Here is a 114,162-nt window from a genome sequence, read left to right on the forward strand (position 1 = left end):
TTCGGGACGGCGACGTCGCTGCGCCAGCACATCCAGGCGGCGTTGGGCGTGTCACCGACGATGTACCGGCGGACGTTCCGCGCGGGGGCGGTCGGTCGGTGAGGGCGCGGATGCGGCGCCCGAGGAGCTAGAACACCAGCACGCCGCGCGCCACCCGCCCGTGGTGCGCGTCGTCCGCCGCCTTCGCGAAGTCCTCCACCGGGTACGTCTCCGTCACCAGCTCGTCGAGGAGCAGCCGGCCGTCCCGGTACAGGTCCGCGTAGAGCGCGATGTCGCGCTGCGGGCGCGAGGAGCCGTACCGGCAGCCCAGGATCGACTTGTCCAGGTACATCGACGAGACCAGGAACGACGCCTCCGCCGTCGCCGCCGGGACACCCAGCAGGATCGCCTGGCCGTGCCGGTCCAGGAGATCGATCGCCTGCCGGATCAGTTCCGTGCGGCCCACGCACTCGAAGGCGTGGTCGGCACCGGTCGGCAGGATCTCGCGCACGCCGTCCGCCGACGGCAGGAAGTGCGTCGCGCCGAACTGCCGTGCCACCGCCTCCTTCGCCGGGTTGGCGTCCACCGCGACGATCGTCAGCGCGCCCGCGATCCGCGCACCCTGGATCACATTGAGCCCGATGCCGCCGGTGCCGATCACGACGACCGTGTCACCCCGGTCGACCTTCGCCCGGTTGAGCACGGCGCCGACTCCCGTCAGCACACCGCAGCCGATCAGGGCGGCCGACGTCAGCGGGATGTCGGCGGGGATCTTCACCGCCTGCACGGCCTTGACTAGGGTCCGTTCGGCGAAGGCCGAGTTGGAGGCGAACTGGTACAGCGGCTTGCCACCCCGCGAGAACGGCTGCCCGGGCATCCCGATCGCCTTGCGGCACATCGTCGGCCTGCCCCGGTCGCACTGGGCGCACGCGCCGCAGCTGGCCAGCGTGGACAGCGAGACATGGTCGCCGGGCGCGACATGCGTGACGCCCGCGCCGATCGCCTCCACCACGCCCGCACCCTCGTGCCCGAGCACCACCGGCAGCGGGAACGGAATGGTCCCGTCCACGACCGACAGATCGCTGTGGCACAGGCCGGCGGCCGCCACCGAGACGAGCACCTCGCCGGGTCCCGGGTCACGTATCTCCAGGTCGTCGACGACCTCGGTCTGCTTGCCGTCGAAGACGACGCCTCTCATCTCGGCTCCCTCGGTAGGCCGAGCACCCGCTCGGCGATGATGTTCCGCTGGATCTCGTCCGAGCCGCCGTAGATGGTGTCGGACCGGGTGAACAGGAACAGGCGCTGTGCCTCGTCGAGTTCGTACGGTGTGGTGGGCGACCAGTCGTCCGGGCCCACGGCTGCGGCGGCGCCCCTGATCTCCACGGCCAGCTCGCCGAGCCGTTTGTGCCAGCCGCCCCAGAGCAGTTTGGCGACGCTCGGGGCGCCCGCGTCGCCGGAACCGCCCAGGGTGCGCAGGGCGTTCCAGCGCATGGTCTTCAGCTCGGCCCACTGCCGGACGAGCCGTTCGCGCAGTACGGCGTCGGCGACCGCACCGCCGGCGACGGCGGCCCGGACCACACGGTCCAGCTCGGCGGCGAAACCGATCTGCTGGACCAGGGTGGAGACGCCCCGCTCCAGGGCGAGCAGCCCCATGGCGACGGTCCAGCCGTTGCCCTCGCCGCCGACCACCTCCTCGGCGAGCGCGCCGTCGAAGAAGACCTCGTTGAACTCGCTCGTCCCGGACATCTGGCGGATCGGGCGCACCTCGACACGGCCCGGCTGGTCCATCGGCACCAGCAGGAACGACAGTCCGTGGTGGCGCTGCGAGCCCGGGGTGGTGCGGGCGAGGACGAAGCACCAGTCGGCGTCCTGAGCGAGCGAGGTCCAGATCTTCTGGCCGCTGACGATGTACCGGCCGGTGCCGTCCGGCACGGCGCCGGTCCGCACCCCGGCGAGGTCGGAGCCGGCGCCGGGTTCGCTGTAGCCCTGGCACCAGAGCTCCTCGCCCCGGGCGACGGCGGGGAGGAACCGCTGCTTCTGCGACTCGGTCCCGTACGCGATGAGGGTGGGGGCGAGGAGGTTCTCGCCGATGTGGCCGACGCGGGCGGGGGCGGTGGTGCGCGCGTACTCCTCCGCCCAGGCGACCTGCTGGGTGAGGGTGGCGTGCCGGTTTCCGTAGCCGGCCGTCCCGGTGTCCCAGCCGAGGCCGATCCAGCCGGCGTGGCCCAGCTCCCGCTCCCAGGCGCGGCCGCCCTCGGTGGCGCAGGGCTGTGCGAGGTGGGCCTCCAGCCAGGACCGGGCCTCCTGGCGGAAGGTGTCGTCCGCCGCGTCGAACGCGAAGTCCACGTCCACTCCTTGGGGTCGGGCGGAAAATCCAGCCCCTCAGTCGGCCGAGGAGCGGGGTCCGGGGCGGGGCCCCGGTGGGAGGTCACGCGTTGGGCCTCGTCCTCGCCGCCGCCGCGGCCGCCATCGCCTCCAGCTGCGCCAGCATCGGCATCGGATCCACCCCCACCGTCCCCGGCAGGAAGTCGGCGATCCGCTCCGGCGTCCAGGCCCCTTCCGCGTACCCCGCCCGCAGTTCCCTCGGCTGCGCCCAGACCGCGATCTTCGGGCCGGCGATCGTGTAGACCTGGCCGGTGATCTTCTCCTCGCGGGCCCGATCGCTCAACAGGTAGACGACGAGTGCGGCCACGTCCTCCGGTTCGCCGATCTCCTTCAGTTCCATCGGGACGTTCGCGGACATCCGGGTCCGGGCCACCGGGGCGACCGCGTTCGCCGTGACGCCGTACTTGTGCAGTCCGAGCGCCGCGCTCCGGACGAGCGAGATGATCCCGCCCTTCGCGGCGCTGTAGTTGGCCTGGGCGACACTGCCCTGATGGTTGCCGCTGGTGAAGCCGACCAGTGTGCCGCCGCCCTCCTGCTTCCGCATGACCGCCGCGGCCGCCCGGAAGACGGTGAAGGTGCCCTTCAGGTGGGTGGCGACGACCGGGTCCCACTCCTCCTCGGACATGTTGAACAGCATCCGCTCGCGCAGGATCCCGGCCACGCAGACGACCCCGTCGATCCGCCCGAACCGCGCCAGCGCCGTGTCCACGATCCGCTGTCCGCCCGCCATCGTGGAGATGTCGTCGGCCACCGCGACGGCCTCGCCGCCCGCCGCCTCGATCTCCTTGACGACGGACTCGGCTATCTCGCTGCTCGGTTCGCCGCCCTCGATGGAGACGCCGTAGTCGTTGACGACGACCCGGGCCCCCTGTGCCGCCGCGGCCAGCGCGACCGCTCGTCCGATGCCACGGCCGGCACCGGTCACGGCCACCACCTTGCCTGCCAAGAAGTTCCCCATGCCCGGCCCCTTCCCGCGGTTTCTGACGGACCGTTAGATTTTATGGGTAGTCGGCTCCGTCAGCACAAGACCGGCGACCCATCGATTCCAGGAGGCCCCCATGCCGCTGCCGGCCGAGTTCCACGAGATCGCCGAGCGCGTGAACAACTGGGGGCGCTGGGGCGCGGACGACGAGATCGGGACGCTCAACCTGATCACCGACGCGGTGGTACGGGACGCGGCGGCGACCGTCCGCACCGGGCAGCGGATACCTCTCGCGCTCGCCCTCCAGCAGGACGGTGTGCAGAGCGGGCTGATTCCGGGGCGGGTCAATCCGCTGCATGCCATGGTCCAGATCAATCAGGAGATCTTCGGCCCCGGCACGGTCGCCACCAGCGACGACGTCGTGACGCTCGGCCTGCAGGCCGCCACCCACTGGGACGCGCTCACGCACGCCTCGCACTCCGGGCAGATCTACAACGGCCGCCCCGCCGACACCGTCACCGCGCACGGCGGCGCACAGTTCAGCTCCATCGCCGCACCCCCGCACCTCGTCTCACGCGGCGTACTGCTGGATGTGGCGCGCGCCCGCGGCGTGGACCGGCTGCCCGGCGACCATGCCGTGACCCCGGAGGACCTGGACGCGGCGGAGGAGTTCGGCGGGATCCGGGTCCGGGCCGGTGACATCGTCCTCGTACGGACCGGGCAGATCCAGGTCTACCTGGCGGGCGACAAGCACGCGTATGCCTATCCGTCGCCCGGTCTGTCGATCCGGACGCCCGAGTGGTTCCACGCGCGCGATGTCGCCGCGGTCGCCAATGACACACTGACCTTCGAGATCTTCCCGGCGGAGATCGAGGATCTATGGCTGGGCGTGCATGCGCTGGACCTGGTCGAGATGGGCATGCTGCAGGGCCAGAACTGGAATCTGGAAGGGCTGTCCACAGCCTGTGCGGAGGCGAAGCGCTACGGCTTTCTGCTCTCCGCGATGCCGGAACCGTTCGTCGGCGCCACCGGCACCCCGGTCGCCCCGGTGGCCGTCCTGTGACCGCTATGCGGGATGGGTGACGACGGCGGGCGACGGCTCATGCAGGCCGGCCCCGTGTGCCCCCACCTGCATCTGGACCTGCACCACGGGCGCCCCGCGGTCCACCTCGCACCAGATCTGCTTGCCGGCGCCTTCCGGCTGCCAGCCCCAGCGGTCGGCAAGGCCGTCGACCAGCTCCAGGCCCCGGCCGCCGGTGTCCTCGCCCGCCGCGTGCCGCTGCTGCGGCGGACGGCAGCTGGTGTCGGCCACCTCGACCCGTACGGTCCCGGCCGTCCCCGCCGTTTCGGCCGCGCCGAACAGCATGCGCAGCACGGCCGGACAGCCGGTATGGACGACCGCGTTGGTGACCAGCTCCGAGATCAGCAGGATGAGCGTCTCGGCCAGCGGCTCGTCGTCCCTTATCCCGGACCCGACCAGTCTCGACCGCGCCCACCTGCGGGCCCGCCCGACCTCTGCGGGATCCGGCCCGACCTCCAACTGAACCTGAAGCACCTGCACCGCTCACACCATCCGAACCGGCGGACACATCGCCTCGCGCCTCCTCAGGGTCACGGAACGTGATTCCCTTACGAGACAGCATGGTTGACGTACAGTCACCGCAACAAGCGCTTCGGGCATATTCCAGCGCGAAGGAGTACGCGTGGTGCATACTGTGCGACGCACGCTGCGGGGGGTCGAACAGAAGCACACAGAGGGCGCGGGAATCGCCCCACGGGCAGGCCCGGCGCTTCTGACAGGAACGCGAGCAGGGCACCTCGGCCGGACCGCAGTCGCCCCACGGGCAACACCCGGATCGCCAGGTTCCACAACCACTCGCATCCAACGGAGCGTACCCGAGCCGACGGCAACTGCGGCCCGTGACGAATCACGCAAAGGACACAAGCCGGTATCGGCACTTACCGACTGCACTGCGTAACTCCGCAGCGTGAAGTTCAGGGGTCTTTCGCGTGACATACATGCACTCGGCACTCATCGTCCCGACCCCAGCCGCACGCGCACCCGGTCAGCCGTCGGTCCGCCGTGCGCTCAGCACAGATCGGCCGCAAGCGCCTCCTCGGCCTCGGCCGCCGTCAGCCACTGCCCGGCCCGCAGCCACGCCCGCTTGAGGTGCAGATGTACGTCCGCCTCCCAGGTGAAGCCCATCCCGCCGTGCACCTGGAGACAGTCCCGCGCATTGCGGACGGCCGCCTCGTCGGCGAGCAGTTTCGCGCCGGCGATCTCGACCGGGTCCGCGGTCACGGCCGCCGCGTACACCGCGGCCCGGGCCAGCTCGGCACGTACCAGCATCTGGGCGCACAGGTGTTTGACCGCCTGGAAGGCGCCGATCGGTGAGCCGAACTGCTCACGCCCACGGGCGTGTTGAACAGCCATCTCGATGGTGCGGGCGGCGCTGCCGAGCTGCTCGGCGGCGGACAGCAGGGTGCCTTCGCGCCGGAACCGCGCCGCCCCGCCCCCGGGCAGGGGGTCCCCGAGCGCGGCCGGGGCCGTCACACGGTGCAGCGGCGTGAGCGGATCGAGTGACCGTACGGGGCGGGCGGCGCCCCGTACGAGCGCGCGCAGCGCAGCCCCCTCCAGCACCCGCACCTCCCCGCCCACCACGGCGATCAGTGCGTCCGCCGCCCCCAGGTGGGCGACCGGGCGGCCCTCGTCCAGCACCGCGACCACCGTCCCGCCCTCCGCCGCCCCCTTCACCGCACCGGCGGCGAGATGGGTGGCCGCCAGCGGCCCGGGCAGCAGCACCCGCCCCGCCTCCTCGAACAGCAGGACGGCCTCGGGCAGCCCGAGCCCCACCCCGCCCTCCGCCTCCGGCAGCCGCAGCGCGAAGAACCCGGCCGCGCCCAGCTCTCCCCACACCACCCGGTCGACGTCCGTGCCCGCGTCGAGCGCCGCCCGCATCCGGTCCCTGCCGAAGCGGCCGGCGAGCAGCTCCCGTATCCCGGCCCGCAGTGCCCGCTGGTCGTCCGAAAGCTGGAAGTCCACAGTCCGCTCAGCGCCCCTTCGGCAGGCCGAGGATCCGCTCGGCGACGATGTTCTGCTGGATCTGCGAGGTGCCCGCGGCGATCGTGTACGAGAGCGAGGTCAGCCGGTCCAGGACCCACTCCCGGTCCAGATCGGCCCCGTCCGCGCCGAGCACCTCGGCCGCCGCGTCGTACAGCTCCTGGCGGGCCTGCGAGTAGCGCAGCTTGAAGACCGAGCCGCCGGTGCCGGGCACGCCACCGGCGGCCCCGGCCCGCTGCGCCTCGCTGACGTTCCACTGGGTGAGCCGCCACAGCGCCCGGAATTCGGCGTTCAGCCTGCCGAGCGTCCTGCGCAGCACCGGGTCGTCCCAGCGGCCGTTCGCCCGGGCCTCGGCGGCCAGGGCGGCCAGCGTGCGACGGCAGGCGACGACCTCGCCGACGAACGCCGTACCGCGCTCGAAGGAGAGGGTGACCATGGTGACCCGCCAGCCGTCGTTCTCCGCGCCGACCCGGTGGGAGACCGGCACCCGCACCTCGTCGAGGAACATCTCGGCGAATTCGGTGGACCCGGCGAGCGTGCGCAGCGGGCGGACGGTGACGCCGGGGGCGTCCATCCGCATCGCGAGCCAGCTGATCCCGCGGTGTTTCGGCACGGCCGGATCCGTGCGCACGAGCAGCTCGCACCAGTCGGCGACCTCCGCGTGCGAGGTCCAGATCTTCTGGCCGCTGACCACGTAGTGGTCGCCGTCACGGACCGCCCGGGTCCGCAGCGATGCCAGGTCGGAGCCCGCTTCCGGTTCGCTGAATCCCTGGCACCAGATCTCGTCCCCGCGCAGGACCGGCGGCAGCCAGCGGGCCCGCTGCCCGGCCGTGCCCTCGGTGGCGATCGTCGGCCCGGCGTGCAGCAGCCCGACGAAGTTCGCGCCGACGTACGGCGCCCCGGCCCTCTCCGTCTCCTCCAGGAAGATCAGGTGCTGTGTGGGGGTGGCGCCCCGCCCGCCCGCGTCGACGGGCCAGTGCAGGCCCGCGTACCCGGCGTCGTACAGCATCCGCTGCCAGGCGGTGTCGTAGGCCCGCCGCCCCGGCCAGTCGTCGGGACTGGGCTCGGCGGGCAGTCCGGGCAGCACGTCGCCGAGCCACTCCCGCAGCCGCGCCCGGAACTCCTCCTCCTCGGGCGTGCAGGACAGATCCGTCACTTGCCGAGGTCCCGGTCGAGGTCCAGACCCAGCATCCGGATCGCGTTTCCGCGCATCAGTTTGTAGACGGTCTCGTCGTCCAGTCCCTTGACGTGGTCGAGGGCGACCTCCTTCGTGTGCGGAAAGGTCGAGTCGACGTGCGGGTAGTCGGTCTCGAACGTCGCGTTGTCCCGCCCGACCACATCGAGCGACGCGACACCGTGCTTGTCGCGGAAGAAGCAGCAGAACATCTGCCGGTAGTAGTACGTCGACGGCGGTTCGGGGATCAGATCGCGCACCCCGCCCCACGCCCGGTGCTCCTCCCACACGTCGTCGGCGCGCTCCAGGGCGTACGGGATCCACCCCATCTGGCCCTCGCTGTAAGCGAGCTTCAGCCGCGGGTACTTCACCAGCACCCCGCTGAACAGGAAGTCCATCATCGAGGCCATCGCGTTGTTGAAGGAGAGCGAGGCCTGTACGGCGGGCGGGGCGTCCGGCGAGGCGGCCGGCATCTGCGAGCTGGACCCGATGTGCATGTTGACGACCGTGCCGGTCTCCTGGCAGATCGCGAAGAACGGGTCCCAGTGGCCGGTGTGGATCGACGGCAGCCCGAGATGGGTCGGGATCTCCGAGAAGGTCACCGCCCGCACCCCGCGCGCGGCGTTCCGCTTGATCTCCGCGACCGCCAGGTCGATGTCCCAGAGCGGGATGATGCAGAGCGGGATCAGCCGGCCGCCGCTGTCGCCGCACCACTCCTCCACCATCCAGTCGTTGTAGGCGCGCACGCAGGCGAGCGCCACCTCCTTGTCCTGCGCCTCGGCGAAGGTCTGGCCGCAGAAGCGCGGGAAGGTGGGGAAGCAGAGCGACGCCTCGACGTGGTTGAGGTCCATGTCCTTGAGCCGTTCGACCGGGTCCCAGCAGCCCCGGCGCATCTCGGCGCGGGTGATGCCCTCCAGCGTCATGTCGTCGCGGTCGAAGCCGACGGCGGCGATGTTCCGCTTGTACGGGAACTTCAGGTCCTCGTAGATCCACCAGTCGGTCGGCGGGCCGTCCGGATCCATGGTGATGACGTACTTGCCGCCCGTGTACGCCAGCTCGCCGATGCCCGCGGTGAGCGGCTGCGGACCGCGGTCGCGGTACTTGGCGGGCAGCCAGGTCGAGAAGAGGTGCGGCGGCTCGATCACATGGTCGTCGACGCTGACGATCCGAGGCAGTTCCGTCATGGTGTCCCCTTCGGCGCACACGGCTCGTACCGGATGCGTGTCCGGTACGCATCGATACATATCTGATGACCCGTCAGATTCAGTTCGGCCCCCAGGCTAGCTCCGCACCCCTGGACCGACAAGGCGCAGCGCTCTACGCTCTCCGCACGATCTGACTACCCGTCAGCTACGAGGGAGCGGGGAACGCAGTGAACGAGACCGCACACGCCCTGGGCGCATCGGCCACCTTCTGGGAGCTCATCGAGCGCCGCGCCGCGCTGACCCCGGACCGTCCCGTCCTCCTCCAGGACGACCGCTCCCTCACCTTCGGCGAACTGCGCGAGCGCTGCGAGCGGGTCGCGGCCGGGCTGTACGGGCTGGGGGTGCGCCCCGGCAGTGTGGTCGCCTGGCAGCTGCCGACCCGCCTCGAAACGGCGCTGCTCTCCTTCGCCCTCACCCGGATCGGGGCCGTCCAGACACCCGTCATCCCGTTCTACCGGGACCGCGAGGTGGGGTTCGCGCTGCGCGAGTCGAAGGCCGGCTTCTTCGCCGTACCCGGCACCTGGCGCGGCTTCGACCACACGGCGATGGCGCACCGGCTGGCCGCGGAGCTGGACCGTCCGCCGCTGATATTCGAGGCGTACGACCAGCTGCCGGACGCCGACCCGGCGGTACTGCCCGCACCGCCCACCGACGGCACGGCGGTGCGCTGGATCTACTGGACGTCGGGGACGACCTCCGATCCGAAGGGCGTCCTGCACACCGACCGCAGCCTGATCGCGGGCGGCTCGTGTCTGGCCCACGCGCTGCACCTGTCGGCCGACGACATCGGCTCGATGGCGTTCCCGTTCGCCCATATCGCCGGGCCGGACTACACCGTCATGCTGCTGCTCTACGGCTTTCCGGCGGTCCTTTTCGAGCAGTTCGCCATGCCCGGCGCGCTGGACGCCTACCGGCGCCACGGAGTGACGGTCGCGGGCGGCTCGACCGCCTTCTACTCGATGTTCCTGACCGAACAGCGCAAGGACCCCACGGCCAGGGTGGTCCCCACCCTGCGGCTCCTGGCGGGCGGCGGGGCTCCGAAACCGCCGGAGATCTACCACGCGGTCGTACGGGAGATGGGCGTCCAGCTCACCCACGGCTACGGCATGACCGAGGTCCCCATGATCACCATGGGCGCCCCCGACGACACGGTGGAGCACCTCGCCGAGACGGAGGGCCGGCCGCCCGAGGGCATGGAGATTCGGATCACCGACGAGGACGGCAAGCCGCTGCCGTACGGCACGGACGGCGAGGTACGGCTGCGCGGGGAGGCCGTCTGCCGGGGCTACCTGGACGCCGACGCGACACGGGACGCCTTCGACGGGGACGGCTTCCTCGTCACCGGTGATGTCGGCCGTCTCCGGAGGAGTGGCCATCTGGTCCTCACCGGCCGGCTCAAGGACATCATCATCCGCAAGGGCGAGAACATCTCCGCCAAGGAGATCGAGGACCTCCTCCACCGCCACCCCGGCGTGGCCGATGCGGCCGTGATCGGCCTGCCGGACACGGAGCGCGGAGAACGCGTCTGCGCGGTCGTCGAGCAGCCGGCCGGGGCCGGGACGCTGACGCTGGCGGAGCTCGCCGGGTATCTGCGCACGGAGGGGCTCGCGGTGCACAAGCTGCCCGAGCAGCTGGAGGTGGTGGACGCGCTGCCGCGCAATGAGACGCTGCGCAAGGTGCTCAAGTACAAGCTGCGCGAGCAGTTCTCCTGATACGCGCACAACAGGACACACTCCGCGCACCGGCGGGAGACACCCCCGCGGACGCGCGGGACACCCCACCCCGGCGCGCCGGGGTGGGGCCGGGTGGGGCCCCGGCGAGGAGGCCACGCACCCGGCCCGGTCAGTGGGGCGCTGCGGACCGGCCCGGAGGAAGGGCCCTACGCGTCCGGTTCGATCACCGTGAAGTAGACGGCGAACGCGGCCACCGCGTCCTCCTCGGCGATCCGGCCATCATGGTCCGCATCCAGGCTCCGTGCCGCCAGGCTCGCCGATTCGGCACTCGCACCGAGCACCTTCAGCGCACGCTCCACGGCCGGTACCGAGGCCGCGCCGTTGTCGTCGTTGTCGGCCACGGCGATCGCCGCGCGCAGGAACGGGCGGGCGATCTCCGCGAAGCGCTCGGGGTTGTCGCGCAGCCGTTTCACGGCCCCGCCCACGAACTCCTCACGGGTGACGCGCTGGTCCCCGTCCACGTCGGCGATGCCCGCCATGCCCTGCCAGAAGGCCTCGGCCCCGGTGTAGAGCGCCTGGCCCTTGTCACAGCGGGCCGTCGTGCCGAATTCGGCGAGCAGACGGGCCGCGGCGGCATTGAAATCGGCGCGATCGATGTATCCGTTGCCGTCCTGGTCGAAGGCGGCGAACCGGAAAGCGATCTTGCGCTCGTACTCTGCGCTGTCCATGCGGGGAGCGTACGACGCCGAAGGGCGTCACGTGTCACTTACGCGCGCCACCGGTGTTACAACCTGGTCTTAACACGGGGTGGCGGACACGTTTCAGGCCGAGAGCGGCTGGGCCTCTTCGTCGACGGCCGCGTCCCGGTCGGGGTAGACCTCGAACAGCCGTCGTACGCCGAGGGCGGCCAGCACCCGGTTGACGTGGGAGCCCTCCTCGGCGCCGCGGGCGGGCAGGATCAGTCGCAGCCGGCCGCCGCAGGAGCGCATCAGGCGGCGGGCGGCGACCAGTACGCCGACGCCGCTGGAATCGCAGAACAGCACCTCGGAGAGGTCGAGCACCACATCGTGCCGCCCGCAGGCGACGGCGTCGTGGATGCTCTGGCGGACGACCGGCGACGTCACCAGATCCAGTTCGCCGTATATGCGCAGTACGGTCCATGGGCCCTGCTCGGTCTCGGCCACTTGCAGAGTCACGCAACTCGGCCTCTCGTTCCAGGGATCCCAGAGATCCGGAAGTATCCGTTCCTCCTCGCGGCTGCCCCACCGCGCGCCCATGAAACACCGACCCGTCGAGGAAGGCACAGCTGATTTCAGGCAGAAATGATCACTTCAGGTCCGATTCCAACACCCTGGACGCCGCATTCCCTACCATCCAGGGCGTTCGCCGGGGCGTACTTGCCGCAAAGAGACGTGCATGGTCAGTACGGCCGACTACATTCGACGGGACGAGGGGTACAGGGCTGGGGGTCCTATGGCGAAAGACACACCACCCCGCTGGGACCGCAAGATGCAGCAACGGCTGGCACGCGGCGAGGCGGCAGCCCTCGGCGAGCTCTACGACCGTTTCGCGTCGCTCGTACACAGCCAGGCCCACCGGATGCTCGACGACGAGCCGGCCGCCGACCTGGTGACCCGCGAAGTCTTCGGTTACGTGTGGGAGAACCCCGACGCGTACGACCCCAAGCAGGGCTCGATGCGGTCCTGGGTGGCCCGGCTCACCCACCGCCAGTCCGTGCGGCGGCTGCGCGGGACAGCACCGTCCGCGTTCGCGCAGGGGTACGAGGACGGGACCGACGACGACGGCAGCGAGACCGGCGGAGCGGAAGACACCGCTGCCCGGGAGGAACTGGAGGAGCGGGTGAGGCGCGCCACGGCCTCGGCCCGCGCCGACTACATCGTCGCCTCCATGCCCGCACCGCTGCGGGCCGCGCTGGAGCTCGCCTACATCCAGCGCAGGGACTACCGGCAGACCGCGGCCGACCTCGGGGTGACCGAGGACGAGGCCCGCCGTCGCCTGCGGCTCGGGCTGCAGCTGCTCTCCACCGCCAACACCCGCCCGCTCGAAGGGTCCTCGCCACCCGGATACGGACGGGCCCTGTGAGCACGAACGACGACGCGGACGGGCGCGAGGACGAGGTGCGGGGCCCACGGCGCATACCGGGACCGCGGGCCGCCGCGGACGACTTCGACCTCGACGCCGTACCGCTGCCCGCCCCGCGCACGGACCCCGCTCAGCAGGGGGCACCGGAGCCCGAAGCGGAGCCGGAGTCCACGGCTGAACCGGCGGGACCGGCGGGACCGACGGAGCTCACGGGACGTACGGCACCCACGGAACCCCCGGCAGCGCCGGCCCTGGCGACCCCGCCTGCCCTGGTGCTCCCCCACCGCGTCCTCAAGTCCCTCCTCGGCGCGTGGGCCCTCGCCGCCTGTTCCGCCGAGGAGACCGAAGCCGTCGAGGCGCACCTCACCGAGTGCGCCGCCTGTGCGGACGAGGCGCTGCGGCTGCGCGACGCGGTCGGCCTGCTGCACACCGACGGCAGCCTGGACCTCGATCCGATGCTGCGCTCCCGGGTGCTCGACGCCTGTCTGAGCCGCCGCCCGGCCAAGATCCCGGTGCCGGACTGGGCCGCTCCGTACGACGCGGAGACCGCCCGGCTCGATGCGCTGCTCCGGGACATCGGCGGCTCGGAGTGGCACGCGCCGGTGCGTCTGAAGTGGTTCGAGCGTGAGCGGGCGGTCAACCGGAAGACGACGGTCGCCGGCGTGATCGGCCATCTCATGACCGTCGACGGACTGGTCGGCACGGCCCTCGGCCTGGACGATCCGCTCGGCAACGCCACCGCCGAGCGGGGCGGGAGCGACTCCGCCCGGGGCGGCGGCGTCCCGCTCTCCCCCGGCGCGCGCACCGAGGCGTACTGGTCGGCCGCCCGGCGCCCGCCCACCCGGGCCGTCCGCGGGCCCTGGCGCGAGCAGAGCCACGCCCTCATCCGCACGGTGTCCTTCGCCGGCCGCGGGGCCGCCGAGCTCTCCGTCTCGTACGGGGACTTCGCCCTTCCGCTGCAGGACTCCATGCTGGACCGGGCCTTCGAGTGCTGGGTGCACGGCGGTGACATCGCGAACGCGGTGGACTATCCGTACGAGGCCCCGTCAGCCGCCCATCTCCACCGGATGATCGACCTGGCCGCGCGGCTCCTCCCGGCTGCCCTCGCCGGACGTCGCCAGGCCGGACTCGCGGGGCCCGCCCGGCATCTGGTGACGGCCGGTTCGCCGGGCCGTTCGCTCCATCTGGAGATCGAGGGCTCGGGCGGCGGCAACTGGTACATCGCGCTGGACTCCCCGGCCGCGCTCGGCTCACCCGCCCACACGGTCGCGCAGGTGGCGCTGGACGGCGCCGAGTTCTGCCAGCTGGTCGCGGGCCATGTGTCGCCCGTCGAGGCGGCCGCCGGGCAGAGGGGCGACCGCGAGGCGATCCGCGACGTCCTGTTCGCCGCGGCGTCCCTCAGCCGCCTCTGAGCCGTACCGTCCGGCGCGCTACGCGAAGATCACCGTGCGGCGGCCGTTGAGCAGAATGCGGCGCTCCGCGTGCCACTTCACCGCGCGGGCCAGCGCCTGGCACTCCACATCGCGCCCGATCGCGACCAACTCGTCCGGCGTGACACCGTGCCCGACCCGCTCGACCTCCTGCTCGATGATCGGCCCCTCGTCGAGGTCGGCGGTCACATAGTGCGCCGTCGCACCGATCAGCTTCACCCCGCGGGCGTGCGCCTGGTGGTACGGCTTCGCGCCCTTGAAGCTGGGCAGGAAGGAGTGGTGGATGTTGATGATCCGGCCGCTGAGCTGCTTGCACAGGTCGTCCGAGAGGACCTGCATGTAGCGGGCGAGGACGACCAGCTCGACGTTCTCCGTGCGCACCAGCTCCAGCAGCTGCGCCTCCGCCTCCGGCTTGTTCTCCCTGGTGACCGGGATGTGCCGGAACGGGATGTCGTACGAGGCGACGAGCTCGGCGAAGTCCGTGTGGTTGGAGACGACGGCCGCGATCTCGACCGGCAGCGCCCCGATGCTGGCGCGGAAGAGAAGATCGTTGAGGCAGTGGCCGAACTTGCTGACCATCAGTACGACCCGCATGCGCTCCGACGACCGGTGGATCTGCCACTCCATCCGGAACGAGTCCCCGACGGCGGCGAAGCTGGCGCGCAGTTTCTCCACGGTCACCGGGGCGTCCGCCGAGAAGTGGACGCGCATGAAGAAGAGACCCGTGTCGTGGTCACCGAACTGCTGACTGTCCTCGATGTTGCAGCCGGTCATGAAGAGATAACTCGACACGGCGTGCACAATGCCCTGTCTGTCCGGGCACGAGAGGGTGAGGACGTACTGCTCGGCGACGGTCTCAGCAGGCTGCGGCGCGGTCATGTCCGTAGCGTGCCACACCGACCGCGGTTCAGGCGGTCCTGGTCATGATGCGGAGCACATCCAGGGAACGCGGCGGAACGTCCGGGTCCTCGCCGTCGTTCGAGGCGAGCAGCACATGGGCCTCGCGGGCGGCCCGTACGGCCTCCGGCCAGCCGTGGTGCTCCAGATAGGCGGAGACCGGGGCATCGGCGCCGACCTGGTGCATGATGCGCAGCACCCGCAGCACGGCGACGTCGACGAGGGCGGCCTCGCCGGAGTCACGGAAGACCGTCCCGACGTACTTCTCGGCGGACCAGTTGTCCAGCCAGGTGTCCTCGACCAGGCGGTACACGGCGTCGGTGACGTCGCCGTACCCTTCCCGGCCGGCCAGCCAGCACTCGTGGTGGAAGACGGGGTCGGAGAGCATGTGCAGCGCCGAGCGCACATTGCTGCGCCAGCGCCACCAAGGAACGTCATTGAGCGGCATGCCGCCCATGGTGGAGGAGCGACGGCCGCGACGGGAAGTGTTCTCCGAACCTTGCTGCACGGTTGTCGATCGTACGTTCCCTGTCGCCGGGCATGCATCGGCCCCCGCAATTCACCTGGATGTCACCGAGCGTTGAGCGAAGCACACATCTGCGTTACCCCAAGCGCGGAAATGTTCATGCCCATGACCGGATGGCGACGCCTCACCTCCCCCCGTCCCTACAAACTCCTCACATGTATGGCGGCGGTCGGGGCGTTGCTGATGACCGGCTGCGGTGTACTCCCTGGGGCCACGGGGGGCTCCAGGGAGCCCGTCACCGTCATGACCTGGGCCCCCAACGGCTCCACCGGCCCCGACGCGGCGAACATGGCCGGCATGACCGCCATGGCGCGGACGTACGCACGCTGGGTGAACAACAACGGCGGGATCGACGGTCACAAACTGCTCGTCGTCACATGCAACGAGGGCGACACCTCGGTCGGAGCGGGGAACTGCGCCCGGCGGGCGGTCAAGGAGAAGGCGGTCGCGGTCGTCGGCTCGTACAGCCGGCACGGACAGGCCTTCATGGCGCCGCTGGAGGTCGCCGGGATCCCGTACATCGGCGGCTACGGCGCCTCCGAGGAGGAGTTCAGCAGCTACGACTCGTACCCCGTCAACGGCGGCCAGCCGGCGCTCCTCGCGGGCAACGCCAAGCAGCTCGCCCGCGGTTGCGAGCGGGTCTCCGTGGTGCGGCCCGACACACTGGGCGGCGAGAACCAGGCGTGGCTGCTCAACACCGGCCTCAAGGAAGCGCATCGGCCGGCTCCGACGGACGTCCGGGCCGCGGAGTCGGCGACTTCGTACGACGAGGCGGCCGGTCAGGCGCTGCAGGGGGCCGGAACGGCCGACGGGTGTGTGACGGCGGTGCTCGGGGACCGCACGGAGACGTTCTTCGACTCCTTCCGCCGGCTCGAACCGTCGTACGGGGACGTACGGATCTCCTCCGTGCTCGGCAGCGTCGACCAGCCGCTGATCGACCGCACCGGCGGCCGGGAGAGCCCGTTCGAGGGGGCTTACGTCGCCGGCTGGTACCCGGACGCGGGGGACGCCCGCTGGGACGAGATGCGCGAGGTGATCCGGAAGCACGCCTTCGGCGACAACCGGATCGACCCGGACGACACGGGTGTCCAGACGACGTGGATCGCGTACACGGCGCTGAAGGAGATCGTCACGGCGATCGACGACCCGCAGATCAGCGCTGGCAAGCTGACGGTTGCCCTGAACCAGGGCGTCCGGGCGGACACCGGCGGACTCACACCGGTCCTGAGGTGGCGGTTCGAGGACATGCTGGGGTCGTCGGCGTACCCGCGGATCGTGAACCGGAAGGTGACGTTCCAAGTGGTACGGAAGGGACGGCTGGTGGCGGAGAAAAAGGGGTTTGTGGACGTGACGAAGACATTGGCGGACGCCAGCGCGAAGGGGTGAGGGGCGGGGGGAACAGCCCCGCCTCCCTGCCCGATACCTGGGGGCTCCGCCCCCGGGTCCCCGCTCCTCGAACGCCGGAGACGCCGATTTTCGGATCAGAGATCGGTCGACGATCGCCGGGTCAGCCCGTACTTCGTCGCGATCGAGTTCCACAGCCCTGACGCCCGCTGCTTCGCCCTGCTCGCCTCACCGCTCGCCACGGTGGCCTGAGCCTTCTCGGACGTCGCACGGGCCTTCCCGTGCCTGCACACCTTCTTGCCGTCCTTGGCCTGGCGGGCCCACGCCGCGTAGTGGTCGTCGGCGGAGGCCGATGCCTGCCAGGCCTTCGTGAGCGCCTCGGTCAGCTGCGCGTGATCGGGGAGCTTGTCCACGGACAGCCCCTGCAGCCGTGTCACCAGCTCGCGGCGCTGCTGAGCGGCGCCCTGCAGATCCGTGACCGCCTGGTCCAGGTCCGTGCAGGACTGGGTCTTTGCGACGGCCGCGATCACTGTGGAACGGCTGTTGTTGCTGTCCGCCAGCAGCTTGTCGAGCTCCTCGGCCTGCGGCTTCGCCGGGTCGGCCGCCGCCTGCGTGGAGGGCTTCGCGGCGGGTGAACTCGCCGCGGCCACCGGCTGCTTGTCGTCCTTGCCCTTGTCGTCGCCGCTCATCAGCGCACCCGCGCCGAGCCCGATGATCGCGCAGCCGACGACGACCGCGGCGATCAGCGGGACGTGCGACGGCTTCTTGCGCTGCCCGGCCCGCCCCTGCGGCGGCTCGCTGTGCTGCGGCGGCTGCGGCTGCTGGAACGGGGGCTGCTGTGCGCCCCCGTACGGCGCCGCCTGTCCCGGGTCGAACCGGGGCATCTGCTGCGTGGCGCCCGCGGGTTCCTCGCTGCGGAACAGGTTGTCGAACTCGGCGGGCGGCTGCCGCTCGCCGGGCGTCCCGGGCCTGATGCTGTACGGAGCGCCCCCGGGCACCGGCGGGATGTACTGGGTCGCATCGGCGTCGGAAGCCGGTGCGGGCTGGGTGTGGGCCAGGAACTGGGTGGCCTCCGCGGGGCTCTCGGGCGGGAGACCGCCCGGCGCGGGACCGGCCGGCACCGGGGCGATGTACTGCGTGGCAGCGGCGTCCGCACCCGTGCCCGGCACGACCTCCGGGGGCAACGGCTGTGCATACGGCTGGGGCAGGGGCTGCCCCTGGGGCTGCTGTCCGTACGACGGCTCCTGGCCGTACTGGCCCTGCTGCTGGTCGTACTGACCCCCCTGACCGTACTGGCCCTGCTGCTGGTCGTACTGGCCGCCCTGGCCGTACTGGCCCTGCTGCTGGTCGTACTGGCCGTGGTCGTACTGTCCCTGTGACGCCTGAGGCCCCCAGGGCTGGCCCCACGGCTGCCCACCCGCGGGAGCGGCCTGGTCGGCCGCTCCGCCCGGTATCCAGGGCTCTCCGCCACCTGCGGGCAGCACGACACCTTCGTGCGTGGGCCGTACAGCAGGGAGCTGCTCGTCACCCTGTCCGCTCTGCGTCACCGGGACTCCTACGTGTAAACCTACGGAATCGTCGGCTCACGCTATCGGGTGGTTGCCACCCTTTGCCAAGCGCCCGTTCTCGCTCACCGCCCCTTCACCGGGGCAGTAACACACAGCGCCCTCACGGCGCAGTTAACGGGCGCCCCGGTCAGGCCGCCTGGAGTTCCAGTCGCGCCCCGAACTCCCGTACCGCCGGCTCGTCCCCGTACGGCACGAGCCTCTGCCGCAGATCGTCCAGATACTCCGTGCCCCGGCTGGACCGCACCGTCCCCAGCAGCTCCATCGCCCGCATCCCCGTGTGGCACGCCTGCTCCACCTCGCGCAGCTGCACCTGCGCCGTGGCGAGCAGCACCAGGCCGATGCCGCGGCGGCGGGCCCGGGACTCCGGGTGGCCCTCCAGGGACTCCGTCGCCCGCCGGACGGCCGCCTCGGCCTGACCGAGGTCGCGGTGGCAGTGCGCCAGCTCGTCGGCCAGATAGGCGTGGTCGAAGTGGGCGATCCACGCCGGGTCGTCGCCCGTGTCCGGCTCGGCGTGCTCCAGGGCCGTCAGCGCCCGGCCCGTCACCTGCTGGCAGGTGCGGGCGTCGCCGAGCAGGGCGTGCCCGCGGGCCTCCGCCGCGTAGAACATCGCCTCGGCACGCGGGGTGACCCGCCCCCGTGCCCCCTCCTGCGCGGCCCGCGCCAGCTGCGCGATCTCCCTTGGGTTTCCGAGCTGGGCGGCGAGATGACTCATCGACGCAGCCAGCACATAGCCGCCGTACGCCCGGTCGCCCGCCGCCTGCGCCAGCCTCAGCGCCTGGATGTAGTACCGCTGGGCGAGCCCGGGCTGCCCCGTGTCGACCGCCATGTACCCGGCGAGTTCGGTGAGCCGGGCAACGGCCGCGAACAACTGCCGCCCGACCGTTTCGCGGTACGCCCCCGCGAGCAGCCCGGAGACCACGCTGTTCAGGTAATGCACCAGCACCGGCCGGACGTGCCCGCTGCCGAACCGGTGGTCGAGATCGACCAGTGCGGCCGTCATCGCCCGCACCGCCTCGACGTCCGACATCCCGACCCGGGCCCCGGCGGCCCGCGCCACCTGCGGGTCGGCCGCGGTGATCAGCCAGTCCCGGCTGGGCTCGACCAGCGCCGAGGACACGACCGCCGAACCGGACAGGAAGTCACGGCGGCCGACATCGCTGCGCCACAGCTCGCAGACCTGCTCGATCGCGCCGGTGACGGTCGGTGCGAACTGCAGGCCGACGCCGGACGCCAGATTCTTGCCGTTGGCCATCCCGATCTCGTCGATCGTGACCGTACGGCCGAGCTTGCGGCCGAGCGCCTCGGCGATGATTCCCGGTGCCCGGCCGCGGGGTTGCTGTCCGCGCAGCCAGCGGGCCACGGAGGTCTTGTCGTACCGGAGATCGAGGCCGCGCTCCGCTCCGACCATGTTGACGCGGCGGGCCAGGCCCGCGTTGGAACATCCGGCTTCCTGAATGAGTCCCTGGAGCCGTTCGTTCGGCTGGCGGGCGACGAGAGGCCTGGCTGCCATGTTTCCCCCTGAGGCCGCAGTGATCGATGGGGAGATCACTGCCCGGCAATTGCAGAAGAAATGCACACATTCACGGTGTTGGTCGTTTACGCGTTGTTGACGGTATTGGCTCGCTCATCGTGTCGTTGTTCGCGTTTGGTACATATTCGGCTTGGGCGAACTGTTCCGGATTTCCCCCGTGTGGCTACCCGCCCATCGACGCACCGCCTCATGCGCGCCCCCGTCCATGCACCGATGCGCCCCATATGCGTGATCGGTGTGCCGTGACCGCGTTCGCCACGCCCGTAACCCCAGGTGGTTGCGGCAGTTGAGGTGTTCGTGGAAGAGCCCATCAATGTCATGGAAGCCGCACAGATCCCCAAGCAGCGAGGAGACCAACTGCTCGACGCCGCAGTGCGGTACACGGAGGAGCGGCACTGGGACGTGTTCCCCGGCACCTGGCTGGAGGCGGTGGGAGGGGCGGAGCGCTGCTCGTGCGGGGAGGCCGGCTGTGCCTCCCCCGGCGCCCACCCCACCCGGACCGACTGGGCGGGCCGGTCGACCGGCAGCGGCGCCGCGGCCCGCCGGATGTGGTCCGAGTACCCCACGGCATCGGTCCTGTTGCCCACCGGGCGCACCTTCGACGCGATCGACGTACCGGAGTCCGCCGGTTTCCTGGCGCTGGCCCGGATGGAGCGGATGAACCTGCCGCTCGGCCCCGTCACCTGCACCCCCGACCGCCGGATGCTCTTCTTCGTACTGCCCGGGGCGGCGGCCAAGGTGGACGATCTCGTACGGAAGCTGGGCTGGAGCGCCGCCGCGATCGATCTGTCCGGCCGCGGCGACGGCGACTACGTGGCGGCGCCGCCGACCCGGATCGGCGGGCGCGGTGCGGTTCAGTGGGCGCGCCGCCCGACCCCCGCAAACCGGTGGTTGCCGGACGCGGGGGAGGTCATCTGCCCGCTCGCCTACGCCTGCGGGCGGGAAGCGGCCGACGCGCGCGCACGCCTTTCGTAGTCTGTCCACCACAGACGGGGACACCGAAAGGCAGTGCACCATGTCGGACCGGACAGCAGCGGAATCGAGCGGGGCGGTGGAGGCGCCGCCCGCCGTTCGCGTGCAGGGCCTCTGGAAGCGGTTCGGCGAGCAGACCGCCGTCGCCGGGATCGATCTGGAGCTGCCCGCCGGGAAGTTCATCGGTCTGGTCGGACCCAACGGCGCAGGCAAGACCACCACGCTGTCGATGGTGACCGGCCTGCTCCGACCCGACCACGGAACGATCGAGGTCGGCGGGCGCGACGTCTGGCGCGACCCGGTGGACGTCAAGGCCAGGATCGGCGTCCTGCCGGAGGGGCTGCGGCTCTTCGAGCGCCTCTCGGGGCGCGAACTCCTCGCGTACACCGGCCGGTTGCGCGGGCTGCCGGGCGCCGAGGTCGACAAGCGTGCCACCCAGCTCCTGGACGTACTGGATCTGGCGGACGCCCAGCACAAGCTGGTCGTCGACTACTCGACCGGCATGCGGAAGAAGATCGGGCTCGCGGCGGCGCTGCTGCACAACCCCGAAGTGCTCTTCCTGGACGAGCCGTTCGAGGGCGTCGACCCCGTCTCGGCACAGACCATCCGCAGGGTGCTGGAGCGGTACACCGGCTCGGGGGCGACCGTCGTCTTCTCCAGCCATGTGATGGAGCTCGTCGAGTCGCTGTGCGACTGGGTGGCCGTCATGGCGAACGGCACGATCCGGGCCCAGGGCACCCTCTCCGAGGTACGCGGCTCGGCGTCGTCGCTGCAGAACGCGTTCCTCGAACTCGTCGGCGCGGGCGGCCGGGACACCGGCGAGTCCCTCGACTGGCTGGGCGGCACCCGATGAGCGTGCTCGACACCCCCGTCATCCCCGCCCCCCGCCCCTCGGACGGCCGGGGCGGTGAAGGACTCGTCTCCGTCTTCGTTCGGCTCAAGCTGACACTGCTGCGCAACGGGCTGCGGCAGTCGTCGGGCCGGCGGGCCGCCTACATCTCGTCCGTCGTCGTCACCCTGCTGATCGCCGCCGGCCAGGTCATCGCGCTGATCGCGCTGCGCGGCCACGCCCACGCAGGATCGCTCGTGGTGCTGCTCACGGCGGTGCTGGCGCTCGGCTGGGCGGTGATGCCGCTGTTCTTCCCCAGCGGCGACGAGACCCTCGACCCAAGCCGGCTGGTGATGCTGCCGCTGCGGCCGCGCCCGCTGATCAGGGCGCTGCTGATGGCGTCCCTGGTCGGCATCGGGCCGCTGTTCACGCTCTGTCTGGCGGTCGGTTCGGCGTTCGCGGTGGCGCACGGGGCGGCGGCCGTGGTGTGCGCGGTGGTGGCCGCGCCGCTGACCCTGCTGGTGTGCGTGGCGCTGGCCCGGGCCGTCGCCACGGCCAACACCCGGCTGCTGACCTCCCGCAAGGGCCGCGATCTGGCGGTGCTCAGCGGGCTGGTGATCGCGGTCGGTATCCAGGTCGTCAACTTCGGTGCGCAACGGCTCGGCCGGTCCGGCGGGCTGTCCGCGCTCGACCCGGCCGCGGACGTGGTGCGCTGGCTGCCGCCGGCCTCGGCGATCGGTGCGGTGGACTCCGCGGCGCAGGGCTCGTACGGCCGGGCCGTGCTGCAACTGCTGCTCTCCGTCGCGGCATTGGGCACACTGCTGTGGCTGTGGCAGCGGAGCCTGGTGAAGCTGATGACCGCCCCGGACGGTTCGACACTCGCTGCCGCCGAACCGACCCGCAAGAAGTCCGCGGCGGCCGGCTCCCGGCTCTCCGCACTGCTGCCCGAGGGACGCACGGGGACGGTGATGCGACGCAGCCTGCGGTACGTCGCACGGGACCCGAAGACCAAGGCCGCCTGGGTGACGGCGCTCGCCATCGGTCTGATCGTGCCGCTGCTCAACGCCGTGCAGGGCACCGGCTCGGTCTACTTCGCGTGCTTCGCCGCCGGGATGCTCGGCATCCAGATGTACAACCAGTTCGGGCAGGACACCTCCGCGTTCTGGATAGTGGCGCTGACGATCTCCTCCACCCGGGACGCGTACCTCGAACTGCGGGCGCGGGCGCTGGCGCTGCTGGTGATCACCCTCCCGTACACAATCCTGGTGACCGTCGTGACGGCGGCGGTGCTCGGGGACTGGGAGGTGCTGCCGGGCGTCATGGGTCTCTCCTTCGCCCTGCTGGGCGCGATGCTGGCGACGGGCGCGGTGGCGTCGGCCAACTTCCCGTACTCGATCCCGCAGGACGGCGCGTTCAAGAACGTGGCACCGGGGCAGGCCGGGCTCGCCTGGATCTCGATCTTCGGCGGCATGGTCTCGGCGGCGGTGCTGTGCGCGCCGGTGATCGTGGCGACGATCTGGCTGCATCTCGCCGATGCGGAGGACTGGTTGTGGCTGCTGGTGCCGGTGGGTGGCGCGTACGGGACGCTGATCGCCTGGGCGGGGCTGCGGCTGGCGGCTCCCCGCACGGCGAACCGGCTTCCGGAGATCCTGGCGGCGGTCAGCAAGGGGTGACCTGAGCAGGTCCGGCCGGCGGTGCGGCTTTCGTTACGAGGAGACGGGCTCGCGGTCGTCCTGGGAGTCCTCGGCGAACTGCTCCAGGAACGGCTCGACCACCGCGCGCCAGCCCTCCGGCTGGTCGTAGTGGACGAGATGACCGGCGTCCGCCACCTCCGCGTACTGCCCGCGTGGCAGTACGCGGACCATCTCCTGGGCCTCCGCCCGGCCCAGTTCGCCGTCCAGGCCACGGACCACCAGCGTCGGGCACCGGACCTGTGCCAGCTCCTCCCAGTGCGCGTCGTGGACCCAGGTCGCGCGGGACTGGAGCATCTGGCGGCGGGAGAAGACCGGCCGCCAGCCGTCGGCCCGCTCGGCCATCACCTCGGCGAAGAACTCGCCGCGGGACGGGTTCGGCCGCTCCACCCAGGGGTCGTCCTCGCCGAACCACTTCCGCACGTCGGAGAGCGTCGCGAACGGCAGCGGCCAGGACTTGAACCAGTCCTCCCACTCCCGCTGCGAGGCGGCGCCGAGCGCGGAGGCCCGCATGTCGCAGATGATCAGGGCCCGGACGAGATCGGGGCGCTTCGCGGCGAGCTGCCAGGCGGTGAGGGCGCCCATCGAGTGGCCGACGACGGTGGCGGGGCCGAGGCCGAGCTGTTCGATCGCCTCCTCGGCGTCGGCGACGTACGCGTCGCGGGTGTACGGGCCTTCGGCCGGCTTCTCGCTGCGGCCGTGCCCCCGCTGGTCGAGGCCCACGGCCCGGTGCCGCTCGGCGAGCCAGCGGGTGGTGGGGGCCCAGTGGGAGGCCCGGCCCATCAGTCCGTGGAGCAGTAAGACCCCGGGGGCGCGCTCGCCCTCCGTGCGCCCCTTGGGCGGATCGGCGAACTCCCAGGCCGCGAGGCGTACGCCGTCGGATCCCGTCACATCGATGCGCCGCACCATATGTCCTGGCACCCCCTTCTGATCCTCGATCACCGCTCGATCACCGTGCGGTCACGTCACGCAGACTATCGAACCTTTATTCGAACAACGGGTTCCGGCTCGCAACACCCCTCGTTCGAGTGACAGCCCCCAAGGATTGACGTCGGCCCCGGCGGGGAGATCTTCTTCGGGAGGCGGACCACTCGGGGATGAGGGCCCGCGGGGACCGACCTTGAGAGCTCGGGGCTCCAGGTCGGAACAGGGGAGGACAGGCCCCGGCGCCGCGCGGCGCCGGGGCCCTCCCACGTCAGAGGGGCGTGCGAGGCGGTCTGCGCCGGAGCGCGGTCGACCGGGGCGAGCAGGCCTGCGGACGCCGGAGTGCGCGCGGGCGGGGCGGGCCGGCTGGACGCAGTCACGGGGGCGGCCGGGCTCGTGGCAGTCACATTCTGGTGCACATGCCAGTACGACGGGCGCATCTCCTGCTCCCTCCCCGACCGCGTGGCCAAGCGGCCGCCACTCTCAGGTATGCCTCAGCCACAGCCTGGCACGCGATCCGCCCGAGCGCTGCAATTCCGGACGGAAAAACGGAAAGCGGACGTTACGCTTCGGTATCTCGGTCAGCGCTTGGCGACGAAGACGTGCGAAGCGACCTCGGCGTCCAGCTCCGCCGCCTCGCCACTGCTGCCGACCAGCACCCCGCCGGGCGACTGGGTCACGCTGACCACGGAGCCGGGCTGCACGCCCGCCCGCCGCAACGTATACATCAGCTGGGCGTCCGTCTGGATCGGCTCACCGATCCTCCGCACCACCACGGTCTTGCCCTCGGCTCCCGGGTCGAGTTCCGACAGGCTGACCATGTCCGCGTTCAGGAACGGGTCGGCCTCGGCCTTCTCACCCAGCTCCTCCAGGCCCGGGATCGGATTCCCGTACGGAGACTCCGTCGGGTGCCGCAGCAACTCCAGCACCCGGCGCTCCACGGCCTCGCTCATCACGTGCTCCCAGCGGCAGGCCTCGGCGTGCACCTGCTCCCACTCCAGGCCGATCACGTCGACGAGCAGGCACTCGGCGAGCCGGTGCTTGCGCATCACCCGCGTCGCCAGCCGGCGGCCCTCCTCCGTCAGCTCCAGATGCCGGTCGCCCGCGACCTGCACCAGCCCGTCGCGCTCCATGCGCGCCACCGTCTGGCTGACCGTCGGACCGCTCTGGTCCAGCCGCTCCGCGATCCGGGCGCGCATGGGGACGACGCCTTCCTCTTCGAGTTCGAGGATGGTGCGGAGATACATCTCCGTTGTGTCGATCAGTCCGGACATTCGTGCCCCTCGATGCTGTGACATGAAAAACGCCGTCAACGCCATGCGCTGGCCCTCAGCCAATTCTGACGCATACCTCCGACAACCGTGCCGCGCCGACCGAACCCTGGACCGCGCGTGCGGGCCCGAGCGGTATTGACAGGTCACTGGTCCAGACCGCAACGTGATCCGCGGCACGGACACCCCACGGTCACCCACCCCCGCCGAAAGGGCCTCCTCGATGAGCGACAGCAAGCTGGCCGGTCAGTTCCTCGACGCAGCGATCGGCCTGCTGGAGCGCGTACGCGACGAGGAGTCCGGCAACATCGCGGCCGCCGGGGCCGCGATCGCCGACACCGTCGCGGCCGGCGGCCGGCTCTTCGCGTTCGGCGCCGGCCACTCGTCGCTCGCCGCCCAGGACGTCGTCTACCGGGCCGGCGGTCTGGCCCTGATGAACCTTCTCGCCGTGCCCGGCACGCTCGGCGTCGACGTGATGCCCGCGACGCTCGGCTCGGCGCTGGAGCGGGTCGACGGTCTGGCCGGCGCCGTGCTGGACTCCAGCCCGGCGAGCGCGGGCGACCTGCTCGTGATCATCTCGCTCTCCGGGCGCAACGCGCTGCCTGTCGAGATGGCGCGGGACGCCCGCGCGCTCGGACTGACGGTCGTCGGCGTCACCTCGGTGGCGTACGCGGACGCGACACGGTCGCGGCACAGCTCCGGCGGATTCCTGCGGGACCACTGCGACATCGTCGTCGACAGCAAGATCGCGATCGGTGACGCGGAGCTGACCGCGAAGGGCATCGAGGCACCGTTCGCCCCCGCCTCGACGGTGGTCACCAGTGCGCTGATGCAGGCGATGATGGCGGCGGCCGCGGAACGGCTGGTGGAGCGGGGGATCGAGCCGCCGCTGCTGCGGTCCGGAAACGTCGACGGCGGCCACGAGTGGAACGGACGCGTGATGACGGAGTACGCGGACCGGATCTTCTACCGGCAGTAGAGGAACCGGCGCCCGGCACACACCCGCGCTCGGCGCCGGAGCACCTCCGCCGGTGGGATCCGCGACGCCCGCCAGGCCGGGCAGAAACCGCCGGCAGACCGTCGCGGGCGATTTCGCCCCCGGCCGCACCGGCCTCAGCCGCCCAGCACCTGCGCCAGGTCCACCGCACCCGCCACCCGGACCGCAACGCTCTCCGCATACGCCGCGTCCGGGCGCTCGAAGGCCGTGCGATGGGCCGCCCGCAGGAACGTCACCACACCCAGCGTCCGGCCCCGGCTGCGCATCACGGCGCACAGAGCGTGCACCGAACCCTTCGGCCACTGGCGCTCATCCGCCCAAGCCCCCGCACCCGGACCGGCACTCGACCGGACCGAACCCGTCCGGTCCACCGCCTGCAGCGCCGGATGCCCCGGCGCGTACCGCAGGGGAAGGCCGCCACCGGCCACCGGCAGACACGGACCCGGAGCATCGGCCGGCGTCGCCGCCGCCCGCACCAGCCGCTCCCCCACCAGCACATCGATCAGCACATGGTCGGCGAAGCCCGCGAGCGCGAAATCCAGATACGACGTCGCCGCCTCCATCGGGTCCTCGCACTCGGCCGCCGACCGGCACGCCCGGTACAGCTGATTCGACCGGAACCGCACCCGGTCCGCCTCCTGCGCCGCCAGCTTCTCCGCCGTCACATCCTGGAACAGCCAGCCGACCCCCAACGGCACCGGCTCCTCCGCGAGCGGCGACGCCAGCTGCAGAAACCCGCTGCGCCAGCAGCGCCGCCGGTCCCCGTCCGCCGTCCGCAGCGTCACCCACAGCTCGGTGGGCGCGGGCGGCTGCCCCTCGGCCAGGACATGCTGCAGCGCGCCCTCCAACTCCTCCACCCCCTGCACGACCAACTCGGCGAGCGGACGCCCCAGAAGCGTCGTACGGCCACCGCCCAGCGCCCGCGCCGCACACGCGTTGACGACCGTCGGCCGCAGATCCACATCGACGAGGACCACACCCCACGACGCGTCCTCGAACAGCGCCTCACTCAGCGCGATCGACCGCTCCAGATCGATCTGCGCATGCACCTCGCTGAACGCGCAGTAAACCCCGGCCGGCTTCCCGTCCGCACCCCGCACCCCGGCCGACTGCATCCGCACGAGGACCCGCCCGCCGTCCTTGCGCAGCAACGCGAACTCATGCACCTGACGCCCCGGCGCATCCATGGCCGCCATCAGCCGCCCCTGCACCTCACCCACGTCCGCACTGCGCACCGCCCACCCCGCGAACCCGGGCCGCCCCACGGCCTCCTCGGCAGACCAGCCGAGAATCCGCTCCGCCTCACGGTTCCAGTGCGTGACCGTGCCGTCCGCGCCGAACGCACAGAGCGCCGCGTCCATCCCGTCGAGCAACGCCGCAAGCAGCTCCGACCCGGGGATCGGGTCGGGGCCGAGGGCATCAGTGGTTCCACTGGTCGTGGAAGCGCTCATCCCGGACCCCCTGCAGGACGTGTCCGCCATTGCCGCACGTCAGACCATTGAACTCGAACGTGACCCAGCACACATCGGCTTTCCGGAAAATCGGGACCTTCCGATCCTTCGGTAATTCGGTTGTGCGGTTCCGGCGGCGTTCCTAGGGTGTGCCGTACACGCTGAAAGGAGGTGATCCGGAAGTGCAGTCTTCTCGGACTCGTGAGGTGACTGCGGGCTGACGCCCGTTGTCGCGCTCTTGCAGTGCAGGCCGGTCGCCGGCCAATCCCAAGCAGTCACCGACCCGCAGGCTCGCCGGTAAGTCCGGCCGGCCCCTCCGCAAGGAGGGACCAGAGCCTGCGGGTTTCTGCGTGTGCGGGGCCGCCCGGTCACGGGGAGAGGCGCTCCACCCGCCAGTCGTCGCCCTCGCGTACGTATCGCAGCCGGTCGTGCAGCCGGTTCTCGTGGCCCTGCCAGAACTCGATGGTCTCCGGTACGACGCGGAAGCCGCCCCACTGCGGGGGTGCGGGGATGCGTACGCCCTCGGGGTAGCGGGCCGCCAGTTCCTCGTACCGGTCGATGAGCTCCTGGCGGGAGCCGATCACGGCCGACTGTTCGCTCGCCCAGGCGCCCAACTGGGAGCCGTGGGGGCGGGTGCGGAAGTAGGCGACCGTCTCCTCGCGGGCGATGCGGGCCGCGATGCCGGTGACGACGACCTGGCGGGCCAGCGGGTGCCAGGGGAAGAGCAGCGAGACGTACGGGTTGGCGTCCAGTTCGCGGCCCTTGCGGGAGTTGTAGTTGGTGAAGAAGACGAAGCCCCGGGCGTCGTACTTCTTCAGCAGCACCGTGCGGGAGGACGGGCGGCCGTCGGGAGTGGCGGTGGAGACCACCATGGCGTTCGGCTCGTAGACCATTCCACCTGCGGCGATCTGCCGGAACCAGTGGGCGAACTGCTGCATGGGGTCGGCGTCGAGCGTGTCCTCGGTGAAGGCCTCGGAGCGGTACTGCTCGCGCATCGCGGCCGGATCGGTGGTGGAATCGGAAGGGGAATCTGCGGTGGGCACGGGGTCATCCTGCCGCAGCGGCCCAGTTTGCCCGGCGAGGAGGGGTGTCAACCGCGCATCGGTAATGCCGGGGGCTGTGCGGGATGTCACGCTTCCCCGCGTCGTGGGAACCCGCCAATATCTTGGGGCAGGCCAGTGTGGCCTCCGTACAGCCGCCGATTCGAGGGAGCCGCATGATGTCCGACTTCGTACCCGGGCTCGAGGGAGTCATCGCGTTCGAGACGGAGATCGCCGAACCCGACAAGGAGGGCGGTTCGCTCCGCTACCGCGGGGTCGACATCGAGGATCTCGTCGGTCATGTGTCGTTCGGGAACGTGTGGGGTCTGCTGGTCGACGGGGCGTTCAACCCCGGTCTGCCGCCCGCCGAGCCGTTCCCGATCCCGGTGCACTCGGGTGACATCCGGGTCGATGTGCAGTCCGCGCTGGCGATGCTGGCGCCGGTGTGGGGTCTGAAGCCGCTGCTCGACATCGACGAGGAGACCGCGCGCAACGACCTGGCGCGGGCCGCCGTGATGGCGCTGTCGTACGTCGCCCAGTCGGCGCGCGGGCAGGGGCTGCCGATGGTTCCGCAGAGCGAGATCGACAAGGCGCAGTCCGTCGTCGAGCGGTTCATGATCCGTTGGCGCGGGGAGCCGGATCCGAAGCATGTGAAGGCCGTCGACGCGTACTGGACGTCGGCCGCCGAGCACGGCATGAACGCGTCCACGTTCACCGCGCGGGTCATCGCGTCGACGGGTGCCGATGTGGCGGCGGCGCTGTCGGGTGCGGTGGGTGCGATGTCGGGGCCGCTGCACGGCGGTGCGCCGTCCCGGGTCCTCGGGATGATCGAGGAGATCGAGCGGACCGGTGACGCGACCGCGTATGTGAAGAAGGCCCTGGACAAGGGTGAGCGGCTGATGGGCTTCGGGCACCGGGTGTACCGGGCGGAGGATCCGCGGGCGCGGGTGCTGCGGCGTACGGCGAAGGAGTTGGGCGCGCCGCGGTTCGAGGTGGCGGAGGCGCTGGAGAAGGCGGCGCTGGAGGAGCTGCACGCGCGGCGTCCGGACCGGGTGCTGGCGACGAACGTGGAGTTCTGGGCGGCGATCATGCTGGACTTCGCGGAGGTTCCGGCGCACATGTTCACGTCGATGTTCACGTGTGCGCGTACGGCGGGCTGGTCGGCGCACATTCTGGAGCAGAAGCGGACGGGCCGGCTGGTGCGGCCGTCGGCGCGGTATGTCGGGCCGGGGCCGCGTGATCCGCGGGCGATCGAGGGGTACGACGACATCACGGGGTGAGTCGGCCGGGTGTCGGACGGGCGCGGTGTCTCACGTCGGGGCGCCGCGCCCTCCGTGTCCGGTCAGGTCGGACCCGGTGGGTCGGGCCGGGCCGTCCGCGGAAGGGGAAGCCGAGGGTGCGGCACGCCTGGAGTCGGCTGCCCAGGGGCTCAGTTGAGTGCGTCGTCCAACAGGGCCGCCCACTGTGCCACGACCCTCTGCCGCCGGGCGGTGTCGTCGGTCAGTACGTTGGCCAGGCCGAGGCCGCGGGCCATGTCGAGGAGGCCCTGGACGGTTTCGCGTACGCCTGGCCGTGTCTCGTCGGCCTTCAGGAGTTCGACGGCGATGCGGTGGGTCTCGCGGCCGACGCGGGCTTCGAGTTCGCTGACGCGGGGGTGCAGTGACGCCTCGTTGGAGGCGGCGACCCAGAGCTGGAGTGCGGCGCGGAACAGCGGTCCTGTGTAGAGGTCGACGAGGGCGGCGACGACGGCTGCGCGGCCCTGGACGGGCAGGGCGCGCAGGGCGGCGGAGCGTTCCTCGGCGACGTATTCGACGGCTGCCGTGAACAGGTCCTCGCGGGTGGGGAAGTGGTGCTGGGCGGCGCCGCGCGATACGCCTGCGCGTTCGGCGACGACGGAGACCGTGGAGCCTGCCCAGCCGTGTTCGGCGAGGCAGGCGACCGCGGCTTCGAGCAGCCGTCGGCGGGTGGCGCGGCTGCGGTCCTGCTTGGGAGTCCTGTCGGTGGAGGGCGTCACAACACCCATGCGGGGTCCCGTCGTTCGTGGAAGGCCGTCATCCCTTCCCGTGCCTCGGCGGAGGCGAAGAGTGCTGCCGAGCGGGCGATGAGGTCTTCGGCGTACTGGTCGAAACTTTCCCGCACAGTAGCTGTGACCAGCTCCTTCGATGCTGCCAGCCCCTGTGGTGAGGCTCGGCGCAGTCCGTCGAGTACGGGGACGAGCGCCTTGTCCACGTCGTCGGCGGCGAGGGTGATCAGGGAGATCCGGGCGGCTTCGGTCGCGTCGAAGCGTTCTCCGGTGAGGTAGTAGCGGGCGGCGGCGCGCGGGTCGGTGCGGGGCAGCAGGGGCAGGGAGATCACGGCGGGGGCGAGGCCGAGCCGGGATTCGGTGAGGGCGAAGGTGGAGGCGGGTCCGGCGGCCGAGATGTCGCAGGCGGCGAGGAGTCCGAGGCCGCCTGCCCGGACGTGTCCGTCGACGCGGGCCACCACGGGTTTGGGCAGGGTGACGATCTCCCGCATGAGGGCGACGAACGCTTCCGGGTCGGGGGGTGCGCCGAGGTCCGCACCGGCGCAGAACGTGTTGCCCGTGTGGGTGAGGACCACGGCTCGTACGGTGTCGTCCTCGCCGTATCGGGCGAGGGTTTCGCGGAGTTCGGCGACGAGCCGCGCGGAGAGTGCGTTGCGGTTCGTCTGCGAGTCCATCCGTACGGTGGCGATGCCACGTTCTCTGCCGGTGCGGACCAGTTTCATGCCTCTGCCGCCTTCTCGATGACTTTTTCGTTGACCTGTTCCCGGTCGCGCAGTTCGCGCCGGAGGATCTTTCCGGAGGTGGCGCGGGGTACGGCGCCGATGAATTCGACCCGCCGGACCTTCTTGTACGGGGCGACGCGCTCGGTGACGTACGCCATGACGTCGTCGGCGGTGAGGTCGTCGGGGGCGACTCCCGCCTGCCGGACCAGATACGCCTTGGGGACTTCGTTGCCGTCGGTGTCGTACACCCCGATGACGGCGGCGTCCGCGATCGACGGGTGGCCGAGCAGCAGGGCTTCGAGTTCGGCGGGGGCGACCTGGTAGCCCTTGTACTTGATGAGTTCCTTGACCCGGTCGACGATGCGGAGCCAGCCGTCGGCGTCGACGCGGCCGATGTCGCCGGTGTGCACCCAGCCGTCGGCGTCGATCATGTCGGCGGTGGCCCCGGGCCGGCCGAGGTAGCCCTTCATCACCTGCGGGCCGCGGATGAGTACCTCGCCGTCGGTGTCGATGCCGGCGTCGCGGTCCGGGTCGTCGAGGGAGACGATGCGCATCTCGGTGCCCGGCAGGAGTTTTCCGACGGCGCCGGGCGGCGGGTTCTCGGCGGCGAGCGGGACTACGTGGGTGCCGGGCGAGAGTTCTGTCATGCCGTACGCCTGCCGTACCGGTGGCAGTCCGAGGCGCCGGGAGCAGGCGGCGGCGAGTCCTGCGTCGAGCGGGGCGGCGGCGCTGACGATGTACTCCAGCGAGGACAGGTCGTACTGGGCGACGGCCGGGTGTTTGGCGAGGGCCAGGACGATCGGCGGGGCCACGTACAGCCCGCTGATCCGGTGCTTCTCGATCGCGGTGAGGAACTGGACGAGGTCGAAGCGTGGCAGGACGACGACGGTGGCGCCGAGCCGGAGCGGGGCGTTCATCAGGGCGGTCAGCCCGTAGATGTGGAAGAACGGGAGGACGGCGAGGATCCGGTGGCCGGGGTTCATCGGGATGAACGGCCGCAGCTGCTCCAGGTTGGTGGCCATGGAGCGGTGGGTGAGCATGACGCCCTTGGGTGTGCCGGTGGTGCCGGAGGAGTACGGCAGTGCGGCGATGTCCTCGGCCGGGTCGATGGTGATCCGTGGTTCGGGGGCGGTGGAGCCCAGCATGTCGAGTACGGAGGTGTGTCCGTCGGCCCGGTCGCAGACGAATATCTCCTCTATGCCGCCGACGAGTTCGGCGGCGCGGCGGGCGGTTTCGAGGAGTGGGGAGACGGTGACGATCCAGCGGGCGGAGGAGTCGCGGAGTTGTTTGGCGAACTCCTCCGCCGTGGCGAGGGGGTGCACGGTGGTGACGGTGGCGCCCGCCCTGGTGGCTCCGAAGAACACGGTCGGGTAGGCGAGGGTGTTGGGGCTGTGCAGGGCGACGACGTCGCCCTTGCGGACCCCGGTGGCGGCGAGCGCCGCCGCGATCCGGCGGTGGAATGTGTCGAGTTGCCGGTAGGTGAGCGTGGTGGTGCCGTCGGTGCCGTCGATCAGGGCGACCGTGTCGCCGTAGGCGGCGGCGGCCTGCCCGAGGACCGCGTCATGGATGGGGAGGTCGAGCGGCTGGACGTCTGCGTACTCGCTGCGGAACACGTTCACCATGGCGGGTCCCTTCGAACGGCGGCTGGAGGGACAGAGTCCCCTGTGTCAGTACGACTTGGGGAGACCCAGGGACTGGTGGGAAACGTAGTTCAGGATCATTTCCCGGCTGACGGGCGCGATCCGGGCGACGCGGGCTGCGGTGATCAGGGAAGCGATGCCGTATTCGCGGGTGAGGCCGTTGCCGCCGAGGGTGTGCACGGCCTGGTCGACGGCTTTCACGCAGGCCTCGGCGGCGGCGTACTTCGCCATGTTGGCGGCTTCGCCCGCGCCGATGTCGTCGCCCTCGTCGTAGAGCCTGGCGGCCTTCTGCATCATCAGGCGGGCCAGTTCGAGTTCGATGTGCGCCTGGGCGAGGGGGTGGGCGATGGCCTGGTGGGAGCCGATGGGCTCCTTCCACACCTGTCGGGTCCGCGCGTAGTCGACGGCGCGGCCGAGGGCGTACCGGCCCATGCCGAGGGCGAAGGCGGCGGTCATGATGCGTTCGGGGTTGAGTCCGGCGAAAAGCTGGAGGAGGCCCGCGTCCTCTCCCCCGCTCTCGGCTTCGCTCGAGCCGGAGGTACCCCCTCCGACGAGGGCGTCGGCGGGCAGCCGCACGTCGTCGAGGACCAGTTCGAACTGCTTCTCCGGTGCCTGGAGTTCCATGTCGATCTGCGAGCGCTGAAATCCGGGGGCGTCGCGCGGGACGATGAAGAGGCAGGGCTTGAGCTTGCCGGTCCTGGCGTCCTCGGTGCGCCCGACGATGAGGGTGGCGTCGGCGATGTCGACGCCGGAGACGAACACTTTCCGCCCGGTGAGCAGCCAGTCCTCGCCGTCGCGGCGGGCGGTGGTGGTGATGCGGTGGGAGTTGGAGCCGGCGTCGGGTTCGGTGATGCCGAAGGCCATGGTGAGGGTGCCGTCGGCGAGGCCGGGGAGCCACTGCTGTTTCTGGGTGTCGGTGCCGAAGCGGGCGATGACGGTGCCGCAGATCGCCGGGGAGACGATCATCATGAGGAGGGGCGATCCTGCCGCTCCCAGTTCTTCCAGGACTATGGAGAGTTCGGCCATGCCGCCGCCTCCGCCGCCGTACTCCTCGGGGAGGTTGACCCCCAGGTAGCCGAGCTTGGCGGCTTCGGTCCACAGTTCGCGGGGGTGGGCGCCGTCGCGTACGACGGAGGTCATGTAGTCGCGCCCGTACCGCTTTCCGAGTGCGGCGACGGCGGCGCGCAGGGCTTGCTGCTCTTCGGTTTCGAGGACGGTGGTCATGGGGTCGGTTCCTCCTGTGCGTCTTGCACGACGGCGAGCAGGGCGCCGACCTCCACCTGGAGGCCGGGTGCGGCATGGAGCGCGGTGAGGGTGCCGGAGGCGGGGGCGAGGATGCGGTGTTCCATCTTCATCGCCTCCAGCCAGATGAGGGGCTGCCCGGCCCGGACGGTGGTGCCGGGTGCGAGGCCGTCGGCGAGCCGGACGACGGTGCCGGGCATGGGGGCGAGCAGGGAACCGGGTTCGGTGCGTTCGGTGGGGTCGGTGAAGCGGGGGAGGGCGGTGAAGGTGTGCGTGCCGGTGGCGCCGTCCACGTGGACCCGGTCGTGGTGGGTGGCGAGGCGGAAGTGGTGGGTGACGCCGTCGTCGGTTTCGACGGTGACGTGTCCGGGGGTGGCGGTGAGGATCCGGGCGCCGGGGGTGTCGATCGCGCCGCTGCGGGTGGTGCGGTAGGCGATCTCGTGTTCGGCGCCGTCGGGTTCGCTGCGGTAGCGCCTGGTCTGCGGCTGGGAGGGGAGGTTGCGCCAGCCGCCGAAGCGGGATGTGCCGACGGCGTCCGGGTGCCGGGCGGCGTGGGCGGCGGCTGCGGCGAGGGCCGCGAGGTGCCGGTCCGCGTTGTCGCCCGGGGTGCGGGTGAGGGCGTCCAGGTGACGGTCGTAGAAGCCGGTGTCGGGGCGGGCGCCGGTGAAGTCGGGGTGGCGCAGGGACCGTACGAGCAGCTCGCGGTTGGTGACCGGGCCGTGGATGCGGGTGCGTTCCAGGGCGCGGGCGAGGAGCCGTACGGCTTGGGCGCGGGTGGGGGCGTGGGCGATGACCTTGGCGAGCATCGGGTCGTAGTGGATGCCGATGGTGTCGCCGCCGGCGTATCCGGTGTCGAGGCGCAGACCGGGTTCGTCCGGTACGTCCAGCGTGAGCAGTGCTCCGGTCTGTGGCTGCCAGTCGCGGGCCGGGTCCTCCGCGTAGAGCCGGGCCTCGACGGCGTGCCCGTGCGGGGTCGGGGGCGTGGTGGGGAGGGGTTCGCCTTCGGCGACGGACAGTTGCAGGGCGACGAGGTCGAGCCCGAAGACGGCTTCGGTGACGGGGTGTTCGACCTGGAGGCGGGTGTTCATTTCCAGGAAGTACGGGCGTCCGTCGGCGGCGAGGAGGAACTCGACGGTGCCCGCGCCCCGGTAGCCGACGGCGCGGGCCGCTGCGGTCGCCGCGTCGTGCAGCCGGGTGCGCAGCGCGTCGTCGAGGCCGGGTGCGGGGGCCTCCTCGATGACCTTCTGGTGGCGGCGCTGGAGCGAGCAGTCGCGGGTGCCGAGCGCCCATACGGTGCCGTGTGCGTCGGCCATGATCTGGACCTCGACATGCCGGCCGCGTTCGACGTAGGGCTCGGCGAAGACTTCGCCGTCGCCGAAGGCGCTCGCGGCCTCGGCCGTGGCGGCCGCCATCTCGCCCGGCAGTGCGCCCAGTTCACGTACGACCCGCATGCCGCGTCCGCCGCCGCCCGCCGCGGCCTTCAGCAGCAGCGGCAGGTCACCCGCGGTCGCCTGCGCCGGGTCGACGGGTGCGAGCAGCGGCACCCCGGCGGCGGCCATGAGTTCCTTGGCCCGGGTCTTGGACGCCATCATCTCGATGGCCTTGACCGGCGGGCCGACCCAGACGAGCCCGGCGTCCTGCACGGCCCGGGCGAACCCGGCGTTCTCGGAGAGGAAGCCGTAGCCGGGGTGCACGGCGTCGGCGCCCGCCGTGCGTGCGGCACGTACGACGAGATCGCCGCGCAGATAGGTGTCGGCGGGCGCGGCCCCCGGCAGTCGTACGGCGGTGTCGGCCTCCCTGACGTGCAGTGCGTCGGCGTCCGCGTCCGAGTACACGGCGACGGTGGCGATGCCGAGTGCACGGCAGGTGCGGAAGATCCGGCAGGCGATCTCGCCCCGATTGGCGACGAGCAGGGTGCTGATCATGGTCGGCCTCACATCCGGAAGATGCCGAAGCCGCCGCGGGCGCCTTCGACCGGGGCGGTGTGGATCGCGGACAGGCAGATCCCGAGGACGGTCCTGGTGTCGCGCGGGTCGATGACCCCGTCGTCGTACAGCCGCCCGGAGAGGAACATCGGCAGCGACTCGGACTCGATCTGCTGCTCCACCATGGCGCGCAGCCCGGCGTCGGCCTCGTCGTCGTAGGGCCGTCCCTTCGCGGCGGCGGAGGCCCGGGCGACGATGGACAGCACACCCGCGAGCTGCTGCGGGCCCATCACGGCGGACTTGCTGCTCGGCCAGGCGAAGAGGAAGCGGGGGTCGTAGGCGCGCCCGCACATGCCGTAGTGCCCGGCCCCGTAGGAGGCGCCCATCAGCACGGACAGGTGCGGGACCCTGGAGTTGGACACCGCGTTGATCATCATCGCGCCGTGTTTGATGATGCCGCCCTGCTCGTACTCCTTGCCGACCATGTAGCCGGTGGTGTTGTGCAGGAAGAGGAGGGGGATGTCGCGCTGGTTGGCGAGCTGGATGAACTGGGCGGCCTTCTGCGACTCCTCGCTGAACAGCACCCCTTGCGCGTTGGCGAGGATACCGACGGGGTAGCCGTGCAGCCGCGCCCATCCGGTGACCAGGCTCGTCCCGTACAGCGGTTTGAACGCGTCGAAGTCGGAGCCGTCGACGAGCCGGGCGATCACCTCGCGCGGATCGAACGGGATCTTGAGATCCCCCGGCACGATCCCGAGCAGCTCGTCCTCGTCGTACTTCGGCGGCTCGGCGGGTCCTGGATCGGCGTGCGCCTTGCGCCAGTTGAGCCGGGCGACGATCCGCCGTGCCTGGCGCAGCGCGTCGTGCTCGTCGACGGCGAAGTGGTCGGCGAGTCCGGAGGTGCGGGCGTGCATGTCGGCGCCGCCGAGGGACTCGTCGTCGCTCTCCTCGCCGGTCGCCATCTTCACCAGCGGCGGTCCGCCGAGGAAGACCTTCGACTGTTCCTTGATCATGACGGTGTGGTCGGACATCCCGGGGACGTATGCCCCGCCGGCCGTGGAGTTCCCGAAGACGACCGCGACGGTGGGGATACCGGCGGCGGAGAGCCGGGTGAGGTCCCGGAACAGTGCGCCGCCGGGGATGAAGATCTCCTTCTGGGACGGCAGATCGGCCCCGCCTGACTCGACGAGGCTGATGCAGGGCAGCCGGTTGGCGAAGGCGATCTCGTTGGCGCGCAGGGCCTTCTTCAGGGTCCAGGGGTTGGAGGCGCCACCGCGTACGGTCGGGTCGTTGGCGGTGATCAGGCACTCCACGCCCTCGACGACCCCGATGCCCGTGACGAGCGAGGCGCCCACGGCGTACTCGCTGCCCCAGGCGGCGAGCGGCGACAGCTCGAGGAACGGTGTGTCGGCATCGATCAGCAGCTCGATCCGCTCCCGGGCGAGGAGTTTGCCGCGCCCCCGGTGCCGTTCGACGTACTTCTCGCCGCCGCCCGCGAGGGCCTTGCCGTGCTCGGTGCCGAGCTCGTCGATCCGGTCGAGCATGGTGGCGCGGTTCGCGGCGTATTCGGGACTCGTGGTGTCGAGCCCGGTGGCCAGGACGGTCATGCGTGCGCCTCCGGTGCGTCGGTGGTTTCGAGCAGGGTCACGGGGATGGGGAGGTGCCGGGACCGCAGCCACTCCCCCACCGCCTTGGCCTGTGGATCGAAGCGGGCCTGTGCGGCGACGCCTTCGCCGAGCAGGCCGTGGACGACGAAGTTCAGCGCGCGGAGGTTCGGCAGGACGTGCCGGACGACGTTCAACTCGGCTGTTTCGGGGAGCAGTTCCTGGAAGCGTTCGACGGTCAGTTCGTGCGCCAGCCAGCGCCAGGCGTCGTCGGTGCGGACCCAGATGCCGATGTTGGCGTCACCGCCCTTGTCGCCGCTCCGCGCCCCGGCGATGCGCCCGAGGGGGGTGAGCTGGGTCAGCCCGGCGGGCAGGGGTTCGGGGAGAGCGGGCTCGTCCACTTCCTCGAGCGCCTTTGTCCGTACGGGTGGTGTCACCCGCTCCCGTCGCCCGTCCGGCCCCACGGCGATGTGCTCGACGTCCTCCGCCGGTACGTACCTCGCCTCGAACACTCCGTAGGGCGCGCCCTTGCCGGGCGGGGCGGTGACGTGGAAGCCCGGGTAACTGCCCAGGGCCAGCTCGATCGCGGCCCCGGAGACCGTCCTTCCGACGGCCTCCGGGTCCTGGTCGCGGACGACGAGCCGGAGCAGGGCGCCGGCGGTCTCCTCGGTGTCGGCGTCGGCCCTGTCGGTACGGGCCAGCTCCCACCGCACCTCGTCGGGCGGCCCGGTACGGGACCGGGTGAGCGCCTGCGCGAACTGGTCCTGCACCAGCTGTGCCTTGGCCTCGATGTCGAGTCCGGTGAGCACGAAGACGACCTCGTTGCGCCAGCCGCCGAGCCGGGTGAGCCCCGCCTTGAGGGTGCGCGGCGGGGCCTCGCCGCGCACCCCGGAGATCCGGACCCGGTCCGGCCCGTCCTGGGTCAGGCTCACGGTGTCGAGCCGGGCGGTCACGTCCGGCCCGGCGTACCGGGCGCCCCCGGTCTCGTAGAGGAGCTGGGCGGTGACGGTCCCGACGTCGACGAAGCCGCCCGTGCCGTCGTGCTTGGTGATGACGGACGACCCGTCGGCGTGGATCTCGGCGAGCGGGAAGCCGGGCCGGCGGATGTCGTGGCCGCGGAAGAAGGAGTAGTTCCCGCCGGTGGCCTGGGTGCCGCACTCCAGGACGTGCCCGGCGACGACGGCCCCGGCGAGTGCGTCGTGGTCGTCCGGCCCCCAGCCGAAGTGGGCGGCGGCGGGGCCGGTGACGAGGGCGGCGTCGGTGACCCGGCCGGTGACGACGACATCGGCCCCGGCGCGCAGGCAGGCGGCGATGCCGTGGCCGCCGAGGTAGGCGTTGGCGGTGAGGAACCCGTCGGGCACGGGCAGGCTGTCGCCCTCGACATGCGCGACCCGGACCGGCACCCCCACCTTGCGTGCCAGCTCGGCGACGGCCCCGGCGAGTGCGGCCGGGTTGAGCCCTCCGGCATTGGCGACGATCTTCACACCACGCTCGTGGGCGAGCCCGAGGCCTTCTTCGAGCTGCTGCAGAAAGGTGGTGGCGTAGCCGCGGGCGGGGTCCTTGAGCCGGCTGCGCCCGAGGATGAGCATGGTCAGCTCGGCGAGGTAGTCGCCGGTGAGGACGTCGAGGGGGCCGTCGGTGAGCATCTCGCGTACGGCGTCGAAGCGGTCGCCGTAGAACCCGGAGGCGTTCCCGATCCGCAGCGGTGCGGCGGTCATCGGGCGCCGACCCGTGCACCGCCCCCGGGTGCGCGGCCGGGGCCGGGTGGGCCGGCGAAGGCCTGGGCGATGTCCAGCCACTGGTCGGCGTCGGCCCCGAAGGCACGGACGGCGAGGTCGCCGCGGTGGGCGCGCTGGGTGACGAGGAGGCAGAAATCGTGCAGCGGCCCGGTGACACGCTGTCCGGCATCCTCGGGCCCGAATGCGATCACCTCACCGTCGGGCGCTTCGAGTTCGACGCGGAACTCCTCATCGGGCGCCTTGATCCCCCGCACGAGGAACGCGTAGTCACGGGCCCGCACCCCGATCCGGGCGATGTGGCGCAGCCGGGTGGTCGGGGCGCGTACGGCGCCGAGGGCGTCGGCGATGTCCTGCCCGTGCGCCCAGGTCTCCATCAGCCGCGCGGTCGCCATGGACGCGACGCTCATGGGCGGCCCGTACCAGGGGATGCGGGTGCCGGGCGGGGCGCCGCGCAGGGCTCGTTGGAGCCGGTCACGTCCGTCGCGCCAGCGTGCGAGCAGCGCGGCCGGCTCCACGGCCACGAGCACCTCGGCGGCCTGGTCGACGAAGCTGTCGGGTGCCGCCTGCGCCTTGGCGACCTCCGCCGCGAAGGCGTCCGGGTCGGTGACGGCGAGCAGGGCGACCTCGTCGGTCCACGTCAGATGGGCGATCTGGTGGGCGACGGTCCAGCGCTCGGCGGGGGTCGGTCCGGCCCACTGGTCGGCGCTCAACTCCGCTACCAGCAGGTCGAGTTCGTCGCTCTCGCTGCGCAGATCGTCGAGCACGGCTGCGGCATCGGACACGGTGCGCTCCCCTCGGGGCGTGGCGGTGTGCCCAGGAGCATGTCAGCGGACCAGGAAACAAGCAAGCATGCTTGCATTGTTTGATGCATCCGGCTCCACGGCCGGGCCGGGACCCGGCTGCTAGCCTCCGCCGATGACTGACGAACCTCGCACCGCGGGTGTGCGTTTCGACGACAACAGGCTTGTCCTGGAGCAGTATCGGGACGAGACCGGCATCTACTACTCCTTCCCGGGCGGCGCCCCGAGCTCCGCCCCGGGTTCCATCCGCGCCGACGACCGGGCCGCCGGGGGGACATCGGCCGCGCTCTCCCTGGCCGAGGCGCTGCACGCCCGGATCCGCCCGGTCGGCACGGCGGAGAATGTCCTGCGCGCGTGGTCGCAGGGAGCTCCCCCGCAGGACACGGCCGCCCTGGACGACCCGACGACAGCCGAACCGACCCGGGTCCGCGGCGGCGCGATCGTCATCCGCGACCGGCGGATGCTGCTGATCCACTTCCCCGGGGACGACGGCTGCCACTACGAGATCCCGGGCGGCGGCGTCGAAGCCGGCGAGACACCGGAGGTGGCGGCGGTCCGCGAACTCCGGGAGGAGACCGGCCTGCACGGAACGGTCGTACGCGAGGTGGCCCGGATCTGGCGGGGCGGCACCCGGGGCCACTACTTCACGATGGAGGCAGAGGGCGAGGTGGGCGAACCGGAGACCCTGGACAACTACGGTGGCGCCCCTGCCTGGGTACCGGTCTCCGACCTGCCCACCACCCCGGTCTGGCCCCGCCGCCTGTCCTGGCGGATCGCCCACTGGCACGCCTCCGGCTGGCCGACGTCTCCGGCGGAACTGGCGGATTCGGTCTGGGACCTGGACGCGGCCTGCGGATGGTGACGGCAGCCCCCTGAGGGCTGTCCCGTGATCCCTGGCGGGCGCACGACGACAGCTACGGCACCTCGACGCGTTGTCGGAACGCCCGAATACGACCGGTATGAAGACGTCCCTCCGCCTTGCGATGCACCGCATCCGACGCCGCGCGCTGATCCACCAGGGATTACGGGACAGCCCTCAGGAATTCGCCTTCGCGCGGCGGCCGGCGCCCACCTGGCTGCGGACCGCACCCATGCTCGCCCCGATGACCAGCGCGATCGCCAGTGCGTCGGTGGCCGTCAGGGCCTGGTCGAGGATGAGGAAGCCGGCCGTCGCCGCGATGGCCGGTTCCAGGCTCATCAGTACGGCGAATGTGTGCGCGGGCAGCCGGCGCAGCGCCATCAGTTCGAGGGTGTACGGGAGCACCGAGCTCATCAGCGCCACCGCCGCACCCATCGCCAGTGTCGACGGGACCGCCAGCTTCGCGCCGGATTCCAGGATGCCCAGCGGCAGCGACAGCACCGCGGCGACCACCATCGCCAGGGCCAGACCGTCGGCCTGCGGGAAGCGGCGGCCGGTGCGGGCGCTGAAGACGATGTACGTCGCCCACATCGCCCCCGCACCCAGCGCGAACGCCGCACCGAGCGGGTCCAGCCGGTCGAAGCCTCCGCCGCCCAGCAGGAACACCCCGCCCAGCGCGAGCCCCGCCCAGACGAAGTTGATCAGGCGGCGGGAGGCGATCACCGAGAGCGCCAGCGGGCCGAGCACCTCCAGGGTGACGGCCGCGCCCAGCGGAATGCGGTCGAGAGCCTGGTAGAAGAGCATGTTCATGGCGCCCATGGCGATGCCGAACGCGACCACCGTGCCCCAGTCGGCCCGCGAGTGGCCGCGCAACTTCGGGCGGCAGACGACCAGCAGGACGACCGCGGCGACCACCAGCCGGAGCGTGACCACCCCGAGCGCACCGGCCCGCGGCATCAGCAGGGCCGCGACCGCCGAGCCGAACTGCACGGAGAGGCCGCCCGCGACCACCAGGGCCACCGGGGCGAGCGCCGCCCTGCGCCCGCCCGGACGCACAGGGCCCCCGTCGAGGGCGGACACCGCCTCCGGTACGGCGACGGCTGCTGCGGCCGGCTCTGCGGCACTGCGCTGGTCGTTCACGTGGCGGCCTTCGTCCTCGATGGGCTGAGCAGGGTCGGGTTCACTTCATTGCACTGCACGATTGAAGATACTGCACTCTTGCGGCATGGGCCGTTTCTTTACGGTAGAGACCTCCGCGCGGCGCGTGAAATGCCGAATGCGCTCCCGTTATGCTGCCGACGCATGAGCACAGGACAGGGCCGCAGCGTCGAGCTGCGCCACTTGCGGGCCTTCCTCGCCGTCGCTGACGCGGGCAACGTCACACGCGCCGCAGCCGCGCTCCGCCTCACCCAGCCCGCCGTCTCCCGCACCCTCGCCGCCCTTGAGCAGCATCTCGGCGTCCGTCTCGTGGACCGCTCCACCCATCACCTCGCTCTCACCCCCGAGGGCGTCGTCTTCCGCGACAAGGCGGCCGCCGCGGTCGCCGCCTTCGACGAGGCGGTCGACTCCGGCGGCCTGCGCCACTGGCCGCTGCGGCTCGGACACGCCTGGTCCGCGTTCGGCCCGTACACCACACCGCTGCTCCGCAGCTGGCAGGAGCGGTACCCGGAGACCCCTCTCGAACTGCTGCGGATCGACGACCGCACGGCCGGGCTCACCCGCGGCGAGGTCGACGCGGCGCTGCTGCGCGGGCCCGTCGACGCGCCGGGTCTCGTCACCGAGGTGCTGTTCAGCGAGGACCGGGTGGCGGCGGTGACCGCGGACGGGCCGCTCGCCGCACACACCACGCTCCGGCTCGCCGATCTCGCGGGCGGCACGGTCGTCCTCAACACCGTCTCCGGCACCACCACCGTCGACCTGTGGCCGCCGCACGCCCGGCCCGCCGCCACCCTCACCGTCGCCAACACCGACGACTGGCTGACCGCCATCGCGGCCGGGCGCGGATCCGGGGTGTCGGTCGCCTCCACCGCCGACATGCATCCGCACGCCGGGGTCGCTTACCGCCCGCTCGTCGACGCCCCGACCGTGCCGCTGCTGCTCGCCCGCCGCGACGCACCCGGCCATCCGGCGCTGCCGAAGCTCGCCGAAATGGCGCGGGAAATCATTGGAGAAGACATCGCCGGGTGAGGGAATTTCCCCGCACAGCAGGGGAGTTGGGGTGCTGTGAAAGCCGGACACAGGCCGGCCGACACCTGGGGGATCACCTTGACGAACGACATCACCGTGCACGGCACGGTCGCGCCGGGCTTCGAAGGCGTACGGGACGCCTACGCCGCCGTACTCGCCGAGGACACCACCGAGCCCGGGTCCCAGCTCGCAGTGCGGCTGCACGGCCGGACGGTCGTCGATCTGTGGGCCGGGGACGGGATCGAGGCGGATTCACTGCCCGCCGTGTACTCGTCCACCAAGGGCGCCGCTCACCTGGTCGTCGCGTTGCTGATCCAGGACGGCGTTCTCGACCTGGACCGTACGGTCGCCTCCTACTGGCCGGCGTTCGCCGCCGAGGGCAAGGGTGAGCTGACACTGCGGCAGCTGCTCGCGCACGCCTCCGGAGCGATCGGGGTCGAGGGCGGGTTCAGCGACGAGGAGCTGGCCGACGACCGGCTGCTCGCCGCCCGGCTGGCGGAGCAGAAGCCGTTCTGGACGCCCGGCACGGCGTACGGGTACCACGGCCTGGTGATCGGGGCCCTCACCGGTGAAGTGGTGCGCCGGGTCACCGGGCAGTCGATCCAGGAGCTCTTCGAGGAGCGGATCAGGGCCCCGTACGGGCTGGACTTCTTTCTGGGGCAGCCCGAGGCGCTCGAAGCGCGCTACGTCGCCATCCGGCCGATGGCACCCACCCCGGAGCAGGCGGCCGGGCTCGCGCTCGACCCGGTCGATCCGAAGAGTCTCAGGGCCGTCGCCTTCAACTACCCGACAGACCTGATCGCGTGGATCAACAAGCCGTCCGTGCGGGCGCTCGGCCCGGCCTCGGTGGGTGGTGTGGGCTCCGCGCGCGGGCTGGCCGGGATGTACGCGGCCGCCATCTCGGAGGTGGACGGCCGGGCCCCGCTGCTCAAGGCGGAGACGCTCGCCGACGTCGCCCGGCCGCACGCGGTGGGCACCGACCTGGTGACCGGCGAGGAGGACCACTTCGGGCTCGGCTTCGAGCGGCCGTCCGTGCGGTATCCGTCGCTGGGCGAGGGGGCGTTCGGGCACTGCGGTGCGGCGGGGGCGCAGGCGTTCGCGGATCCGGCCAGTGGGGTGGCGTACGGGTACACACGGCGGCGGTATGCGTTTCCTGGCGGGGCGGCGCCGGAGAACGAGCGGTTGGTGGCGGCGGTGGCGCGGGCGGCCGCCACGGGCTGATGGCGCGCGGGGCGGGGCGGTTCCGCTCCCCGCCCCGCCCCTTCCCGAACCCGGGGCTCCACCCCGGAGGCCCGCTGCTCGATCGCCGCAGGGGCTTGGGGTGTTGCCGCCGGGGCCCGGGGCGGGCGCCGCAGGGGCTGGGGTCAGACCGGGTGGGTGTCGGTACTGTTCAGGCCTTCTGCCAGCAGCTCTGCCAGGTGTCTCGACCGCACTCCCGCCAGCTGTGCCAGCTGGGTCCGGCAGGAGAAGCCGTCCGCCAGGATGTCCGTGCCGGGCTCCGCGCTCCGTACCGACGGCAGCAGCTGCTCCTCCGCGCATGCCACCGACACCCCCCAGTGGCCTCGTTCGAAACCGAAGTTGCCCGCCAGTCCGCAGCAGCCACCGGTCAGTTCCCCTTCCAGTCCGGCGCGTTCGCGCAGCCGTCGTTCCGCCGCGTCACCGAGGACGGCGTGCTGGTGGCAGTGGGTCTGGCCGACGACCGGGCGGTCCAGGCGCGGCGGCTGCCAGTCAGGGGCGTACTCCTCCAGGTACTGGGCCAAAGTGCGTACGGAGGTGGCGAGTTCGGCGGCGCGGGGGTCGTCGGGGAGGAGTTCCGGGAGATCCGTACGGAGGGTGGCGGCGCAGCTCGGTTCGAGGACGACGAGCGGGTCGCCGAGGGAGGCCCCCATCCGGTCCAGCGTGCGGCGCATGACCCTGCGGGCCTTGTCCAGCTGGCCCGTCGATACGTAGGTGAGGCCGCAGCACACCCCCCGCCCCGGGTACAGGGCTGTCCGGCCCGCCGCCTCCAGGACCCGGACAGCCGCCCTGCCGACCTCCGGGGAGAGGTGGTTGGTGAAGGTGTCCGGCCAGACCGTCACCACCTGGTCGCTCGAAAGGAGCACCGTCCCCCGGCCCCCGCGCTTGACCGCCCACCGGGTGAACGTCTCCCCCGCCAGCACCGGAATCGTCCGCTCCGCAGCGATGCCCGCGAGCCGTTTCGCCAGTGCGGCGAGCGGGCGGATCCGGGCCAGCAGGTTCAGCACGGGCGCGAACGGGGCCGCGAGCCGCAGCCACCCCGGCAGCCGGCCCATCACGTAGTGGGCGGCAGGGCGCAGCCGCCCCCGGTAGTGGTGGTGCAGGAACTCCGCCTTGTACGTGGCCATGTCCACGCCCACCGGGCAGTCGCTGCGGCATCCTTTGCAGGACAGGCACAGGTCGAGCGCGTCCCGGACCTCCTTCGACCGCCATCCGTCCGTGATCACCTCACCCGCGAGCATCTCGTGCAGCAGCCGGGCCCGGCCGCGGGTGGAGTGCGCCTCCTCACCGGTCGCCCGGAACGACGGGCACATCACGCCCGTGCCCGGCGCCTGCGCCGTACGGCACTTCGCGACGCCGACACACCGTCGTACGGCCGCCGAGAAGTCGCCGCCGTCGTGCGGGTAGCCGAAGGTGACGTCCACCGGGCGCGTCGGCAGGACGTCGAAGCGGAGGTTCTCGTCGAGGCGGGCCGGGCGGGCGAGCACACCGGGGTTCATGCCGCCGTCCGGGTCCCAGAGATCCTTGAACCTCCCGAAGAGAGCGACGAGTTCGTCCCCGTACATGCGAGGAAGCAGTTCGGCCCGGGCCTGCCCGTCGCCGTGTTCCCCGCTCAGCGATCCGCCGTGCGCGACGACAAGCGTGGCCAGCTCCTCGGAGAAGCGGCGGAACCGGGCCACGCCCTCACCGCTCAGCAGGTCGAAGTCGATCCGCACATGGATGCAGCCGTCGCCGAAGTGTCCGTACGGTGTGCCGCGCAGCCCGTGTGCCGTGAGCAGGGCGCGGAATTCGCGCAGATAGGGGCCGAGGCGTGCGGGCGGTACGGCGCAGTCCTCCCAGCCGGGCCAGGCCTCACTGCCGTCGGGCATCCGGGTCGCCGTGCCGGATGCGTCCTCCCGGATGCGCCACAGGACCCGCTGGCCGGCCGGGTCGGTGACGACGGCCGCGTCCAACGCGTCGGCCGCCCGCAGGATCTGTGCGGCGCGTGCCCGTGCCTCGGCCGGGGTGGCGCCGCCCGTCTCGACGAAGAGCCAGGCTCCGCCGCGCGGCAGACCGGCCGGTTCGCGTACGAGATCGGCGGCCATGCCCTCGACCGTCAGGGGGCAGTACGGGAGGAGGCCGGGGGCGGCTTCGGCGGCCGCGGACTCGTCGGCGTACCCGAGTACGGCGAGGGCGCGGGCCTCGGGTGCCTCGACCAGCCGTACGGTCGCCTCCGTCACCACGCCGAGCGTCCCCTCGCTGCCGCAGAAGGCGCGGGCCAGGTCCGGTCCGCGCTCCGGCAGCAGGGCGTCGAGGGCGTACCCGGAGATGCGGCGCGGGAGTTCGGGGAAGCCGGTGCGCAGCAGGGCGAGGTGGCTGCCGGCCAGTTCGCGCAGGCCGGCGGGCGCGCCGTCCCACCGGCCGCGGCCCAGCCGCAGCGTGTCGCCGCCGTAGCGGGCGACGGTCAGCGCTTCGACGTTGTCGGCGGTGGTGCCCCAGGCCACCGAGTGCGAGCCGCAGGAGTTGTTGCCGATCATCCCGCCGAGTGTGCAGCGGCTGTGCGTGGACGGGTCCGGGCCGAACGTGAGGCCGTGCGGTGCGGCGGCGCGGCGCAGGTCGTCCAGGATCACGCCCGGCTGGACGACGGCCGTGCGGGCCCCGGCGTCCAGCTCCACGATCGACCGCAGGTGGCGGGTGAGGTCGAGGACCACACCGGTGCCGGTGGCCTGCCCGGCGATGGAGGTACCGCCGCCGCGCGGGACCACGGGCACCTCGTGCGCGCGGCAGACGGCGAGCGCGGCGGCGATGTCGTCGGCGTCGCGCGGAGCGACTACGCCGAGCGGTACGCGACGGTAGTTCGAGGCGTCCATCGTCATCAGCGCCCGTGCGGCGGCGTCGAACTCCACCTCTCCGCGCACGGCGCTGGAGAGGGCCCGCACAAGAGAGGTCCGCATCTGCTCGTCGGTCATGCGCTCAGGATGCCGTCGATCGTCCCGCCGACCGTGCCACTGGAGCTGCCGCCCCTCGCGTTTCCCCTGAATACGTCAGTACGTCGGAATACGTCGGAATACGTCGGCCCCGTAGTCACATACGTAACAAAGAAAGCCGCAAGCGCTTCCCAAACAGATCGTCAATTCTCATATAGTGACCTCGACTTGATTAGGAATTATCAGCTCCAGTTATCGCCCTCACCCTCGCCCGCGCCGAACTGTCCGGATCCGCCCTGTCCGTCACCGTCCGCCCCCAAGGACTCCGCTTGCGCTCCTCATCCCGGCCGACCGCACTGGCCCTGCTGGTCTCGGCGGCCGTCACCGGCTCCTGCTGCCTGTGGGCGGCCGTCGCCGCCCCCGCCTCGGTAAGGACCCCGCTGGCCTGGGGGGCGGGCGCCGCCGCCGTGCTGCTGTCGGTCGCCGTGGCGGCCGCCGTGCACGCCCGGGTCACCATGCGCCTGCTGCGCGCGCGTCACGCGGTGGAGGCCGAGCGGTTCACCGCGGAGACCTCGCGGCTGGTGTCGACGTCCGCGGCCGAGGCCCAGCGGTTCACCGCGGAGACGGCCAGGATCAAGGCCGCCGCCTCGGCCGAGACCGCCCGGATCACCGAGCAGGCGGCCGCCGAGGCCGCCCGGCTGGGCGCCGAGGTGGAACAGCTGACCGCCCGCGCGGCCCGCAGCGCCACCGAGCGCTCCGCCGCGGTCGCCGCATGCGCCAATGCCGCGGGCCGGATGCAGGCCCTGGCCACGAGCATGCTCGCCGACCTGCGCGAGATGGAGCACCGGCACTCCGCCGAGGACATCCTCGGGGATCTGCTGCACCTGGACCACCGCACCGCCCAGGTCGGCCGGGTGGCCGACTCGATCGCCGTGCTGACCGGTGCCCGCTCCGGACGCCGCTGGGCGAAGCCGATCGTGATGGAGTCCATCCTGCGCGGCGCGATGGGCCGGATCGGCGGCTATCAGCGGGTACGTCTCCACTCGACCAGTGATGTCGCGATCGCCGGCCACGCCGCCGAGGGTGTCATGCACGCCCTCGCCGAACTCCTCGACAACGCTGCCAACTTCTCGCCGCCCACCGCGGAAGTCCATGTGTACGTCGAGGAGGTGCCGGCCGGTGTCGTGCTGACTGTCGAGGACAGCGGCCTGGTGATGAGCGATGTGCAGTTGCGGCGCGCCGAGCGCGCGGTGTCCGCGACCGACCAGGACCTGGCCGGGCTGTCCGGCACCCGGCTCGGCCTGGCCGTCGTCGGCCGGCTGGCCCGCAAGCACGGTCTGACGGTGTCGTTCCGGCCGTCCGCGCGGGGCGGCACGGGAGCATTGATGATGCTCCCGCAGGAGCTCATCACCCGGACCCCGGTGGCCGTTCCGGCACCCGCCCCGGTCACCGCGACGCCGCCCCTCGCGCCGGCCGCCGGGCCGGAACCCGCCCACGACGCGACGGACACGGCACCGGAGGCCGACGCCGGCACCGGCACCGGCGCTGAGCCCGGCACAGAGACCGGCACCGACGCCGAGCCCGAGCCCGCCACCGGCGAGAGCGGACTGCCCAAGCGCACCCGCGGTCGTACCCTCGCCGCCGCCGAGGCCCGCGCCCGGACCGACGGCGCCACCGCAACTCCCCGGCCCCGTACCGCCGACCCCAAGGAACAGGCAGCGCGCTTCAGCAGCTTCCGCCAGGCTGTACGGCCCAATTCCCCGCACCCGGAAGGCAACACCCGATGACCGCGACCACCGACGAGAAGCTCAACTGGCTGCTGGAGGGGCTCCTGGAGCGCACCCCCGGCACCCGGCATGCCCTCGTCCTCTCCAGGGACGGCCTCAAGCTGTGCCGCACCCCCGAGCTCTCCGTCGACCAGGCCGACCAGCTGGCCGCGATCTCGGCCGGCATCCAGAGCCTCTCGCACGGCGCGTCCGTCGAGTTCGGTGACGGCACCGGCGGCGTACGGTCCGCGATGGCCGAGTTCTACGGCGGCGTGCTGTTCATCGTCGAGGCGGGCGCGGGCGCCCATCTCGCGGTCGTCGCCTCCGAGGACGCCGATGTCGGCCTCATCGGGCACAACATGAGCGAGCTCGTCGAGCAGCTCGGCGAGCACCTCAGTGCCCCGCCGCGCTCCACCGCGGACCCGACTGCCACCGTCGACGCGACCGCCGACGTATGACCCGCCCCCGACCCGGCCGGGACGACGGTCCGGACCGGCTGTACACCCTCACCGGTGGCCGCAGCCGGTCCGATTCGGACGCGTTCGACCTGGTGACGCTGGTGGTCTCCGAATGCGAGCCGTCCCCCGGCATGCAGTCGGAGCACGTCACCATCCTGCGCATGTGCGAGCGCCCCACCGCGGTCGTGGAGATCGCGGCGGGCCTCGGCCTGCCGGTCAGCATCGTCCGGATCATGCTGTCCGATCTGCTGGCCACCGGCCGGATCAGCGCCCGTCACCCCCGTACCGCCCGTGTCGCGGACCGGTTCCCCGACCCCGACATCCTGGAACAGGTGCTCGTTGGACTCCGCAACCTCTGACCGTTCCGCCCTGCAGGCGACGGCCGACAACGGACTGAAGATCGTCGTCGTCGGCGGCTTCGGCGTCGGCAAGACCACCATGGTCCGATCCGTCAGCGAGATCCGTCCGCTGAACACGGAAGAGACCATGACCCGCGCGGGCGAGGCCGTCGACCGTCTCGACGGGGTGTACGCGAAATCGTCCACGACCGTCGCCTTCGACTTCGGCCGGATCACGCTCGACGAACGCTCGGTGCTGTACCTGTTCGGCGCCCCCGGTCAGGAACGCTTCTGGTTCCTGTGGGACCGGCTGTTCTCGGGCACGCTCGGCGCCGTCGTCCTCGTCGACACCCGTCGGCTCGCCGACTCCTGGTACGCGATCGACCGCCTGGAGCACCACGGCACGCCGTTCATCGTGGCGTGCAACGACTTCGGCGGCCCGCTCCACACCGAACAGCAGATACGTGAGGCGCTCGACCTCTCGGACGACATACCCCTGGTGGAGTGCGACGCCCGGGACCGTTCGTCGAGCAAGTACGTACTGATCACGCTGGTCGAGCACCTCCATGCGCTCGCGCAGGGCAAGGTGTCCGCCCCGTCCGCCGCCCGTCCGGAGACCACGCCGGAGCCCGCACCGCAGAAGACCCCGGAGCCCAGCTCGTGACTCAGCCCCCGGCGCCCCCCGCCGGCTGCCCCGTCCCGCACGGCCCCGCGCCGCTCTCGGGCCCCCGGTTCCAGACCGAACCGACCCGGCTGTACCGGGAGATGCGCCGCGACCACGGAGCCGTGGCGCCTGTCGTCCTCGACGGCGACGTACCCGCCTGGCTCGTCCTCGGCTACCGCGAACTGCACCAGCTGACCAACGACCCGGTGCTGTTCAGCCGCGACTCCGACCTGTGGAACCAGTGGGACCGCATTCCGGACGACTGGCCGCTGCTGCCGATGATCGGCCGCAAGCAGCCGTCGATCCTGTACACGGTCGGCCCGCGCCACACCGAGCGCGCCGCGATGATCAGCAACGCGCTGGAGGCCGTCGACCCGTTCGCGCTCAAGCGGTACGCGGAGGACTTCGCGGACACGCTCATCGACCGGTTCTGCTCCAAGGGCGGGACCGACATCATCGCCGACTACGCGATGCTGCTCCCGGCCCTCGTCCTGGCGAAGATCTACGGCTTCGGCAGCGATACCGGATTTGCGCTCGTCGGCTCGATCAACGACATGATCGACGGCCGCGAGCGGGCCCTCGCCGGGCAGCAGCACCTCGCCTCGTCCATGGTCCAGCTGCTGGTCGACAAGAACGCCGAGCCCGCCGACGACGTCGCCACCCGGATGCTCGCCGACCCCGGCGGCTTCACCGACGAGGAAATCGCCCAGGACCTGATGGTCATGATGGCCGCGGGCCACCAGCCGACCGCCGACTGGATGGGCAACTCGCTGCGGCTGATGCTCACCGACGACCGGTTCGCCGCGTCCCTGTCGGGCGGCCGGCACAGCGTCGCCGAGGCCATGAACGAGGTCCTCTGGGAAGACACCCCGACGCAGAACGTGGCGGGCCGCTGGGCGTCGCGCGACACCCACCTCGGCGGCCGTCACATCCAGGCGGGCGACCTGCTGCTGCTCGGCATCGCCGCCGCCAACGGGGATCCGCAGGTCCGCACCGACGGCTCGTCACTGACCGGCGGCAACAACGCGTTTCTCTCCTTCGGCCACGGCGAGCACCGCTGCCCGTTCCCGGCCCAGGAGACCGCCGAGGTCATCGCCCGTACCGGCATCGAGGTGCTGCTGGACCGGCTGCCGGACCTCGACCTCGCCGTCCCCGCCGAACAGCTGACCCGGCGCCCGTCCCCCTGGCTGCGGGGCCTGACGGACCTGCCCGTGACGTTCACTCCCACCCCCGCCCTTGGAGGCCATTGATGACCCGGATCGCCCTTGACCCCTTCGTCACCGATCTCGACGGCGAGAGCGCCCGGCTGCGCGCGGCGGGTCCGCTCGCCGAGGTGGAGCTGCCGGGCGGGGTGCACTGCTACGCGGTCACCCACCACGCCGAGGCGCGGCAGCTGCTCACCGACAGCCGGGTCGTCAAGGACATCAATGTCTGGAGCGCCTGGCAGCGCGGCGAGATACCGATGGACTGGCCGCTGATCGGCCTCGCCAACCCGGGCCGTTCCATGCTGACGGTCGACGGCGCGGACCACCGCCGGCTGCGCACCCTGGTCGCGCAGGCGCTGACCGTGAAGCGGGTGGAGCGGCTGCGGGCCGGCATCGAGGCGCTGACGACGGCGAGCCTGGACCGGCTGTCGGCGCTGCCCCGGGGCGAGCAGATCGACCTGAAGGCGGAGTTCGCGTACCCGCTGCCGATGAACGTGATCAGCGAGCTGATGGGCGTGGACGCCGCCGACCACCCGCGGCTGAAGGAGCTGTTCGAGAAGTTCTTCTCGACGCAGACGCCGCCGGAGGAGGTCCCGCAGATGATGGCGGACCTCGGCGCCCTCTTCACGAAGATCGTCGACGCCAAGCGTGAGAGCCCGGGTGACGATCTGACGAGCGCCCTGATCGCGGCCTCCGAGGACGGCGACCACCTCACCGACGAGGAGATCGTCAACACCCTCCAGCTGATCATCGCGGCAGGCCACGAGACCACCATCAGCCTGATCGTGAACGCGGTCGTGGCACTCCAGACCCACCCCGAGCAGCGCAAGCAGGTGCTCGGCGGGGAGGTGCCGTGGGAGAACGTGATCGAGGAGACCCTGCGCTGGAACACCCCGACCTCGCATGTGCTGATCCGGTTCGCCACGGAGGACGTCGAAGTCGGCGACAAGGTGCTGCCGAAGGGCGAGGCGCTGATCGTCTCCTTCGGTGCGCTGGGCCGCGACGAGGCGCAGTACGGGCCGACCGCCGGTGACTTCGATGTCACCCGCTCCCCCAACCGCCACATCGCGTTCGGCCACGGCCCGCATGTGTGCCCCGGGGCGGCGCTGTCGCGGCTGGAGGCGGGGGTGGCGCTGCCCGCGCTGTACGAGCGGTTCCCGGATCTGGAACTCGCCGTCCCGGCCTCCGAGCTGCGGAACAAGCCGATCGTCACCCAGAACGACCTGTACGACCTGCCGGTCGAGCTGGGCTGATCCGCCGTTCGAGGTGGTCCACAGGCCGGAGCGGTGTCTCATCCGACGGACACGGTCCTCGACCGTGTCCACGAGGTACTACGCTCCGGTTCGTGGCCGATATCCAGATTCCCGCTGACATCAAGCCCTCCGACGGACGCTTCGGCGCCGGTCCTTCCAAGGTGCGGACGGAGGCGCTCGACGCGCTGGCCGCCACCGGAACGTCTCTTCTCGGTACGTCCCACCGCCAGGCCCCGGTCAAGAACCTGGTCGGCTCGGTGCGTCAGGGTGTGCGCGACCTCTTCTCCCTCCCCGAGGGCTACGAGGTGATCCTGGGCAACGGCGGTTCCACCGCCTTCTGGGACATCGCGACGCACGGTCTGATCGAGACGAAGTCCCAGCACCTCAACTTCGGTGAGTTCTCGTCGAAGTTCACGAAGGCCGCCGAGCTCGCCCCGTGGCTGGCCGACCCGAGCGTCATCGCCTCCGACCCGGGCACCCACCCGGAGCCGCAGGCCGAGGCGGGCGTCGACGTCTACGCGTTCACGCACAACGAGACGTCGACCGGTGTCGCCATGCCGATCAAGCGCGTCTCGGGTGCCGACGAGGGCTCCCTCGTCGTGGTGGACGCCACCTCCGGCGCCGGTGGTCTGCCGGTCGACATCACCGAGACGGACGTCTACTACTTCGGGCCGCAGAAGTCCTTCGCCGCCGACGGTGGCCTGTGGATCGCCGTGTTCTCCCCGGCGGCCCTGGAGCGCGCCGCGCGCATCCATGCCTCCGGCCGCCACATCCCGGAGTTCTTCTCGCTGCCGACGGCGATCGACAACTCCCTGAAGAACCAGACGTACAACACCCCGGCGCTCGCCACGCTGTTCCTCCTGAACGAGCAGCTGACCTGGCTGAACACCCAGGGAGGCCTGGACTTCTCGGTCGGCCGCACCGCCACGTCCGCGCGGAACCTGTACGGCTGGGCCGAGGAGTCGAAGTACGCGACCCCGTTCGTCACCGACCCGGCGAAGCGCTCGCAGGTCATCGGCACCATCGACTTCGCGGACGAGATCGACGCATCGGCGGTCGCCAAGGTGCTGCGCGCCAACGGCATCGTCGACACGGAGCCGTACCGCAAGCTGGGCCGCAACCAGCTGCGTGTCGCGATGTTCCCGGCGATCGACCCGGCGGACGTGCTGGCCCTGACGGCCTGCATCGACTACGTGATCGAGAAGCTGTAACGAGCAGCTGTACGTCTCCGAGGGGCCCTTGGTACGGATCCGTACCAAGGGCCCCTCGCCGTTGCTCAGCCCGCCGCCTCCATCAGGACCGTCCGGAGCCTGCCGATCCCTTCCTCCCACGGCTCCCCGTGCCCGCCCTCGCTCCACAGCTCCAGCAGCTCGGACGGCTCGGTCACCACCCGGTCGAGGGCCTGGACCGCAAGGCCCCGCAGCTCCAGGGGAAGCGTCGGAAGGGGCTCGTCCGGCCCGTACGCAGTCGTCACGGGCTCCCCGCCCGGGCACTGCGCGGCCACCAGGGCGGCCGCTGCCACGGCCACAACGGCCTCGTCGGAGTCGAGGTGGTCCTGAGTCCCGACGACCACCGAAAGAGCCTCCCGGATCAGCTCGGCACGCTCGCCCTCCGGGGCGTCGTCCAGGTCCCCCGAGAAGTCCGCTGCGGTGTCGCTGTCGAAATGACCGATGTCCCAGGTGCCCATGGCAACCCCTCCCTCAGTGATGCGGTTCATCGTGCCAACGATTCCTAATCTTTTTGTCAAGCGGCGTTCGTGATGGGGGGTATGGGTTCGTAGCACCGTCCGTCGCGCAACAGGGCCCACAAGACGTTGACCCGGCGGCGGGCGAGGGCGAGGACGGCCTGGGTATGGCGTTTGCCTTCGGCGCGTTTGCGGTCGTAGAAGCGGCGGGACTCCTCGCAGCAGCGGATGCTGATCAACGCCGAGGTATAGAACACGCGCTGGAGGCGTCGGCTGTAACGTCTGGGCCGGTGCAGGTTGCCGCTGATCTTGCCCGAGTCACGCGGAGCGGGGGCGACGCCGGCGAACCCGGCGAGGCGGTCCGGGCTATCGAAGGCCGTCATGTCGCCGCCGGTGGCGGCGAGGAACTCGGCGCCGAGCAGGGGTCCGATGCCGGGCATGCTCGCGATCACCTCAGCGTGTTTGTGCTCGCGAAACCGGGCCTCGATGAGCTTGTCGGTCTCGGCGATCTGCTCATTGAGGCGCATTACCTCCCTGGCGAGCGTGTGCACGAGCTGGGCCGTCGGCTTCTCCCCGGTCACGCTGGTGTGTTGGTTCTCGGCAGCCGCCAGGGCCGTCTCTGCGAGCTGGGCAGCACCGCGGACCTTGCGGTTGCGCAACCAGGTCTGCAGTCGCCGGGCGCCGGTCCTGCGGATGGCGGCCGGGGTCTGGTAGCCGGTCAGCAGGATCAGCGGGCCGGTGTTGGTGAGGTCCAGTGCCCGGTCCAGAGAGGGAAAGATGCTGGTGAGGTGGTTGTGGAGCCGGTTGATCACGCGGGTGCGGTCGTCGGCGAGGTCGCGGCGATGGCCGGTGAGTACCTTGATCTCGGCGACGAGTTCGTCGCCGGGCCGCAAGGGCTGCAGGTCCCGGCGGATCCGGGCCTGGTCGGCGATGATCGCGGCGTCCTTGGCGTCGGTCTTGCCTTCGCCCCGGTAGCCCTCGGAGGCGCGGCTGACGGCTCGGCCAGGGATGTAGAGCGTGTGCTGGCTGTGGTTGAGGAGCAGATCGATCAGCAGGGCGGCGCCGCCGTCGGCAAGGTCGATGCCCCAGGTGACCTCATCGCCCAGGGCGAGGACATCGGCCAGGAGCTTCAGCAGTTCCGGCTCGTCGTTGGCCACGCGCCGCGACAGCAGCCGTTTGCCGGTGTCGTCGATCACCACGCAGTGGTGATGGGTCCTGCCGGCGTCGATGCCGGCCCAGATCGCTGTCACGCGCTCTCCACGGGTCGTTTGCCTACATGCACCACAGACGACCTCGCTGGCGAGTCCCTACTCAGCGATCGGATCGCAATTCCTAATCAGCAGCCGAGTCGTCGGGGGGTGTCGGGCGGCGAATCGTAGGAAGCCACACGGACGGCAGACCACTGAAAGCCACACCCGACACCCCTGGGTGAGCCAACCCTACGAATGGCTCGCTCATCCCGATCAACAAGGTAGGGACCACTGACAAGGGCATGTCCCGCTCGTTCACTCGACCGAGTGGACGATCACCAACGGGACATGTGGGGGCACACCGTCCTACGATGACGCTCTCGACACCACCCAACAGTCGATGTCGCGGATCTGCTCAAGGCCGGGCAGCACCGGAAGTGACGTCCGTGCGGTGCCACCGCCGCTCCCCGTCCTCCCACTCGTCGGTGGGGACGAGTCCTGCCGCCGCGGCCACCGCCGCGGACGCGGTGTGGTCGGGGTGGATGTGCGCGACGACCGTATGGACCGTGCCCCCGGCCAGCAGGTGCGCCACCAGCCCCGCCGCCGCCTCCTTCGCGTAACCCAGGCCCTGCCACCGGGTGCCGATCACCCAGGCGATCTCGGCCCGCCGACCCACCACCGTGGCCTGGACCCAGCCCGCCAGGCGGCCGTCGGCGCGGACCCGGAGTACCCAGTTCCACCAGTGTTCGGCAGGGTCGGGGGAGCCGGATTCCCAGCGGGTGTAACGAGCCCGGAGGGTGTCGAGGTCCTCCGGGGCGCCGCCCGTGTACGTGTGCAGGGCCGGGTCGGCGAGGACCGCCGCCATCTCCTCGGCGTGCGCGGCTCGCAGCGGAGTTGCGTCGAGCCGCTCGGTGGAGAAGGCCTCGGGCCCGTGGTTCGTCATAGCGCCCGACCCTACGTGCGGCGCTGCACGGGATGGCTCCGGCCCCGGGATCTGCGCCGACGGGGGTCGGGTGCGGTCGGTCAGCCGCGCTTGCGGCGCCGGTTCATGAAGACGAGCGCGCCCACGGCGGCGAGCAGCGCCGCTCCGACCAGCGTGCTGCCCTTCATCTCGCTGCCGCCCCCGCCCGCGCCGCCGGCGGACGACGCGCCGCCGCCGTCCTTCGACGGAGACTTGGAGTCGCTGCCGTTTCCGCGCGCTCCTGCGACGTCCACCCGTACCACCTCGCTCCGCGCGCCCTCCGAGCCGAACATCAGCGCCGAGCCGTCCGCCGTGTACGTCACGGACTCGGCCTGCCCCTGCAGCGGCGCGTCCACACGGTGGTCGGCACCGAGCCGTCCGTCCTCGAACGCGTAGCCACGGGCGCTGAAGTAGGACCGCAGCACCAGTTCCTTCCCGTCCGGCGAGAACGTCCCGTCCGTCACCCATGGCACCTCCCCGACCCGCCGGAACACATTGGTCCGGCCGGTGGTGAGCCGTGCGGGGCCTTCGTAGAGTCCGCCGCCGCCCTCGTTCTTCGAGGCGATGTAGACCCGGCCGGTCTTCGGGTGGACCATCAGCGCCTCGGCGTTGCGCGCCCCGTCCGCGTACTTCACGTCGAACTGGGTCGCCCGGACCGTCGCGTCCTTCAGCACCTTCGGTTCGGGGAACCGGTAGATCCAGACGTGGTCCCAGCTGCCGTTCAGGTTGTCGCCGATGTCGCCGACGTACAGATTGCCGTCGGGCCCGAGCGAGATCGCCTCCACGTCGCGCGGCGCGCCGACCCCGCGCATGGTGATCGTCGCGACGGTCTTCCCGGTCCGGGAGTCGACGGCGTAGATGTACGGTCCGTCCTCGCTGTCGTTGTGCGTCCAGTAGATGCCCGGGTGGGCGCGGCTCGCGGCGAGGCCGCTGGACTCGGTGATCCGGGGGTCCTCGATCGTGAAGCTGCGGTCGGCAGCTCCGTCGTCGGCCGTGGCCGGGACCGCGGTCACGGCCGCACCGGCGAGGACGAGCAGCGCGGCGGCGCCGGAGACAGTCAGATACGAACGCATGGGGTCAAGTGTCCATCGTCACGTCGCAGCCCGGCGCGTTGATCCGCCATGATGTCGCCATGCGTTTCATGTTCGTCGGCGATTCCATGACCATCGGGCGCGCCGGCGACTTCACCTGGCGCTACCGCATGTGGCAGCACCTCGAAGCGGCCTTCGACAGTCCGTACGAGATCGTCGGCCCGCGCACCGAGCTGTACGACACCGTGACGAACACCCCGGGCTCGTACGCGTACGGCGATCCGGAGTTCCCCGCCGAGGCCCGCCGCCATCTGGCGGGCTGGGGCGAGGGGTGGCTGCACATGGCCCCGGTGATCGCGGACACGGTCACCGCGACCCGCGCGGACGTGCTGCTCGTCTCGCTCGGCCTGATAGACCTCGGGTTCTACACGGACAGCGAGCAGACCGCCCTCAACGTAAGGGCGTTCATCGAGGCCGCCCGCACCGCCGCACCTCACGTCAAGGCCGTGCTCCTGCCTGTGATACCGAACGTCCGGGCCGAGTCCGATGCCCCGTTCGCCGCCGAGTGCGACCGCTTCAACGAACTGCTCGCGAAGGCCGTCGCCGATCTCGACACGCCGGCGTCCCCCATCCTGCTGGCGTCGCGCCCGGCCACCTACGACATCCACACGGACACCTACGACGGTACGCACCCCGGCCCCACGGGTGAACAGAAACTTGCCGGGGCGTTCGCCGACGCGATGCACCAGGCGTGGGGCCTGGGCGGTCCCTACATGTCGAGCCCGTCCGGCGGTTGAGGACAACAGCCCCGGGTCCCCCGGATCTCCTCACTGCCCCGCGGGTCGCGCCCGCACATGCATCCGCTCGCCCTGTCTCCCGAACAGGCTGAGGAACTCGACCGGTTCCGGCCCGGCGCTGGCCCACGCATGGGGCGTACGGGTGTCGAACTCCACGACCTCCCCGGCGGTGAGTACGAGATCGTGCTCACCCAGCACCAGCCGAAGCCTCCCGGCCAGCACGTACAGCCACTCGTAGCCCTCGTGCACCCGCTGCTCCAGCGGCCCGGTCGCGCCTCGGCCGCCGGGAAGGATCTGCTTGTACGCGTGCGGCCCGCCGAGGTGACGGGTCAGCGGCATGAATGTCATGCCGTCGCGGGTGAAGGGGCGCAGATGGATGCGGGGATCCCCGGTGGGCGGGGCGCCGACGAGTTCGTCCAGCTGCACGCCGTACGCCTTGGCCAGCGGCAGCAGCAGTTCCAGGGTCGGTCTGCGGTGGCCGGACTCCAGCCGGGAGAGGGTGCTGAGCGAGATGCCGGTCGTATCGCTCAGCTGGGCCAGGGTCGTGCCGCGGTCCCGGCGCAGCGCCCGCAGTCTCGGACCGACACCGGTCAGGACGGCGGCGAACCCGTCTCCGTCCGCCTCTTCTTCTCCCGCTGTCCTCGCACCCTCTGCCATACCTCCATTTGCCGTCCCGGCAAGTGGAGTTGTCAAGCCGCGTGGTCATGGCGAGCTGTCACGGCGAGCCCAGCATGATCAGGGAGAGCCGGGTCAGCTCATCGGTCAGCCAGTCGGGCGTGACCTGGCGCGGACGCCGGCCGTGGTGCGCGAGGAGCTCGTCGACCGAGTGGGTCATCACCATGACCGCGACCCGCTGGTCGCCGTCCCCCACCTCACCCCGCTCCGCGGCACGCTCGGCCTCGCACGTCAGGAACTCCGACCACATCCTCCGCCACATCGCGAGATGGTCGTCCACCGTGCGGCTGACGCCCAGCACTTCGACGAACGCCACCCGCGCGCCGCGCGGATCATCCGTGACGGCCCGCACATAGGCGTCGAAGAGGCGACGGAACCGCTCCTCGGTCGAGCACTCGTCCATGCCGTCGGAGAGCAGGACCGCCTCGGACGCGCGCAGTCCGCGGGTCGCCACCTCGTCGTACAGCGCGATCAACAGCGCCTCCCGCGAGGTGAACTGCTGGGAGAAGGCCCGGACCGGCACCTTCGCCTCGGCACACAGCTGCTCGACGGTCGTGTTTGCGTAGCCGTAGGCGGCGAACAGGGCCCGTCCGGCCCGCAACAGCCGTCCACGCCACTGCGCACGGTCCTCGGCGATCGCATGGACCGTCCCGACCGCCTCGCCCGTCCCTGTTCCGCGGCTCACCAGGGCATCCACCACAGGTCCTCTTTCGTCGGCCCCGACATCCCGACTCGGGGCGGCAACCCAGGAAACGCCGCCATTCTCCCCGTTTCGCCCCACAAGCGGAGGATCCGCCACGCCTTCGGTGCCCGCCGATCGCAGGCGATCCGGGCCCTCCCCAACTCCGTTCGTCCGCACCACCACTGCCGCTACGGACCGGTCTTTTCGGTAACAGGAAGCAGAGTTGTCACCCGATGACGGGCTCAGACATGGTCGGCAAGGTGCGGCGCGGGCTCAGCCGCCCGAGCCGGACCTCGCCGTCCCCGCCCTCGCCCTTTCCCCCACCGCCTGGGCGGACTTCCCCTCGTACGCCGCGCGGCAGCAGGGGCCGGGCGGCGCCGGAGGCCGCGTCGCCGGCTGCCGGACCCGCTCCGTAGGGTGTCGGCATGTCCACCGAGTCGCCCCTGATCCAGAGCATGCGTACCGCTGTCGCCGCGGCGCCCACCGACGTACCGCTGCGCCTGCACCTCGCCGAGCTGTTGCTCGGTGAGGGTCTGAGCGAGGCCGCGGTCGCCGAGACCGCCGTGGCGTTGCAGCACGCGCCCGGGGACGCGGGGGCGCGGGCGCTCATGATGCGGGCGATGGGCCTGCCCGCACCGGCTGCCGAAGAGCCCGAGTCCGTGCCGACTCCGGCACCGCAGGAGCCCCGGGCTCAGCAGCCGGCACCGGAGGTGCCCGACGCCCCCGCGCCGCCCACCGGCTTCGACTGGGCGGCCGCCGAGAACGAGGTCGCGGACGCCGTACCGCCGCGGTTCGTGACCTCCGGCCCCACCTCCACCGCTCCCGAGGCACCCCTCGCCGCGGACGGCGGCGGCGACCCGGGGGACGCCACGGCCTGGGAGGTCGACACTCCCGGTACCGTCACGCTCGCCGACGTCGGCGGCATGGAGGAGATCAAGGAACGCCTCGAAGCCGCGTTCCTCGCTCCCATGCGCAATCCCGAACTGGGCAGGTTGTACGGGAAGAGCCTGCGCGGCGGGCTGTTGATGTACGGGCCGCCCGGCTGCGGGAAGACGTTCATCGCGCGGGCCGTCGCCGGTGAGCTCGGGGCGAGCTTCATGTCCGTGTCGATCAACGACGTGCTCGACATGTGGATGGGCAACTCCGAGCGCAATATGCACGAGGTCTTCGAGACAGCCCGCCGCCAGGCGCCGTGCGTGCTGTTCCTGGACGAGGTCGATGCGCTGGGAGCCAAGCGCAGTCGTATGCAGCACGGTGGGATGCGCAACACCGTCAACCAGTTGCTCACCGAACTGGACGGCGTCGGCGGGGCCAACGAGGGCGTGTTCGTGCTCGCCGCGACCAACGTCCCCTGGGATGTGGACATCGCGCTGCGGCGCCCCGGCCGGCTCGACCGCACCCTGCTCGTCCTGCCGCCGGACGCGCCGGCACGCGAGGCGATCCTCCGCTACCACCTGCGCGACCGGCCGATCGAATCCGTCGACCTGGGCAAGCTGGTCAAGGTCACCGAGGATCTGTCGGGCGCCGATCTGGCCCACCTCTGCGAATCCGCGTCGGAGCGGGCGCTGCTCGACTCGACCCGTACCGGGGTGGTCCGGATGATCAACATGAAGGATCTGCTGGGTGCGGCGAAGGAGGTCCGGCCGTCCACCGATCCGTGGTTCGCCTCGGCGCGCAATGTCGCGATGTTCGCCAACGAGGGCGGCATGTACGACGAGTTGCTCGCCTACCTGAAGAGGAAGCGCAAGCTGTGACCACTGCCGAGCACCCCCTGACCGAGCAGGCGGCCGCCCTCATCGGCCTGGACCGGCTGGACGAGGCGAAGGCCCTGCTGACCGAGCGACTCGCCGAGGACCCCGAGGACTTCCGGGCCTGGGTGCGGCTGGCGCGCTGCCATCTGCGCGAGCGGGAGTTCGAGGACGTCGTCACCACCACCGGCGAGGCGCTGCGGATCGCCCCGCAGGACTGCGACGCATGGATCGTGCGGATGTACGGGCTGCGCAGGACCGGTCGTCGGGACGAGGCGCTCGCGGCGGCCCAGGAGGCGGTGCGGATCAACCCGCACTCGTGGCAGGCGGTCGACGCGCTCGCGGAGGCGGTCAGTGCCTGGCAGCCGCGCTGGCCCGAGGTCCTCGAGCTGGCGCAGACGGCGGTCCGGATGGCCCCCGAGGAGCCCGCGGCGTACCAGGGGCTGTGGAAGGCGGCGCTGCTCAACGGGGCCTTCGACGTGCGGGACCACGCGATCCGCGAGACGCTGCGGCTCGACCCGACGAGTGCCTGGGCGCTTCGTGAGCTCGCCGAGAAGCAGGCCGCCGCGCCCGGCACGGGGCCCGGGCGGCGGGCGGAGGTGTACGCGTCCGCGCTGGCCGCCGACCCCGGTTCCGACAGCATGCGCATGGGGCTGGACCGGGCCGTGTTCCAGATGCTGCGTGGCACCCGGTGGCTCGCCGTGCTGAGTCTGGTGCTGGCGGGTGCGGCGATCAACCTGTTCCCGTCCGACGGGGACGGACCCGAGCTGCCGCTGCCGATCGGCACGCGGCTCTACGTGCTGGCGCTGATCGCGGTGGTCTGGGCGTTCGGCGCGTGGCGGCGCTACCGGAAGCTGCGGGCGGGGGTGCAGCTGAGTGTCCGGTCGCTGTTGCGCCGGATGTTCTGGGCACGGCTGGTGCTGGTGCAGGCGGCGGTGGGGACGCTGTGCGCGGTGGCCGTCGTGGCGGTGCCGTGGACGGACCGGGGTGTTCCGCAGGTGGTGTTCTGGGTGGGGCTGGGGCCGACACTGCTGACGATCTGGTTCGACCGTCCGCGCACGCGGTAGCTCAGCGGGCCAGCCGGCCGAGGAGCGAACCTGCGGCGACGATGCCGACGAGCGCGGCGAAGGCGAGGATCGCGAAGTCGAGCCCCAGGTGGGCCGGTGTACCGATGAGCAGCCCGCGCAGGGCGTCGACCTGGTAGCTCAGCGGGTTCACCCTGCTGATGGCCTGGAGCCAGCCCGGCATCAGCGCGACCGGGTACAGCGCGTTGGACGCGAAGAACAGCGGCATGGTGATGGCCTGGCCGATGCCCATCAGCCGGTCGCGGGTCAGGACGATGCCGGCGATCGACATCGACAGGCAGGAGAAGAACGCCGAGGCGAGGACGACGACCACGACCACGCCGAGCAGGCGCAACGGGTTCCAGGTCATGCCGACACCGATCAGCGCGGCGATCACGATGACGACCGCCGCCTGGATCACGGCTTTCACTCCGGCGGCGAAGGCCTTGCCGGTCACCAGGGCGGTCCGCGGCGTCGGTGTGACCATGAGTTTGGTGAGGACACCCGAGTCCCGCTCCCAGATGATCATGATGCCGTAGAAGATCGCGATGAACATGGCGGACTGGGCGATGATGCCGGGCGCCAGGAAGTCGAGGTAGGGGACGCCGCCGGTCGGGATGGCGTGGATTCGGGAGAACGTCACGCCGAAGACCAGCAGCCAGAGCGCCGGCTGCACGGCGCGGGTGTAGATCTCGGTGCGGTCGTGGCGCAGCTTCTGCATTTCCACGACGCACATCGCGGTGACGCGCGCGGGGACGACGCGCCAGCCGGTGCGGGGCGGCGGCGGGTCCAGCAGCAGAGCGAACCGCTCGTCGGGCGAGCCGGGTTCAGCCGAGGCGTGATGCGGTGCGACGGGTACGGCGGACATCGCGGAACGCTCCCTTCCGTTCATCGGAACCTGAGCCGGGGCCGGAGCCTGAACCGGGACCGGAGCCGGGGCCTGAGCCGGGGCCGGGGTCGTCCAGGCCGCTTCCGGAGTGGTACCGGAAGACGTCCTCCAGGGTGGGCGGCGGCAGGACGGTCTCGCCGGACTCCCGGCGGTGCGCGATCAGTCCGGCCTTGAGCTCGGCGGGCGTGCCGAGCGCGCGGAGTCTGCCGAGGTGCATGAGGGCCAGCCGGTCGCAGCGCTGATCGGCCTCGTCCATGGAGTGGGTGGTGACCAGCACGGTCATCCCGGTGCCGGTCCGGATCTCGGTGATGCGGTCCCAGACACTGTCGCGCGCGATCGGGTCCAGGCCGATGGTCGGCTCGTCCAGGATCATCAGGCGGGGTGCGCTGACCAGGGCCTGGGCCAGTTCGAGGCGGCGCACCATGCCGCCGGAGTATGTGGCGGCGAGCCGGTGCGCCTGGGGGCCGAGGCCGACCGCGTCCAGCGCCTGTCCGACGCGGGCCGCGCGCTGGCGGCGGGGCACGTCGAAGACGCGGGCGAAGAGGGCGACGTTCTCCCGGCCGGTGAGACTGGCGTCGGCCGACAGCTGCTGCGGTACGTAACCGAGCAGGCGCCGTACGGCCATCTTCTGCCGGGCCGCGTCATGGCCGAACACCTCGATGACACCGGGCGGCACGGGCAGCAGGGTGGTGATCGCGCGCAAGGTGGTCGTCTTGCCCGCGCCGTTGGGCCCGAGCAGGCCGAAGACCTCGCCGGGGTGGACCAGCAGGTCCAGACCGTCGACGGCTTTCGACGTACCGAAGGAGTAGGTCAGACCGGTGCAGCTGAGAGCGGGGGTCACGGGGGCTCCTCCCCTTCGCGCAATGAGTCGGCGAGTCTGCGCAGTGACGGGAGCGCGGCGGTCAGCGCGGCCCGGTCGGCCGCGTCGAGCTTCGCGACGTGTTCACGGAAGAGCGCGTCGCGCCGGGCACGCCACTCGCGCAGCCGCGCGACGCCTGCGGGGGTCGGGTACAGCAGTGCGGCACGCCCGTCGCCGGGGTCGGTCTCCCGTCGCAACAGCCCTTGCGCGACCAGGTGGTTGACCAGGGTGCTGACGGAGTTGGCCGCGAGGCAGAGGTCGTGCGCGGCGGCGGAGACCCGGATGCCAGGTCCGGCGGCGACAAGACGGAGCAGTTCGGCGTGCGCCCCACGCAGCCGGGGTGGGGGCAGCCCGCTCCACAGCCGTCGCCGGGCGAGCCTCTGGATGCGGGGCAGAAGTCCGGCGAGCTCATCCGGTAGATCACCCGCCGCCATGCATCCATTTTAGCTCTGTATGCGAGGTGTCAGCCGTGTGTGATTGCCGCGGTGTGTGATTGCCCCGGTCCGACCGGCGGAACCGGGTGCGCTGCGAACTCTCCGTTGCGTACGGCAGGGCCGGCCGGCGGCCACGGGCATGAACATGCCCCCACTACCGACGGGCGGGCCGCCACCCCACCCCGTCGGTGGCTTCGAGCGGGCGGGCCTCAATCGGCGAGTGCACCCATGGGGTCCCAGGCCGGCAGGACGATCGGCGGCTCGTCGAGGGCGGCGGCCAGTTCCGGCGGCAGTGCGGAGCGCCGCACCGCGACCTCGAAGACGTGCTCGCCGAACCATGAGTCGTTCATGGTCCAGAAGCCCTTGTCGGCCTTCTCATCGCCCCAGCTGTTCTCGACCCGCCAGCGGCGCGGAGCGCCGTCGACCACATCCACGCCGGTCAACAGCATCGCGTGCGTCATCTGGGTCTCGTGGTGGATGAGCCGTGCCGCCTTGTCCAGCTCGAACGACGTGTCGTAGACGGCCTCGTAGTCGAACAGATCGGCGTCCCAGATCCCGAGGTCCGCACGCATCATCCGGGCCACGTCGCAGCCGAACCAGACCGGCTCGCCGCCGACGACGGCGTCCGTACTGAGACGCTTCAGCAGGTCCATCTCCACGTTCAGGTAGACCACCGGCGGAGCTTCGACGACGTTGCCCAAGTACTCGACGGTGAAGGTGCGGCCGGCCGGACTCGACTCCCTCGGGTCGTGGACGATACAGACGTAGTCGTCGAGGGGTATCTGCACGTACGACTTCGCGAACTCGGCCGGCGTCATCCAGCCGGCGCGGTGGAACTCCTGATCCTTGTCCCGCCACTGCCACAGAAACCGCTGCGGCGGTGTACCGAGGTGGATGCTGAGTACGCGGTGGACGGCGGCCAGCACCGCTCGCTTGTGCACGCGCTGCGCCTCGGCCCCCTCGGCGGCCGCCCGGCGCAGATCCCGGGCACCCTGGCGGAGCAGGCTCCTCAGGGCCCGGTTCATCGGTCCCGTCGCCGACGAGCTGTCCGTCTCCGGCATCGCCGACTTCGGTACCAGGCCGTGCTTGGCGACCAGCGCCACGAACATGTTCCACTGGCCGCCGTCGCTGATGGGGTCCCCGAGCAGGTGCGCCACCGTCCGGTCGTCGACGTCTCGGTCAGCGGTCTCGATGATGGCCTCGAGGAAGTGGTTCGCCCGCTCGAACTTGTCCCACCAGAGCAGGTAGTTCTGGGAGAACTCGAAGTCCTTCACACCGAGCTTCCGTGCGGCGCCGACGCGCAGCAGGTTGAGCCCGGCGAACATCCAACAGCGCCCGCTGTTCTTCTGGTTGGTGACTTTCCAGTCGTCCAGGTGGTGGGAGACCGAGTGGTCGACGGCGGTCACGATCCGCCGGTCCAGGGCGATGTCGTCCACGGGCGTCTGGGTCACGGCGTTCTGCATCAGCCGGTTCGCCGGCCGAGAGGCGAACTCCTTCTCGAAGACCTCGAACTGCGCGGGGGTGAGACTGCGGTCGGTGGCCTGATGGGAGTGAGGGTGTCCGAGCGTCACAGTATCCGCTTCCAGTTCTCGAGTCGGCCCGTGATCGCGCGGGCCCGGGGCAGGCGTGAGGGGAAGGCGGTCTCACCGTCGCACGGCCGTTCAGCCGCAGTCAACGGAGTTGCCCACACGATCGACGAGGTGACCTGCCGTGGCGTGCCGGGCGCGCATCCGCCCCCGCTCTTCGGGAACGGTGCGCCGGTCAGCACGTGTTGGCCGTGCAGTTACGCCACAACCCACGGCGGGGTGAACGGAGCGGCCCCCGAGCAAACCCGTCGGCCACGTGCAGGCCGCGGCACGCTCACCGCTCCGGGAACCGCTCCCCGCACCTGCTGCAGAACACCGGCGCCGGATCGACCGAGAGGCGGCCGCAGTCGGGACAGACCCGGTCCAGCATGCAGGGCCCCTCGCCGCCTTCGTGCGCCGCCGGGACCTCGACCGAGGGCTTGATGGTCAGGCCCGGACGGCGGCGGTGGACGGTGAGGTACGCCAGGCCGTCCGGGCCGGCCGCGAGGGCGCGGCGGGAGGTGCGGGGCAACCAGAGGACCGTGGTGGGGGCGAGCTCCAGGACCTCTGCGCCCGTGGTCGCCCGGCCGCTTCCCGCGATGACGACGAGGAGCACGTCGAGGACGTCCTCCTGATGCTCCCCGACCTCGCCGCCCGGCGGCAGACGCACCAGGTTGGCGTCCAGCTCCCTCCCCTGTTCAGCCAGTTGCCAGAGCGCACCGCGCCGGTCGGGGGCTGCGGTGGCGAGCAGATCGTCGAGTACGGCCAGGACCCGTGGGGTGGAAATCACGGCAGCCACGCTACGCCCCGCCATAAGGTGAGCCCTTTGGCCCGGACCGGAAGGACGCCGCCATGGACCGCAAGCCCGACGAGAAGTACCCGGTGATCGAACCGTACGACCAGGGCATGCTCGACGTCGGTGACGGCAACCTCGTGTACTGGGAGGTCTGCGGCAACCCGGACGGCAAGCCCGCGCTGGTCGTCCACGGCGGTCCGGGGTCGGGGTGCGGCGCGCACGCCCGGCAGTACTTCGACCCGGACCGGTACCGGATCGTCCTCTTCGACCAGCGGGGCTGCGGCCGGTCGACCCCGCACGCGAGCGACCCGGCCGCCGACATGCGGCACAACACCACCGCCCACCTGATCGCCGACATGGAGCGGCTGCGTGCCCGTCTCGGGATCGAGAAGTGGCTGCTGTACGGGGGGTCCTGGGGGTCGACGCTGATCCTGGCGTACGCACAGGAGCATCCCCAGCGGGTCTCCGAGATCGTGATCCCGGCCGTCACGACGACCCGGCGCAGTGAGATCGACTGGCTGTACCGGGGGGCCGGGCGGATCTTTCCGGAGGCGTGGGACCTGTTCCGGGCGGGCGTCCCGGAGGCGGCCGGGGACGGCGACCTGGTGGCCGCGTACGCCCGGCGGATGGAGAGCCCCGACACCGCGGTACGGGCGAAGGCCACGGCCGACTGGTGCGCCTGGGAGGACGCGGTTCTCTCCCAGGAGACGTACTCGGGACCACCCCCCTACAGCGGCCGGCCGGGCAGGGCCCAGCAGGCGCTGGTACGGATCTGCTCGCACTACTTCTCCCACGGCGCCTGGCTGGAGGAGGGGCAGCTGATCCGGAACGCCGGGCGGCTGGCGGGGATCCCGGGGGTGCTGGTGCACGGCCGGTTCGACCTCGCCGGCCCGCTGATCACCGCGTGGGAGCTGGCGAGGGCCTGGCCGGACGCGGAGCTGACCGTGATCGACGGGGCGGGGCATCTGGGCGGTCCGGCGACCACCCGGGCGGTCCTGGAGGCACTGGACCGGTTCGCCGCGCAGTAGAGGACAGGGACCGGCGGAAGGCGGGGGCGGTCCCGTCGGCCGAAAACAGCAATGGCATGCTATGCAGCTCGTCGCAGCGCGGCGGATCTTGCTTCCCTCGTCGGAATTCACGTGGCGTTTCCCCAACCTGCCCCCGAGCCGACGGAACCTGACTGTCCAACCACTCTCTTCCCAAGGGATACGACTTGAGATCGCGGCGACGACTCTGGGCCACGGCTGCTGTTGCGACGACGGCGGTGGCCGGTGTCCTGGTGTTCCAGGGCATGACCGGAAATTCCGGCGACAGTGCCGACAGCAAGGCAGGTCCGGTCAGGGCCGAGGTGCGCGAGGCGGCGCTGAAGGTGTCCGCGGACGGCAGTTCCGCGACTCTCGGCAGGCGGGACACCGCTCCGTTCAGCATGCTCGGCGTCACCTGGACCGACCCGGCGGCGAAGGTGACGGGAGCGGTCGAGGTACGGACCAGGGCGGCCTCGAACGGCACCTGGTCGTCCTGGACGCCGCTGGAGACCGACAACGACGGCCGTACGGAGGCGGGCCGCTCCGGTGTCCGCGGGTCCACCGAACCGCGGTGGGTCGGCCCGTCCAACGGCGTCGAGGTACGCGTCACCTCGGGCGCCAAGGTCTCCGCGAAGCTGCCCGCCGGGCTGCGGCTGGACACCGTCGACCCCGGCAAGGGCTCGTCGCTGCACGCGGCCCCGGCCGCCTTCGTCGCCGAGACCGAAATCCCGGCCGACCCGTCGCCGTCCGACTCCCCCTCGGCCGATCCGACGGCCACCTCGGAACCGACCCCCACGGCCACGGAGTCCGACACCGCCCCGGCATCCGAGACGCCGGCCGTGACACCTTCCGAGACGGCAACGGACAGCCCCTCGCCCACGGCGAGCGACAGCTCCTCGCCGACCGCGAGCACCTCGCCGTCCGCGTCGCTGCCGCCCGCACCGCCGTCGACCGTGCCCAAGCCGCCCATCACCTCGCGTGCGGGCTGGGGTGCCGACGAGTCGATCAGCCCGGAGGCGCCGGAGTACAACGACACGGTCAAGGCCGTCTTCGTCCACCACACCGCGGGGACCAACGACTACTCCTGCGCCGACTCCGCGGCGATCGTGCGCAGCGTGTACGCGTACCACGTCCAGAGCGAGGGCTGGAAGGACATCGGCTACAACTTCCTGGTCGACAAGTGCGGGACGATCTTCGAGGGCCGCAAGGGCGGCGTGGACCGGCCGGTCCTCGGCGCACACACCTACGGCTTCAACCGGGAGTCGACCGGTATCTCCGTCCTCGGCACCTACACGGATGTGGCCGCCCCCAGCGCGGTGACCACCTCGGTGGCCCGGATCGCCGCGTGGAAGCTCGGCCAGTACAAGGGTGACCCGGCGGGCAGCACCATGCTCACCGCGGGCGCCACCGGCTCCAACGGCTTCGGGAAGACCTTCACCGCCGGTACGCAGTACTCCTTCAATCAGATCTCCGGCCACCGCGACGGCTTCAACACCGAGTGCCCCGGCACCAAGCTGTACGGGCAGCTGCCTGCGATCCGCAGCCTCGCCGCAGGCCCCGTCACCGGACTGGCCATCAAGTCGGTGACCGGTGCCACGCTGTCCGGGACGTCGTACTACACCAAGTCCGCCATCACCGTGGGCTGGTCGGCCACCACGCCGAGCACCCTGATCTCCAAGTACGAACTCCTGGTCGACGGCAAGAGCGTCGCCACGGCCGCGGCCACCGCCACCTCGGCGAAGGCCACGCTCGGTGCCGGCACCCACAAGATCCAGGTCCGCGCCACGCACCAGTCGGGGAAGACGGCCACGTCCGCGGCCGCGACCATGATCGCCGATCAGACGGCTCCCACGTTCACCACCAAGCCGAACCTCGCCCTGCGCACCGGCACGGTGAACACCACCGCCGTCCCGCTCACCCTGAAGTGGAAGGCGACCGACACCGCTTCCCTGAAGGAGGTCCGGCTGACCGCCCCGGTCGCCAAGACCTACGGGCCGACCACCACGAGCGCCTCGCACACCGCCAAGTCCGGCGCGGCGACCGCCTGGTCCATGACCGCGTACGACCTGGCGGGCAACACCGCCGCCGCCTCCGTCTCCGGCACCCCGGTCATCCTCCAGGAGACCTCGGCCACGAAGACGGGCACCTGGACGACGAAGTCGTCGTCCAGCTATCTCGGCGGCAAGTCGTACTCCAGCTCGTCCAAGAGCGCGAGCCTGACCTGGACGTTCACCGGCCGGTCGGCCGCCTGGGTGGTCTCGCGCGCCAGTACGTCCGGCCAGGCGTACGTCTATGTCGACGGCACGAAGGTGGCCACGGTCGACCTGAAGTCGTCCACCACCAAGTACCGCGACGCGCTGTGGACGAAGAGCTGGTCCACGAGCGCCAAGCACACGGTCAAGATCGTCGTCGTCGCCACCTCGGGGCGTCCGGCGATCACCACCGACGGCCTGGTCTACCTCAAGTAGCCGTCGCGCACCATGACCTGAGCCCGGCTCCGCGCGCTTGTGCCGCAGAGCCGGGCTCAGGTGTTCACAGGGAGGCGCCGCCGCTCACCAGGCGAAGGCCTCCGGCGACGGGCCGGGGCCCGGGAAGATCTCGTCCAGGGCGGCCAGCACCTCGTCCGACAGCTCCAGGTCCACGGCGCGCACCGCCGAGTCCAGTTGCCCACGCGTACGCGGGCCGGAGATCGGGCCGGTCACGCCCGGCCGGGTCAGCAGCCAGGCCAGGCCCACCTCGCCGGGCTCCAGGCCGTGCTTCTCCAGCAGGTCCTCGTACGCCTGGATCTGCGCACGCACCGTGGTGTTGGCGAGCGCGTCCGCGGACCGGCCGGACGCCGAACGGGCCGCACCGCCCTCGCGCTCCTTGCGGATCACACCGCCGAGCAGTCCGCCGTGCAGCGGGGACCACGGGATGACACCGAGGCCGTACTCCTGCGCGGCCGGGATGACCTCCATCTCGGCGCGGCGTTCGGCGAGGTTGTAGAGGCACTGCTCGCTGACCAGACCGTACGAGCCGAGGCGCTTCGCGGTCTCGTTGGTCTGGGCGATCTTCCAGCCGGCGAAGTTGGACGAGCCGGCGTAGAGGATCTTGCCCTGCTGGATCAGGACGTCGATGGCCTGCCAGATCTCCTCGACCGGGGTGGCGCGGTCGATGTGGTGGAACTGGTACAGGTCGATGTGGTCCGTCTGCAGCCGCTTGAGGCTGGCGTCGACGGCGCGCCGGATGTTGAGCGCGGAGAGCTTGTGGTGGTTGGGCCAGGCATCGCCCTCCGCGGCCATGTTCCCGTACACCTTGGTGGCGAGTACGACCTTGTCGCGGCGTTCACCGCCCTTGGCGAACCAGGTGCCGAGGATCTCCTCCGTGCGGCCCTTGTTCTCGCCCCAGCCGTAGACATTGGCAGTGTCGAAAAAGTTGACGCCCGCGTCCAGCGCGGCGTCCATGATCGCGTGACTGTCGGCCTCATTGGTCTGCGGACCGAAGTTCATGGTGCCGAGGACGAGTCGGCTGACCTCAAGTCCGGTGCGTCCGAGCTGCGTGTACTTCATGGGCACCAAGCCAACGCCTTCGAGTCCGCTCGAAGCAAGGGCTCAGCGGGCGGACTCAACGGGTTCCGAGATCCTTCAGAGTCGTTGTCAGCCAGCTCAGTTCCGCCTCGCTCGCCGCACGGGCGACCGTGAGAACGCCTCGGCGGAACGGGTCGTCGAAGGCCTCAGGGCCGAGCGGGCGCTCGCCCCCGGAGCCGTAGTCGTAGAAGAAACTGCTCGGCTCCTGCAGGAACGTCAGCCTGCGCCGCAGTACATCCGCCTGCTCGGCGGGTGCCTGCAGGTGACGGAGGAAGGCGAGGACGGTGAACCAGCGGTTCTCGTCGCTGATGTCCACGTCGTCGGCCTCGCGCAGCCGGCGGCGCAGCTCCTCGCGCCCGTCGTCCGTCAGGGTCAGCGTGTGGCGGGGCGCGGCCCTGCTGCCGGGCTCGGTCCGGCGCCCGAGCCACCCGGCGCGCTCCAGGCGCTTGATCGCCGGGTACAGCGTGCCGTCCGCGATCGGGCGGACATGGCCGGTGAGATGGGCGACGCGTCGCTTCAACTCGTAGCCGTGCAGCGGCTGCTCGTACAGAAATCCCAGGATGGCCAGTTCCAGCACCCGAGCATCCTCCGCCCTCGCGTCATACATCGGCACCGATATATGGTCTCGCCGATGGTTTCATGGCCGGAGGGGAGCGAGAGACATGCAGAACGCACAGGTGACAGCGGGCGGTGCGCGCATCCGGTGGGTGGAGATCCCGGGCAGCGACGGACGGACCCGCGTCTATCTGCACGGTCTCGGCGCCTCGTCCGGTCCGTACTTCACCGCGAGCGCCGTCCATCCGCTCCTCGCCGGCAGCCGTTCGCTGCTCATGGACATGCTCGGCTTCGGCATCAGCGACCGGCCCACGGACTTCGACTACACGCTCGAAGCGCACGCCGACGCGATCGCCGTCGCACTCAGGGCCGCCGATGCGTACGCCACTGACGTCGTCGCGCACAGCATGGGCGGCTCGGTGGCCATCGTGCTCGCGGCACGCCACCCGGAGCTGGTGGCGCGGCTCGTCCTGATCGACGCCAACCTCGACCCGGTCGCGCCCGATCGGCAACGGCCCGGCAGCAGCGGCATCGCCGCCTACACGGAGCAGGAGTTCCTCGATCACGGCATGGTCGAGGTGCGCGACCGGGTGGGACCCCACTGGTGGTCGACGATGCGGCTCTCGGGCTCGGAGGCACTGCATCGCAGCGCCGTGCACCTCGCGCGCGGAACGACGCCCACGATGCGCGAGCAGCTGCTGGAGCTGAAGATTCCGCGTACCTACCTGCGGCCGGAGAGCGACGGGCCGCTGCCCGACGAGGACGGTCTGGTCGAGGGCGGGGTGCGGGTCGTGCCGGTCCCGGGGTGCGAGCACAACATCATGCTGGACAACCCCGAGGCGTTCGTGAAGGAGACGGCCCGGGGCCTGGGGCTCGGCTGACGGGAGCCGGTGTCGGCGCCTCAGCCTCCGACTGCGGCTGTCACGGCGACAACGGCGAACATCAGTACGAGCACGACGGCCATGATGCGGTTTCTGGTCTTCGGGTCCACCCGTCGAGCGTAACCGCACCGCTCAGTGCCCCAGCGGCCAGGAGGCCACCACCTCGTACCGCGGCTGCTCCCCCGGCACCCCGGCGACCGGCAGATTGCTGCGTACGAGAGCGACCTCGCCGACCTCCCACGGTGTGCCCTCGAAGGTGTCCAGGGCCTCCAGGTAGGGATGCAGGTCGGTCTCGGAGCGGCTGCGGGCGAGGGTGAGGTGCGGGGTGTAGCGGCGGTGCTCGTCCATCGCGACGCCGGCGCGGCGGGCTGCCGCGTCGGCGCGTTCGGCGAGGAGCCTCAGCGTGTCGAGTCCACCCGCGGCCCCGGCCCACAGCACATGGCCGTCGAACCGGCCGCCGCGGTGGATGCGCAGCGGGAACCGCTCGGTGCGGCGGGCGGCGCGTCCCAGCCGCTCGTGCAGATCGGGCAGCAGCCCTTCGTCGACCACACCGAGGAAGGCGAGCGTGAAGTGCCACGCGTCGGTACCGGTCCAGCGCATGCGAGCGGCGCCCGGAAGGGTGTGCAGCGGGGCCACGGCACGGCGGAGCTCCGCGACGGCGGAGTCGGGCGGCAGGACGGCGACGAAGAGTCTCATGCGGCTCATGGGCCGAGTGTCGCACCGTACCGGCGCGCATCCCGGTCACCGTGCGTACCGCGTTGTACCTGTGAAACGGGCCCCGCGTATCCGTGAAACGGCCCCGGCCGGTGTCCACCGGCCGGGGCCTTGCCACGTCGCGTACGGGCGGCTCTCAGGCCGCCGTAGTCAGCTGCTCGCGGGGGACGAACCGCACATGCGGGCGGCCCGGCCGCAGATCGACCTTGATGCGCAGGCCGCCGACGCGGGCCAGCATGAAGCCGACGCCGAGTGCGGCGAACATCGAGAACGCGCCGCCGACCGCCATGGCGGTCCGGACGCCGTACGTGTCGCTGATCCAGCCCACGATCGGGGCGCCCACCGGCGTACCCCCGGCGAAGACCATCATGTACAGGCTCATCACCCGGCCGCGCATGGCCGGATCGGCGGCCATCTGGACACTCGTGTTGGCGCTGATGTTGGTGGTCAGGCCGATCATGCCGATCGGGAGCAGCAGGATCGCGAAGAGCCAGACGTACGGCGACACGGACGCGATGATCTCCAGGAGACCGAACACCGTACCCGCCGCCACCAGCATCCGCAGCCGCGAGGAGCGCCGACGGGCCGCCAGCAGTGCGCCGGCCAGTGAACCGGCCGCCATGAGGATGTTGAAGAACGAGTACATCCCGGCGCCGCCGTGGAAGATCTCGTCCGCGAAAGCGGTGAGCCAGATCGGGAAGTTGAAGCCGAACGTGCCGACGAAGCCGACCAGGACGATCGGCCAGATCAGCTCGGGGCGTCCGGAGACATAGCGCAGCCCCTCACGGAGCTGACCCTTGGCACGCGGCACGACGACCGCCTTGTGCAGTTCGCTCGTACGCATCAGCAGCAGGCCGATGAGCGGGGCTCCGAAGGACAGTCCGTTGAACATGAAGGCCCAGCCGCTGCCGACCGTGGTGATCAGGACACCCGCGACGGCGGGACCGATCAGCCGGGCCGACTGGAAGTTGGCCGAATTCAGACTGACCGCGTTGCGCAGCTGGGCGGGGCCGACCATCTCGGAGACGAAGGACTGGCGGGCCGGGTTGTCCACGACCGTGACCATGCCGAGCAGGAAGGCGATCAGGTAGACGTGCCAGACCTGGACGACGCCGGAGAGGGTGAGGGCGGCGAGGGCTAGCCCACAGAGGCCGAGCGCGGCCTGGCTGACGAGGAGGAGCTTGCGCTTCGGGAGCCGGTCGGCGATGACCCCGCCGTACAGGCCGAAGAGCAGCATGGGGAGGAACTGGAGGGCCGTGGTGATGCCGACGGCGGTGGCGGACCCGGTGAGGCTCAGAACGAGCCAGTCCTGCGTGATGCGGGACATCCAGGTACCGGTGTTGGAGATCACCGCGCCTGTGGCGAACAGGCGGTAGTTGCGGATCTTCAGCGACGAGAAGGTCCCGCCGGGCTTGCTCTCGTGGGTGGACGTCGGTGCGGGGGCGGAGTCTGCTCCGGATCCCGTACTCAAAAGGGTTCGCCTCCTCGGGCGTGGACTGCGTGCTGACTGACGGGATGCGGCCGTACGGGCTGCACGCCGACTCTGGCCCGGCGTACCCCCCCGTACCGCTACAGGTGGGCGAGCTTCTCCAGCACAGGTGCGGCCTTGCGCAGCGTCTCCCACTCGTCCTCGTCCAGGCCTTCGGCGAGGGTGGCCAGCCAGGCGTTCCGCTTGGAGCGGCTCTCCTCGAGCATGGCTTCGGCCTGCTCGGTCTGGCTGACCATCTTCTGGCGACGGTCATCGGGGTGCGGTTCCAGTCTGACCAGTCCCTTGGCTTCGAGCAGCGCGACGATGCGGGTCATCGACGGAGGCTGCACATGCTCCTTGCGGGCCAGCTCACCGGGGGTGGCGGATCCGCAGCGGGCGAGCGTGCCGAGCACCGACATCTCGGTGGGGCTCAGCGACTCGTCGACGCGCTGGTGCTTGAGGCGTCGGCCCAGCAGCATCACGGCGGAACGAAGGGAGCTCACGGCGGCCGCACTGTCGCCGTCGTGGATCAGGTCAGGCATGTTTGTTAGCGTAACTCATTACCTACCCTAAATACCACTCGACTGGTACACGCGCGGTCTATCGATCACCCAAACGAGTGAGTCAGATCCGGAAAGTGACGCGAAACGACCTCAAGGCCGTAACCCTGCTTGCCATGGGATCGACAGTGCTCAGCCTGCGGATAGACGGTGAGCTGCTCGACCGGCTCCGACAGCACGCCGCCAGACGCGGAATGAGCGTCCAGGACTACGTCGTCAGGACGCTCATGCGCAGCGATTTCGACGAGCGCTTCAAAGCGGCCGTCGAGGAGACGGAAAAATTCTACGGGGCGGACGACCGGGTGAACTGATTCGCCCGGCCGTCCGCCCCGCAGAGGGTGACGTGTGAAGGGTTACGACGTCAGGCCGAGGGCCGGCATCGCGTAGTAGAAGACGAAGACCGCCGACACCACGTACATGGCCACCGGCACCTCGCGCCAGCGACCGGCCGCCACCCGCAGCACGGAGAAGGCGATGAAGCCGATGCCGATGCCGTTGGTGATCGAGTACGTGAACGGCATCATCACCATGGCCAGGAAGGCCGGGATGGCGAGCGTGTAGTCGCTCCAGTCGATGTCCCGCACCGACCCCGCGATGATCAGGAAGCCGACCGCCAGCAGCGCCGGCGTGGCCGCCTGCGACGGAACCATGGTCGCCAGCGGCGTCAGGAACAGCGCCACCGTGAAGAGCAGACCCGTCACCACGCTCGCGAAGCCGGTGCGGGCACCCTCTCCGACACCCGCCGTGGACTCCACGAAGCAGGTGCTGGCGGAGGAGGAGCTCGCACCGCCCGCGGCGACCGCGATGCCGTCCACGAACAGCACCTTGTTGATGCCGGGGAAGTTGCCGTCCTTGTCCGTCAGCTTGGCCTCGTCACCGACACCGAGGATGGTGCCCATCGCGTCGAAGAAGCAGGACAGCAGCACGGTGAAGACGAACAGGAGGCCGGTCAGCACACCGACCTTGTCGAAGCCGCCGAACAGGCTGACCTTGCCGATCAGCCCGAAGTCGGGGGTGGCGACCGGGTTGCCCGGCCACTGCGGAACGGTCAGGCCCCAGGCCTCGCCCGGCAGGTCGGCGACGGTGTCGATGACCATCGCGACAACCGTCATGGCGACGATCGAGATCAGGATCGCGCCCGGCACCTTGCGGACGATCAGCGCGAGGGTGAGCAGCGCGCCGAGGATGAAGACCAGAACCGGCCAGCCGTTGAGGTGACCGTCGCTGCCGAGCTGGAGCGGCACGGTGGTGTGCGCGATGTCCGGGATGCGGGAGACGAAGCCCGAGTCGACCAGGCCGATCAGCAGGATGAAGAGACCGATACCGATCGCGATGCCCTTGCGGAGCGACTTCGGTACGGCGTTCATCACGCGTTCGCGCAGCCCGGTCGCGACGAGCAGCATGACCACGATGCCGGCGAGGACGACCATGCCCATCGCGTCCGGCCAGCTCATCCGGGGGGCGAGCTGCAGGGCCACGACGGTGTTGACGCCGAGACCGGCGGCCAGCGCGATCGGCACATTGCCGATGACGCCCATCAGCAGGGTGGAGAACGCGGCGGTCAGCACGGTGGCGGTGACCAGCTGGCCGCCATTGAGCTGGTGCCCGTACATGTCCTTCGCGCTGCCGAGAATGATCGGGTTCAGCACGATGATGTACGCCATCGCAAAGAATGTGGCGAATCCGCCGCGGATCTCGCGCGCGACCGACGACCCCCGCTCGGAGATCTTGAAGAAACGGTCCAGGCCGCCGTGCGGCTTTGGAGCTATGGGCTGCCTGGAGTCGACCGAAGCGGTGGCCGAGGGGGACATGTATGACCTCAGTCGTGCGTAGAGGGGGGAGAAGAGCGGTCAGCTTTGGACTTTTACACGAATAAATCGAGACAGCCGTAAGCAGATTCAGTATGAATACATAAGTCGAAGATCGCTATCTCCGCGCGTAGACCCTTGGGCCGACTGGGCCGACCGGCTTTACATACGGGCCGCATACACTGACCCCATGGCGAAGTGGACACCGACACACGAGGCACCCGAGCCCCTGGAGGGGCCCGTCGTCGCCACCATCACCGGCGGAACGATCCTCTGGTTCGTCCTCTTCCTCGTCCAGCTCCCGTTCTACGGCTGGTTCGACGACCACGGGCACACCTGGTGGGTGTGGACGTGTCTGGCCGGTGCCGGGCTCGGACTGATCGGCATCTGGTACGTGCGGGGGCGCGACGCGGCGCTCAAGCGGGCGGCCGCCGCCAAGGCCGGAACGGCCGACGCGGCCGACGGCAGCCACTGACGCGACCGGCGCAAGCCGCCGACCCGAGCCACCGACGGAGTCCGCGACCCGGGCCGGCGCGCAACCACTGCGAAAGTCGGGGACGCCCCCCGGACTTCCCTGACGCCCCGGACCGCATCCCCTCCTCCTGCGGTCCGATCTTCGGAATCCCGGCAGGTGAATCGGGCGTTCCGCCCGTACCGTCGGAACCATGACGCAGCGGGCAGTCGACTCCTCCGGGAAGCAGAAACCCCGCCGGCCCCGGCCGGCCCCCATCGACGCCGGTTCCGAACTCGACCCGGTCCACCCGATGAAGCTGCCGGCCTCGGCCGTGCGCAGCAGCGGGCTGACCGCCGCCGAGGTCGCCGAGCGGATCGCCCGGGGCGAGGTCAACGACGTACCCGTCCGCTCGTCCCGCTCCATCGGCGAGATCGTCCGCGCCAATGTCTTCACCCGGTTCAACCTGATCATCGGCGTGCTCTGGCTGGTCATGCTGTTCGTCGCGCCGTTCCAGGACAGCCTCTTCGGCTACGTGATCATCGCCAACACCGGTATCGGCATCGTCCAGGAGTGGCGGGCCAAGAAGACCCTCGACGGCCTGGCCGTCATCGGCGAGGCGAAACCCACGGTCCGGCGCGACGGGGCCGCCGCCGAGATATCCACCTCGGAGATCGTCCTCGGCGATCTGGTCGAGCTCGGCCCCGGCGACAAGGTCGTCGTGGACGGCGCGGTGGCGGAGGCCGACAACCTGGAGATCGACGAGTCGCTGCTCACCGGCGAGGCCGACCCCGTACTGAAACAGCCCGGCGATCCGGTGATGTCCGGCAGCTTCGTCGTCGCGGGCGGCGGCGCGTTCTCCGCCACGAAGGTCGGCCGCGAGGCCTACGCCGCGCAGCTCGCCGAGGAGGCGTCGCGCTTCACCCTCGTCCAGTCCGAACTGCGCAGCGGCATCAGCACGATCCTCAAGTACATCACCTGGATGATGGTGCCGACCGCGATCGGCCTGATCATCAGCCAGCTCGTCGTCAAGAAGACCGACCTCAAGGACTCCATCGCCCGGACGGTCGGCGGAATCGTCCCGATGATCCCGGAGGGCCTGGTCCTGCTCACCTCGGTCGCCTTCGCGATCGGTGTCGTACGGCTCGGCCGTAAGCAGTGCCTGGTGCAGGAGCTGCCCGCCATCGAGGGCCTCGCCCGGGTCGACGTCGTCTGCCTCGACAAGACCGGCACCCTCACCGAAGGCGGCATGGACGTCACCGAGGTGCGGACGCTGGGAGGTGCGGACGACCCGTACATACGCCAGGTGCTGGCCAACCTCGGCGCGTCCGACCCACGGCCCAATGCCAGCCTGCAGGCGATCATCGACGCGTACCCGTCACCGAACGGCGAGGCGTGGCGCTGCACGGAGGCGCTGCCGTTCTCCTCGGCACGCAAGTACAGCGGCGCCGCGTTCGACGAGGGCAGCGGCAAGGCGTCGAGCTGGCTGCTCGGCGCACCCGATGTGCTGCTCCCGGACCACGACCCGGCGCTCGGCGAGATCGAGCAGCTCAACCAGGAGGGACTGCGGGTCCTGCTGCTGGCCCGCGCGCAGGGGGAGCTGGAAGGGCCGCAGAGCGCCACCGGGGCCGAACCGGCCGCACTGGTCGTCCTGGAGCAGCGGCTGCGGCCGGACGCCGGCCAGACGCTGCGCTACTTCGCCGACCAGCGGGTCGCCACGAAGGTCATCTCCGGGGACAACGCCGTCTCGGTCGGCGCGGTCGCGGGCAAGCTCGGCCTGCCCGGCGCCGAACACACCCTGGACGCGCGCCGGCTGCCCACGGACCCGGACGACATGGCCACCGCCATGGAGGAGAACGCGGTCTTCGGCCGGGTCACCCCGCAGCAGAAGCGGGAGATGGTCGCCGCGCTCCAGTCCCGCGGCCACACGGTCGCGATGACGGGTGACGGGGTCAACGACGTGCTGGCGCTCAAGGACGCCGACATCGGGGTCTCGATGGGATCCGGCTCGGAGGCGACGCGCGCGGTGGCGCAGATCGTGCTGCTCAACAACAGCTTCGCGACCCTGCCGTCGGTGGTGGCCGAGGGCCGCCGGGTCATCGGCAACATCACCCGGGTCGCCACCCTGTTCCTCACGAAGACCGTCTACTCGGTGCTGCTGGCGATCCTGGTGGTCTGTTTCCAGGTCGAGTACCCGTTCCTGCCCCGGCATCTGACCCTGCTGTCGACGCTGACGATCGGCGTCCCGGCGTTCTTCCTGGCCCTCGCGCCCAACAAGGAGCGGGCCCGGCCGCACTTCGTCCGCAGAGTCATGCGGTACTCGGTCCCGTCCGGCGTCATCGCGGGCATCGCCACGTTCGCGACGTATCTGATCGCCAGGCACTACTACACGGGTCCGCATGCGCTGGACGCGGAGACCAGTGCGGCGACGCTCACGCTGTTCCTGGTCTCGATGTGGGTCCTCGCGATCATCGCCCGCCCCTACACCTGGTGGCGGATCGTCCTGGTCGCGACGATGGGGGCGGCGTTCCTGATCGTGCTGGTGGTGCCGTGGCTGCAGGGCTTCTTCGCGCTGAAGCTGGTGGGCGCGGTCATGCCGTGGGCAGCGGTGGGGATTGCGGTGGTGGCGGCGACTGCCCTGGAGTTCACCTGGCGCCTGGTCAGTCGCCGCTTCCCGGTATAGCTGTTACTGCACGTCGACGTAGTCACTCGTGGTGGTGACGGCCGGGGTGGTGGACGTGCCGGCGAAGCTGTAGCGCCAGTAGCCGTCGACCGAGGCCGTGACCGTGGTCTTCAGGGCGCCGGTGCTGCTCGACTTGATCGTCTTCACCGTGGTGTAGGCAGTGCTGGTCTTCTTGCGGAACTGGAGCTTCACCGGCTGGACGGTGTAGCCGGCGTAGGCGTGCGTCTCCCAGTTGGCGCGCGTCAGCTTCCCGGTGACCGTGATGGTCCTGCCCTTCTTGACGGGCTCCGGGGCGGCGTTGACCGTCAGCTTCGACAGCCGCTGCACATGGGTCGTGGCGTAGGAGTCGTACGACGTGCTGGAGCCGTCCTTGGCCTCGGCGCCCGCGAGGATGTGCCAGGAACCGGCCAGCGCGTTCCTGGTCAGGTCGGCCCTCGGGTCGACCGTGATGGTGAGCGAGCAGGTGGCGGTGGTGGCGCTCGCCTCCTGGCAGGTCGCTTCCTGCGTCGGCACCAGCGCGCCGTCCATACCCTTTTCCAGGTTCGTCCCGTGCCAGAGGATCGCCCAGCCGGTGGCTATGCCGGAGGCGTGCGAGGCGGTGACGGAGACGGTGACCGTCTTCGGCACCGTCGTCCCCAGAACGATGTCCTTGCCGCCGTTGACGGTGACCTTGGAGAGGACGGGAGCCGTTGCCGCATGCGCGGCCGGCACGGCGAGGGCGGAGAGAGCCAGGGCGCCGGTCACGGCGGCCACAGTGGCACGAATGCGCATAAGTGTCCCCAGGTGAGAAAGGAGAAAGGGGCCCCGCGGGCAGTGGCTCCGATGGCTCCGGCCTCTGCGGGACCCGATGAGACGGTGGGTCCGCCGGACAGCGGGACCTCGCTCGGAGATCCCGCTGCTCGGGTGGAACCGATGGTGGAACTGGTGCTGTGACTACTGCACGTCGACGTAGTCACCGGTGGTGGTGACGGCCGGGGTGGTGGACGTGCCGGCGAAGCTGTAGCGCCAGTAGCCGTCGACCGAGGCCGTGACCGTGGTCTTCAGGGCGCCGGTGCTGCTCGACTTGATCGTCTTCACCGTGGTGTAGGCGGTGCTGGTCTTCTTGCGGAACTGGAGCTTCACCGGCTGGACGGTGTAGCCGTGGTAGGCGAAGTCGTCCCAGTTGGCGCGCGTCAGCTTGCCGGTGACCGTGATGGTCCTGCCCTTCTTGACGGGCTCCGGGGCGGCGTTGACGGTCAGCTTCGAGAAGCGCTGGAGCTTGGTGGTGCCCAGGCCGTCCTGCTCCACGAAGCCGATCTGGCTCGGGTCGAAGTCGGGGTCGGACGGGTCCTGGCCGTTGAAGTCGGCGGCGAAGCCCACCGCCTTCCACGTCGTGGCGTCCGCGTTGCCGATGAAGTCGATCTGCGGCCAGACGTCGATCTGCCCCTTGCAGGTGGCGACCGTCGAGGAGACGGTCTTGCAGGTGGGGGCCACGTCGCCGAACAGGATGTTCGTCGGGTCGTCGAACGAACCGCGGTAGAGCTCGACATCGAGCATGAAGTCGTCGGCGAAGATGTCCACGTCGGCGCCGTGCGTCACGGTGAACGTGGTCGCCACGGTCTTCGTGTTGGTGGTGCCCACGACGATCGGCTTGCCGCCGTTCACCGAAAGCTTGGAGAAGGTGAGGTCGAGCGGGGCGGTGTCGGCGGCGCCGACGGCGCGCGCGCCGGTCTTCGTGCCGGACGCGGCCTGCGCGGCACGCACGACGTCGCCGAGGACCGAGTGGTGCGCGTCGGCGGCGTTGGCCGCCGACGGTACGACGAGGGCGGAGAGAGCCAGGGCGCCGGTCACGGCGGCCACAGTGGCACGTATACGCATGTTCATTCCCCAGTGGAGAAAGGGGCCCGCGGAGGTCGTCCGTCCGTGGGGCCCAAGATCGTCTGTGAAGCCTGGTGGCTTCATGGACGAGATCAATGAGACGGGTGAACGGTTGTGCGGTCGGGGAGAATCTTTACGTATGCGTGACCGGGCCCTGGCAATTGGGCCCGCGCCGTCAGTCGAACCAGCGGTCCCGGGCCAGTTCCTCCGTACGTGACGGGTCCTCCAGCAGCGCGGCGACCTCGAAGCGCCGCGGCCACTGACCGGCCGCCCACGCCAGGCCCGCCGCGACGCCCTCGAGCGTCGACGCATGGACGACCCCGTCCGGGGTACGGCGCCAGTCCAGTTCGACGCCGCCCGCGCGGAGTTCGCCGTGTTCGATGTACGTGTCCGGGGTCCCGGCGCCGAGCAGGACCCGTACCGGTTCCGGCACCTGGTGCTCCTCGCCCTCCGTCGTCACCTGCGCCTCGACGGTCTCGCCGAGTCGCCGCACCTGGAACAGCTCGGCCAACTCGGTGGCGCGCGCCGGGGCCACCGGCAGCAGCGGAAGACTGTCCGTCAGCGACAGCAGATCGGGGGCGTCCGCGATCACCGCGTCCGCCGCGTCGACGACCCGCACCTCGCCGTCGACCACGGCCCGCAGCTCGTCGGGCAGTGTGACGTGTTCGGGGTCGAGATCGGCCAGGGCCGTGTACAGCTCGTGGAGTTGCACGGAACCGACCGGGCGGCCCTCGTCCGCGAGCCGGCCGAGGAGTTCGGCGGCACCGCCCGGCTCGTCGAGGAGCGCCGCGACCGACGTCCGTACGCCGAGCGCGCGCAGCACCTGGACGTCGTCGAAGCCGGCCGCGTCGGCGGAGTCGTACAGCCCGGACAGCCGCGGGTCGCTGCCCGCGGCCCGCAGACCCGCCGGGCGGCGGCCGTCGAGCACCGGGTGGTCGCGCAGCCACCAGGCGGTGTACGGACGCACGGACCGGGTCGTGCCGTCCGGGAGCAGTACCCGCACCGGCTGCGTCAGTGCGTCGCGCAGCGGCGGGCGGGAGAGCAGGGCGAGCGCCTGCGGCCAGGCGTCGTCGTCGACGAGGTCGAGGTCGCGGACGGCGACGAGTTCGGTGGCGACCGGCGGCACAGGGGTGTCCGGCAGCTGGTCGAGGATGTCCTCGCACCACACGTCGACGGCGTCGAGCAGCCCCGCGTCGTCGGGTTCGGCGAAGTCGCCTTCGCGCGGCTCCAGTTCGTCCGGGTCGAGGACGACATCGGTGGCGCGGACCAGTGCGAAGGTGGCCAGCACCCCGCAGGCGGTCAGCGGCTGTTCGCCCCAGCGCACGGCCAGTTCCTCGTCGCAGAGGGCGAGTTCACCGTCGCGCATGATCTGTGCGAACGGGCTTCCCGGCAGCACGAGTTCACCGGCCGGAGCGGGTTCGCCCTCCTCGTCCGGGAGCGCGAGGGCGCCGAGCCAGGGTTCGTCGCCGGGCGACAGGTCTGCGTCCCGGACCAGCGTGAGGACGGTCTCCGCGAGCTCTTCGGCGTCCAGCGCGTCCTCGTCCCACACCTCGCCCGCGTCCAGCGAACCGGCGACGGCCGCGCGTACCTGCGGGGTCGTCAGCACGGCGCGCGGGGTGGCGGGCAGCGCGCCCAGCTTCTCCAGGAGCGGATGGGCGGCGTCCGGATGCGCGACCTTCAGGCCGAGCCGGGCCAGCCGGTCGAGGACGGGGCCGGTGAGCGCTTCGGGCAGCGGCAGCAGGACCTGACGGGGACCGATCGTGGTGCGCGGGGCCGCAATGCCGTCCGGCCCCTCTGCCGCCTGATCCACCGTCCCGGCCAGCGGCACCGGCAGTCCGGAGAGCCGGTCCGGGTCGATGCCGGACAGGCTGTCGTACAGCCGCCGCCACCAGGCGGGATCGCGCTCCAGACCGGCGAGCCGGTCGATGGCCTCGGTCAGCGGCACCCTGGCCACCCCGAGCGTGCGCAGTTCGCTGCGGCGCTCAAGTCCCGCGGGCAGCAGGCACGGCAGCACCTCGGAGAGCACCTGGACGGTCTCGGCGCCGACCCCCTCCAGCACTTCGGCCTCGATGGGCCGCAGCGCGGTGGTGGCCTCGTGGGCGCTCTCCGGCTCCGCGTCCCAGGCGTCCCAGCGGTCCGGTTCGGCGGCGGTGTCGCGCGGGGCGGCGGCCTCCAGGAACGCGACGCGCGGCAGGCGTTCCAGGATCGCGCCGCGCAGCGCACCGTCCAGTTCGCCGCTGCCGAGCGGACCGGGCACCAGGTCGATCGTTCCGACGCTCACCGGATGCCAGTCCGCGAGCAGTTCGGCGTAGGCGTCGGCCGCGCGCTGCACCAGGTAGTCGGTGAGCGGGCCGGGCGCGGGGTGGCGGCGGGTGGTGTCGAGCGGCAGCGACGCGATGAGCAGCGCGGGCACGCCGAGGGGTTCGTCGGTGGGGGTCGGGGCGTGGACGACGGGGGCGGTGCGGGGGTAGACCGGCGCCCCGTCAATGTCCACGGGCACCGCCCAGGTCACCGACCAGTGCGGGCGCAGCCGTTCCTCAAGGGGGCGGTCGGCGAGCAGGGCCGGCTCGATCGGACCGTGGTGCGCGACCGTGCGCCAGCGGTTCCTGCCGTGCACGGAGTCGTCGACGTGCGTGTACGGGCCGTGCTGGGAGCGGTGCAACGTCCGTGCCCCGTCGGGGGTGTCGATGACGATCTCTTCGAGGCCGGGCAGCGTCAGGAGCAGCGCGTCGTCGACGGCGGCGAGCAGCCGGCCGACGAGGTCCTCGGCGACACCGTCGCGCAGCGGCAGGACGACGACCGTGTCGTACCCGTCCGGCGCGGTGCCCTCGGCGGGCAGCGGGAGACGGAGCAGCGGTACGTGACCGTCGCGGCGGCGGAGTTCGTCACCGAGGCCGGGGCTGCCGACGGCGGCCTGCCGGGCGAGGCCGCGGGCCTCGGCGAGGGACCAGCGGACCCCGCCGTGCCGGCCGACGACGGCGGGCTCGTCACTGACCGCGAGCACGGCGGCGAATCCGACACCGAACCTGCCGACGGCGGACTCGTGGCCCTCGCGCTTGGCGGAGGCCCGGAGCGTGCTGAGCGATTCGACGCCGGTGGCGTCGAGGGGGGCGCCGGTGTTGGCTGCGGCGAGGACGGCGTTCCCGGTGTCGCCGGGGTGCAGGGTGAGACGGAGACGGCCGGGGACACCGGCGCGGGCGGCGGCGTCGGCGGCGTTCTGGGCGAGCTCGACGACGAGGCGGTCACGGTAGCCGCCGAGCGCGAGGTCCTCCTCGGCGTTGGCGTCCTCCCGGAACCGGGCGGGACCGGCGCCCCAGGCATCGAGCACCCCGCGCCGCAGCCGCGCCGTCCCGAACGGATCGGCCCCCTCGGTCGCATTCATGCTCACGCTCTGACTCCGCTCTGTCCGGTGACGCGTTATCCGTGTGCGGCGGGGAGTGCGGGTGCACCCGTGCCGCCAGTGTGCGCCCGAAGGTACCGCGAGCGGAAAGCCGGTGCGCCGAGCCCATGCGCCACGTTTTGTCCTCAAACGCCGGACACGCTCGAGTCAGGCCCCTCGAAGGGGTCCCCCATGCCCTGGGGCCATGGGGGAGATCGAGGACGAAGCGGTCACCGGACGAAGCGGTCACCGGGTGGCCGGGCAGCGCAAGCCCGGATCCCCCGGCGACGAGGAGCGTCAGGAGTGGCCGAGGTCCTCCGACGGCGCATCCGGCTCCGCCGGAACCGACCCGCCGTCCCTCGCCGGGCGCAGCAGGTACTCGTCCACCTGCATCGTGTCCAGAGCGTGCGGCGCCGGCTTCGGCGGCTTCGGCATCACCGCGGCCTCCGAATGCCCACCGCACCCGTACGACAGCGAGACGACCCGCCCGTCCGCCGGGCTGAACTCGTTCGCGCACACCCCGAACGCCTGCCGCAGGGATCCTGCGATCGGCACCAGGAAGGCGCACGTGTCGCAGGACGCCGGTGCCGCCTGCGCCATCGGCGTCTTCGCGCCGAATGCCTCGTCCCACCGGTCGGCCGCCGCATGCAGCCCGTACCGGGACAGCACCCGCGCCCGCCGCATCCCGAGCTCTTCGGCGACCGCCGCGATCGAGCCGCGGTCCGTCGCCTCCGGGCGCGTCGTCAGCTCCGCGTCCTCCGCGTCGACGAGATCGGCCAGTTCCTCCGACATCTCGGAGACCACCGAGTTCGGCGGCGGCTCGTCCTCGCCGGTGTACCCGGGCTCCAGCCGGAGATCCTCCGCCTCGGTGGGCAGCAGATCGCCGGGTCCCATGTCGCCGGGGCGCAGCCGTTCGCTCCACGGCACCCACTCGGGGGCGAGCAGCGCATCCGTCCCGGGCAGCAGTACCGCCTCGTCGAGCGTGACGTTCTTGGCGCGGGAGGCCCTGGCGACCGTCACCGCCCAGCGCCAGCCCCGGTAGCCGGGCTCCTTGCACTCGAAGTAGTGCGTGACGACCCGGTCCCCTTCGGAGACCAGCGCCACATGCTCACCGACCACTCCTGGCGCGGCGGCTTCCTCGGCCGCCGAGCGCGCGAGGTCTACCGCCTCGGCGCACAGGCGGTCGGGGGCAGGGGTACGGGCAGTACGGCTTCGCGTCGTAGCAGCACTCACAGGTCTCGCTTCTCTCCATACGCCGTCTCACGAGCGCGCCAGCAGATCCATCGATTACGGCCATAACGGTTGCGGGCGGAGCGGACCTGGGGGCCGCGTCGACGTCCACACCCGTTGTGCCTGCCTCGGGCGCGCCTTCTGCTATCCATTCTGCGGGATCGCCGAGAGGCGCGCGGCCAAGAACAACCGCCGGTGGCGCGCTACGCACGCTACCCTCTCCGCCGCTCCCCGCCCACCTGCCCGTCCCAAACAAGGCCGTATCCACTGCCGTGTCCGTGTCAGAGCGGACCCGGCAGCGGCGACTACGGGCGCCCGCGGTCCTCACTGGCCCGACAGGGCGGCGCTCATCGCGCCTCGCACCGTTCTCGGTTCGTTACCGGTGTGACTGGGGCACTATGACGGGGTGGCTTCCGCCAGGTCGCACGACGGGTCCGGCCCGCTCCGCAGGACGGGCCGGACGATCGGTCATGCCCTGCACGCGCCGTTCACCGGCACAGCGAAGGGCATCCGCAAGGCGACCCACGCCCACGGCGCCGGCGAATCCGGGCTCGGCAAACTGATCGAGCTGCATGCCGTGAACGGCGCGGGCGACGTGATGATCACGGTCGCGCTCGCCTCGACGGTGTTCTTCTCCGTGCCTACGGACGAGGCCCGCGGGCGCGTCGCCCTCTATCTCGCCGTCACGATGGCGCCCTTCACGCTCCTCGCCCCCGTCATCGGCCCGCTCCTGGACCGCCTGCCGCACGGCCGCCGCGCCGCGATGGCGGGCGCCATGCTGGCCCGGGCGCTGCTGGCACTCACCATGTCCAGCGCGGTCGCCACAGGCGGTCTGGAGCTGTATCCGGCGGCGCTGGGCGTCCTGGTCTCCTCGAAGGCGTACGGGGTCGTACGCAGCGCGGTCGTGCCGCGCCTGCTGCCACCCGGTTTCTCCCTGGTGAAGGCGAACTCCCGGGTCACCCTGGCCGGGCTGCTGGCCACCGGTGTGGCGGCGCCGATCGGGGCCGGGCTGCAGACCGTCGGATCCGGCTGGCCGCTGTACGGCGCGTGCGTGATCTTCATCGGCGGCACCGTGCTCGCCTTCACACTGCCGCGCAAGGTCGACTCGGCGAAGGGCGAGCGCCGGGCCCAGCTGGTCGAGCACCACGTCCATCAGCCGTTGGCCAAACCGTCCAAGGCCAACGGAAAAAGGACCAACGGCAAGAAAGCCACCACGAGGTCCGGGGAGAAGGAGAGGCGGCCGGGGCTGCGGACCGTCGGGCCGTCCGTCCTGCACGGGCTCCAGGCGAACGCCGCGCACCGCGCCCTCTCCGGCTTCCTGATCTTCTTCCTGGCGTTCCTGCTGCGTGAGCAGCCGCTGGCCGGGCAGAGCGCCGCCGTCTCGCTCGGCATCGTCGGTGTCGCGGCCGGTGTCGGCAACGCCCTCGGTACGGCCATGGGCTCCTGGCTCCGGACCCGCGGCCCCGAGGTGATCATCGCCTCGGTGCTGGGGCTGGCGCTCGGCATCGCCGTCCTCGCCGCGGTCTTCTTCTCCACCCTGATGGTCGCCGCGCTCAGTGCGATGGCGGGCTTCACCCAGGCGCTGTCCAAGCTGTCGCTGGACGCGATGATCCAGCGCGACGTGCCGGAGGAGGTACGGACCTCCGCGTTCGCCCGGTCCGAGACACTGCTGCAGATGGCCTGGGTGATCGGCGGCGGCATCGGCATCTCTCTCCCCCTCAACGGCGTACTGGGGATGTCGGTCGCTGCGGGGATCCTCGCCCTGGGTGCGGCAGCCTCCGTACGGGGTCTGCTGAGCGCCGCGCGGCGCGGCTCGCCGCACCCCCGCGTGGCGTGAGCCGGGGCGACCGATAACCTTCGGCCCATGACCGTTGCGTTCTTCTCCGGTAAGGGCCGTCGTATCGGCGTCGCTCTTGGTGCCGTGTCCGCGGGACTCCTTGTCCTGTCCGCCTGCGACAAGCCGACGCCGCTCGCCACCGTGACGGTCGGCGACACCTCGGTGACCACCGAGGCGTCCTGCTACAACGACGGCGACGCCCTCAAGGACTCGCAGATCAAGACCTGCCTGAACAAGAAGGCGGAGAAGTCCGTCGAGGTCGCGATGGACGACAAGGTCCGCTTCGGCGTCGACCCTGAGATCGCGGACAAGGGCTGGACGCTCTTCATCAACGGCCAGCAGGCCGAGCAGGAGCCCTACAAGAAGACCTACCGGTCCATCCCGGGCAGTGCCTTCTTCTCCAGCCAGACCGGCGGGACCACGAACAAGACGCAGGTCAGCATCGTGGAGACCGACGGCAAGAAGCTCACCGGCATCTGGCACTTCGAGCTCAAGAAGACCGACTGATCCCCTCCTGACCTGGGAGGGCCCTCCCCGTGCGTGTGCTTGTCGTGACCGCTGTCCCGGTGGAACGGGACGCGGTCACGCGTGCGTTCACGGACAGACCGCAGGTCCTCGATGTGCCCGGCGCCGAGCTGCACCGCGCCGGCGCCCTCGATGTCGTCGCGGGCGGCGCGGGTCCGGCTTCCGCGGCCGCCGCGGCCGCCTTCGCCCTGGCCTCGGGGGCCGGGGCGGGGGTCGGTCCCGGAGCCGGGGCGGGACCGTACGGCCTGGTCGTCTCGGCCGGGATCGGCGGCGGGTTCGCGCCCGACGCCCCCGTCGGTTCCCTCGTCGTGGCGAGTGGGATCGTCGCCGCCGATCTGGGCGCCGAGACCCCCGACGGCTTCGTGCCCGTCACCGCCCTGGGCTTCGGACGGGAACGGTTCGTGCCGCCGCCCGACCTGGTACGGGACGTGGCCGCGGCCACCGGCGCGCTGACCGGCGAGGTCCTCACCGTCTCCACCGTGACCGGCAGCGCCGGACGCGCAGCCGCCCTGCGCACCGCCCACCCGCACGCCGTCGCCGAGGCCATGGAGGGCTTCGGGGTCGCCGAGGCCGCCGAGCGGCTGCGCGTACCGGTGCTGGAGATCCGGGCCGTCTCGAACGCCGTCGGCCCGCGCGACCGGGACGCCTGGCGCATCGGCGACGCGCTGACCGCGCTCACCGAGGCGTTCGGGAAGCTCACCCCCGTACTGGAAGGCTGGACCACTCCCCATGACCGACACCGCTGACACCACCGGCGACGCCCTGCGCATCGCCTTCTCGCCGTGCCCGAACGACACGTTCGTCTTCGACGCCTGGGCGCACGGCCGGGTCCCCGGCGCGCCCGCCCTCGATGTCACGTTCGCCGACATCGACCTCACCAACGGCATGGCCGAGCGCGGCGAGCTGGACGTACTGAAGGTGTCGTACGCGGTGCTGCCCTGGGTCCTGGAGGAGTACGCGCTGCTGCCCTGCGGCGGGGCGCTGGGGCGCGGCTGCGGGCCGCTCGTCCTGACGAAGGAGCCGGGTACGGATCTGACGGGGAAGACCGTCGCCGTGCCGAGCGAGCGCTCGACCGCCTATCTGCTGTTCCGGCTCTGGGCGGCGGATGTCGTCCCGGGTGACGTCGGCGAGATCGTCGTCATGCCGTTCGACGAGATCATGCCCGCCGTACGGGACGGGAAGGTGGACGCCGGTCTCGTCATCCACGAGGCGCGGTTCACCTACCGGAACTACGGTCTGCACAGCCTCGCCGACATGGGCGAGCACTGGGAGTTGACGACCGGCCTGCCGATCCCGCTCGGCGCGATCATCGCCAAGCGGTCGCTGGGCGCCGAGAAGCTGAAGGCGCTGGCCGAGTCGGTGCGTACATCGGTCCGGATGGCCTGGGACGACCCGGAGGCGTCGCGGCCGTACGTGCTGGAGCACGCCCAGGAGATGGACCCGGCCGTGGCCGACCAGCACATCGGGCTGTACGTCAACGAGTTCACCGCCGACCTCGGCGAGAACGGCTACGCGGCGATCCGCGGACTGCTGACCCGCGCGGCGGCCGAGGGGCTGGTGCCGCCCCTCGGCCCGGACGCGCTGTCGTTCGTCTGACGATGCCGGGCGCCGGCCGACCGGCGACAGACTGCCCAGCCTGTCGCCGGTCCGCTATACGTCGAGCTGGTCGGCCACCGCGCGCAGCAGGCCGCCGATCTGCTTGCCGGCCGCCTTGTCGGGGTAACGGCCCCGCTCCAGCATCGGCGTGATGTTCTCCAGCAGCGTCGTCAGATCCTGCACGATCGATGCCAGTTCGTCCGGCTTGCGGCGCTGGGCGGCCGCGACGGACGGCGTCGGGTCCAGAATCGTCACCGACAGCGCTTGGTCTCCGCGCTGACCTGCCACGACGCCGAATTCGACGCGCTGGCCGGGCTTGAGGGCGTCGACTCCGTCAGGGAGCACCGACGAGTGCACGAACACGTCGCCACCGTCGTCGCGGGAAAGGAAGCCGAAGCCCTTCTCGCTGTTGAACCATTTGACCTTGCCAGTCGGCAAAGCACGCACCCCATCTCAACCCGTATGCCGGAACCAAGCCTCAGCAGGTCAGGCCGGACCATGGTCGTGCTCCCCTGCTGGCAGAAGCCTCCACAGGTGCAGTACCCCTCGTCAAGCCTGGTCATCCGGACTGTGTCCAGAAACGGCGCACTACGGGTGAAGAGGGGTTCTTCCGGGGTGGGAACTACCCTTGCGGGGTGAGTACTCCTCCTTCTGCAGGCGACCGGCTCGTCCGGGTCGGCGCGATCGTCTTCTTCATCGGGGCGCTGGCCACGCTGGTCACAGTGGCCCCGCTGTTCCTCGGGACCGACCCGTTCCCGTCCATCGCGTATGCGGTGTGCATGTTGATGGGGGTGGGATTCCTGATCGCGGCGGCAGGCGTGGTCCGGTCGGCATGGGCAGGGTCTCCGAAGCGGGACGCCACGCGGTAGGGCGAAAGCGGGCGTGCCGGGGGGGCGATCCTCCGAGCAGCCCCTACACGGCCCGGTAGGCGTCCAGCCAGGCCGGGAACTCCGTCAGGTTCCGCAGGATCACATCCGCGCCCGCCGCTCGCAGTTCGTCCGCGTCGCACGGGCCCGTGGTGACCGCCACCGACAGCGCCTGTGCCGTGCGGGCGCCGCGTACGTCCCCTGTGTGGTCGCCGACATACACCTGCGCGCCGTGCTCGCGCAGCGCCCGCGCCTTTCCCTCCGCCCACAGGCCGCCGACGATCTCGTCGGCCTCGATCCCGAGATGCGCCAGGTGGAGCCTGGCGTTCGGCTCGTACTTCGCCGTGACGACGATCGTCCGGCCGCCCCGCTCGCGGATCGCGGCGACGGACTCCCGGGCGCCGGGCAGCGCCGGGGTCGGGGTGATGGCGTGTGTGGGATAGATCTCCCGGTAGCGGTCGGCCGTGGCGGCCAGGACGTCCGCCGGGAACCAGTTCGCCAGTTCGTCCTCCAGCGGCGGACCGAGCCTGCTGACCACCAGATCGGCGTCGATCGGCCTCCCCGTCTCCGCGGAAAGCGCCTGGTAGGCGGCCTTGATGCCGGGCCGGGAGTCGATGAGCGTCATATCGAGGTCGAAGCCGACCGTCAGGGGGTGCGAAGCCATGGCTCCCATTGTGCCGAGGTCACGGATCTGCCCCTCGCCCTCCGGGCCCCATGACACCCCGCCTAGACTAAGCCAAGCCTTACCTGGCTGTGCCGGCCCTGCGTGGCGGCACAGAGCCAGGTCGTCCAGTTCGCCGATTGGGTCCGATGCCAGCCGCCGCACCTCGCCGTCACAGACGCGCTCTCGCGACGGCGACGGCCGTCCTGGCGCTGCTGGTGGCCGTCCTGCTCAGCCTTGCCGTGGGCGCGCGCACCATCGCGCCGTCCGCGGTGCTCGACGCCCTGCTGCACGGCGGGCACTCCGACGCCGCCGAAGTGATTCGCCAGTTGCGGGTGCCGCGCACCCTGATCGGGCTGATGGTCGGTGCGGCGCTGGCCCTCGCGGGCACGGTGCTCCAGGGCATCACCCGTAACCCCATCGCCGACCCCGGCATCCTCGGCATCAGCCAGGGCGCCTCGGTCGGCGTGGTGCTGGCCATCGCGTACGCGGGGATCCACACGCTGACCGGGTACGTCTGGTTCGCGTTCGCAGGGGCGGCCGTCGCGTCCGTCGCCGTGTACGCGATCGCGTCACGCGGGCGCGGCGGGGCGACGCCGGTGAAGCTCGCACTGGGCGGCGCCGCGATCAATGCGCTGCTGGTGTCCGTGACGATGGCGGTGCTGACGACGAAGGCGTCCGCACTCGACGAGTTCCGCTTCTGGCAGGTCGGTTCGATCGCCGGGCGGGAGGCCGAGGTGGCGCAGCAGATCTGGCCGTTCCTGCTCGTCGGCACGGTGCTCGTGCTGTCCGTGGCACGAGGCCTCGACGCGCTGGCGCTGGGCGAGGACGTGGCGAAGGGGCTGGGGCAGAAGGTCGCGACGGTACGGATCGTCGGCGGCGTCGGGGCCACCGTGCTGACCGGGGTCGGGGTGGCCGCGGCCGGGCCGATCGCGTTCATCGGGCTGGCCGTCCCGCACATCGCCCGCGCGATCGTCGGCAGCGACCACCGGTGGGTACTGCCGATGGCGGCGCTGATCGGCCCCGTGATGCTGCTGGTCTCGGACGTCATCGGCCGGATCGTCTTTCCTCCGAGCGAGGTCCCGGCGGGCGTGATGACGGCGCTGATCGGGGTGCCGTTCCTGGTCGCACTGGTACGTCGGAAGGCGGTCCCGGCATGAGCGGCACCCTCACCCGGACCCCGGTCCGGCCCGCCGGGTACAGCGTCGTACGGATCGGGGCGCGCGGGCGGTTCCTGCTGCACCGGCGTGCGGCCGTCGCCGCGACGGTCCTCGTCGTGCTGCTGGCGGTCGTCTGCGTCGCGTACCTCTGTGCCGGCGAGAGCTTCGTCGCACCCTCCGAGGTCGTGAAGGTGATCCTCGGGCAGCCGTCGCCGTACGAACTGGTCGTCGGGACGCTGCGGCTGCCGCGCATGGTCGTCGGCCTGCTCGTCGGCGCGGCCTTCGGGATCGCCGGGGCGCTGATCCAGACGGTGGCCCGCAATCCGCTGGCCAGCCCCGACATCATCGGCATCAGCCAGGGTGCGGGCGCGCTCACGGTCGGCGCGATGACGTTCGGCGTCACCTCGTACACCGTGCTGCCGTATCTGTCGGTCATCGGCGGAGTCGCGGCGGCGGCGCTCGTCTACGTCTTCGCATGGCGCGGCGGGCTGCACGCCACCCGGTTCGTCCTCATCGGCATCGGCTTCGCCATCGCGCTGCGGTCCGTCACCACACTGTTCCTGACCAAGGGCGACTATCTGGTCGCCCAGCAGGCGCAGATCTGGATGACGGGTTCGCTGAACGGCCGCGGGTGGAACGAGGTGGCGCCGATCGGCTGGACGCTGCTCGCGCTCGTACCGGCCGTCCTGTGGGCGGCTCGCGCACAGCGCACCGTGTCGATGGACGACGACACCGCGACCGCGCTGGGGGTACGGCTGGGCCGGGTACGCCTGGGGCTCGTCGCGCTCGGTGTGATCCTGGCGTCCGTGGCGACGGGGACGGCCGGGCCGGTCGACTTCGTGGCGCTGCTCGCCCCGCAGATCGCCCGCCGCATGACACGTACCGCACAGATCCCGCTGCTGTGCTCGGCGCTGCTCGGCGCGGTGATCGTCGTCTTCGCCGATCTGCTGGCGCGCAAACTCTTCTCGCCCACCGAGCTGCCGGTGGGTGTGCTGACGGCGGCGGTCGGCGCCCCGTATCTGATCTGGCTGATCATCCGCGGTCACGGTGGCCGCAATGGAGGCAAGGCATGAGCTCGACCCGTACGTCCGATGCCGTCGCCGAGGCGACGACCGGCCGGCTCACCGCGCGCCGGCTGACCCTCGCCTACGAGGACCGCACGGTCGTGCACGAGCTGGACCTCACCGTTCCCGACGGCCGGGTGACGGTCATCGTCGGCCCGAACGCATGCGGCAAGTCGACCACCCTGCGCGCACTGGGCCGGCTGCTCAAGCCGCGCGGCGGGGCCGTACTCCTCGACGGTACGGAGCTGTCCCGGATCCCCACCAAGAAGATCGCCCAGTCCATAGGACTGCTGCCGCAGACCCCGGTCGCGCCCGAGGCGATCACCGTCTCCGACCTCGTCGCCCGCGGCCGGCAGCCGCACCAGCACTGGTGGCAGCAGTGGTCCGAGGAGGACGAGCGGGCCGTCACCGATGCCATGGACCGTACGGACATCACGGCGCTCGGCGACCGGTCGGTGGACGAACTGTCCGGCGGTCAGCGGCAGCGGGTCTGGATCGCGATGGCGCTGGCCCAGGAGACGGATCTGCTGCTGCTCGACGAGCCGACGACGTACCTCGACATCTCGCACCAGGTGGAGGTCCTCGACCTGGTGCGCCAGCTCGCCGCACCGGCGGCGGACGGCAGCCGCGGCCGGACGGTCGTCACCGTGCTCCACGACCTGAACCAGGCCGCGCGGTACGCGGACCACCTGGTCGCGATGAAGGCGGGCCGGATCGTCGCCGAGGGCCACCCGGCGGACATCGTCACCGCGGAGCTCGTACGCGAGGTGTTCGGCCTGGAGGCAGTGATCGTCCCGGACCCGGTGACGGGTTCGCCCCTGGTCGTGCCGGGCGCCCCCTGGACCCCGCCCTCCTGAGCCCCACCCCACCGGGCCGCGAGCGCGAGTGATGCCTGGGCGGGGCCGTGCAGGGACTGGCGCACGTGCCGGGTTCGTCCGCGTCGCCGGCTTCCGCGCCAGTTCTGAGGAGACACCCCGGAGGGGCACCGCCCACCACTCCCCGGGCAGGCGCGCCGGCGCCCACCCCTGTGCCAGGAACCCGCTCAAGCCCGTCCGGCGCTCGAGGACGGAACCGCCCACCCCTCAGACCCGGCAGCCGGACGCCACGGCGCAACCCCCCGTCTACCCCACCCGCCTCCGCGCCCGCCACACCAGGAACAGCGCTGACGTCACCGCCGCCGCCCGCACCACCACCGGCCACACCCCACTCAGCGCCTCGCCCATCCCGTCCTCCGGGATCGGCTCACCCCAGCGCCCGTCCATCCGCCCCCACAGCCAGACCAGGCCGGCCGCCGCGACCGCCCCCGGCAGCCCCATCGCGGCCAGCTTGGCCTCCCTGCGCGAGAGCGTGCGTGAGCCGTACGCGAGCAGCCATCCGCCCGCCAGGGCCACCCAGTACCCGGTCACCGCACCGGTGACCAGCAGCGCCGCGGCGAGCAGCAACAACGGGTGGGAGAACCGGAACCCCTTGTTCTCGTCGCGGGGTGTACGCCGACGCAGCCGCGGCCGCCACCGACCGCGCGGCGCGTCGTCCGCCTCACTGGAATCACCACCGTCGGAGCCGGCCCCGGCACCGTCACCCTCCACGCCCTCGTCGGCATCCGCACCGACCCCCTCCGCAGCCCCCTCCACCGGCGGCCGCGGTGGCCTCAACAGCTCGGGGATCTCCACCCCGCCCACGAACCCCGGCACCTCCACGCCGTCCCCGAACGGCCCGGACTCGATGCGCCACCAGTCGGGTTCGCTCCCGGACGCGCCCAGTTCGTCCGTCCCCGCCATGTGCGGCGGCGACGGCACCCGTTGGGCCGGCACATCGCCGCCCGAAATCCCCGAGGCCCCCGAGATCTCCGAGGCCCGAGAGGCCCCCGTCGCCCCCTCCGACGCGCCCTTGCGCGAACTCTCTTTCCGGAGCGTCCCTCTGCGCGGCCGGGGGATCCCCCGCGGCTCCGGATCATCCGCATCCGGAGCCCCCGGCGCCCCCGGCAACGTCACCGTTCCGTCGGCCGACCGGGCCGCCGCGGCGACCAGTTCGTCCGGTGTGCCGAGCCGCCCGATGATGCGGCGCACCGCCGCCGGCGTGTCCGTGGCCTGGCTTCCGCGCTGCCGGTCGATCTCCGTGCGCAGTGCCGCCACGAGCCGCATCCGGGTGCCCGAGGACAGCTGTTGCTGCTGGGCCAGATCCCCGACCCGGCTCAGATAGTCGTAGACGAGCTGGTCGCTCTCGATCCCCACGCGATGGTTCCCCTCTGACCGGCCTGCACCGACGGTAGCGCCCTCGGGCCTGTCCGGAGCGACTACCGTGGGACGGATGGGGATGACCACACCACCGCGGACGCTCGCCGAAGCTCTGCGCGCCCGGGACGACGAGTCGTTGGCCGGGCTGCTCCGCGCCCGCCCCGATCTTCTGTCTCCGGTACCGAACGACATCACCCAGCTGGCGACGCGAGCCGGCACCCGGGCCTCTGTCGTACGCGCGCTGGAGCACCTCGACCGGTTCGCCCTGCAGACCGCGGAGGCGCTTGCCGTCGCGCCCGATCCGGCCCCGTACGACACTCTGCTCGCCCTGCTCACCGGCGACGGCCAGGACGACGGCACGGCCCGCGACGATGCGGGTACGGCGATCCGGAGCGCGGCACCCGGCGCCCTCGCGACCCTGCGCGAACAGGCCCTCGTCTGGGGCGAGAACGACCGGCTGCGGCTGGTGCGTACCGCGCGCGAACTCCTTGCCCCGTCCCCTCAGCACCCCTCCCCCACCGGGCTGGGGCCGACCGTCGCCGAGGCCACGGCCGGCATGTCGCCGGGCCGGCTCCAGGAGATCCTGGTGGCGGCCGGACTGCCCGCCACCCATGACCCGGTCTCCGCCGTGGCCTCCCTGTCCGCGCTCTTCACCGACCGCGGCAGGATGGGCGAGCTGCTCGACACCGCGCCGGTCGAGGCCCTGTCGGTGCTGGACCGGCTGGTGTGGGGCCCGCCGTACGGGGAGGTGACCCCGAACCCGACGCCGCCCGTGAAGTGGCTGCGCGACCGCGGGCTGCTGCTGCCCGTGTCGACGCGCACGGTCGTCCTGCCGCGCGAGGCGGCCCTGCATCTGCGGGCCGGGCGCGCCCACCGCGTACCGGAGCCGCTGCCGCCCGCCGTCGTGGCGGCCGCGACGCGTGATCCCCGGGCTGTGGACAGTGCGGCGGCGGGCCAGGCGTTCCTGGCGGTGTCCACCGTCGAGGAACTCCTGACGAGCTGGAACGGCGGCGGCCCACCGATACTGCGCGCCGGCGGCCTCAGCGTCCGCGAGCTGAAGCGGATCGCGACCGTTCTCGACGTGTCCGAGCCGATCGCCGCGTTCTGGCTCGAACTCGCCTACGCGGCCGGACTGCTGGCCTCCGACGGCGAGGCCGACGAACGGTATGCGCCGACCCCCGCCTACGACGACTGGACCGAACTCCCCGTCCAGGACCGCTGGGTGCACCTCGCCACCACCTGGCTCACCGCCACCCGCACCGCCGGCCTGGTCGGCGGCCAGGACGCCAAGGGCCGGGCCCTGTCCGCGCTCGGCCCCGAACTCGACCGCTCGGCCGCCCCCGAGGTACGCCACCGCATCCTGGCCCTGCTCGCCTCGCTGGACCCCGGCACCGCCCCGGACCCGGAGTCGCTGCTCGCCCGGCTCCGCTGGGAGCGGCCGCTGCGCGGCGCCTCCACGTCCGCCGGGAACACCACCGACCTGCGGTCCCGGATCGCCCTGTGGACGCTGAACGAGTCCGAACTCCTCGGCATCACCGGCCGTGGCGCGCTCTCCTCCCAGTCCCGCGCCCTGATCGACTCCGGACCGGCGAAGGCCGCCGCGCTGCTCGCCCCGCTCATCCCGGAGCCCCTCGACCACGTCCTGCTCCAGGCCGACCTGACGGCCGTCGCGCCCGGCCCGCTGGAACGCCCCCTCGCCGACACGCTGTCCGTCCTCGCCGACATCGAGTCGAAGGGTGGTGCGACGGTCTACCGGTTCACGCCGGGCTCCGTACGCCGTGCGCTGGACGCCGGACAGTCCGCGGCCGATCTGCACGCGTTCCTCGCCGCACACAGCTGTACGCCGGTCCCGCAGCCCCTCAGCTACCTCATCGACGACGTCGCCCGCCGTCACGGCCATCTGCGGATCGGCGCCGCTTCCGCTTACGTACGCTGCGACGACGAGGCCGTGCTCAACGAGATCCTCGCCGACCGGCGCTCGGCCACCCTGCGCCTGCGCCGCCTCGCACCGACGGCACTGGCCGCCCAGATCGACCCGGCGTCCCTGCTCGAAGGGCTGCGCGAGATGGGCTACGCCCCGGCCGCCGAGTCCGCCGAGGGCGACGTCCTGATCACCCGCGCGGGCATCCGCCGCACCCCGCCCCGTACCCCGCCCGCCCCTGTCCCCGAAGGCCCGCCGGTGCCCGACGGAACGCTGCTGGGCGCGGCGGTACGGGCGATCCGCGCCGGGGACACAGCCGCGACGGTCGTCCACAAGGAGACGGACGGGACCGCCGCCGCCACGGCCGGCTCACTGCCCCGCACGACGTCCGCGGAGACCCTCGCCACGGTCCAGGCGGCGGCGATGACGGGCTCCGCGGTGTGGATCGGGTACGTCAACGCGGAGGGCGCGGCCAGCCAGCGGGTCATCGCCCCGGTCCGGGTGGAGGGCGGCTTCGTGACGGCGTACGACCACACGGCGGACGAGGTCCGCACCTACCCGCTGCACCGGATCACCGGCGTCGCCGAACTGGCCGACGACGCCACCACCTGACCTCCCGGCCCAGCGGGACGGGCCACCGCCGGCGCGGCCGCTCCGGTGCCGTACCCCCGGCAGCGGCACGGGTCACCCGCGGGCCGGGACACGTCCCGTACCCGCACGGCGAGCGAGTGGCCGGACAACCCGCTCGCCGACACCTACGCGCCACCTACCTCACATGGGGCACACTGGACGTTTGGCCGCACGGGCGGCCGTACCCCGTAGAAAGGGCCGAGACGCGTGACCGGACCCCTCATCGTCCAAAGCGACAAGACCCTGCTCCTGGAAGTCGACCACGACCAGGCCGATGCCTGCCGTCGCGCGATCGCGCCCTTCGCGGAACTGGAGCGGGCGCCGGAGCACATCCACACCTACCGGCTGACCCCCCTCGGGCTGTGGAACGCACGCGCCGCCGGGCACGACGCCGAGCAGGTCGTCGACGCGCTCGTGCAGTACTCGCGCTATCCGGTACCGCACGCGCTGCTCGTCGACATCGCCGAGACGATGGCCCGGTACGGCCGCCTCACGCTCTCCAAGCATCCGGTCCACGGTCTGGTGCTGACCTCCACGGACCGGCCCGTTCTGGAGGAGATCCTCCGGTCGAAGAAGGTCCAGCCGCTGGTCGGGGCCCGGATCGACCCGGACACCGTGGCGGTGCACCCGTCCGAGCGCGGGCAGATCAAGCAGACGCTGCTGAAGCTGGGCTGGCCGGCCGAGGACCTCGCCGGGTACGTCGACGGCGAGGCGCACCCGATCGAGCTGGCCGAGGACGGCTGGGCACTGCGGCCGTACCAGAGGCAGGCCGTCGAGGGGTTCTGGCACGGTGGCTCCGGTGTCGTCGTACTGCCCTGTGGTGCGGGCAAGACACTGGTCGGGGCCGGTGCGATGGCGGAGGCCAAGGCGACCACGCTGATCCTGGTGACGAACACCGTCTCGGCCCGGCAGTGGAAGCACGAGCTGGTGAAGCGGACGTCGCTGACCGAGGACGAGATCGGCGAGTACAGCGGTACGCGCAAGGAGATCCGGCCGGTCACCATCGCCACGTACCAGGTGCTGACGACCCGCCGTAAGGGCGTCTATCCGCATCTGGAGCTGTTCGACTCCCGCGACTGGGGCCTGGTGATCTACGACGAGGTGCATCTGCTGCCCGCACCCGTCTTCAAGTTCACCGCCGACCTGCAGGCCCGGCGGCGGCTCGGCCTCACCGCGACGCTCGTCCGGGAGGACGGCCGCGAGTCGGACGTCTTCTCGCTGATCGGCCCCAAGCGGTTCGACGCGCCGTGGAAGGAGATCGAGGCGCAGGGGTACATCGCGCCTGCCGACTGTGTCGAGGTCCGGGTCAATCTGACGGACTCGGAGCGGCTGGCCTACGCGACCGCCGAGGCCGAGGAGAAGTACCGGTTCTGCGCGACGACCGCGACGAAGCGGAAGGTGACGGAGGCGCTGGTGCGCAAGCACCGGGGCGAGCAGACCCTCGTCATCGGGCAGTACATCGACCAGCTCGACGAGCTGGGCGAGCATCTGGACGCCCCGGTGATCAAGGGCGAGACGAGCAACGCACAGCGCGAGAAGCTCTTCGACGCGTTCCGCCAGGGCGAGCTCAGCGTCCTCGTCGTGTCGAAGGTCGCGAACTTCTCGATCGACCTGCCGGAGGCGACCGTCGCCATCCAGGTGTCGGGCACGTTCGGCTCACGGCAGGAGGAGGCACAGCGGCTCGGCCGGGTGCTGCGGCCGAAGGCGGACGGGCACGAGGCCCGGTTCTACTCGGTGGTCGCCCGCGACACGATCGATCAGGACTTCGCGGCACACCGCCAGCGGTTCCTGGCCGAGCAGGGGTACGCGTACCGGATCGTGGACGCGGACGAGCTGCTGACGGACAACTGAGCAGCTGAATCGAGCGCTCCACGCGCGGGGGCGGTGCTCGTCGCCTCCGCGCCGGATGCTCGTACCGGAGCGGTCGCGCGAGCTCGGTGGCCCCGCCGTACTCAGTGTTCGCGGCGTACGGAGTGGTCGTGCTGTTCTCGATGGTCGCGGCGGAGGACGCCCGCCTCCTCCGCGTACTCGCCGAGGACGGCCACGTCGAACGCGGCGCGTGCGAAAACCTTCACGGCGCGCACGGCGTCGCCGATGTGGTGGGTGGGCGGGTGACCGGTGGCGGCCGTCGCGCCGTGCGCGGGGCCGGTCCCGTGTGGGTTCAGGCTGGCGGTGCTCATGTAATCCATGGTCCTGCGCCCGTGCCGTAAAGGCATCGGCCCGCGGGCGGAATCCCCGTGGTCTTCGCATAGGCCTCCGGTCGCATGCCGTCCCCTACGGGATGGGGCGGGGGCTGGACGGGGGAGGGACTGCGGGTGGGCCGGGCAGCTCAATTCGTTCGACCCCGCCGGTCGCGGTCGATACAATCGCCGGTCTGCCCGCCTCCCGCACCGTGGTACCGGCTCGTCGCCGGCAGCCGGGGGAGCGCCGCCGACCGGACGGAAACCGGCCGACAGTCGTACGTGCACCTGCGTGCGTACCCCGTGATCGATCCTCGAGCGGACCGCGTCGCCCCCTGCCCGTAACCGGGAGCGAGCTGCGGGCCGCCGTCCTGCGTTGAAAAGCCGGAGGCAACACCGTGCCCGCGCACGAACACGAAAGCGACACCACCACCACCGATCCGCTGGCTCGCGAGCGCGGCCATCTCGCGGCGTCCCGGGCCGCGTTGCGCGCCATGCGTGAGGACGCCCAGGCGCTCGACATCCGCGATGTCACCGCGAACTGGGTCAACGCCGCCGTCCTGCAGGCCCAGATCGACGAACGCATCAAGTCGCTCGCCGACCTCTCCCACACCCCGCTCTTCTTCGGCCGCCTCGACTATCTGCACCCGGTCGGTGCCGAACAGGCCGAGGGCGCGGAGGGCGAGCAGTTCTACATCGGGCGGCGCCATGTCCATGACGCCGACGGCGATCCGATGGTCATCGACTGGCGTGCGCCCGTCTCGCAGCCGTTCTACCGGGCCTCGAAGAAGGACCCGCAGGACGTCGGACAGCGCCGCCGCTTCGGGTACACCGGCGGCGAGCTGACCGCGTACGAGGACGAGCACCTCAGCGACCCGACCGAGGCCGCACAGACCAGCAAACTGCTCCAGGCGGAGATCGAGCGGCCGCGCGTCGGTCCGATGCGCGACATCGTGGCGACGATCCAGCCCGAGCAGGACGAGATCGTCCGCAGCGGGCTCGGCGGGACGGTCTGCGTGCAGGGAGGGCCCGGAACCGGCAAGACCGCTGTCGGCCTGCACCGGGTCGCGTATCTGCTGTACGCGCACCGCGAGCGGCTCGCCCGCACCGGCACGCTGGTCATCGGGCCGAACCGGTCGTTCCTCCACTACATCGAACAGGTGCTCCCGGCCCTCGGTGAGCTGGAGGTGAAGCAGGCGACCGTCGACGATCTGGTGGCGGCGCATGTCGAGGTGCGGGGTACGGACGCGGCGGAGGCGGCCGTCGTCAAGGGTGACGCCCGGATGGCGGAGGTGCTGCGGCGGGCGATCCGTTCCCATGTGACGCTGCCGACGGAGCCGGTGATGGTGGTGCGCGGTTCGCGCCGCTGGCGGGTGCCCGCGTACGAACTGGATGAGATGGTCACCGAGTTGCTGGCCCGCGACATGCGATACGGAGCGGCGCACGAGGCGCTTCCGCAGCGCATCGCGCACGCCGTCCTGGTACGGATGGAGGAGGCCGGCGAGGCCCCCGACGACCGGGTGCAGAACGCGGTGGCCCGCACTCCCGCGGTCAAGGCGGCCGTGAAGGCGATCTGGCCCGCCGTCGACCCGGCGAAGCTGGTGCTGCGGCTGCTCTCCGACCCGGAGTTCCTGGCCGCGCACGCGGACGGGCTGCTCACCGAGGACGAGCAGAAGACGATCCTGTGGACGAAGCCGGCCCGGAGTGTGAAGTCGGCGAAGTGGTCGGCGGCGGACGCGGTGCTGATCGACGAGGCGAGCGATCTGGTGGCGCGTACCCACTCGCTCGGCCATGTCGTCCTCGACGAGGCGCAGGACCTCTCCCCCATGCAGTACCGGGCGGTGGGCCGCCGCTGCACGACAGGTTCGGCGACCGTGCTCGGTGACCTGGCACAGGGGACGACGCCGTGGTCGACGGAGAGCTGGGCGCAGGCGCTGCACCACCTGGGCAAGGCGGACGCGGTGGTGGAGGAGCTGACGGCGGGCTTCCGTGTGCCGAGGGAGGTCATCGCGTACGCGTCACGGCTGCTGCCGGTGATCTCGCCGGGTCTCGCGGAGGTGGAGTCGGTGCGTGAGTCGCCGGGCTCACTGGCGGTACGGGAAGTGGCCGGCCCGGCCGCTCTGGACGCGGCGGTGCTCGCGGCGTGCGAGGAGTCGCTGGCGCAGGAGGGGTCGATCGGCCTGATCGCGGCGGACGCCCGGATCCCGGCGCTGGCGGAGGCGCTGACGGCGGCGGGGCACGCGTACCTGTCCCCCGGCGAGGAGACGACGGCCGAGTCCCGGCTGACGCTGGTCCCGGCGTCGCTGGCGAAGGGGCTGGAGTACGACTATGTGGTGCTGGACGAACCGGCGGCGGTGGTCGACGGCGAACCGGACGAACGCACGGGCCTGCGCCGGTTGTATGTGGCGCTGACCCGTGCGGTGTCAGGGTTGACGGTGGTGCACGCGGCGGGGTTGCCGGAGGCGCTCGGGGGTACCGGGGCCGCCCGGTAGCCGCCGGGCCTCAATCGCCGGACGGGCTCGGCTCTCCGGCCCGTCGAGCGGATCCCCCCATGCCCTCGAGACCCCTCGAGACCCCTCGAGACCCCTCGAGACCATGGGGGTGGTTGAGGACGGAACCGGTCACCCCGGTGAGCCGCCCTGCCCGTCGAGCCGCGCCCGCCACTCCCGTACCGCTGCCTCGTCCACCGGCGCGTCCCATCCCTTGGGTCGCGCCGCACCCCCGATGTGCACCGCGTCGATGCCCGCGGCCAGCAGCTCCGGCAGGTGTTCGAGCCGCAGCCCGCCCCCCACCAGGATCTGCGGCTCGTAGCCGGGCTCGCCGTTCCGTGCCGCCTCGACGAGCAGCACCGGGATGCCGTCGTCGACGCCGAGCGCCGATCCGGCCGTGAGGTACGTGTCGAGGCCGGGCAGGTCCGCCAGCTGCTTGCGCAGGGCGTCCCGGTCGGTGGCGCGGTCGATCGCGCGGTGGAACGTCCAACTGCAGCCGTCCAGCTCCGCGACGAGCCGCTCGACGGCGACGAGGTCCGCGTGGCCCTGCGCATCCAGGAAGCCGAGGACGAATTCCTCGGCGCCCTCGGCCCGCAGCTCGCGCGCCTTCCGTACGAGTACGTCGATGTCACCGGCCGCGAAGCCGTCCGCCACTCTGAGCATCACCCGCAGCGGAATGTCGACTGCGGCACGGATCTTCGCGAAGGTCGCGCAGGACGGGGTCAGTCCGTCCGCCGCCATGTCGGTGACCAGCTCGAGCCGGTCTGCACCACCCGCCTGGGCAGCGACCGCGTCCTCCGCGTCGAGAGCGATCACCTCCAGGACTGCACGGTTGCTCATGGGACCCCATTCCTCCAGTAAACAGCTATAGGTCTAGTCCAATGGCCAGCCTACGGGTCAGTCGGCTGAAGGTGCAGCTTCCCTGCGGACGTGAAGATACGCGAGGTCAGAGGGGTGCCCGACGGCTGGATGCACCCGGGTCCGCGGCCCGGCACCGGATCCACCCTTGCGCTTCATAGGGGTGGGGGGTATACATACATCAGTATCGGATACCCCCTAGGGGTATACACGCCAGGGAGGACACCGTGTCCGCGCACACCGCCGCAACCGGCACCGGCACCGGCACCACCGCAGAGGTCGAGCTCTCCATCGGCGGCATGACCTGCGCATCCTGCGCGGCCCGCATCGAGAAGAAGCTCAACCGGATGGACGGCGTCACCGCCACCGTCAACTACGCCACCGAGAAGGCCAAGGTCAGCTACCGGGGCGAGGACCTGTCCGTACAGGACCTGATCGCCACCGTCGAGAAGACCGGCTACACGGCGCAGGAGCCCGCGCCTCCGGTACGCACCGAGGAGCCCACGTCCGCCGCCGAGGACGGGGCCGACGCGCTCCGCCCGCTGCGGCAGCGGTTGCTCACCGCCGTCGTGCTCGCCGTCCCGGTGATCGCGATGTCGATGATCCCGGCGCTGCAGTTCATGTACTGGCAGTGGCTCTCACTGACCCTGACCGCCCCCGTCGTCACCTACGCCGCCTGGCCGTTCCACCGCGCCGCCTGGACCAATGCCCGGCACGGCGCGGCGACCATGGACACACTGATCTCCGTCGGCACATCGGCCGCGTTCCTGTGGTCCGTGTGGGCGCTGTTCTTCGGCATGGCCGGAATGCCCGGCATGACGCACCCCTTCGAGCTGACCATCGGCCGCAGCGACGGCGCGGGGAACATCTATCTGGAGGCCGCGGCCGGAGTCACCGCGTTCATCCTGGCCGGCCGCTGGTTCGAGGCCCGCTCCAAGCGGAAGGCCGGCGCGGCGCTCAAGGCGCTCCTGGAGCTGGGTGCCAAGGAGGTCACCGTGCTGAGGGACGGCCGCGAGGTGACCGTGCCGACGGCTGAGCTGCAGGTCGGGAACCGGTTCCTGGTCCGTCCCGGTGAGAAGATCGCCACCGACGGCACCGTCGTCGAGGGCGCCTCGGCGGTGGACGCGTCGATGCTCACCGGCGAGTCGGTGCCGGTCGAGGTGGGGGTCGGGGACGCCGTCACCGGTGCCACGCTCAACGCGGGCGGCCGTCTCGTCGTGCGCGCCACCCGGGTCGGCGCCGACACCCAGCTGGCACGGATGGCCAGGCTCGTGGAGGACGCGCAGAACGGCAAGGCGGCGGCCCAGCGCCTCGCCGACCGGATCTCGGCGGTCTTCGTCCCGGTCGTCCTGCTGATCGCGCTGGTCACCCTGGTCGTCTGGCTGCTTCTCACCGACGACGTCACAGCCGCGTTCACCGCCGCCGTCGCCGTACTGATCATCGCCTGCCCGTGCGCACTCGGCCTCGCCACACCCACCGCCCTCATGGTCGGCACGGGGCGCGGCGCGCAGCTCGGCATCCTGATCAAGGGGCCCGAGGTCCTGGAGACCACACGCCGCATCGACACGATCGTCCTCGACAAGACCGGCACCGTCACAACCGGCCGGATGACACTGCTGGACGTCCACGTGGCAGCGGACACCGCGGCGGACGAGGCGCAGGTGCTGCGGCTGGCCGGCGCCCTGGAACACGCCTCCGAACACCCCATCGCCCAGGCGGTCGCCACCGGCGCCCGCGAGCGGACCGGGACCGCCCTGCCCGCCGTCCAGGACTTCGCCGGTCTCGCGGGACTCGGCGTCCAGGGTGTCGTCGAGGGCCACGCCGTCCTCGTCGGCCGGGAGCAGCTGCTCGCCGAGTGGGAGATCCACCTGCCCGATGAGCTGGCCCGGAAGAAGGCGGCGGCGGAAGCGGCCGGCCGGACGGCCGTCGCGGTGGCCTGGGACGGCGAGGCGCGGGCGGTCCTGGAGGTCGCGGACGCGGTGAAGGAGACCAGCGCGGAGGCGATCGCACGGCTGCGGGCCCTCGGTCTGACACCGATCCTCCTCACCGGGGACAACCGGGCGGTGGCGGAGGCGGTCGCGGCGGAGGTCGGGATCGACCGGGACGACGTGTACGCGCAGGTCATGCCCGAGGACAAGGTCGATGTCGTCAAGCGGCTGCAGGCCCGGGGCCGTTCGGTCGCGATGGTCGGCGACGGCGTCAACGACGCGGCGGCACTGGCCCAGGCGGACCTGGGCCTGGCGATGGGCACGGGCACGGACGCGGCGATCGAGGCCGGCGACCTGACCCTGGTCCGCGGGGACCTGCGGGCGGCGGCGGACGCGATCCGGCTGTCGCGGAAGACACTCGGGACGATCCGTACGAACCTGTTCTGGGCGTTCGCTTACAACGTGGCGGCGCTGCCGCTGGCCGCGGCGGGGCTGCTGAACCCGATGATCGCGGGGGCGGCGATGGCGTTCTCGTCGGTGTTCGTGGTGGGCAACTCGTTGCGGCTGCGGGGGTTCCGCGCGGTGGCGTAGGACCGGCCCGACGGGGCCGGTGGTCAGCCCGCGCTCACGAACCGCACCCGGGTGCCCGGCACCGCCTGTGCCGCCCCCGCGAGTGCGCTCTCGTCCACGACCCCGACGACCGGATAGCCCCCGGTCGTCGGATGGTCGTTGAGGAACACCACCGGGCGTCCGTCCGGCGGCACCTGTATGGCGCCGAGCACCATCCCCTCACTGGGCAGTTCGCCCTCGTGGGCGCGCGTCAGGGCCGGGCCCTCCGTGCGCAGGCCGATCCGGTTGCTGTGCGGCGAGACCCGGTACGTGGCCGTGGTGAGCGTGCGCAGCGCCTGATCCGTGAACCAGGTGTGACGGGGGCCGAGGCGTACGGGGAGAACGAGCTCGGCCGGCGCGCCCGGCCAGGGCACGGCGTCGGGGGCCGCGGGCCGCGACGCCCCGTGTCCCAGCGGCAGTACGTCGCCGTCGCGCAGCGGGGCCGGGCCGAGCCCGGAGAGCAGGTCCGCGGACCTGCTGCCCAGCACCGGTTCCGGCAGCAGGCCGCCCCCGAATGCCAGATAGCTGCGCAGCCCCTGCACCGCAGGCCCCGCGTCGAGCACCGCGCCCGCCGGTACGTGCACGGGTGTCCCCCAGGCCACGGGCCGCCCGTCGACCGTGACCCGGCAGGGCGCACCGCCGACGACGGCGACCACGGGCCGGTCCGGGCGGACCGCGCAGCCGGTGGCGGTCGTCTCCAGCAGCGCCGCGTCCGCAGGGTTTCCGGCCAGCCGGTTGGCGAGGCGGCGGGAGGGGGCGTCCAGGGCGCCGGCGCGCGGCACCCCGAGGTGCGCCCAGCCGATACGGCCCGCGTCCTGAACGGTGGTCAGGGCTCCGGCCCTGACCACCTCGATGGCACCGGTCATGGCCGCACCTCCGCCGCGACGAAGCGCACCCGTGCCCCGGGGCTCAGCAGGGCGGCCGGTTCGCGGGCCGGGTTCCACAGTTCGCCCGGCTCGGGCATCCGCCCGATGATCTGCCAGCCGCCGGGCGACGGGCGTGGGTACACCCCGGTGTACGCCCCCGCGAGGGCCAGCGCACCGGCCGGAACCCTGGTGCGCGGAGTCGCGCGGCGTGGCAGGTGCAGGTGCTCGGGGAGGCCGGTGAGGTAGCCGAAGCCGGGGGCGAACCCGCAGAAGGCCACCCGGAATTCGGTCCCGGCGTGGATGCGGGGCACCTCGGCAACGGTGACGCCCCAGGCCGCCGCGACGTCGGCGAGGTCCGGGCCGTCGTAGACGACGGGGATCTCGACGGCTTCCCCGGTGTCGCGCCGCAGCGGCGGTATCTCCCAGGAGACGAGTTCCCGGGCGAGCCGCGCGCTGCCGTCCGGGGTGCGGTCCGCGATGCCGTCGAGCAGGACGGTCCTGGCACCGGGCACGATCTCGCGTACGGCGGGCAGTTCGCCGCGTGCGCGACGCCGCAGCAGCTCGGCGTGAAAGGCCTCGGCGTGTTCACCGGAGGACAGCTCGACGAGCAGCGCTCCGGACCCGGCGGGAAGAACGCGGATGCCGGCCGGGGCGCCCGCCTCGTGGGACGGCCAAGCACTCGTCCCGCGCGACGCGGACGTACGCGCGTCGCGGGACTGTCCCGTGAGGACGCTCCGCTCGGCCGTGACCCCGTGCGCGGCGCCGGCACCCGCGCTCATGCGAATGCCCGCACGGCCACGCCCGCTTCTTCGAGCGCCGCTCTGATCCTGCGTGCCAGCGCCGCCGCGCCCGGGGTGTCGCCGTGCACGCAGAGCGAGCGTGCCGCGACCGGTATCCGGCTGCCGTCCGCGCCAGTGACGCCCCGGTCCACCGCCATCCCGACACTGCGGCGTACGACTTCGTCCTCGTCGTGCAGCACCGCGCCGGGCTCGCTCCGCGGAACCAGCGTGCCCTGCGGGGTGTACGCGCGGTCGGCGAAGGCCTCCTCGACGGAAGTGAGACCCGCGGCCCTGGCGTGGGCGAGCAGGCGCGACCCGGGGAGCCCGAGGACCGCCAGGTCCCCGCCGGCCAGCCTGACGCCCTCGACCACGGCTGCGGCCTGGTCGTCGTCCCAGACGGCGCGGTTGTAGAGGGCGCCGTGCGGTTTGACGTACGCGACCGTGGAGCCGGCCGCTTCGGCGAAGACCCGCAGCGCGCCGATCTGGTAGGCGATCTCGGCGGTGAGTTCGGCGGGTGGCACATCCATGGAGCGACGCCCGAAGCCGGCCAGATCGCGGTAGGCGACCTGGGCACCGATCCGGACGCCCCTGGCGGCCGCGATGTCGCAGACCCGCCGCATCACGGAGGCGTCGCCCGCGTGGAACCCGCAGGCCACATTGGCGCTGGTGACGCAGTCGAGCAGCGCGTCGTCATCGGTGAGGGTCCAGTGCCCGAACCCTTCGCCGAGATCCGCGTTGAGATCCATCGGGTTCGTCGGGCTCGCCGGGTTCGTCGGGTTCGTCAGATCCATCACGGGCGCACGCTAGCGATTGTTCAACAATCTGACAAGACCCGGCTTGGGGAGCGAGACACCCGTACGGTTCACTGGGCACAGAGTGCGCACCGGACGACGCGCACGGCAACAGGCGGAGGACGGGGCATGGCGGGGAATGCGGGCGGCGGGACTTCTCCGGATCTCTCGGAACTGGCGGCGGACAGCGCCTCCCTGGCCCGGTCCGGCACCGCCGAACGGGTCGCCGCCATCCTGCGGGACCGGATCATGGAAGGCTACTTCCCGCCGGGCAGCCGGCTCTCCGAGGAGAGCATCAGCGGCGCCCTCGCCGTGTCCCGGAACACCTTGCGCGAGGCCTTCCGCCTGCTGTCGCACGAACGCCTCCTGGAACACCGGCTCAACAAGGGCGTCTTCGTCCGCGTCCTCGCCGTCGACGACCTGGTGGACATCTACCGGGTCCGGCTGCTCGTCGAGTGCGCCGCCCTGCGGACGCTGGGCGAGCCGCCGTACGACCTGACGGCCGTCGAGGCCGCCGTGTCGACGGGCGAGCAGGCGGCGCTCGCCAACGACTGGCCGGTCTGCTCGACCGCCAACATCCGCTTCCACCAGGCCCTGGCCGGCCTCGCGAACAGCCCCCGCACGGACGAGCTGATGCGCAACGTCCTCGCCGAACTGCGGCTGGCCTTCCATGTGATGGCCGACCCGCGCCGGTTCCACGAGCCCTACCTCACCCGGAACAGGGAGATCGCGGACAGACTCGCCGAGGGCGACGCGGCGGGCGCCGAGCGGATGCTGGCCTTCTATCTGGAGGACTCACGGCGCCAGCTGGCGGAGGCGTACGCGGAGCGCCTGACCGCACGATAGCCCCACCCGGGCACCCGCCGCGCGGCAACCTCACTCGGTACGGCCCGGCGCTTCACCCCGCGCCGGGCCATGTCACGCATGGAACGTTCCACAATCCGCACGATCCCCCCGAACCCCGCCCCTCGCACCACGCGCCGGACCCTCTCCGGGCGAAACCGCAGATCAGGGCCAAATCGCACCATCTTTCGCCCGCGTCGACCGAATTGGGCACCACCCGCTCCGGCCGCACCACGGCCCCACCTCACGCTTTGCTATCCATGTAGCCCACACCCTTGTGGGTTTGTTGAACAATCGCTTAATGTCTCGCGCACTACCCCGTCTGATCAGGACCGAGCAGGCATGCCTGCACGTCCATGCGCGGAAGAAGGCCGACGCGTGATCGTTCTCCTCGGCGTGCTCGTGGTGATCCTTGGATTCGCCACCCGCCGCAATCCCCTCCTTGTGGTGGGTGTCGCAGGCATCGTCACAGGGCTGCTCGGCAAGCTCTCCCCGCAGGAGGTGCTGGCCACATTCGGCAACAGCTTCGCCTCCGCGCGCTCCGTGACCGTCTTCGTCATCACGCTGCCCGTCATCGGGCTTCTCGAGCGGTACGGACTCCAGGAGCAGGCCCGTACTCTCATCGGCAAGCTGGGCAGGCTGACCACCGGCCGCTTCCTGGCGCTCTACCTGCTGATACGGCAGCTCACCGCCTCCGTCGGCCTCACCAGCATCGGCGGCCCCGCACAGAGTGTGCGGCCGCTGATCGCCCCGATGGCCGAGGCCGCCGCCGAGGCCAAGGCGGGTCGTCCGCTGCCGCAGAAGCTGCGCGAGAAGGTCCGTTCGCACGCGTCCGGCGCCGACACCATCGGGGTGTTCTTCGGTGAGGACTGCTTCATCGCCATCGGATCGATCCTGCTGATCACCGGCTTCGTGAACTCCACGTACGACCAGCACCTCGAACCGCTGCATCTGGCCCTGTGGGCGATCCCCTCCGCGATCTGCGCCTTCCTGATCCACGGGGCCCGCCTGCTCAACCTGGACCGGCAGCTGGAGCGCGAACTCGCCGTCGCCGCCGCCGAGAACGACCTGACGACGCACGCCGGGCTCCGGACGGAGGACGCCAAGTGATCAAGTCCGAGTACTTCTTCTGGCTGGTCGGCGCGGTGTTCCTCGTCATGGCCGCGCAGATGGTCATGGACCGCAGCAACCCCAAGCGCTTCGGTTCGGCCGGCTTCTGGGGTCTGCTGGGCGCCGCGTTCTTCTACTCCACCGGAGTCGTCGACAAGTCCCTCCCCGCCGAACCGCTGGGTGTCGCCGTCCTGATCCTGATCGTCCTGGGCGGCTGCGGTCTCACCGGCAAGGGCGCATCACACACTCCTTCCCGCGAGAAGCGCGCAGCCTCGGCCGCCCGCCTCGGCAACAAGCTGTTCCTTCCGGCTCTCACCATCCCCGTCGTCGCGATGGTCTGCGCGACGCTCGTGAAGAACTGGAAGATCGGTGGCGAACCGGTCCTGGAGCCGGGGTACGAGACCATCCTGGGTCTCGGCGTCGGCGCCATCGCCGCGCTGATCGTAGGCATGGTGCTGTTGCGCGAGCGGAGGATCTCCGTACCGCTGCACTCCGGTCGCAACATGCTGGAATCGATGGGCTGGGCGCTGATCCTGCCTCAGCTGCTCGCAGTCCTCGGCTCGATCTTCCAGTCCGCCGGTGTCGGTGAGCAGGTCGGAAGGATCAGTGAGGCGGTGCTGCCGGACGGTCAGAAGTTCGTGGCCGTGGCCGTCTACTGCTGCGGCATGGCGCTGTTCACCATCGTCATGGGCAATGCCTTCGCCGCGTTCCCGGTGATGACCGCCGCGATCGGCTGGCCCGTCCTCATCGAGCAGATGAACGGCAACGCGCCCGCGATCCTCGCGATCGGCATGCTCTGCGGCTTCTGCGGCACCCTCGTCACCCCGATGGCCGCCAACTTCAACCTGGTTCCCGCCGCTCTGCTCGAACTCAAGGACCAGTACGGCCCGATCAAGGCCCAACTCCCCACGGCGGCGGCCCTGCTGGTCTGCAACGTCGCGATCATGGCCCTCTTCGCCTTCTGACCCGGACCGCCCCTGACCCCAGCCGCCCCTGACCCCCCGGCCCGAGCCGCCCCTTGACCCGAGCCGCTCGCCCACCCCCTTGGAGTGACCCCGATGTCCCCCGCGCTCCCTGCCGCGTACGCCGTCCCCTTCACGGAACTGGCCCTCGCCAACGTCGT

103 protein-coding genes (2 of these 103 cut by a window edge) are annotated in these 114,162 nt (G+C 71.4%); 46 read left to right on the forward strand and 57 right to left on the reverse strand.

The features are described from left to right. Positions 1-102, forward strand: partial view of a GlxA family transcriptional regulator gene (locus OHA88_RS21685; RefSeq protein WP_328626725.1) — the 3' portion only. The gene continues 888 nt to the left of window position 1, outside the view; the window shows 102 of its 990 coding nt (coding positions 889-990); the start codon falls outside the window, past its left edge; its stop codon occupies positions 100-102. A 25-nt stretch (positions 103-127) separates the two neighbouring features. On the opposite strand, the gene OHA88_RS21690 is transcribed toward OHA88_RS21685, so the two are convergent. The 3 genes from OHA88_RS21690 to OHA88_RS21700 all read right to left on the reverse strand — a co-directional run bounded on the left by OHA88_RS21690 (position 128) and on the right by OHA88_RS21700 (position 3,322). Beyond that, complete coding sequence (locus OHA88_RS21690) at positions 128-1,177, reverse strand: Zn-dependent alcohol dehydrogenase (RefSeq protein WP_326628254.1); 1,050 nt, start codon at positions 1,175-1,177, stop codon at positions 128-130. Then, positions 1,174-2,325, reverse strand: a complete 1,152-nt coding sequence (locus OHA88_RS21695; RefSeq protein ID WP_328626726.1) for an acyl-CoA dehydrogenase family protein — start codon at positions 2,323-2,325, stop codon at positions 1,174-1,176. The genes OHA88_RS21690 and OHA88_RS21695 overlap by 4 nt, the downstream gene beginning before the upstream one ends. A gap of 82 nt (positions 2,326-2,407) precedes the next feature. Further along, a complete protein-coding gene (locus tag OHA88_RS21700; RefSeq protein WP_267003271.1) occupies positions 2,408-3,322 on the reverse strand; it encodes an SDR family oxidoreductase in 915 nt (304 codons plus the stop codon). A gap of 100 nt (positions 3,323-3,422) precedes the next feature. Between OHA88_RS21700 and OHA88_RS21705 the strand changes: the two genes are divergently transcribed. Next, complete coding sequence (locus tag OHA88_RS21705; protein WP_328626727.1) at positions 3,423-4,349, forward strand: cyclase family protein; 927 nt, start codon at positions 3,423-3,425, stop codon at positions 4,347-4,349. 3 nt (positions 4,350-4,352) lie between these two features. Here OHA88_RS21705 and OHA88_RS21710 read toward each other — a convergent pair whose 3' ends face one another. The 4 genes from OHA88_RS21710 to OHA88_RS21725 form a co-directional block, all read right to left on the reverse strand. Further along, entirely contained in the window at positions 4,353-4,847 is a 495-nt protein-coding gene (locus OHA88_RS21710) for an ATP-binding protein (protein ID WP_328626728.1), read from the reverse strand. A 528-nt stretch (positions 4,848-5,375) separates the two neighbouring features. Then, positions 5,376-6,329 carry an acyl-CoA dehydrogenase family protein gene (locus OHA88_RS21715; protein WP_328626729.1) on the reverse strand — a complete coding sequence of 318 codons (954 nt, stop codon included), beginning with the start codon at positions 6,327-6,329 and terminating at the stop codon, positions 5,376-5,378. Positions 6,330-6,336: 7 nt separating this feature from the next. Then, positions 6,337-7,503 carry an acyl-CoA dehydrogenase gene (locus OHA88_RS21720; RefSeq protein WP_328626730.1) on the reverse strand — a complete coding sequence of 389 codons (1,167 nt, stop codon included), beginning with the start codon at positions 7,501-7,503 and terminating at the stop codon, positions 6,337-6,339. Continuing rightward, positions 7,500-8,705: an amidohydrolase family protein gene (locus OHA88_RS21725; protein WP_328626731.1), complete on the reverse strand. Its 1,206-nt coding sequence runs from the start codon at positions 8,703-8,705 to the stop codon at positions 7,500-7,502. Before OHA88_RS21725 ends, OHA88_RS21720 begins: the two co-directional genes overlap by 4 nt. 188 nt (positions 8,706-8,893) lie before the next feature. On the opposite strand from OHA88_RS21725, the gene OHA88_RS21730 reads away from it, so the two are divergent. Then, positions 8,894-10,438 (forward strand): class I adenylate-forming enzyme family protein, encoded by a 1,545-nt coding sequence (locus OHA88_RS21730; RefSeq protein WP_328626732.1) that lies wholly within the window; start codon positions 8,894-8,896, stop codon positions 10,436-10,438. Positions 10,439-10,605: 167 nt separating this feature from the next. On the opposite strand, the gene OHA88_RS21735 is transcribed toward OHA88_RS21730, so the two are convergent. Then, a complete protein-coding gene (locus OHA88_RS21735; protein WP_328626733.1) occupies positions 10,606-11,127 on the reverse strand; it encodes an EF-hand domain-containing protein in 522 nt (173 codons plus the stop codon). Positions 11,128-11,220: 93 nt separating this feature from the next. Next, positions 11,221-11,595, reverse strand: coding sequence for an STAS domain-containing protein (locus tag OHA88_RS21740; RefSeq protein ID WP_328626734.1), 375 nt, complete (start codon positions 11,593-11,595; stop codon positions 11,221-11,223). A 277-nt stretch (positions 11,596-11,872) separates the two neighbouring features. On the opposite strand from OHA88_RS21740, the gene OHA88_RS21745 reads away from it, so the two are divergent. Then, the gene (locus OHA88_RS21745) at positions 11,873-12,502 is read left to right on the forward strand and encodes an RNA polymerase sigma factor (RefSeq protein WP_328626735.1); all 630 of its coding nucleotides are present in this window, start codon (positions 11,873-11,875) and stop codon (positions 12,500-12,502) included. Then, positions 12,499-13,914 (forward strand): maleylpyruvate isomerase N-terminal domain-containing protein, encoded by a 1,416-nt coding sequence (locus tag OHA88_RS21750; protein ID WP_328626736.1) that lies wholly within the window; start codon positions 12,499-12,501, stop codon positions 13,912-13,914. Before OHA88_RS21745 ends, OHA88_RS21750 begins: the two co-directional genes overlap by 4 nt. An 18-nt stretch (positions 13,915-13,932) precedes the next feature. On the opposite strand, the gene purU is transcribed toward OHA88_RS21750, so the two are convergent. Both purU and OHA88_RS21760 read right to left on the reverse strand, forming a co-directional pair. Further along, positions 13,933-14,811 carry a formyltetrahydrofolate deformylase gene (gene purU / locus OHA88_RS21755; RefSeq protein ID WP_328626737.1) on the reverse strand — a complete coding sequence of 293 codons (879 nt, stop codon included), beginning with the start codon at positions 14,809-14,811 and terminating at the stop codon, positions 13,933-13,935. A gap of 28 nt (positions 14,812-14,839) precedes the next feature. Beyond that, positions 14,840-15,286, reverse strand: a complete 447-nt coding sequence (locus OHA88_RS21760) for an SCO4402 family protein (RefSeq protein WP_267008006.1) — start codon at positions 15,284-15,286, stop codon at positions 14,840-14,842. Between the two features lie 174 nt (positions 15,287-15,460). Here OHA88_RS21760 and OHA88_RS21765 point away from each other — a divergent pair, with 174 nt between their 5' ends. Next, on the forward strand, positions 15,461-16,741 hold the full coding sequence (locus tag OHA88_RS21765; protein ID WP_328626738.1) for an ABC transporter substrate-binding protein: 1,281 nt from the start codon (positions 15,461-15,463) through the stop codon (positions 16,739-16,741). A 95-nt stretch (positions 16,742-16,836) separates the two neighbouring features. On the opposite strand, the gene OHA88_RS21770 is transcribed toward OHA88_RS21765, so the two are convergent. Both OHA88_RS21770 and OHA88_RS21775 read right to left on the reverse strand, forming a co-directional pair. Continuing rightward, entirely contained in the window at positions 16,837-18,246 is a 1,410-nt protein-coding gene (locus OHA88_RS21770) for a hypothetical protein (protein ID WP_328626739.1), read from the reverse strand. Between the two features lie 148 nt (positions 18,247-18,394). Further along, a complete protein-coding gene (locus tag OHA88_RS21775; RefSeq protein WP_328626740.1) occupies positions 18,395-19,777 on the reverse strand; it encodes a transcriptional regulator in 1,383 nt (460 codons plus the stop codon). A gap of 339 nt (positions 19,778-20,116) precedes the next feature. Between OHA88_RS21775 and OHA88_RS21780 the strand changes: the two genes are divergently transcribed. Genes OHA88_RS21780 through OHA88_RS21790 form a run of 3 tightly spaced genes read left to right on the forward strand, consistent with a single transcriptional unit; the run spans position 20,117 to position 23,272 of the window. Then, positions 20,117-20,773, forward strand: a complete 657-nt coding sequence (locus OHA88_RS21780) for a bifunctional DNA primase/polymerase (protein WP_328629753.1) — start codon at positions 20,117-20,119, stop codon at positions 20,771-20,773. A 40-nt stretch (positions 20,774-20,813) separates the two neighbouring features. Next, positions 20,814-21,623 carry an ABC transporter ATP-binding protein gene (locus OHA88_RS21785; RefSeq protein WP_328626741.1) on the forward strand — a complete coding sequence of 270 codons (810 nt, stop codon included), beginning with the start codon at positions 20,814-20,816 and terminating at the stop codon, positions 21,621-21,623. Beyond that, entirely contained in the window at positions 21,620-23,272 is a 1,653-nt protein-coding gene (locus OHA88_RS21790) for a transporter (protein ID WP_328626742.1), read from the forward strand. The genes OHA88_RS21785 and OHA88_RS21790 overlap by 4 nt, the downstream gene beginning before the upstream one ends. A gap of 33 nt (positions 23,273-23,305) precedes the next feature. Here OHA88_RS21790 and OHA88_RS21795 read toward each other — a convergent pair whose 3' ends face one another. After that, a complete protein-coding gene (locus tag OHA88_RS21795) occupies positions 23,306-24,199 on the reverse strand; it encodes an alpha/beta fold hydrolase (protein WP_328629754.1) in 894 nt (297 codons plus the stop codon). Between the two features lie 596 nt (positions 24,200-24,795). Continuing rightward, positions 24,796-25,488 carry a metal-dependent transcriptional regulator gene (locus OHA88_RS21800; RefSeq protein ID WP_030926443.1) on the reverse strand — a complete coding sequence of 231 codons (693 nt, stop codon included), beginning with the start codon at positions 25,486-25,488 and terminating at the stop codon, positions 24,796-24,798. Between the two features lie 220 nt (positions 25,489-25,708). On the opposite strand from OHA88_RS21800, the gene OHA88_RS21805 reads away from it, so the two are divergent. Then, positions 25,709-26,464 (forward strand): SIS domain-containing protein, encoded by a 756-nt coding sequence (locus tag OHA88_RS21805; protein WP_326628284.1) that lies wholly within the window; start codon positions 25,709-25,711, stop codon positions 26,462-26,464. Positions 26,465-26,598: 134 nt separating this feature from the next. Here OHA88_RS21805 and OHA88_RS21810 read toward each other — a convergent pair whose 3' ends face one another. Next, entirely contained in the window at positions 26,599-27,933 is a 1,335-nt protein-coding gene (locus tag OHA88_RS21810) for a PAS domain-containing protein (RefSeq protein ID WP_328626743.1), read from the reverse strand. Between the two features lie 368 nt (positions 27,934-28,301). Further along, on the reverse strand, positions 28,302-28,928 hold the full coding sequence (gene pdxH, locus OHA88_RS21815; RefSeq protein WP_328629755.1) for a pyridoxamine 5'-phosphate oxidase: 627 nt from the start codon (positions 28,926-28,928) through the stop codon (positions 28,302-28,304). Between the two features lie 224 nt (positions 28,929-29,152). Between pdxH and OHA88_RS21820 the strand changes: the two genes are divergently transcribed. Further along, entirely contained in the window at positions 29,153-30,253 is a 1,101-nt protein-coding gene (locus tag OHA88_RS21820; RefSeq protein ID WP_313938602.1) for a citrate synthase 2, read from the forward strand. 149 nt (positions 30,254-30,402) lie between these two features. Here OHA88_RS21820 and OHA88_RS21825 read toward each other — a convergent pair whose 3' ends face one another. From OHA88_RS21825 to OHA88_RS21860, 8 genes are read right to left on the reverse strand one after another with little or no spacing between them, the layout of a single operon-like run. Then, on the reverse strand, positions 30,403-30,996 hold the full coding sequence (locus OHA88_RS21825; RefSeq protein WP_267003291.1) for a TetR/AcrR family transcriptional regulator: 594 nt from the start codon (positions 30,994-30,996) through the stop codon (positions 30,403-30,405). Further along, positions 30,984-31,718 carry an enoyl-CoA hydratase family protein gene (locus tag OHA88_RS21830; RefSeq protein WP_326628289.1) on the reverse strand — a complete coding sequence of 245 codons (735 nt, stop codon included), beginning with the start codon at positions 31,716-31,718 and terminating at the stop codon, positions 30,984-30,986. The genes OHA88_RS21825 and OHA88_RS21830 overlap by 13 nt, the downstream gene beginning before the upstream one ends. Next, the gene (locus tag OHA88_RS21835) at positions 31,715-33,340 is read right to left on the reverse strand and encodes a 4-coumarate--CoA ligase family protein (RefSeq protein WP_328626744.1); all 1,626 of its coding nucleotides are present in this window, start codon (positions 33,338-33,340) and stop codon (positions 31,715-31,717) included. Before OHA88_RS21835 ends, OHA88_RS21830 begins: the two co-directional genes overlap by 4 nt. Before the next feature lie 45 nt (positions 33,341-33,385). After that, positions 33,386-34,582, reverse strand: coding sequence for an acyl-CoA dehydrogenase family protein (locus tag OHA88_RS21840; RefSeq protein ID WP_328626745.1), 1,197 nt, complete (start codon positions 34,580-34,582; stop codon positions 33,386-33,388). Further along, complete coding sequence (locus OHA88_RS21845) at positions 34,579-36,525, reverse strand: acetyl/propionyl/methylcrotonyl-CoA carboxylase subunit alpha (RefSeq protein WP_328626746.1); 1,947 nt, start codon at positions 36,523-36,525, stop codon at positions 34,579-34,581. Before OHA88_RS21845 ends, OHA88_RS21840 begins: the two co-directional genes overlap by 4 nt. An 8-nt stretch (positions 36,526-36,533) precedes the next feature. After that, positions 36,534-38,132 carry an acyl-CoA carboxylase subunit beta gene (locus OHA88_RS21850; RefSeq protein WP_328626747.1) on the reverse strand — a complete coding sequence of 533 codons (1,599 nt, stop codon included), beginning with the start codon at positions 38,130-38,132 and terminating at the stop codon, positions 36,534-36,536. Continuing rightward, on the reverse strand, positions 38,129-39,847 hold the full coding sequence (locus OHA88_RS21855; RefSeq protein WP_328626748.1) for an acyclic terpene utilization AtuA family protein: 1,719 nt from the start codon (positions 39,845-39,847) through the stop codon (positions 38,129-38,131). The genes OHA88_RS21850 and OHA88_RS21855 overlap by 4 nt, the downstream gene beginning before the upstream one ends. Continuing rightward, complete coding sequence (locus tag OHA88_RS21860) at positions 39,844-40,650, reverse strand: TIGR03084 family metal-binding protein (RefSeq protein WP_328626749.1); 807 nt, start codon at positions 40,648-40,650, stop codon at positions 39,844-39,846. The genes OHA88_RS21855 and OHA88_RS21860 overlap by 4 nt, the downstream gene beginning before the upstream one ends. A gap of 133 nt (positions 40,651-40,783) precedes the next feature. Between OHA88_RS21860 and OHA88_RS21865 the strand changes: the two genes are divergently transcribed. Continuing rightward, entirely contained in the window at positions 40,784-41,530 is a 747-nt protein-coding gene (locus OHA88_RS21865) for an NUDIX domain-containing protein (protein ID WP_328626750.1), read from the forward strand. A 174-nt stretch (positions 41,531-41,704) separates the two neighbouring features. On the opposite strand, the gene OHA88_RS21870 is transcribed toward OHA88_RS21865, so the two are convergent. Further along, positions 41,705-42,667 carry an EamA family transporter gene (locus tag OHA88_RS21870; RefSeq protein ID WP_267003300.1) on the reverse strand — a complete coding sequence of 321 codons (963 nt, stop codon included), beginning with the start codon at positions 42,665-42,667 and terminating at the stop codon, positions 41,705-41,707. Positions 42,668-42,829: 162 nt separating this feature from the next. On the opposite strand from OHA88_RS21870, the gene OHA88_RS21875 reads away from it, so the two are divergent. Together OHA88_RS21875 and OHA88_RS21880 are read left to right on the forward strand one after the other, a co-directional pair. Then, positions 42,830-43,714, forward strand: coding sequence for a LysR family transcriptional regulator (locus tag OHA88_RS21875; RefSeq protein ID WP_328626751.1), 885 nt, complete (start codon positions 42,830-42,832; stop codon positions 43,712-43,714). A gap of 72 nt (positions 43,715-43,786) precedes the next feature. Then, entirely contained in the window at positions 43,787-44,935 is a 1,149-nt protein-coding gene (locus OHA88_RS21880) for a serine hydrolase domain-containing protein (RefSeq protein WP_328629756.1), read from the forward strand. A 143-nt stretch (positions 44,936-45,078) separates the two neighbouring features. On the opposite strand, the gene OHA88_RS21885 is transcribed toward OHA88_RS21880, so the two are convergent. Further along, positions 45,079-47,898, reverse strand: coding sequence for an FAD-binding and (Fe-S)-binding domain-containing protein (locus OHA88_RS21885; protein ID WP_328626752.1), 2,820 nt, complete (start codon positions 47,896-47,898; stop codon positions 45,079-45,081). A gap of 287 nt (positions 47,899-48,185) precedes the next feature. Between OHA88_RS21885 and OHA88_RS21890 the strand changes: the two genes are divergently transcribed. The 7 genes from OHA88_RS21890 (at position 48,186) to serC (ending at position 54,751) form a co-directional block, all read left to right on the forward strand. Further along, the gene (locus OHA88_RS21890) at positions 48,186-49,643 is read left to right on the forward strand and encodes an ATP-binding protein (protein WP_328626753.1); all 1,458 of its coding nucleotides are present in this window, start codon (positions 48,186-48,188) and stop codon (positions 49,641-49,643) included. Beyond that, entirely contained in the window at positions 49,640-50,080 is a 441-nt protein-coding gene (locus OHA88_RS21895) for a roadblock/LC7 domain-containing protein (RefSeq protein WP_328626754.1), read from the forward strand. Before OHA88_RS21890 ends, OHA88_RS21895 begins: the two co-directional genes overlap by 4 nt. Then, entirely contained in the window at positions 50,077-50,439 is a 363-nt protein-coding gene (locus tag OHA88_RS21900; RefSeq protein WP_267003310.1) for a DUF742 domain-containing protein, read from the forward strand. Before OHA88_RS21895 ends, OHA88_RS21900 begins: the two co-directional genes overlap by 4 nt. After that, a complete protein-coding gene (locus tag OHA88_RS21905) occupies positions 50,420-51,082 on the forward strand; it encodes a GTP-binding protein (protein WP_328626755.1) in 663 nt (220 codons plus the stop codon). Before OHA88_RS21900 ends, OHA88_RS21905 begins: the two co-directional genes overlap by 20 nt. Then, the gene (locus OHA88_RS21910; RefSeq protein WP_267003314.1) at positions 51,079-52,332 is read left to right on the forward strand and encodes a cytochrome P450; all 1,254 of its coding nucleotides are present in this window, start codon (positions 51,079-51,081) and stop codon (positions 52,330-52,332) included. The genes OHA88_RS21905 and OHA88_RS21910 overlap by 4 nt, the downstream gene beginning before the upstream one ends. After that, a complete protein-coding gene (locus OHA88_RS21915; RefSeq protein ID WP_328626756.1) occupies positions 52,332-53,540 on the forward strand; it encodes a cytochrome P450 family protein in 1,209 nt (402 codons plus the stop codon). Before OHA88_RS21910 ends, OHA88_RS21915 begins: the two co-directional genes overlap by 1 nt. A gap of 92 nt (positions 53,541-53,632) precedes the next feature. After that, on the forward strand, positions 53,633-54,751 hold the full coding sequence (gene serC / locus OHA88_RS21920; RefSeq protein WP_328626757.1) for a phosphoserine transaminase: 1,119 nt from the start codon (positions 53,633-53,635) through the stop codon (positions 54,749-54,751). Between the two features lie 65 nt (positions 54,752-54,816). On the opposite strand, the gene OHA88_RS21925 is transcribed toward serC, so the two are convergent. The 4 genes from OHA88_RS21925 to OHA88_RS21940 form a co-directional block, all read right to left on the reverse strand. Further along, a complete protein-coding gene (locus OHA88_RS21925) occupies positions 54,817-55,227 on the reverse strand; it encodes a DUF4259 domain-containing protein (protein ID WP_328629757.1) in 411 nt (136 codons plus the stop codon). 56 nt (positions 55,228-55,283) lie between these two features. Further along, entirely contained in the window at positions 55,284-56,474 is a 1,191-nt protein-coding gene (locus tag OHA88_RS21930) for an IS110 family transposase (protein ID WP_328623815.1), read from the reverse strand. 355 nt (positions 56,475-56,829) lie between these two features. Then, complete coding sequence (locus OHA88_RS21935; protein ID WP_328626758.1) at positions 56,830-57,357, reverse strand: GNAT family N-acetyltransferase; 528 nt, start codon at positions 57,355-57,357, stop codon at positions 56,830-56,832. 80 nt (positions 57,358-57,437) lie between these two features. After that, entirely contained in the window at positions 57,438-58,448 is a 1,011-nt protein-coding gene (locus tag OHA88_RS21940) for a WD40 repeat domain-containing protein (protein WP_328626759.1), read from the reverse strand. Between the two features lie 59 nt (positions 58,449-58,507). On the opposite strand from OHA88_RS21940, the gene OHA88_RS21945 reads away from it, so the two are divergent. After that, positions 58,508-59,203: a GDSL-type esterase/lipase family protein gene (locus OHA88_RS21945; RefSeq protein WP_328629758.1), complete on the forward strand. Its 696-nt coding sequence runs from the start codon at positions 58,508-58,510 to the stop codon at positions 59,201-59,203. A gap of 30 nt (positions 59,204-59,233) precedes the next feature. On the opposite strand, the gene OHA88_RS21950 is transcribed toward OHA88_RS21945, so the two are convergent. The 3 genes from OHA88_RS21950 to OHA88_RS21960 form a co-directional block, all read right to left on the reverse strand. Continuing rightward, on the reverse strand, positions 59,234-59,860 hold the full coding sequence (locus OHA88_RS21950) for a helix-turn-helix domain-containing protein (RefSeq protein WP_328626760.1): 627 nt from the start codon (positions 59,858-59,860) through the stop codon (positions 59,234-59,236). A 58-nt stretch (positions 59,861-59,918) separates the two neighbouring features. Further along, positions 59,919-60,578 carry a TetR/AcrR family transcriptional regulator gene (locus OHA88_RS21955; protein WP_443044267.1) on the reverse strand — a complete coding sequence of 220 codons (660 nt, stop codon included), beginning with the start codon at positions 60,576-60,578 and terminating at the stop codon, positions 59,919-59,921. A 208-nt stretch (positions 60,579-60,786) separates the two neighbouring features. Then, a complete protein-coding gene (locus OHA88_RS21960) occupies positions 60,787-60,987 on the reverse strand; it encodes a hypothetical protein (RefSeq protein ID WP_328626762.1) in 201 nt (66 codons plus the stop codon). Between OHA88_RS21960 and OHA88_RS21965 the strand changes: the two genes are divergently transcribed. Then, a complete protein-coding gene (locus OHA88_RS21965) occupies positions 60,986-62,314 on the forward strand; it encodes an ATP-binding protein (RefSeq protein ID WP_328626763.1) in 1,329 nt (442 codons plus the stop codon). The genes OHA88_RS21960 and OHA88_RS21965 overlap by 2 nt on opposite strands. Then, positions 62,311-63,375: a tetratricopeptide repeat protein gene (locus tag OHA88_RS21970; RefSeq protein WP_328626764.1), complete on the forward strand. Its 1,065-nt coding sequence runs from the start codon at positions 62,311-62,313 to the stop codon at positions 63,373-63,375. The genes OHA88_RS21965 and OHA88_RS21970 overlap by 4 nt, the downstream gene beginning before the upstream one ends. A 1-nt stretch (position 63,376) precedes the next feature. Here OHA88_RS21970 and OHA88_RS21975 read toward each other — a convergent pair whose 3' ends face one another. The 5 genes from OHA88_RS21975 to OHA88_RS21995 form a co-directional block, all read right to left on the reverse strand. Beyond that, positions 63,377-64,240, reverse strand: a complete 864-nt coding sequence (locus OHA88_RS21975; protein ID WP_328626765.1) for an ABC transporter permease — start codon at positions 64,238-64,240, stop codon at positions 63,377-63,379. After that, on the reverse strand, positions 64,200-65,102 hold the full coding sequence (locus tag OHA88_RS21980; protein WP_328626766.1) for an ABC transporter ATP-binding protein: 903 nt from the start codon (positions 65,100-65,102) through the stop codon (positions 64,200-64,202). Before OHA88_RS21980 ends, OHA88_RS21975 begins: the two co-directional genes overlap by 41 nt. Beyond that, positions 65,099-65,554 carry a MarR family winged helix-turn-helix transcriptional regulator gene (locus tag OHA88_RS21985; RefSeq protein WP_328626767.1) on the reverse strand — a complete coding sequence of 152 codons (456 nt, stop codon included), beginning with the start codon at positions 65,552-65,554 and terminating at the stop codon, positions 65,099-65,101. Before OHA88_RS21985 ends, OHA88_RS21980 begins: the two co-directional genes overlap by 4 nt. Before the next feature lie 209 nt (positions 65,555-65,763). Further along, complete coding sequence (locus OHA88_RS21990; RefSeq protein WP_328626768.1) at positions 65,764-67,125, reverse strand: aminopeptidase C; 1,362 nt, start codon at positions 67,123-67,125, stop codon at positions 65,764-65,766. Positions 67,126-67,414: 289 nt separating this feature from the next. Beyond that, on the reverse strand, positions 67,415-67,909 hold the full coding sequence (locus OHA88_RS21995) for a cupin domain-containing protein (protein ID WP_328626769.1): 495 nt from the start codon (positions 67,907-67,909) through the stop codon (positions 67,415-67,417). A 62-nt stretch (positions 67,910-67,971) separates the two neighbouring features. Between OHA88_RS21995 and pip the strand changes: the two genes are divergently transcribed. After that, positions 67,972-68,943, forward strand: coding sequence for a prolyl aminopeptidase (gene pip, locus OHA88_RS22000; RefSeq protein WP_328626770.1), 972 nt, complete (start codon positions 67,972-67,974; stop codon positions 68,941-68,943). A 185-nt stretch (positions 68,944-69,128) separates the two neighbouring features. Beyond that, positions 69,129-71,408, forward strand: a complete 2,280-nt coding sequence (locus OHA88_RS22005; protein WP_328626771.1) for a peptidoglycan recognition protein family protein — start codon at positions 69,129-69,131, stop codon at positions 71,406-71,408. An 84-nt stretch (positions 71,409-71,492) separates the two neighbouring features. Here the strand turns inward: OHA88_RS22005 and OHA88_RS22010 are convergent, their stop codons facing one another. Both OHA88_RS22010 and OHA88_RS22015 read right to left on the reverse strand, forming a co-directional pair. Continuing rightward, positions 71,493-72,488, reverse strand: coding sequence for an aldo/keto reductase (locus OHA88_RS22010; protein ID WP_328626772.1), 996 nt, complete (start codon positions 72,486-72,488; stop codon positions 71,493-71,495). 55 nt (positions 72,489-72,543) lie between these two features. Further along, a complete protein-coding gene (locus OHA88_RS22015; RefSeq protein WP_328629759.1) occupies positions 72,544-73,083 on the reverse strand; it encodes a PadR family transcriptional regulator in 540 nt (179 codons plus the stop codon). 85 nt (positions 73,084-73,168) lie between these two features. On the opposite strand from OHA88_RS22015, the gene OHA88_RS22020 reads away from it, so the two are divergent. Then, a complete protein-coding gene (locus OHA88_RS22020; protein ID WP_328626773.1) occupies positions 73,169-73,942 on the forward strand; it encodes an alpha/beta fold hydrolase in 774 nt (257 codons plus the stop codon). A 132-nt stretch (positions 73,943-74,074) separates the two neighbouring features. Here OHA88_RS22020 and thpR read toward each other — a convergent pair whose 3' ends face one another. The 3 genes from thpR to OHA88_RS22035 form a co-directional block, all read right to left on the reverse strand. Beyond that, positions 74,075-74,638, reverse strand: a complete 564-nt coding sequence (gene thpR, locus OHA88_RS22025) for an RNA 2',3'-cyclic phosphodiesterase (protein ID WP_328629760.1) — start codon at positions 74,636-74,638, stop codon at positions 74,075-74,077. Positions 74,639-74,792: 154 nt separating this feature from the next. Further along, positions 74,793-76,127, reverse strand: a complete 1,335-nt coding sequence (locus OHA88_RS22030) for an MFS transporter (protein WP_328626774.1) — start codon at positions 76,125-76,127, stop codon at positions 74,793-74,795. Between the two features lie 98 nt (positions 76,128-76,225). Continuing rightward, positions 76,226-76,666 (reverse strand): MarR family winged helix-turn-helix transcriptional regulator, encoded by a 441-nt coding sequence (locus OHA88_RS22035; RefSeq protein ID WP_037692928.1) that lies wholly within the window; start codon positions 76,664-76,666, stop codon positions 76,226-76,228. 134 nt (positions 76,667-76,800) lie between these two features. Here OHA88_RS22035 and OHA88_RS22040 point away from each other — a divergent pair, with 134 nt between their 5' ends. Beyond that, the gene (locus OHA88_RS22040) at positions 76,801-76,995 is read left to right on the forward strand and encodes a ribbon-helix-helix protein, CopG family (RefSeq protein ID WP_328626775.1); all 195 of its coding nucleotides are present in this window, start codon (positions 76,801-76,803) and stop codon (positions 76,993-76,995) included. A 42-nt stretch (positions 76,996-77,037) separates the two neighbouring features. Here OHA88_RS22040 and OHA88_RS22045 read toward each other — a convergent pair whose 3' ends face one another. Next, entirely contained in the window at positions 77,038-78,495 is a 1,458-nt protein-coding gene (locus OHA88_RS22045; RefSeq protein WP_328626776.1) for an NCS2 family permease, read from the reverse strand. A 187-nt stretch (positions 78,496-78,682) separates the two neighbouring features. Between OHA88_RS22045 and OHA88_RS22050 the strand changes: the two genes are divergently transcribed. Further along, the gene (locus OHA88_RS22050; RefSeq protein WP_328626777.1) at positions 78,683-78,967 is read left to right on the forward strand and encodes a DUF2530 domain-containing protein; all 285 of its coding nucleotides are present in this window, start codon (positions 78,683-78,685) and stop codon (positions 78,965-78,967) included. Positions 78,968-79,157: 190 nt separating this feature from the next. Beyond that, positions 79,158-81,626 (forward strand): HAD-IC family P-type ATPase, encoded by a 2,469-nt coding sequence (locus OHA88_RS22055; RefSeq protein WP_328626778.1) that lies wholly within the window; start codon positions 79,158-79,160, stop codon positions 81,624-81,626. A gap of 3 nt (positions 81,627-81,629) precedes the next feature. Here the strand turns inward: OHA88_RS22055 and OHA88_RS22060 are convergent, their stop codons facing one another. The 4 genes from OHA88_RS22060 to OHA88_RS22075 form a co-directional block, all read right to left on the reverse strand. Further along, positions 81,630-82,397, reverse strand: coding sequence for a DUF5707 domain-containing protein (locus OHA88_RS22060; RefSeq protein WP_328626779.1), 768 nt, complete (start codon positions 82,395-82,397; stop codon positions 81,630-81,632). A 162-nt stretch (positions 82,398-82,559) separates the two neighbouring features. Then, positions 82,560-83,483: a hypothetical protein gene (locus OHA88_RS22065; RefSeq protein ID WP_328626780.1), complete on the reverse strand. Its 924-nt coding sequence runs from the start codon at positions 83,481-83,483 to the stop codon at positions 82,560-82,562. A 175-nt stretch (positions 83,484-83,658) separates the two neighbouring features. After that, positions 83,659-86,865 (reverse strand): sacsin N-terminal ATP-binding-like domain-containing protein, encoded by a 3,207-nt coding sequence (locus tag OHA88_RS22070; RefSeq protein ID WP_328629761.1) that lies wholly within the window; start codon positions 86,863-86,865, stop codon positions 83,659-83,661. A 294-nt stretch (positions 86,866-87,159) separates the two neighbouring features. After that, positions 87,160-88,095, reverse strand: coding sequence for a DUF3027 domain-containing protein (locus OHA88_RS22075; protein WP_078852856.1), 936 nt, complete (start codon positions 88,093-88,095; stop codon positions 87,160-87,162). 403 nt (positions 88,096-88,498) lie between these two features. Between OHA88_RS22075 and OHA88_RS22080 the strand changes: the two genes are divergently transcribed. Genes OHA88_RS22080 through OHA88_RS22095 form a run of 4 tightly spaced genes read left to right on the forward strand, consistent with a single transcriptional unit; the run spans position 88,499 to position 92,050 of the window. Beyond that, positions 88,499-89,929: an MFS transporter gene (locus OHA88_RS22080; RefSeq protein ID WP_328626781.1), complete on the forward strand. Its 1,431-nt coding sequence runs from the start codon at positions 88,499-88,501 to the stop codon at positions 89,927-89,929. Between the two features lie 27 nt (positions 89,930-89,956). Then, complete coding sequence (locus OHA88_RS22085; RefSeq protein WP_328626782.1) at positions 89,957-90,436, forward strand: DUF2771 domain-containing protein; 480 nt, start codon at positions 89,957-89,959, stop codon at positions 90,434-90,436. 29 nt (positions 90,437-90,465) lie between these two features. Beyond that, positions 90,466-91,200 carry a futalosine hydrolase gene (locus OHA88_RS22090; RefSeq protein ID WP_328626783.1) on the forward strand — a complete coding sequence of 245 codons (735 nt, stop codon included), beginning with the start codon at positions 90,466-90,468 and terminating at the stop codon, positions 91,198-91,200. After that, positions 91,184-92,050: a 1,4-dihydroxy-6-naphthoate synthase gene (locus OHA88_RS22095; protein ID WP_030926543.1), complete on the forward strand. Its 867-nt coding sequence runs from the start codon at positions 91,184-91,186 to the stop codon at positions 92,048-92,050. The genes OHA88_RS22090 and OHA88_RS22095 overlap by 17 nt, the downstream gene beginning before the upstream one ends. A gap of 54 nt (positions 92,051-92,104) precedes the next feature. On the opposite strand, the gene OHA88_RS22100 is transcribed toward OHA88_RS22095, so the two are convergent. Continuing rightward, a complete protein-coding gene (locus OHA88_RS22100; RefSeq protein ID WP_030926546.1) occupies positions 92,105-92,488 on the reverse strand; it encodes a cold-shock protein in 384 nt (127 codons plus the stop codon). Between the two features lie 197 nt (positions 92,489-92,685). On the opposite strand from OHA88_RS22100, the gene OHA88_RS22105 reads away from it, so the two are divergent. Further along, entirely contained in the window at positions 92,686-92,919 is a 234-nt protein-coding gene (locus tag OHA88_RS22105) for a hypothetical protein (RefSeq protein ID WP_267003386.1), read from the forward strand. 43 nt (positions 92,920-92,962) lie between these two features. On the opposite strand, the gene OHA88_RS22110 is transcribed toward OHA88_RS22105, so the two are convergent. Beyond that, entirely contained in the window at positions 92,963-93,589 is a 627-nt protein-coding gene (locus tag OHA88_RS22110) for an HAD family hydrolase (RefSeq protein WP_328629762.1), read from the reverse strand. A 137-nt stretch (positions 93,590-93,726) separates the two neighbouring features. Between OHA88_RS22110 and OHA88_RS22115 the strand changes: the two genes are divergently transcribed. The 3 genes from OHA88_RS22115 to OHA88_RS22125 are packed head-to-tail and all read left to right on the forward strand — an operon-like array spanning position 93,727 to position 96,658. Continuing rightward, positions 93,727-94,737 carry a FecCD family ABC transporter permease gene (locus OHA88_RS22115; protein ID WP_326605104.1) on the forward strand — a complete coding sequence of 337 codons (1,011 nt, stop codon included), beginning with the start codon at positions 93,727-93,729 and terminating at the stop codon, positions 94,735-94,737. Further along, entirely contained in the window at positions 94,734-95,810 is a 1,077-nt protein-coding gene (locus OHA88_RS22120; protein ID WP_328626784.1) for a FecCD family ABC transporter permease, read from the forward strand. The genes OHA88_RS22115 and OHA88_RS22120 overlap by 4 nt, the downstream gene beginning before the upstream one ends. Next, complete coding sequence (locus tag OHA88_RS22125) at positions 95,807-96,658, forward strand: ABC transporter ATP-binding protein (protein WP_267003394.1); 852 nt, start codon at positions 95,807-95,809, stop codon at positions 96,656-96,658. The genes OHA88_RS22120 and OHA88_RS22125 overlap by 4 nt, the downstream gene beginning before the upstream one ends. Before the next feature lie 264 nt (positions 96,659-96,922). On the opposite strand, the gene OHA88_RS22130 is transcribed toward OHA88_RS22125, so the two are convergent. Continuing rightward, positions 96,923-98,032, reverse strand: a complete 1,110-nt coding sequence (locus OHA88_RS22130; protein ID WP_328626785.1) for a hypothetical protein — start codon at positions 98,030-98,032, stop codon at positions 96,923-96,925. Between the two features lie 76 nt (positions 98,033-98,108). Between OHA88_RS22130 and OHA88_RS22135 the strand changes: the two genes are divergently transcribed. Next, positions 98,109-100,568, forward strand: coding sequence for a helicase C-terminal domain-containing protein (locus tag OHA88_RS22135; protein WP_328626786.1), 2,460 nt, complete (start codon positions 98,109-98,111; stop codon positions 100,566-100,568). Between the two features lie 225 nt (positions 100,569-100,793). Then, positions 100,794-102,437: a DNA repair helicase XPB gene (locus tag OHA88_RS22140; protein ID WP_328626787.1), complete on the forward strand. Its 1,644-nt coding sequence runs from the start codon at positions 100,794-100,796 to the stop codon at positions 102,435-102,437. A 101-nt stretch (positions 102,438-102,538) separates the two neighbouring features. Here OHA88_RS22140 and OHA88_RS22145 read toward each other — a convergent pair whose 3' ends face one another. After that, positions 102,539-102,766: a hypothetical protein gene (locus tag OHA88_RS22145; RefSeq protein WP_328626788.1), complete on the reverse strand. Its 228-nt coding sequence runs from the start codon at positions 102,764-102,766 to the stop codon at positions 102,539-102,541. A gap of 398 nt (positions 102,767-103,164) precedes the next feature. Here OHA88_RS22145 and OHA88_RS22150 point away from each other — a divergent pair, with 398 nt between their 5' ends. Beyond that, positions 103,165-105,258 carry a HelD family protein gene (locus tag OHA88_RS22150; RefSeq protein ID WP_328626789.1) on the forward strand — a complete coding sequence of 698 codons (2,094 nt, stop codon included), beginning with the start codon at positions 103,165-103,167 and terminating at the stop codon, positions 105,256-105,258. Between the two features lie 129 nt (positions 105,259-105,387). Here OHA88_RS22150 and OHA88_RS22155 read toward each other — a convergent pair whose 3' ends face one another. After that, positions 105,388-106,095, reverse strand: coding sequence for a copper homeostasis protein CutC (locus OHA88_RS22155; RefSeq protein WP_326628372.1), 708 nt, complete (start codon positions 106,093-106,095; stop codon positions 105,388-105,390). Positions 106,096-106,340: 245 nt separating this feature from the next. Between OHA88_RS22155 and OHA88_RS22160 the strand changes: the two genes are divergently transcribed. Beyond that, positions 106,341-108,632, forward strand: a complete 2,292-nt coding sequence (locus OHA88_RS22160; RefSeq protein ID WP_328626790.1) for a heavy metal translocating P-type ATPase — start codon at positions 106,341-106,343, stop codon at positions 108,630-108,632. 23 nt (positions 108,633-108,655) lie between these two features. Here OHA88_RS22160 and OHA88_RS22165 read toward each other — a convergent pair whose 3' ends face one another. From OHA88_RS22165 to OHA88_RS22175, 3 genes are read right to left on the reverse strand one after another with little or no spacing between them, the layout of a single operon-like run. After that, on the reverse strand, positions 108,656-109,516 hold the full coding sequence (locus tag OHA88_RS22165) for a biotin-dependent carboxyltransferase family protein (RefSeq protein ID WP_328626791.1): 861 nt from the start codon (positions 109,514-109,516) through the stop codon (positions 108,656-108,658). After that, positions 109,513-110,295, reverse strand: a complete 783-nt coding sequence (locus OHA88_RS22170; protein ID WP_328626792.1) for a 5-oxoprolinase subunit B family protein — start codon at positions 110,293-110,295, stop codon at positions 109,513-109,515. The genes OHA88_RS22165 and OHA88_RS22170 overlap by 4 nt, the downstream gene beginning before the upstream one ends. Beyond that, entirely contained in the window at positions 110,292-111,041 is a 750-nt protein-coding gene (locus OHA88_RS22175; protein WP_328629763.1) for a LamB/YcsF family protein, read from the reverse strand. The genes OHA88_RS22170 and OHA88_RS22175 overlap by 4 nt, the downstream gene beginning before the upstream one ends. Before the next feature lie 174 nt (positions 111,042-111,215). On the opposite strand from OHA88_RS22175, the gene OHA88_RS22180 reads away from it, so the two are divergent. From OHA88_RS22180 to OHA88_RS22195, 4 genes are all read left to right on the forward strand, one after another. Further along, positions 111,216-111,932, forward strand: coding sequence for a GntR family transcriptional regulator (locus tag OHA88_RS22180; RefSeq protein WP_328626793.1), 717 nt, complete (start codon positions 111,216-111,218; stop codon positions 111,930-111,932). 375 nt (positions 111,933-112,307) lie between these two features. After that, entirely contained in the window at positions 112,308-113,039 is a 732-nt protein-coding gene (locus tag OHA88_RS22185) for a DUF969 domain-containing protein (RefSeq protein WP_030979511.1), read from the forward strand. After that, entirely contained in the window at positions 113,036-114,004 is a 969-nt protein-coding gene (locus tag OHA88_RS22190; protein ID WP_267003417.1) for a DUF979 domain-containing protein, read from the forward strand. The genes OHA88_RS22185 and OHA88_RS22190 overlap by 4 nt, the downstream gene beginning before the upstream one ends. A 93-nt stretch (positions 114,005-114,097) precedes the next feature. Then, positions 114,098-114,162 carry the 5' end (the start) of a DUF2891 domain-containing protein gene (locus OHA88_RS22195; protein ID WP_328626794.1) on the forward strand. The gene runs 964 nt beyond the window's last position, so only the first 65 of its 1,029 coding nucleotides appear in the window; its start codon is at positions 114,098-114,100; its stop codon lies off the right edge, out of view.

Source organism: Streptomyces sp. NBC_00353 (assembly GCF_036108815.1).
Classification (GTDB): domain Bacteria; phylum Actinomycetota; class Actinomycetes; order Streptomycetales; family Streptomycetaceae; genus Streptomyces.

Excerpts from the sequence above, each read along its gene's own strand:
- OHA88_RS22070 (WP_328629761.1), bottom strand. The coding sequence starts at position 86,865 with ATGAATGCGACCGAGGGGGCCGATCCGTTCGGGACGGCGCGGCTGCGG.
- OHA88_RS21735 (WP_328626733.1), bottom strand. The coding sequence starts at position 11,127 with ATGGACAGCGCAGAGTACGAGCGCAAGATCGCTTTCCGGTTCGCCGCC.
- OHA88_RS21830 (WP_326628289.1), bottom strand. The coding sequence starts at position 31,718 with ATGAAACTGGTCCGCACCGGCAGAGAACGTGGCATCGCCACCGTACGG.
- OHA88_RS21925 (WP_328629757.1), bottom strand. The coding sequence starts at position 55,227 with ATGGGCACCTGGGACATCGGTCATTTCGACAGCGACACCGCAGCGGAC.
- OHA88_RS22055 (WP_328626778.1), top strand. The coding sequence starts at position 79,158 with ATGACGCAGCGGGCAGTCGACTCCTCCGGGAAGCAGAAACCCCGCCGG.
- OHA88_RS22085 (WP_328626782.1), top strand. The coding sequence starts at position 89,957 with ATGACCGTTGCGTTCTTCTCCGGTAAGGGCCGTCGTATCGGCGTCGCT.
- OHA88_RS21945 (WP_328629758.1), top strand. The coding sequence starts at position 58,508 with ATGCGTTTCATGTTCGTCGGCGATTCCATGACCATCGGGCGCGCCGGC.
- OHA88_RS21875 (WP_328626751.1), top strand. The coding sequence starts at position 42,830 with ATGAGCACAGGACAGGGCCGCAGCGTCGAGCTGCGCCACTTGCGGGCC.
- OHA88_RS22115 (WP_326605104.1), top strand. The coding sequence starts at position 93,727 with ATGCCAGCCGCCGCACCTCGCCGTCACAGACGCGCTCTCGCGACGGCG.
- OHA88_RS21705 (WP_328626727.1), top strand. The coding sequence starts at position 3,423 with ATGCCGCTGCCGGCCGAGTTCCACGAGATCGCCGAGCGCGTGAACAAC.
- OHA88_RS21865 (WP_328626750.1), top strand. The coding sequence starts at position 40,784 with ATGACTGACGAACCTCGCACCGCGGGTGTGCGTTTCGACGACAACAGG.
- OHA88_RS21790 (WP_328626742.1), top strand. The coding sequence starts at position 21,620 with ATGAGCGTGCTCGACACCCCCGTCATCCCCGCCCCCCGCCCCTCGGAC.
- OHA88_RS21785 (WP_328626741.1), top strand. The coding sequence starts at position 20,814 with ATGTCGGACCGGACAGCAGCGGAATCGAGCGGGGCGGTGGAGGCGCCG.
- OHA88_RS21965 (WP_328626763.1), top strand. The coding sequence starts at position 60,986 with ATGTCCACCGAGTCGCCCCTGATCCAGAGCATGCGTACCGCTGTCGCC.
- OHA88_RS22180 (WP_328626793.1), top strand. The coding sequence starts at position 111,216 with ATGGCGGGGAATGCGGGCGGCGGGACTTCTCCGGATCTCTCGGAACTG.
- OHA88_RS22145 (WP_328626788.1), bottom strand. The coding sequence starts at position 102,766 with ATGAGCACCGCCAGCCTGAACCCACACGGGACCGGCCCCGCGCACGGC.
- OHA88_RS21795 (WP_328629754.1), bottom strand. The coding sequence starts at position 24,199 with ATGGTGCGGCGCATCGATGTGACGGGATCCGACGGCGTACGCCTCGCG.
- OHA88_RS21885 (WP_328626752.1), bottom strand. The coding sequence starts at position 47,898 with ATGACCGACGAGCAGATGCGGACCTCTCTTGTGCGGGCCCTCTCCAGC.
- OHA88_RS21760 (WP_267008006.1), bottom strand. The coding sequence starts at position 15,286 with ATGGGCGGCATGCCGCTCAATGACGTTCCTTGGTGGCGCTGGCGCAGC.
- OHA88_RS21810 (WP_328626743.1), bottom strand. The coding sequence starts at position 27,933 with ATGAGCGCTTCCACGACCAGTGGAACCACTGATGCCCTCGGCCCCGAC.
- OHA88_RS21895 (WP_328626754.1), top strand. The coding sequence starts at position 49,640 with ATGACCGCGACCACCGACGAGAAGCTCAACTGGCTGCTGGAGGGGCTC.
- OHA88_RS21950 (WP_328626760.1), bottom strand. The coding sequence starts at position 59,860 with ATGGCAGAGGGTGCGAGGACAGCGGGAGAAGAAGAGGCGGACGGAGAC.
- OHA88_RS22165 (WP_328626791.1), bottom strand. The coding sequence starts at position 109,516 with ATGACCGGTGCCATCGAGGTGGTCAGGGCCGGAGCCCTGACCACCGTT.
- OHA88_RS22170 (WP_328626792.1), bottom strand. The coding sequence starts at position 110,295 with ATGAGCGCGGGTGCCGGCGCCGCGCACGGGGTCACGGCCGAGCGGAGC.
- OHA88_RS21850 (WP_328626747.1), bottom strand. The coding sequence starts at position 38,132 with ATGACCGTCCTGGCCACCGGGCTCGACACCACGAGTCCCGAATACGCC.
- OHA88_RS21725 (WP_328626731.1), bottom strand. The coding sequence starts at position 8,705 with ATGACGGAACTGCCTCGGATCGTCAGCGTCGACGACCATGTGATCGAG.
- OHA88_RS21960 (WP_328626762.1), bottom strand. The coding sequence starts at position 60,987 with ATGCCGACACCCTACGGAGCGGGTCCGGCAGCCGGCGACGCGGCCTCC.
- OHA88_RS21900 (WP_267003310.1), top strand. The coding sequence starts at position 50,077 with ATGACCCGCCCCCGACCCGGCCGGGACGACGGTCCGGACCGGCTGTAC.
- OHA88_RS21855 (WP_328626748.1), bottom strand. The coding sequence starts at position 39,847 with ATGACCGCCGCACCGCTGCGGATCGGGAACGCCTCCGGGTTCTACGGC.
- OHA88_RS22065 (WP_328626780.1), bottom strand. The coding sequence starts at position 83,483 with ATGCGTATACGTGCCACTGTGGCCGCCGTGACCGGCGCCCTGGCTCTC.
- OHA88_RS22135 (WP_328626786.1), top strand. The coding sequence starts at position 98,109 with ATGGGGATGACCACACCACCGCGGACGCTCGCCGAAGCTCTGCGCGCC.
- OHA88_RS22095 (WP_030926543.1), top strand. The coding sequence starts at position 91,184 with ATGACCGACACCGCTGACACCACCGGCGACGCCCTGCGCATCGCCTTC.
- OHA88_RS21940 (WP_328626759.1), bottom strand. The coding sequence starts at position 58,448 with ATGCGTTCGTATCTGACTGTCTCCGGCGCCGCCGCGCTGCTCGTCCTC.
- OHA88_RS21775 (WP_328626740.1), bottom strand. The coding sequence starts at position 19,777 with ATGGCAGCCAGGCCTCTCGTCGCCCGCCAGCCGAACGAACGGCTCCAG.
- OHA88_RS22175 (WP_328629763.1), bottom strand. The coding sequence starts at position 111,041 with ATGGATCTCAACGCGGATCTCGGCGAAGGGTTCGGGCACTGGACCCTC.
- OHA88_RS21805 (WP_326628284.1), top strand. The coding sequence starts at position 25,709 with ATGAGCGACAGCAAGCTGGCCGGTCAGTTCCTCGACGCAGCGATCGGC.
- OHA88_RS21835 (WP_328626744.1), bottom strand. The coding sequence starts at position 33,340 with ATGGTGAACGTGTTCCGCAGCGAGTACGCAGACGTCCAGCCGCTCGAC.
- OHA88_RS21985 (WP_328626767.1), bottom strand. The coding sequence starts at position 65,554 with ATGGCGGCGGGTGATCTACCGGATGAGCTCGCCGGACTTCTGCCCCGC.
- OHA88_RS22020 (WP_328626773.1), top strand. The coding sequence starts at position 73,169 with ATGCAGAACGCACAGGTGACAGCGGGCGGTGCGCGCATCCGGTGGGTG.
- OHA88_RS22125 (WP_267003394.1), top strand. The coding sequence starts at position 95,807 with ATGAGCTCGACCCGTACGTCCGATGCCGTCGCCGAGGCGACGACCGGC.
- OHA88_RS21690 (WP_326628254.1), bottom strand. The coding sequence starts at position 1,177 with ATGAGAGGCGTCGTCTTCGACGGCAAGCAGACCGAGGTCGTCGACGAC.
- OHA88_RS21915 (WP_328626756.1), top strand. The coding sequence starts at position 52,332 with ATGACCCGGATCGCCCTTGACCCCTTCGTCACCGATCTCGACGGCGAG.
- OHA88_RS22035 (WP_037692928.1), bottom strand. The coding sequence starts at position 76,666 with ATGCCTGACCTGATCCACGACGGCGACAGTGCGGCCGCCGTGAGCTCC.
- OHA88_RS21820 (WP_313938602.1), top strand. The coding sequence starts at position 29,153 with ATGTCCGACTTCGTACCCGGGCTCGAGGGAGTCATCGCGTTCGAGACG.
- OHA88_RS22110 (WP_328629762.1), bottom strand. The coding sequence starts at position 93,589 with ATGGGAGCCATGGCTTCGCACCCCCTGACGGTCGGCTTCGACCTCGAT.
- OHA88_RS21935 (WP_328626758.1), bottom strand. The coding sequence starts at position 57,357 with ATGACGAACCACGGGCCCGAGGCCTTCTCCACCGAGCGGCTCGACGCA.
- pip (WP_328626770.1), top strand. The coding sequence starts at position 67,972 with ATGGACCGCAAGCCCGACGAGAAGTACCCGGTGATCGAACCGTACGAC.
- OHA88_RS21780 (WP_328629753.1), top strand. The coding sequence starts at position 20,117 with ATGGAAGCCGCACAGATCCCCAAGCAGCGAGGAGACCAACTGCTCGAC.
- OHA88_RS21845 (WP_328626746.1), bottom strand. The coding sequence starts at position 36,525 with ATGATCAGCACCCTGCTCGTCGCCAATCGGGGCGAGATCGCCTGCCGG.
- OHA88_RS22045 (WP_328626776.1), bottom strand. The coding sequence starts at position 78,495 with ATGTCCCCCTCGGCCACCGCTTCGGTCGACTCCAGGCAGCCCATAGCT.
- OHA88_RS22155 (WP_326628372.1), bottom strand. The coding sequence starts at position 106,095 with ATGAGCAACCGTGCAGTCCTGGAGGTGATCGCTCTCGACGCGGAGGAC.
- OHA88_RS22050 (WP_328626777.1), top strand. The coding sequence starts at position 78,683 with ATGGCGAAGTGGACACCGACACACGAGGCACCCGAGCCCCTGGAGGGG.
- OHA88_RS22040 (WP_328626775.1), top strand. The coding sequence starts at position 76,801 with ATGGGATCGACAGTGCTCAGCCTGCGGATAGACGGTGAGCTGCTCGAC.
- OHA88_RS22120 (WP_328626784.1), top strand. The coding sequence starts at position 94,734 with ATGAGCGGCACCCTCACCCGGACCCCGGTCCGGCCCGCCGGGTACAGC.
- OHA88_RS21765 (WP_328626738.1), top strand. The coding sequence starts at position 15,461 with ATGACCGGATGGCGACGCCTCACCTCCCCCCGTCCCTACAAACTCCTC.
- OHA88_RS21840 (WP_328626745.1), bottom strand. The coding sequence starts at position 34,582 with ATGACCACCGTCCTCGAAACCGAAGAGCAGCAAGCCCTGCGCGCCGCC.
- OHA88_RS22060 (WP_328626779.1), bottom strand. The coding sequence starts at position 82,397 with ATGCGCATTCGTGCCACTGTGGCCGCCGTGACCGGCGCCCTGGCTCTC.
- OHA88_RS21800 (WP_030926443.1), bottom strand. The coding sequence starts at position 25,488 with ATGTCCGGACTGATCGACACAACGGAGATGTATCTCCGCACCATCCTC.
- OHA88_RS21825 (WP_267003291.1), bottom strand. The coding sequence starts at position 30,996 with ATGGGTGTTGTGACGCCCTCCACCGACAGGACTCCCAAGCAGGACCGC.
- purU (WP_328626737.1), bottom strand. The coding sequence starts at position 14,811 with ATGACCGCGCCGCAGCCTGCTGAGACCGTCGCCGAGCAGTACGTCCTC.
- OHA88_RS22010 (WP_328626772.1), bottom strand. The coding sequence starts at position 72,488 with ATGAAGTACACGCAGCTCGGACGCACCGGACTTGAGGTCAGCCGACTC.
- OHA88_RS21745 (WP_328626735.1), top strand. The coding sequence starts at position 11,873 with ATGGCGAAAGACACACCACCCCGCTGGGACCGCAAGATGCAGCAACGG.
- pdxH (WP_328629755.1), bottom strand. The coding sequence starts at position 28,928 with ATGCGCGAGCAGTACCGCTCCGAGGCCTTCACCGAGGACACGCTCGAC.
- OHA88_RS21975 (WP_328626765.1), bottom strand. The coding sequence starts at position 64,240 with ATGTCCGCCGTACCCGTCGCACCGCATCACGCCTCGGCTGAACCCGGC.
- thpR (WP_328629760.1), bottom strand. The coding sequence starts at position 74,638 with ATGAGACTCTTCGTCGCCGTCCTGCCGCCCGACTCCGCCGTCGCGGAG.
- OHA88_RS21700 (WP_267003271.1), bottom strand. The coding sequence starts at position 3,322 with ATGGGGAACTTCTTGGCAGGCAAGGTGGTGGCCGTGACCGGTGCCGGC.